At 70.2% G+C, this 110,234-nt stretch carries 111 protein-coding genes and 1 pseudogene (1 of these 112 running past the window's edge); 70 read left to right on the top strand and 42 right to left on the bottom strand.

All coding sequences use genetic code 11. The annotated features are described in order from the left end of the window. The 5 genes from GGQ63_RS04195 to GGQ63_RS04175 form a co-directional block, all read right to left on the bottom strand. A protein-coding gene (locus tag GGQ63_RS04195; RefSeq protein ID WP_183852895.1) for a putative DNA modification/repair radical SAM protein crosses the window boundary here: on the bottom strand, positions 1-98 show its start. Its footprint begins 1,132 nt before the window's first position; only the first 98 of its 1,230 coding nucleotides appear in the window; its start codon is at positions 96-98; the stop codon falls past the left edge of the window. Between the two features lie 75 nt (positions 99-173). After that, positions 174-545 carry a helix-turn-helix domain-containing protein gene (locus GGQ63_RS04190; protein ID WP_183852893.1) on the bottom strand — a complete coding sequence of 124 codons (372 nt, stop codon included), beginning with the start codon at positions 543-545 and terminating at the stop codon, positions 174-176. Between the two features lie 6 nt (positions 546-551). Next, entirely contained in the window at positions 552-806 is a 255-nt protein-coding gene (locus tag GGQ63_RS04185; protein ID WP_343061073.1) for a type II toxin-antitoxin system RelE family toxin, read from the bottom strand. Positions 807-982: 176 nt separating this feature from the next. Next, a complete protein-coding gene (locus GGQ63_RS04180; protein WP_183852891.1) occupies positions 983-1,489 on the bottom strand; it encodes a GNAT family N-acetyltransferase in 507 nt (168 codons plus the stop codon). 3 nt (positions 1,490-1,492) lie between these two features. Next, positions 1,493-1,798, bottom strand: a complete 306-nt coding sequence (locus GGQ63_RS04175; protein WP_183852889.1) for a type II toxin-antitoxin system TacA family antitoxin — start codon at positions 1,796-1,798, stop codon at positions 1,493-1,495. Positions 1,799-1,946: 148 nt separating this feature from the next. Here GGQ63_RS04175 and GGQ63_RS21945 point away from each other — a divergent pair, with 148 nt between their 5' ends. Further along, entirely contained in the window at positions 1,947-2,753 is an 807-nt protein-coding gene (locus tag GGQ63_RS21945) for a DNA repair protein (RefSeq protein ID WP_246429614.1), read from the top strand. Further along, positions 2,716-4,206, top strand: a complete 1,491-nt coding sequence (locus GGQ63_RS04170) for a Y-family DNA polymerase (protein WP_343061100.1) — start codon at positions 2,716-2,718, stop codon at positions 4,204-4,206. The genes GGQ63_RS21945 and GGQ63_RS04170 overlap by 38 nt, the downstream gene beginning before the upstream one ends. Positions 4,207-4,331: 125 nt before the next feature. On the opposite strand, the gene GGQ63_RS04165 is transcribed toward GGQ63_RS04170, so the two are convergent. After that, positions 4,332-4,751: a type II toxin-antitoxin system HicB family antitoxin gene (locus GGQ63_RS04165; RefSeq protein WP_183852885.1), complete on the bottom strand. Its 420-nt coding sequence runs from the start codon at positions 4,749-4,751 to the stop codon at positions 4,332-4,334. Positions 4,752-4,768: 17 nt separating this feature from the next. Continuing rightward, positions 4,769-4,960, bottom strand: a complete 192-nt coding sequence (locus tag GGQ63_RS04160; protein ID WP_343061072.1) for a type II toxin-antitoxin system HicA family toxin — start codon at positions 4,958-4,960, stop codon at positions 4,769-4,771. Between the two features lie 43 nt (positions 4,961-5,003). Between GGQ63_RS04160 and GGQ63_RS04155 the strand changes: the two genes are divergently transcribed. Then, the gene (locus GGQ63_RS04155; RefSeq protein WP_183852880.1) at positions 5,004-8,321 is read left to right on the top strand and encodes an error-prone DNA polymerase; all 3,318 of its coding nucleotides are present in this window, start codon (positions 5,004-5,006) and stop codon (positions 8,319-8,321) included. Positions 8,322-8,875: 554 nt separating this feature from the next. Beyond that, positions 8,876-9,157, top strand: a complete 282-nt coding sequence (locus tag GGQ63_RS04150) for a hypothetical protein (RefSeq protein WP_183852878.1) — start codon at positions 8,876-8,878, stop codon at positions 9,155-9,157. A gap of 94 nt (positions 9,158-9,251) precedes the next feature. Here the strand turns inward: GGQ63_RS04150 and GGQ63_RS04145 are convergent, their stop codons facing one another. Continuing rightward, positions 9,252-9,719, bottom strand: a complete 468-nt coding sequence (locus GGQ63_RS04145; RefSeq protein ID WP_183852876.1) for a low affinity iron permease family protein — start codon at positions 9,717-9,719, stop codon at positions 9,252-9,254. 81 nt (positions 9,720-9,800) lie between these two features. Between GGQ63_RS04145 and GGQ63_RS04140 the strand changes: the two genes are divergently transcribed. Next, a complete protein-coding gene (locus GGQ63_RS04140; protein ID WP_183852874.1) occupies positions 9,801-10,004 on the top strand; it encodes a hypothetical protein in 204 nt (67 codons plus the stop codon). Between the two features lie 44 nt (positions 10,005-10,048). Here GGQ63_RS04140 and GGQ63_RS04135 read toward each other — a convergent pair whose 3' ends face one another. Further along, entirely contained in the window at positions 10,049-11,170 is a 1,122-nt protein-coding gene (locus GGQ63_RS04135; protein ID WP_183852872.1) for a glycosyltransferase family protein, read from the bottom strand. A 152-nt stretch (positions 11,171-11,322) separates the two neighbouring features. On the opposite strand from GGQ63_RS04135, the gene GGQ63_RS04130 reads away from it, so the two are divergent. After that, entirely contained in the window at positions 11,323-11,709 is a 387-nt protein-coding gene (locus GGQ63_RS04130; protein ID WP_183852870.1) for a response regulator, read from the top strand. 69 nt (positions 11,710-11,778) lie between these two features. Further along, positions 11,779-12,294 (top strand): DUF4142 domain-containing protein, encoded by a 516-nt coding sequence (locus tag GGQ63_RS04125; protein WP_183852868.1) that lies wholly within the window; start codon positions 11,779-11,781, stop codon positions 12,292-12,294. Positions 12,295-12,349: 55 nt separating this feature from the next. Here the strand turns inward: GGQ63_RS04125 and GGQ63_RS04120 are convergent, their stop codons facing one another. From GGQ63_RS04120 to GGQ63_RS04105, 4 genes are all read right to left on the bottom strand, one after another. Next, positions 12,350-14,653, bottom strand: a complete 2,304-nt coding sequence (locus tag GGQ63_RS04120; protein ID WP_183852866.1) for a putative bifunctional diguanylate cyclase/phosphodiesterase — start codon at positions 14,651-14,653, stop codon at positions 12,350-12,352. Positions 14,654-14,717: 64 nt separating this feature from the next. Continuing rightward, positions 14,718-16,097: a glutamine synthetase family protein gene (locus GGQ63_RS04115; protein ID WP_183852863.1), complete on the bottom strand. Its 1,380-nt coding sequence runs from the start codon at positions 16,095-16,097 to the stop codon at positions 14,718-14,720. After that, positions 16,094-17,467 carry an aspartate aminotransferase family protein gene (locus tag GGQ63_RS04110; RefSeq protein ID WP_183852861.1) on the bottom strand — a complete coding sequence of 458 codons (1,374 nt, stop codon included), beginning with the start codon at positions 17,465-17,467 and terminating at the stop codon, positions 16,094-16,096. The genes GGQ63_RS04115 and GGQ63_RS04110 overlap by 4 nt, the downstream gene beginning before the upstream one ends. 162 nt (positions 17,468-17,629) lie before the next feature. Beyond that, positions 17,630-17,827: a hypothetical protein gene (locus GGQ63_RS04105; RefSeq protein ID WP_183852859.1), complete on the bottom strand. Its 198-nt coding sequence runs from the start codon at positions 17,825-17,827 to the stop codon at positions 17,630-17,632. 425 nt (positions 17,828-18,252) lie between these two features. Between GGQ63_RS04105 and GGQ63_RS04100 the strand changes: the two genes are divergently transcribed. The 8 genes from GGQ63_RS04100 (at position 18,253) to GGQ63_RS04065 (ending at position 27,605) form a co-directional block, all read left to right on the top strand. Continuing rightward, complete coding sequence (locus tag GGQ63_RS04100) at positions 18,253-18,921, top strand: O-methyltransferase (RefSeq protein WP_183852857.1); 669 nt, start codon at positions 18,253-18,255, stop codon at positions 18,919-18,921. Positions 18,922-18,965: 44 nt separating this feature from the next. Beyond that, a complete protein-coding gene (xylB, locus tag GGQ63_RS04095) occupies positions 18,966-20,441 on the top strand; it encodes a xylulokinase (protein WP_183852855.1) in 1,476 nt (491 codons plus the stop codon). 117 nt (positions 20,442-20,558) lie between these two features. Next, positions 20,559-21,809, top strand: a complete 1,251-nt coding sequence (locus GGQ63_RS04090) for an ROK family protein (protein ID WP_183852853.1) — start codon at positions 20,559-20,561, stop codon at positions 21,807-21,809. A 92-nt stretch (positions 21,810-21,901) separates the two neighbouring features. Continuing rightward, positions 21,902-22,915 carry a sugar ABC transporter substrate-binding protein gene (locus GGQ63_RS04085; protein ID WP_183852851.1) on the top strand — a complete coding sequence of 338 codons (1,014 nt, stop codon included), beginning with the start codon at positions 21,902-21,904 and terminating at the stop codon, positions 22,913-22,915. Positions 22,916-22,988: 73 nt separating this feature from the next. Next, a complete protein-coding gene (locus tag GGQ63_RS04080) occupies positions 22,989-24,074 on the top strand; it encodes an ABC transporter permease (RefSeq protein WP_183852849.1) in 1,086 nt (361 codons plus the stop codon). Next, positions 24,071-24,850, top strand: coding sequence for an ATP-binding cassette domain-containing protein (locus GGQ63_RS04075; protein WP_183852847.1), 780 nt, complete (start codon positions 24,071-24,073; stop codon positions 24,848-24,850). Before GGQ63_RS04080 ends, GGQ63_RS04075 begins: the two co-directional genes overlap by 4 nt. Before the next feature lie 83 nt (positions 24,851-24,933). Further along, the gene (locus GGQ63_RS04070; protein WP_183852845.1) at positions 24,934-27,129 is read left to right on the top strand and encodes a CHASE2 domain-containing protein; all 2,196 of its coding nucleotides are present in this window, start codon (positions 24,934-24,936) and stop codon (positions 27,127-27,129) included. An 86-nt stretch (positions 27,130-27,215) separates the two neighbouring features. Further along, positions 27,216-27,605: a DUF3307 domain-containing protein gene (locus tag GGQ63_RS04065; RefSeq protein WP_246429613.1), complete on the top strand. Its 390-nt coding sequence runs from the start codon at positions 27,216-27,218 to the stop codon at positions 27,603-27,605. Between the two features lie 21 nt (positions 27,606-27,626). Here the strand turns inward: GGQ63_RS04065 and GGQ63_RS04060 are convergent, their stop codons facing one another. After that, positions 27,627-28,685: a tetratricopeptide repeat protein gene (locus GGQ63_RS04060; RefSeq protein ID WP_183852843.1), complete on the bottom strand. Its 1,059-nt coding sequence runs from the start codon at positions 28,683-28,685 to the stop codon at positions 27,627-27,629. 354 nt (positions 28,686-29,039) lie between these two features. On the opposite strand from GGQ63_RS04060, the gene GGQ63_RS04055 reads away from it, so the two are divergent. Then, complete coding sequence (locus GGQ63_RS04055) at positions 29,040-29,840, top strand: FecR family protein (RefSeq protein ID WP_183852841.1); 801 nt, start codon at positions 29,040-29,042, stop codon at positions 29,838-29,840. A 6-nt stretch (positions 29,841-29,846) separates the two neighbouring features. Here the strand turns inward: GGQ63_RS04055 and GGQ63_RS04050 are convergent, their stop codons facing one another. Continuing rightward, on the bottom strand, positions 29,847-30,383 hold the full coding sequence (locus tag GGQ63_RS04050; RefSeq protein WP_183852839.1) for a Crp/Fnr family transcriptional regulator: 537 nt from the start codon (positions 30,381-30,383) through the stop codon (positions 29,847-29,849). Between the two features lie 162 nt (positions 30,384-30,545). On the opposite strand from GGQ63_RS04050, the gene GGQ63_RS04045 reads away from it, so the two are divergent. The 8 genes from GGQ63_RS04045 (at position 30,546) to GGQ63_RS04010 (ending at position 40,372) form a co-directional block, all read left to right on the top strand. Continuing rightward, on the top strand, positions 30,546-31,475 hold the full coding sequence (locus GGQ63_RS04045) for a helix-turn-helix domain-containing protein (RefSeq protein WP_183852837.1): 930 nt from the start codon (positions 30,546-30,548) through the stop codon (positions 31,473-31,475). 262 nt (positions 31,476-31,737) lie between these two features. Further along, a complete protein-coding gene (gene arfA / locus GGQ63_RS04040) occupies positions 31,738-33,243 on the top strand; it encodes an arabinosylfuranosidase ArfA (protein WP_183852835.1) in 1,506 nt (501 codons plus the stop codon). Positions 33,244-33,386: 143 nt separating this feature from the next. Beyond that, positions 33,387-34,670 (top strand): extracellular solute-binding protein, encoded by a 1,284-nt coding sequence (locus GGQ63_RS04035; RefSeq protein ID WP_183852833.1) that lies wholly within the window; start codon positions 33,387-33,389, stop codon positions 34,668-34,670. Between the two features lie 71 nt (positions 34,671-34,741). Continuing rightward, positions 34,742-35,614, top strand: a complete 873-nt coding sequence (locus tag GGQ63_RS04030) for a carbohydrate ABC transporter permease (RefSeq protein ID WP_183852830.1) — start codon at positions 34,742-34,744, stop codon at positions 35,612-35,614. Beyond that, positions 35,614-36,444, top strand: a complete 831-nt coding sequence (locus tag GGQ63_RS04025; protein ID WP_183852828.1) for a carbohydrate ABC transporter permease — start codon at positions 35,614-35,616, stop codon at positions 36,442-36,444. The genes GGQ63_RS04030 and GGQ63_RS04025 overlap by 1 nt, the downstream gene beginning before the upstream one ends. Positions 36,445-36,540: 96 nt before the next feature. Beyond that, positions 36,541-38,763, top strand: coding sequence for a TonB-dependent receptor (locus GGQ63_RS04020; protein WP_183852826.1), 2,223 nt, complete (start codon positions 36,541-36,543; stop codon positions 38,761-38,763). After that, entirely contained in the window at positions 38,763-39,146 is a 384-nt protein-coding gene (locus GGQ63_RS04015) for a hypothetical protein (RefSeq protein ID WP_246429612.1), read from the top strand. The genes GGQ63_RS04020 and GGQ63_RS04015 overlap by 1 nt, the downstream gene beginning before the upstream one ends. Beyond that, positions 39,143-40,372, top strand: coding sequence for an MFS transporter (locus GGQ63_RS04010; RefSeq protein ID WP_183852824.1), 1,230 nt, complete (start codon positions 39,143-39,145; stop codon positions 40,370-40,372). Before GGQ63_RS04015 ends, GGQ63_RS04010 begins: the two co-directional genes overlap by 4 nt. Here the strand turns inward: GGQ63_RS04010 and GGQ63_RS04005 are convergent. The 3 genes from GGQ63_RS04005 to rirA form a co-directional block, all read right to left on the bottom strand. Then, positions 40,369-41,778: a TonB family protein gene (locus GGQ63_RS04005; protein WP_183852822.1), complete on the bottom strand. Its 1,410-nt coding sequence runs from the start codon at positions 41,776-41,778 to the stop codon at positions 40,369-40,371. The genes GGQ63_RS04010 and GGQ63_RS04005 overlap by 4 nt on opposite strands. A 10-nt stretch (positions 41,779-41,788) precedes the next feature. Further along, positions 41,789-42,238 (bottom strand): hypothetical protein, encoded by a 450-nt coding sequence (locus GGQ63_RS04000; protein WP_183852820.1) that lies wholly within the window; start codon positions 42,236-42,238, stop codon positions 41,789-41,791. Positions 42,239-42,338: 100 nt separating this feature from the next. Next, positions 42,339-42,827, bottom strand: coding sequence for an iron-responsive transcriptional regulator RirA (gene rirA / locus GGQ63_RS03995; protein WP_183852818.1), 489 nt, complete (start codon positions 42,825-42,827; stop codon positions 42,339-42,341). A 191-nt stretch (positions 42,828-43,018) separates the two neighbouring features. Here rirA and GGQ63_RS03990 point away from each other — a divergent pair, with 191 nt between their 5' ends. Genes GGQ63_RS03990 through GGQ63_RS03970 form a run of 5 tightly spaced genes read left to right on the top strand, consistent with a single transcriptional unit; the run spans position 43,019 to position 49,092 of the window. Next, positions 43,019-44,161, top strand: coding sequence for an efflux RND transporter periplasmic adaptor subunit (locus GGQ63_RS03990; protein WP_183852816.1), 1,143 nt, complete (start codon positions 43,019-43,021; stop codon positions 44,159-44,161). Then, positions 44,161-47,424 carry an efflux RND transporter permease subunit gene (locus GGQ63_RS03985; RefSeq protein WP_183852814.1) on the top strand — a complete coding sequence of 1,088 codons (3,264 nt, stop codon included), beginning with the start codon at positions 44,161-44,163 and terminating at the stop codon, positions 47,422-47,424. The genes GGQ63_RS03990 and GGQ63_RS03985 overlap by 1 nt, the downstream gene beginning before the upstream one ends. Before the next feature lie 17 nt (positions 47,425-47,441). Next, positions 47,442-48,170 carry a sigma-70 family RNA polymerase sigma factor gene (locus GGQ63_RS03980; protein WP_246429646.1) on the top strand — a complete coding sequence of 243 codons (729 nt, stop codon included), beginning with the start codon at positions 47,442-47,444 and terminating at the stop codon, positions 48,168-48,170. After that, positions 48,167-48,622, top strand: a complete 456-nt coding sequence (locus tag GGQ63_RS03975) for a hypothetical protein (RefSeq protein ID WP_183852812.1) — start codon at positions 48,167-48,169, stop codon at positions 48,620-48,622. Before GGQ63_RS03980 ends, GGQ63_RS03975 begins: the two co-directional genes overlap by 4 nt. Next, positions 48,622-49,092, top strand: coding sequence for a periplasmic heavy metal sensor (locus GGQ63_RS03970; RefSeq protein WP_183852810.1), 471 nt, complete (start codon positions 48,622-48,624; stop codon positions 49,090-49,092). Before GGQ63_RS03975 ends, GGQ63_RS03970 begins: the two co-directional genes overlap by 1 nt. A gap of 21 nt (positions 49,093-49,113) precedes the next feature. On the opposite strand, the gene GGQ63_RS03965 is transcribed toward GGQ63_RS03970, so the two are convergent. The 6 genes from GGQ63_RS03965 to GGQ63_RS03940 all read right to left on the bottom strand — a co-directional run bounded on the left by GGQ63_RS03965 (position 49,114) and on the right by GGQ63_RS03940 (position 55,346). Further along, the gene (locus GGQ63_RS03965; protein WP_183852808.1) at positions 49,114-50,253 is read right to left on the bottom strand and encodes a Gfo/Idh/MocA family protein; all 1,140 of its coding nucleotides are present in this window, start codon (positions 50,251-50,253) and stop codon (positions 49,114-49,116) included. An 8-nt stretch (positions 50,254-50,261) separates the two neighbouring features. Continuing rightward, positions 50,262-51,017, bottom strand: a complete 756-nt coding sequence (locus GGQ63_RS03960) for a sugar phosphate isomerase/epimerase family protein (protein ID WP_183852806.1) — start codon at positions 51,015-51,017, stop codon at positions 50,262-50,264. Positions 51,018-51,175: 158 nt separating this feature from the next. Then, a complete protein-coding gene (locus GGQ63_RS03955; RefSeq protein ID WP_183852804.1) occupies positions 51,176-52,261 on the bottom strand; it encodes an ABC transporter ATP-binding protein in 1,086 nt (361 codons plus the stop codon). Positions 52,262-52,263: 2 nt separating this feature from the next. Beyond that, positions 52,264-53,172, bottom strand: coding sequence for a carbohydrate ABC transporter permease (locus tag GGQ63_RS03950; RefSeq protein WP_183852802.1), 909 nt, complete (start codon positions 53,170-53,172; stop codon positions 52,264-52,266). Between the two features lie 4 nt (positions 53,173-53,176). Then, positions 53,177-54,106, bottom strand: a complete 930-nt coding sequence (locus GGQ63_RS03945; protein WP_183852800.1) for a carbohydrate ABC transporter permease — start codon at positions 54,104-54,106, stop codon at positions 53,177-53,179. A gap of 112 nt (positions 54,107-54,218) precedes the next feature. Continuing rightward, positions 54,219-55,346, bottom strand: coding sequence for an ABC transporter substrate-binding protein (locus tag GGQ63_RS03940; protein ID WP_343061071.1), 1,128 nt, complete (start codon positions 55,344-55,346; stop codon positions 54,219-54,221). Positions 55,347-55,652: 306 nt separating this feature from the next. On the opposite strand from GGQ63_RS03940, the gene GGQ63_RS03935 reads away from it, so the two are divergent. Then, entirely contained in the window at positions 55,653-56,708 is a 1,056-nt protein-coding gene (locus GGQ63_RS03935) for a LacI family DNA-binding transcriptional regulator (protein WP_183852789.1), read from the top strand. 154 nt (positions 56,709-56,862) lie between these two features. Here the strand turns inward: GGQ63_RS03935 and GGQ63_RS03930 are convergent, their stop codons facing one another. Then, on the bottom strand, positions 56,863-58,668 hold the full coding sequence (locus tag GGQ63_RS03930) for an ABC-F family ATP-binding cassette domain-containing protein (RefSeq protein ID WP_183852787.1): 1,806 nt from the start codon (positions 58,666-58,668) through the stop codon (positions 56,863-56,865). A gap of 144 nt (positions 58,669-58,812) precedes the next feature. Then, positions 58,813-59,391 (bottom strand): fasciclin domain-containing protein, encoded by a 579-nt coding sequence (locus tag GGQ63_RS03925; protein ID WP_183852785.1) that lies wholly within the window; start codon positions 59,389-59,391, stop codon positions 58,813-58,815. Between the two features lie 260 nt (positions 59,392-59,651). On the opposite strand from GGQ63_RS03925, the gene GGQ63_RS03920 reads away from it, so the two are divergent. The 6 genes from GGQ63_RS03920 (at position 59,652) to GGQ63_RS03895 (ending at position 65,128) form a co-directional block, all read left to right on the top strand. After that, on the top strand, positions 59,652-60,689 hold the full coding sequence (locus GGQ63_RS03920) for an asparaginase (protein WP_183852783.1): 1,038 nt from the start codon (positions 59,652-59,654) through the stop codon (positions 60,687-60,689). A gap of 251 nt (positions 60,690-60,940) precedes the next feature. Further along, entirely contained in the window at positions 60,941-61,648 is a 708-nt protein-coding gene (locus GGQ63_RS03915) for a helix-turn-helix domain-containing protein (protein ID WP_183852781.1), read from the top strand. Between the two features lie 221 nt (positions 61,649-61,869). Beyond that, positions 61,870-62,580, top strand: a complete 711-nt coding sequence (locus tag GGQ63_RS03910) for a DUF1194 domain-containing protein (protein ID WP_183852779.1) — start codon at positions 61,870-61,872, stop codon at positions 62,578-62,580. 71 nt (positions 62,581-62,651) lie between these two features. After that, positions 62,652-63,032, top strand: coding sequence for a VOC family protein (locus tag GGQ63_RS03905; protein ID WP_183852777.1), 381 nt, complete (start codon positions 62,652-62,654; stop codon positions 63,030-63,032). A gap of 123 nt (positions 63,033-63,155) precedes the next feature. Beyond that, positions 63,156-64,550 (top strand): dipeptidase, encoded by a 1,395-nt coding sequence (locus GGQ63_RS03900; RefSeq protein ID WP_183852775.1) that lies wholly within the window; start codon positions 63,156-63,158, stop codon positions 64,548-64,550. Continuing rightward, the gene (locus tag GGQ63_RS03895) at positions 64,550-65,128 is read left to right on the top strand and encodes an LOG family protein (RefSeq protein ID WP_183852762.1); all 579 of its coding nucleotides are present in this window, start codon (positions 64,550-64,552) and stop codon (positions 65,126-65,128) included. The genes GGQ63_RS03900 and GGQ63_RS03895 overlap by 1 nt, the downstream gene beginning before the upstream one ends. Positions 65,129-65,186: 58 nt before the next feature. Here GGQ63_RS03895 and GGQ63_RS03890 read toward each other — a convergent pair whose 3' ends face one another. The 4 genes from GGQ63_RS03890 to GGQ63_RS03875 form a co-directional block, all read right to left on the bottom strand. Further along, the gene (locus GGQ63_RS03890) at positions 65,187-65,690 is read right to left on the bottom strand and encodes a type II RES/Xre toxin-antitoxin system toxin (protein WP_183852760.1); all 504 of its coding nucleotides are present in this window, start codon (positions 65,688-65,690) and stop codon (positions 65,187-65,189) included. Beyond that, positions 65,687-66,160, bottom strand: coding sequence for a type II RES/Xre toxin-antitoxin system antitoxin (gene parS / locus GGQ63_RS03885; protein WP_183852758.1), 474 nt, complete (start codon positions 66,158-66,160; stop codon positions 65,687-65,689). The genes GGQ63_RS03890 and parS overlap by 4 nt, the downstream gene beginning before the upstream one ends. Positions 66,161-66,253: 93 nt before the next feature. Further along, on the bottom strand, positions 66,254-67,165 hold the full coding sequence (locus tag GGQ63_RS03880) for a c-type cytochrome (RefSeq protein ID WP_183852756.1): 912 nt from the start codon (positions 67,163-67,165) through the stop codon (positions 66,254-66,256). Positions 67,166-67,178: 13 nt separating this feature from the next. Then, positions 67,179-67,628 carry a c-type cytochrome gene (locus tag GGQ63_RS03875; protein ID WP_183852754.1) on the bottom strand — a complete coding sequence of 150 codons (450 nt, stop codon included), beginning with the start codon at positions 67,626-67,628 and terminating at the stop codon, positions 67,179-67,181. A gap of 243 nt (positions 67,629-67,871) precedes the next feature. Between GGQ63_RS03875 and GGQ63_RS03870 the strand changes: the two genes are divergently transcribed. Next, complete coding sequence (locus tag GGQ63_RS03870) at positions 67,872-68,471, top strand: superoxide dismutase (protein ID WP_183852752.1); 600 nt, start codon at positions 67,872-67,874, stop codon at positions 68,469-68,471. Positions 68,472-68,606: 135 nt separating this feature from the next. Further along, a complete protein-coding gene (locus GGQ63_RS03865; RefSeq protein ID WP_183852750.1) occupies positions 68,607-68,837 on the top strand; it encodes a hypothetical protein in 231 nt (76 codons plus the stop codon). 6 nt (positions 68,838-68,843) lie between these two features. Here GGQ63_RS03865 and GGQ63_RS03860 read toward each other — a convergent pair whose 3' ends face one another. Together GGQ63_RS03860 and GGQ63_RS03855 are read right to left on the bottom strand one after the other, a co-directional pair. Then, positions 68,844-69,182 carry a hypothetical protein gene (locus GGQ63_RS03860; RefSeq protein ID WP_183852748.1) on the bottom strand — a complete coding sequence of 113 codons (339 nt, stop codon included), beginning with the start codon at positions 69,180-69,182 and terminating at the stop codon, positions 68,844-68,846. 62 nt (positions 69,183-69,244) lie between these two features. Beyond that, positions 69,245-71,362: a S9 family peptidase gene (locus GGQ63_RS03855; protein WP_183852746.1), complete on the bottom strand. Its 2,118-nt coding sequence runs from the start codon at positions 71,360-71,362 to the stop codon at positions 69,245-69,247. 800 nt (positions 71,363-72,162) lie between these two features. On the opposite strand from GGQ63_RS03855, the gene GGQ63_RS03850 reads away from it, so the two are divergent. The 12 genes from GGQ63_RS03850 (at position 72,163) to GGQ63_RS03795 (ending at position 81,126) form a co-directional block, all read left to right on the top strand. Beyond that, a complete protein-coding gene (locus tag GGQ63_RS03850; RefSeq protein WP_183852744.1) occupies positions 72,163-72,642 on the top strand; it encodes a Na+/H+ antiporter subunit E in 480 nt (159 codons plus the stop codon). Positions 72,643-72,700: 58 nt separating this feature from the next. Beyond that, positions 72,701-73,018, top strand: coding sequence for an MrpF/PhaF family protein (locus GGQ63_RS03845; protein ID WP_210308382.1), 318 nt, complete (start codon positions 72,701-72,703; stop codon positions 73,016-73,018). Continuing rightward, complete coding sequence (mnhG, locus tag GGQ63_RS03840) at positions 73,015-73,395, top strand: monovalent cation/H(+) antiporter subunit G (protein WP_343061070.1); 381 nt, start codon at positions 73,015-73,017, stop codon at positions 73,393-73,395. Before GGQ63_RS03845 ends, mnhG begins: the two co-directional genes overlap by 4 nt. Before the next feature lie 4 nt (positions 73,396-73,399). Further along, complete coding sequence (locus GGQ63_RS03835) at positions 73,400-73,921, top strand: DUF4040 domain-containing protein (protein WP_183852742.1); 522 nt, start codon at positions 73,400-73,402, stop codon at positions 73,919-73,921. Next, complete coding sequence (locus GGQ63_RS03830) at positions 73,921-74,343, top strand: Na(+)/H(+) antiporter subunit B (RefSeq protein WP_183852740.1); 423 nt, start codon at positions 73,921-73,923, stop codon at positions 74,341-74,343. Before GGQ63_RS03835 ends, GGQ63_RS03830 begins: the two co-directional genes overlap by 1 nt. Further along, complete coding sequence (locus tag GGQ63_RS03825) at positions 74,340-74,777, top strand: cation:proton antiporter subunit C (RefSeq protein WP_183852738.1); 438 nt, start codon at positions 74,340-74,342, stop codon at positions 74,775-74,777. The genes GGQ63_RS03830 and GGQ63_RS03825 overlap by 4 nt, the downstream gene beginning before the upstream one ends. Further along, positions 74,774-76,252, top strand: coding sequence for a monovalent cation/H+ antiporter subunit D family protein (locus GGQ63_RS03820; RefSeq protein ID WP_183852736.1), 1,479 nt, complete (start codon positions 74,774-74,776; stop codon positions 76,250-76,252). Before GGQ63_RS03825 ends, GGQ63_RS03820 begins: the two co-directional genes overlap by 4 nt. Further along, entirely contained in the window at positions 76,249-77,706 is a 1,458-nt protein-coding gene (locus tag GGQ63_RS03815) for a proton-conducting transporter transmembrane domain-containing protein (protein WP_183852734.1), read from the top strand. The genes GGQ63_RS03820 and GGQ63_RS03815 overlap by 4 nt, the downstream gene beginning before the upstream one ends. After that, the gene (locus GGQ63_RS03810; RefSeq protein ID WP_183852732.1) at positions 77,703-77,921 is read left to right on the top strand and encodes a hypothetical protein; all 219 of its coding nucleotides are present in this window, start codon (positions 77,703-77,705) and stop codon (positions 77,919-77,921) included. The genes GGQ63_RS03815 and GGQ63_RS03810 overlap by 4 nt, the downstream gene beginning before the upstream one ends. Further along, the gene (locus GGQ63_RS03805; RefSeq protein ID WP_183852730.1) at positions 77,914-79,584 is read left to right on the top strand and encodes a proton-conducting transporter transmembrane domain-containing protein; all 1,671 of its coding nucleotides are present in this window, start codon (positions 77,914-77,916) and stop codon (positions 79,582-79,584) included. Before GGQ63_RS03810 ends, GGQ63_RS03805 begins: the two co-directional genes overlap by 8 nt. Positions 79,585-79,845: 261 nt before the next feature. Next, positions 79,846-80,259, top strand: coding sequence for a Ros/MucR family transcriptional regulator (locus GGQ63_RS03800; RefSeq protein ID WP_183852722.1), 414 nt, complete (start codon positions 79,846-79,848; stop codon positions 80,257-80,259). Between the two features lie 180 nt (positions 80,260-80,439). Continuing rightward, positions 80,440-81,126, top strand: a complete 687-nt coding sequence (locus GGQ63_RS03795; RefSeq protein ID WP_183852720.1) for a hypothetical protein — start codon at positions 80,440-80,442, stop codon at positions 81,124-81,126. Here the strand turns inward: GGQ63_RS03795 and GGQ63_RS03790 are convergent. Beyond that, positions 81,068-81,466, bottom strand: a complete 399-nt coding sequence (locus tag GGQ63_RS03790; RefSeq protein WP_246429611.1) for a hypothetical protein — start codon at positions 81,464-81,466, stop codon at positions 81,068-81,070. The two genes, GGQ63_RS03795 and GGQ63_RS03790, sit on opposite strands and share 59 nt — an antisense overlap. A 274-nt stretch (positions 81,467-81,740) precedes the next feature. Between GGQ63_RS03790 and GGQ63_RS03785 the strand changes: the two genes are divergently transcribed. Continuing rightward, complete coding sequence (locus tag GGQ63_RS03785) at positions 81,741-82,424, top strand: DUF6456 domain-containing protein (RefSeq protein WP_246429610.1); 684 nt, start codon at positions 81,741-81,743, stop codon at positions 82,422-82,424. Between the two features lie 156 nt (positions 82,425-82,580). Here GGQ63_RS03785 and GGQ63_RS03780 read toward each other — a convergent pair whose 3' ends face one another. Both GGQ63_RS03780 and GGQ63_RS03775 read right to left on the bottom strand, forming a co-directional pair. Then, on the bottom strand, positions 82,581-83,033 hold the full coding sequence (locus GGQ63_RS03780; protein WP_246429609.1) for a SufE family protein: 453 nt from the start codon (positions 83,031-83,033) through the stop codon (positions 82,581-82,583). A 37-nt stretch (positions 83,034-83,070) separates the two neighbouring features. After that, a complete protein-coding gene (locus GGQ63_RS03775) occupies positions 83,071-83,439 on the bottom strand; it encodes a DUF5330 domain-containing protein (protein ID WP_183852717.1) in 369 nt (122 codons plus the stop codon). A 239-nt stretch (positions 83,440-83,678) separates the two neighbouring features. On the opposite strand from GGQ63_RS03775, the gene GGQ63_RS03770 reads away from it, so the two are divergent. The 3 genes from GGQ63_RS03770 to GGQ63_RS03760 are packed head-to-tail and all read left to right on the top strand — an operon-like array spanning position 83,679 to position 86,618. Further along, the gene (locus GGQ63_RS03770; protein ID WP_183852715.1) at positions 83,679-85,421 is read left to right on the top strand and encodes an ATP-binding protein; all 1,743 of its coding nucleotides are present in this window, start codon (positions 83,679-83,681) and stop codon (positions 85,419-85,421) included. After that, the gene (locus GGQ63_RS03765) at positions 85,414-86,235 is read left to right on the top strand and encodes a peptidoglycan-binding protein (RefSeq protein WP_183852713.1); all 822 of its coding nucleotides are present in this window, start codon (positions 85,414-85,416) and stop codon (positions 86,233-86,235) included. Before GGQ63_RS03770 ends, GGQ63_RS03765 begins: the two co-directional genes overlap by 8 nt. Before the next feature lie 35 nt (positions 86,236-86,270). After that, the gene (locus GGQ63_RS03760) at positions 86,271-86,618 is read left to right on the top strand and encodes a DUF1491 family protein (protein WP_183852711.1); all 348 of its coding nucleotides are present in this window, start codon (positions 86,271-86,273) and stop codon (positions 86,616-86,618) included. On the opposite strand, the gene GGQ63_RS03755 is transcribed toward GGQ63_RS03760, so the two are convergent. Then, the gene (locus GGQ63_RS03755) at positions 86,619-87,905 is read right to left on the bottom strand and encodes a DUF2336 domain-containing protein (RefSeq protein ID WP_183852709.1); all 1,287 of its coding nucleotides are present in this window, start codon (positions 87,903-87,905) and stop codon (positions 86,619-86,621) included. Positions 87,906-88,096: 191 nt separating this feature from the next. On the opposite strand from GGQ63_RS03755, the gene GGQ63_RS03750 reads away from it, so the two are divergent. Then, a complete protein-coding gene (locus GGQ63_RS03750; RefSeq protein ID WP_183852707.1) occupies positions 88,097-88,288 on the top strand; it encodes a hypothetical protein in 192 nt (63 codons plus the stop codon). A gap of 9 nt (positions 88,289-88,297) precedes the next feature. On the opposite strand, the gene GGQ63_RS03745 is transcribed toward GGQ63_RS03750, so the two are convergent. The 3 genes from GGQ63_RS03745 to GGQ63_RS03735 all read right to left on the bottom strand — a co-directional run bounded on the left by GGQ63_RS03745 (position 88,298) and on the right by GGQ63_RS03735 (position 91,712). Continuing rightward, positions 88,298-88,897, bottom strand: a complete 600-nt coding sequence (locus tag GGQ63_RS03745; protein WP_183852706.1) for a DUF1254 domain-containing protein — start codon at positions 88,895-88,897, stop codon at positions 88,298-88,300. Further along, positions 88,894-89,481 carry a DUF1214 domain-containing protein gene (locus GGQ63_RS03740; RefSeq protein ID WP_183852704.1) on the bottom strand — a complete coding sequence of 196 codons (588 nt, stop codon included), beginning with the start codon at positions 89,479-89,481 and terminating at the stop codon, positions 88,894-88,896. The genes GGQ63_RS03745 and GGQ63_RS03740 overlap by 4 nt, the downstream gene beginning before the upstream one ends. A 101-nt stretch (positions 89,482-89,582) precedes the next feature. Continuing rightward, entirely contained in the window at positions 89,583-91,712 is a 2,130-nt protein-coding gene (locus GGQ63_RS03735) for a transglycosylase domain-containing protein (RefSeq protein ID WP_246429641.1), read from the bottom strand. A 226-nt stretch (positions 91,713-91,938) separates the two neighbouring features. On the opposite strand from GGQ63_RS03735, the pseudogene GGQ63_RS21940 reads away from it, so the two are divergent. The 9 genes and pseudogenes from GGQ63_RS21940 to GGQ63_RS03695 form a co-directional block, all read left to right on the top strand. Then, positions 91,939-92,403: pseudogene (locus GGQ63_RS21940) on the top strand (YcgN family cysteine cluster protein); the annotation flags it as partial. A 312-nt stretch (positions 92,404-92,715) separates the two neighbouring features. After that, complete coding sequence (locus tag GGQ63_RS21935; RefSeq protein ID WP_246429640.1) at positions 92,716-92,991, top strand: YdeI/OmpD-associated family protein; 276 nt, start codon at positions 92,716-92,718, stop codon at positions 92,989-92,991. A gap of 99 nt (positions 92,992-93,090) precedes the next feature. Next, positions 93,091-93,729, top strand: a complete 639-nt coding sequence (locus tag GGQ63_RS03725; protein ID WP_183852697.1) for an NAD(P)H-dependent oxidoreductase — start codon at positions 93,091-93,093, stop codon at positions 93,727-93,729. 71 nt (positions 93,730-93,800) lie between these two features. Then, entirely contained in the window at positions 93,801-94,175 is a 375-nt protein-coding gene (locus GGQ63_RS03720; RefSeq protein WP_183852695.1) for a YciI family protein, read from the top strand. Continuing rightward, on the top strand, positions 94,172-95,431 hold the full coding sequence (locus GGQ63_RS03715; protein WP_183852693.1) for a sigma-70 family RNA polymerase sigma factor: 1,260 nt from the start codon (positions 94,172-94,174) through the stop codon (positions 95,429-95,431). Before GGQ63_RS03720 ends, GGQ63_RS03715 begins: the two co-directional genes overlap by 4 nt. Before the next feature lie 91 nt (positions 95,432-95,522). Further along, the gene (locus tag GGQ63_RS03710) at positions 95,523-95,966 is read left to right on the top strand and encodes a VOC family protein (protein ID WP_183852690.1); all 444 of its coding nucleotides are present in this window, start codon (positions 95,523-95,525) and stop codon (positions 95,964-95,966) included. A 58-nt stretch (positions 95,967-96,024) separates the two neighbouring features. Continuing rightward, positions 96,025-96,378 (top strand): DUF1428 domain-containing protein, encoded by a 354-nt coding sequence (locus GGQ63_RS03705; protein ID WP_183852688.1) that lies wholly within the window; start codon positions 96,025-96,027, stop codon positions 96,376-96,378. Between the two features lie 48 nt (positions 96,379-96,426). Then, entirely contained in the window at positions 96,427-96,840 is a 414-nt protein-coding gene (locus tag GGQ63_RS03700) for a DoxX family protein (protein ID WP_183852686.1), read from the top strand. Between the two features lie 217 nt (positions 96,841-97,057). Further along, entirely contained in the window at positions 97,058-98,326 is a 1,269-nt protein-coding gene (locus tag GGQ63_RS03695; protein WP_183852684.1) for a DUF2254 domain-containing protein, read from the top strand. 204 nt (positions 98,327-98,530) lie between these two features. On the opposite strand, the gene GGQ63_RS03690 is transcribed toward GGQ63_RS03695, so the two are convergent. From GGQ63_RS03690 to GGQ63_RS03680, 3 genes are all read right to left on the bottom strand, one after another. Beyond that, positions 98,531-99,022 carry a GFA family protein gene (locus tag GGQ63_RS03690; RefSeq protein ID WP_183852682.1) on the bottom strand — a complete coding sequence of 164 codons (492 nt, stop codon included), beginning with the start codon at positions 99,020-99,022 and terminating at the stop codon, positions 98,531-98,533. A 219-nt stretch (positions 99,023-99,241) separates the two neighbouring features. Continuing rightward, complete coding sequence (locus GGQ63_RS03685; RefSeq protein WP_183852680.1) at positions 99,242-99,742, bottom strand: hypothetical protein; 501 nt, start codon at positions 99,740-99,742, stop codon at positions 99,242-99,244. 1,565 nt (positions 99,743-101,307) lie between these two features. Beyond that, positions 101,308-101,646 (bottom strand): YbhB/YbcL family Raf kinase inhibitor-like protein, encoded by a 339-nt coding sequence (locus GGQ63_RS03680; RefSeq protein ID WP_246429607.1) that lies wholly within the window; start codon positions 101,644-101,646, stop codon positions 101,308-101,310. 151 nt (positions 101,647-101,797) lie between these two features. On the opposite strand from GGQ63_RS03680, the gene GGQ63_RS03675 reads away from it, so the two are divergent. From GGQ63_RS03675 to GGQ63_RS03650, 6 genes are all read left to right on the top strand, one after another. Further along, the gene (locus tag GGQ63_RS03675; RefSeq protein ID WP_183852678.1) at positions 101,798-102,352 is read left to right on the top strand and encodes a hypothetical protein; all 555 of its coding nucleotides are present in this window, start codon (positions 101,798-101,800) and stop codon (positions 102,350-102,352) included. After that, the gene (locus GGQ63_RS03670; protein WP_183852676.1) at positions 102,258-103,637 is read left to right on the top strand and encodes a DNA-packaging protein; all 1,380 of its coding nucleotides are present in this window, start codon (positions 102,258-102,260) and stop codon (positions 103,635-103,637) included. Before GGQ63_RS03675 ends, GGQ63_RS03670 begins: the two co-directional genes overlap by 95 nt. A 1,135-nt stretch (positions 103,638-104,772) precedes the next feature. Further along, the gene (locus tag GGQ63_RS03665; RefSeq protein ID WP_183852674.1) at positions 104,773-105,930 is read left to right on the top strand and encodes a phage portal protein; all 1,158 of its coding nucleotides are present in this window, start codon (positions 104,773-104,775) and stop codon (positions 105,928-105,930) included. Between the two features lie 46 nt (positions 105,931-105,976). Further along, positions 105,977-106,162: a hypothetical protein gene (locus tag GGQ63_RS03660; protein WP_183852672.1), complete on the top strand. Its 186-nt coding sequence runs from the start codon at positions 105,977-105,979 to the stop codon at positions 106,160-106,162. Between the two features lie 1,325 nt (positions 106,163-107,487). Continuing rightward, positions 107,488-108,033, top strand: coding sequence for an HK97 family phage prohead protease (locus GGQ63_RS03655; RefSeq protein ID WP_183852670.1), 546 nt, complete (start codon positions 107,488-107,490; stop codon positions 108,031-108,033). Positions 108,034-108,706: 673 nt separating this feature from the next. Continuing rightward, positions 108,707-109,930 (top strand): phage major capsid protein, encoded by a 1,224-nt coding sequence (locus GGQ63_RS03650; RefSeq protein WP_183852668.1) that lies wholly within the window; start codon positions 108,707-108,709, stop codon positions 109,928-109,930. The last annotated feature ends 304 nt before the right edge of the window (positions 109,931-110,234 follow it).

Here is a 110,234-nt window from a genome sequence, read left to right as displayed (position 1 = left end):
CCCTTGCGGGAATCCCGCTTCTCCGTCCCGCTCGAGGCGCAGGAGGCATCGTATTTGGCGGCGTCGGCGAGGATTTCGAGCTTGCGGCGGAGGTCCATGGGAAGCCATGCGGAGGTCGGCTTCCTATTATTGTTCCCCTTTCGTTTCCTTCAAGGGCGACGGGAGCAAAAGTTTCAGGCGATGTCGCCGAGGGAGAGGCGTAGAGCGAGGGCGATCCGCTTCAGGACGTCGACGCTGCCGTCCCGCTTGCCGGCCTCGAGCTGCGAGAGATAGGCTTGGGTGATGCCGGCCGCCTTGGCGAGCGCTCCGGCGGCAAGGCCGCGGCTCTCGCGCCAGACGCGGATCCTGTTCTCGCCTCGGAGGAGACGATCGACCGTTTCCGAGGAAACGAGTTCCTCGTCGCCGGCCGCGAGGCGCTTTTCGAATTCTCTTACCGCCCGAAGGTCCGCCAGATCCTCGGCGGCCTCGACGAGGCGCTCATATTCCCCTTCCGGGATGACGACGAGACGCTCGCCGGCGGGAGAGATGATGATCTGAACGGTCATGACGGGTCACTCATAGGCCGAGCCGCGCGGCGATATGCGGATGATGGCGACGACGCGGCCATCCTCTGTGAAGATGATGCGCCAGTCGCCGACGCGGAGCCGGAGATGGCCGGACTCCCCTTGCAAGGCCCGGACATTGTTCCGAGCGACTGCGGGTCCCGTGCATATTGCTCCACCTTGGCGCGAATGCGCTCCGCTATATTCCGAGGCATCCCTTTGCAGGACATGAAGGGCAGCCTTGGAATAGACGACCTGCTTCACAGCCCCGGCTCCATAGCGTTCAGCTATATTCTCTGGTCCGATGCGGGGAAAGGGGCCGCTCTCCGTTGGGCGTGCGCGGCTGGTCGCAATGCACGCGAGGCGATGAGATGCGAATGTCAGGCTCAGTTCTTGTTCGCTGTTTGTTCAAGTCGGGGGTAAAACAGGAGAAAAGCCGCTCAGCCGAGAGCGGCCTCCACGGTTTCGAGCGGCAGGAACAGGGTGTCCGGGCCGGCGGGGAAGGGAAGGAAGCCGAACCGCGCATAGAAGCGGCCCGCATCGGCATCGATCGGGTGGACGAGCACGGCGCGGCAGCCGACCGTGCGGCCGACTTCGAGGGTACGCAGAAGCGCGTCGCGCAGCAGGCCGGCGCCGATGCCGCGGCCGGCATGGGACCGGCTGACGGCGAGGCGGCCGATCAGCACGACCGGCACGGGATCGGGCGCGTTGCGGCGCAGCCGGCCGGGGGCGCCGAGATGGGCGACCGCCCCGGTGGCGAGGGCGTAATAGCCGACCACGATGTTGCCTTCGCAGACGACATAGGTGCGCGAAGTCCGTCCCTCGGAGCGCAGCGCGCTCGTCTTCAGCCAGTCGTCGAGGCTCGGATGGCCGCAGGAAAAAGCCGAACTGTCGTGGGTCGGCAGGAGGGGCGTCGGTCGTCCGGGCCCGGTTTCCTCCGTGGCCATGGCTCACCTGTCCCAAGGCGCCTTTTCTCGCATCAGCCGTTCGAGACGCGGGGCGGGGGCGGGGGGATCGTCGAGGGCGTTCTGGAAGGCGTCCCATTGCGCCCCGTCGAGCATCATCAAGCGCCGGTCGAGCAGAACGTCGATCGCCCGGCTCTGTGCGCTGTCGAGAACGAATTCGGTCCGGCTCTTTCCGCTCGCCTCCGCGGCGGCGTCGATCAGGGCCTTCACCGTCTCGGGCAGGCGCAGATTGATCGTCGCGGCCCTGCGCGCTGCGCTTCGGGGGGGCTTCTGAGGCGAGGGCTTCGTCATGGCGCGCTCCAGGGGAGAAGCCCGAAGATAGGCTCCGTATTTACAATGTCCATACAGTCTGTGCCGCCTGTTGACGGGCCTCGGCGCCGCCTTGACTCGGTCCCGGCGCCGATCATACTAGAACATAACAGGAACAAACACGAGAACGATGTGCGCCGGACCAACCACACTCGCCGCGCTGCGGCAGGCGATCGGCCGGATCGAGAGGGGGCCCCTCGTCGAGACGGCGGCGGCCGGCGCGCCGGTTCCGCTCGGCGACGGTCGGGTCGATGGCCTGCTCGGCGGCGGCCTCGTCCGGGGGGCGCTGCACGAGGTGTTTTCGCGCACCCCCGCCGATGCCGCGACGGCGACCGCCTTCGCCGCCGGCCTGACGCAGCGTCTCTCGGGAGAGCGGACGGTGCTGTGGATCGGCCAGGATTTCGTCGCGGTCGAGGGGGGCGACCTCTCCGGCAACGGCCTCGCCGCGATCGGCCTCGCGCCGGAACGGCTGCTCTTCGTCCGCACCCCGGACGCCGTGGCCGCGCTGAAGGCGGCGGGGGAGGGGCTCGCCTGTGCCGCGCTCGGCGCGGTGGTGATCGAGCCCTGGGGGGCGCCGAAGCTTCTCGACCTTTCCGCGACCCGCCGGCTGGCGCTCGCCGCGGCCAAGGCCGAGGTGCCGGCGCTCCTGCTGCGGGTCGCGGCGGCGCCCGAGCCGAGCGCGGCCGAAACGCGCTGGGTCGTCGCCGCGGCGCCTTCGCCGCCCGGCGAAGCCTTCGGCCGGCCGGTCTTCGCGGCGGAGCTGGTCCGCAACCGCCGCGGAGCGACCGGCGCCTGGATCATGGAGTGGAACGCCGATGACCGCCTCTTTCGCGAGCCTCGCCCCCTCGGCCGGCCGGCGCATCCTCGCGTTGCGCCTGCCGCTGCTCTCGATCGACCGGGTGCGGCGGAAGGGCTCGCCCGCCGGGCAGCCGGCTGACGCCCCGCTCGTCGCCGTCGCCAGGATCGACAATGCGCTGCGCATCGTCGCGCTCGACGAGCGCGCAACGGCGGCGGGCCTGGCGCGCCGCATGGCGCTCGCCTCGGCGCGCGCCATCCATCCCGTGCTCGCCGTGGTCGAGGCCGATCCGGCCGCCGATGCGGCGCTCCTCGAGCGGATCGCCGATTGGTGCGACCGCTTCACCCCGCTCGTCGCGCTCGATCCGCCGTCCGGCCTTCTCCTCGACGTCACCGGCGCGGCGCATCTCGCCGGCGGCGAGCGGCCGCTGCTCGACCGGGTCCGCGCAGGACTCACGGCGCAAGGCTTTCATGTCCAGGCGGCGCTCGCCGGCACCGCGGCCGCGGCCCGCGCGCTCGCCGCCTTCGCCGACGGCACGATCGCCGCCCCCGGACGCGAGGCCGAGGCCGTGGCCGGCCTGCCGGTCGGCGCGCTCGGCCTCGATGCGGAGACCGCCGGCGGCCTGTCGCGCGCCGGGCTGAAGACGATCGGCGCGGTGGCGGAGCGGACCCGGCACGAACTCGCCGCCCGTTTCGGCGCCGGGCTGCTCGCCCGGCTCGACGAGGCGCTCGGCCGTGGCGAGCGTCCGATCACGCCGCGCCTGCCGGTGCCCGATTATACCGCCGAGCGCCGTTTCGCCGAGCCGGTGGCGACCGAGGACATCATCCGCGATACGCTCGCCGGTCTCGCCGCGACGCTCGCCGGCATGATGGAGCGGCGCGCCGAGGGGGCGCGGCGCGTCGAGGCGAGCTTCTTCCGGGCCGACGGCGCCGTCCGCCGCCTCGCGGTCGAGACCGGCCGGCCGACGCGCGATCCCGCCCTTCTCGACCGGCTGTTCCGCGAACGGCTCGAAGCGCTCGCCGACCCGCTCGATCCGGGCTTCGGCTTCGACCTGATCCGGCTCGCCGCGCTGCGCGCCGACCCGCTCGATCCGGCCCCCGCGACCTTCGACGGCCGCGAACAGGAGGAGGGCGATGTCGCCGCGCTCGCCGATCGGCTCGCCGCCCGGCTCGGGCCGCGCCGCGTGCTGCGCTTCCTGCCGCAGGACAGCCATGTGCCGGAAGCCTCCGAACGCCTCGCCCCGGCGCAGCGGAGCGCCGCCGCACCCGGCTGGCCGACCGCAGCCGAGCCGGGCGAGCCGCCGCGCCGGCCGCTCAGGCTGTTTTCGCGGCCGGAGCCGGTCGAGGCGATCGCCGAGGTACCGGACGGCCCGCCGGTGCGCTTCGTCTGGCGCCGCGCCGTCCACCGGGTGATGCGGGCCGAGGGCCCGGAGCGCATCGCCATGGAATGGTGGCGCAGCACCGAGGGGCTGCCGACGCGCGACTATTTCCGCGTCGAGGATCAGGACGGCCGCCGCTTCTGGCTCTATCGCGACGGCATCTACGGCCGCGAGACGGCGGCGCCGCGCTGGTATGTCCAGGGCCTGTTCGGATGAGCGGCGGGCAACAGACCCGCCAAGAGTTCCGCCGGCAGATCGGCCAGGGGGGATGGAACGCCGGTTTCCGTCCCCGCGGATCGTCTCGTGTCCGGAGGCAGCCGGCGGCGACCCGGGCCGGACGGTCAGACCGGTCCGCCGGCGATCTTCTCGCGTGCCGCCTGGGCGAGGAAGGCGGAGCGCGTCAGCCCGCGCGCCGCCGCGGCGTCGTCGATCTGGGTGAGCAGGCCGCGATCGAGCGACACATTGATGCGCACCGTGCGCCCCTCGTCGGAGAGGAGGGGGACGGAGATCAGGAACGAGCCTTCGGCAAGGGCTTCGCGCACCTCTTCCGTCCGGACGACGGATTCGTAGGGGCGTGGAAGGGGAACCTCCCAACCGAGGCTTTCAAGCGTCTCGATATGCTGACGCAAGGCGAGGACGGCGTTGTGGGTCGCTTCCTCGAGCGTGTCGCCCGCCGAGAAGCATCCTTCCACATCCGGAAACCGGACACCGAAAGCACTCTCGGGATCCTTGTCGATGATGGCGAGGTATTGCCGCGTCATAGGGAGAGCCTGTTCTTCTACGTGTCCCAGCCGGCCGCCCGATAGGTGCTGCGGACAATTCCGATGGACAGATCCTTGCGCGGATGAGGGATCGTGATCAGCTTCTCACGCTCCGGATGCTTGAAGGTATGGTGGTCGCCACTGACCCGCTCGAGAACCCATCCGGCCTTCTCGAGCCTGCGGATCAGCCTCCTGCTGTCTCGCTCCACGGCGCTTCCCCCTTGGCCGTGTGTATATAAATAGCGAGGTTGCATGGTCCTCGCAAGCGCGCCCGCTTTTGCCGAACTCGTCGCGGCCTCCAACTATTCCTTTCTCCGGGGGGCCTCGCGGCCCGGCGAGATGGTGCTGCAGGCGGCCTTTCTGCAGCTCCATGCGATCGGCATCGCCGACCGCAACACGCTCGCCGGCGTCGTCCAGGCGATGATCGCCTATGGCCACCGGAATTTTCCCGCGTGGAAGCCGAAGCTCCTCGTCGGCAGCCGGCTGGTGTTCTCCGACGGCACGCCCGACATCGTCGCCTATCCGCAGGATCGCGACGCCTATGGAAGGCTGACCCGGCTGCTGACGCTCGGCAATATGAAGACCGGGCAGAAGGCGGCCTGCCATCTCGAGTTCGCCGACCTGCTCGCCTGGTGCGAGGGGCTGTCGCTGATCGTCGTGCCGCCGGCCCGGCCGGAGGCGGCGGAACGGGTGCTCGATCGTCTCGCCGCGGCCGCGCCGGGCCAGGTCTGGCTCGCCGCCGCGATGGGCTATGCGGGCGCCGACCGCCGGCGGCTCGCCCGGCTCGGCCGGCTGGCGGAGCGGGCCGGCGTGCCGCTCATCGCCACCAATGACGCGCTCTATCATGCGCCGGAGCGGCGGCCGCTGCAGGACGTCGTCTCCTGCATCCGCGAGAAGGTGACGCTCGATACCGCCGGCCGCAGGCTGGAGGCGAATGCCGAGCGGCATCTGAAGCCGGCGGCCGAGATGGCGCGGCTGTTCCGCGACCGGCCGGATGCGGTCGCCGAGACGGTGCGCTTCGCCGACCGCATCCGCTTCCGCATGGAGGACATACGCTACGACTATCCCGACGAGCCGGTGCCGCCCGGCCGCACGGCGCAGGGCCATCTCGAGGCGCTGACCTGGGAAGGGGCGCAGCAGCGCTATCCGGACGGGGTGCCGGCGGCCGTCGCGACGACGATCGAAACCGAACTGGCGACCATCGCCCGGCTCGATTACGCCGCCTATTTCCTCACCGTCTACGACATCGTCCGCTTCGCGCGGGAGCGGGGCATTCTGTGCCAGGGCCGCGGCTCGGCCGCGAATTCCTCGGTCTGCTTCGTGCTCGGCATCACTTCGGTCGACCCCAAGGAGGGCAATCTCCTCTTCTCCCGCTTCATCTCCGAGGAGCGCAACGAGCCGCCCGACATCGATGTCGATTTCGAGCACGAGCGGCGCGAGGAGGTGATCCAGTATGTCTTCGGGCGTTATGGCCGCGACCGGGCGGCGATCGCCGCCACCGTGATCTGCTATCGGCCGCGCAGTGCCATCCGCGAGGTCGGCAAGGTGCTCGGCCTCACCGAGGACGTCACCGCCGCGCTCGCCGGCACGATCTGGGGCAGCTGGGGCGACGAGATCCCGGACGAGCACATCCGCAAGGCCGGCCTCGATCCGGACAACCCCTCCATCCGCCGCGCCACCACGCTCGCCGAGCAGCTGCTCGGCTTTCCCCGCCATCTCTCCCAGCATGTCGGCGGCTTCGTGCTCACCCGCGGCCGGCTCGACGAATGCGTGCCGATCGGTCCGGCGGCGATGGAGAACCGCACCTTCATCGAATGGGACAAGGACGATCTCGACGAGCTGAAAATGATGAAGGTCGACGTGCTGGCGCTCGGCATGCTCACCTGCATCCGCAAGGCCTTCGATCTGATCGAAAGGCACGGCGGCCGGCGCTGGGAGCTCGCCACCATCCCCTGGGAGGAGAAGGCGGTCTACGACATGCTCTGCCGGGGGGATTCGCTCGGCGTGTTCCAGGTCGAGAGCCGGGCGCAGATGAACATGCTGCCGCGCCTGAAGCCGCGCCGCTTCTACGATCTCGTCATCGAGGTGGCGATCGTCCGGCCCGGTCCGATCCAGGGCGACATGGTCCACCCCTATCTGAAGCGGCGTTCGGGCCAGGAGAAGGTCGAGTATCCGCGCCCCGACCCGCCGCACGATCCCGACGAATTGAAGCGCGTGCTCGAGAAGACGCTCGGCGTGCCACTCTTTCAGGAGCAGGCGATGCGCATCGCGATCGAGGCGGCGGGCTTTTCCGAGGTCGAGGCGAACCGGCTGCGCCGCTCGATGGCGACGTTCCGCAATCTCGGCACGATCGGCGAATTCCGCGACAAGCTGATCGGGGGAATGACGGCGCGCGGCTATCCGCGCGATTTCGCCGAGCGCTGCTTCAAGCAGATCGAGGGCTTCGGCTCCTACGGCTTCCCCGAGAGCCATGCCGCGAGCTTCGCCCGGCTCGTCTATGTCTCGGCCTGGATCAAGTGCTTCCACCCGGCGGTGTTCGCCTGCGCGCTGCTGAACTCGCAGCCTATGGGCTTCTATGCCCCGGCCGAGATCGTTCGCGACGCGCGCGAGCACGGCGTCGCCGTGCAGCCCGCCGATATCGGCCGCAGCGGCTGGGACAACACGCTCGAAGGCGAGGCGGAGGCGCTCGCCCTGCGGCTCGGCTTCCGCCAGATCGACGGGTTCCGCGAGGACTGGGCCCGCGCGATCGAAACGGCGCGGGCGGCGCTCGCGACCGGGGAAGAGATGGCGGCCGAGGACGGGGCGAGAACGCCGGCGGCGTGCCCCTTCCGATCGATCGAGCATTTCGCCCGTGCGACGCGGCTGCCCAAGGCGGCGCTCGTCAAGCTCGCCGAGGCGGACGCCTTCGGCGCGCTCGGGCTCGAAAGGCGGGCGGCGATCTGGGCGGTGCGGCGGCTGCCGAACGACAGGCCGCTGCCGCTCTTCGCCTTCGCCGATGCGGCCGAACTCGGCGCGGAGGCGGGTGCGGCCCTGCCGTCGATGCCGGCGAGCGAGGAGGTGGTGGCGGATTACCGGACGACGCGGCTGTCGCTCAAGGGCCATCCGATGCAGTTCCTGCGCGCCCGTTTCGCAGCAGAGGGGGCGGTCTCCTGCGCGGCGGTGCGGGCGGCGCGGGACGGGATGCGGATGAAGGCGGCCGGCGTCGTCCTGGTGCGGCAGCGGCCGGGCAGCGCCAAGGGCGTCGTCTTCATGACCTTCGCCGACGAGACGGGCGTCGCCAATGCCGTGATCTGGCCGAAGGTGATGCAGCGCTTCCGGCGCGAGGTGATGGCGTCGCGGCTGATCCTGATCGAGGGGCGGATCCAGAGGAGCGCCGAGGGCGTCGTCCATCTCGTCGCCGAGCGTCTGGTCGACCGCACGGCCGATCTCGGCCTGTTGTCGGAGGATCTGGCGCTCGATCCGCCGCTCGCCCGTGCCGACGAGGTCGCCCGCCCCCAACCCGACCGCCGCCCCTCCGCCCGCCACCCGCGCGACGTGCGCATCCTGCCGAACTCGCGGGATTTCCATTGAGGGGCGCAGCCTCACGCCGCGAGCATGCCGGACGCCGCCATTGTCGTGCGCGATGGTCGAGGGAAGGTGCAGCAGAAAAAAGAAAGCCCGGGCTCCGGCGAGGGCCGCGCCGAGGGAGAAGGGCGCAGCCCGTCGGCTACGGGCCCGGGCGATCGATCACTCAGCGGACGGCGAAGACCGCACGTCACACGGCCGGGGAAGAGCGGGCCGGAGTACATCCGTCCTGACCCGCTCGCCAGCGGAGCGCGGCGGTGACGTCGCGCGCTTCCGAAGCCCGATTGTCCGGCTGAGTGAACCCTAGATGGAGGTGACCCTTGCTCCTTTCAAGAGGGCCGGCGCGCCGCGTACAATCGGTCGGCGCCGAGCGGCCGACCGCGCGGGGCCCGACGGTGCGAGGCGCCGCGGCCTCGGGAATGCGGGAGAACTGCCCTCGAAGGGGCCTTAATCCCGGATGCCGTGCCTCGGCCAGAAATGCGCCGCCCTTCGCGGCGCGGGAACACCGGTCGGCTCAACCGGTTTGTCCAGGGGGCCGGTCAACGGACGAGGATCGACCGATGGCAAAGGATGCGACGACGGTCAGCGCGGACGGCGCGAGTGGCCTGATCAAGCCCGTAGCGGACGACGCGCATGCGATGGAACGCGAGGAGCGGGCGATCGAGCAATCGATCGGCGACACGCTCCTGCCGCGCGAAGCCGGCGCCGAGCCGCCGGTCGAGCCAGGGGAGGCGTTCGAGAACCAGGGCGAGTTCCCGGGCCTCACCGATCAGGGTGAAGGCCGGCGCGGTCCCCGGGCCGGGGCGCCGGAGGAGCCGAGCGGGACCGGACAGGACGCCTGAGGCGGGTCCTTCCTCCACCGCTTGGGCAGCCGGTTCGCGGCGTCGGATGCGGATCCGGCGGCGCGCCTTGTCGGCTGGCACCACGGGCGCCGGATCAAATCGCCTCGGCGGCCTTCACCGTGACGTTCTCCCGCTTGGCGCGCTCGGCGGCGGCCGTCGCTTCGGCGAGTTCCTCGCGGTCCTCGCCGAAAAGGTCCATCGCCCGTCCGTGCGCCCGCGCCTCGCAGATCTGGCGCAGGCGGTCGACCTCGCGCTGCGACAGATGGTCGATGCCGATGAAGCGGTTCTGGGCGCCCGAGACGCGGATCAGTTCGTCGAGCTTCGCCTGGAGCGCCGCGCCGTCGCGATTCTGGCTGCACTGGATGAGAAAGACCATCAGGAAGGTGACGATCGTCGTCACCGTGTTCACGACGAGCTGCCAGCCTTCGGAGAAGCCGAAGGCCGGTCCGAGCATCGCCCACACCGCGATGCCGGCGACGGACAGGACGAAGGTATAGGGCCGCCCGGCGAAGGTCGCCACGCGCGTGGCGAAGTCGGAGAAGAAGTCCTCGATCTTTCCCATTCGGCGCTCCATTCTCGGCGAGAATGGCGGCGTGCGAGGTTTGTTCCTGCCCTGCCGCCGCGCGCCCGAGGAGAAGGTCCGATGACGACGCAGAAGACGCCAGACCCTGCCGCGCACGACGCCGAGACCGAAGCGTTGGCCGAGATCCACCGCAAGGACCGGACGCTCGACGAGAACCGCCAGGAACACCTCGACGAAAAGCTCGAGGAGGCGCTCGAGGAGAGCTTTCCGGCGAGCGATCCCGTAGCCGTCACGGTGACGACCGGCACGGAGGAGGAAGGCTGAGCCGGCGGCCTTCCGGTCCCGCGTCGCTTCCGGGGAGGCGACCGTCAGCTTCCGCCGTACCCGCCCGCAAGTCTCGTCCGGAGCCGCCGCCAGGTTCGGGAGACGAGGGAGCCCCTCGATTCGAGTTTTTCGCGGTACTCTTCTCGGACATAGTGCGCGAGAAGCACCTCCTGGCCGAACATCGGGTCGGCGGCGAGCCGCGCCCGACGCACGATGTTGTCGCCCGCCGGACCTCCGATCGCGGTCTCGACGACGCCTTTCAGATCGAAGCGCGCCAGCCAGGAGTCCGGGACGGAGCGGGCGAACGCCACGCCGGAGCGGTAGTCGCCCATGATCTCCTCGGCGAGCGTCCGCCCGTCGCGCCTCCGCTCGCAGCACCGGCCGCTGAAGCTGAAGCGCTCGGCCGCCTCGATATTGCCGGGCCGCAGATAGCCGGGACCACCGAAATGATCGTAGACGAACACCGGAATGCGCGCGGTGAGGGCGTATTGGACCGTCTTTCCGATGCCGATCACGAGATCCTGGGCGCGGATCATCTCGGGTTCGACGAGCATCGCCTTTCCCCGCTTGCGACCCACCCAGCGCACACGAGCCAGCCGGCGCAGCCAGCCGGCCGCTTCCACCAGCGTCGGCTCTGCGTGGTTCGACACCACGAGAATGTTCTGGGGTCGCTTCGGCTTCGCGGCGAAGGGGTGGAAGAAATCCGGCGGAGCTCCATTGCGGAAGTTCAGGATCGGCACCGGCATGCCCAGGGCGGTGAGGTGTTCTTCCGTCAGGGCCGAATTGGCGAGTACGAGATCGGCCAGAAGCCGGTCGGTCGCCCACCCGCCGCTTTCGAGATAGTGGCGTCGCGACAGCCGCCCGAGAATGATGCGGGTCGCCGTCCTGTCGTCTGCCGCCGGCGCATAATCGAAGAGCGGCAATGTCTGGTGCTGAGCATAGACGAGATCATGGCGGAAGGGACGCACCGCGCCTGGCTCGGTCGTCGGCTCGACACCGGTCTTCGTCCTGAAGAGGCTCCGCATCGGCTCGCCGAGCCAGTTCGCGAAGACCTCGACCTCGAAGCCGAACGCCTGCAGGAGCTTCGTCCATTCGAGCGCCACTACTTCGGAACCGCCGATCACCCCGAGCTGATTGGTTGCAACGAGTGCCGAGCGTCGCGTCATCGCGGGTCCCGCCCGAGCGTCACGCCTCGGCGCGGCCCGACGATGCCGTCGAAAAGGCTGCCGCGCGGCTGGAACCTCGGAATGAAGAAGGCGTTATACATAGCTGCGCTGCGTCTCGCGGCGTCTGCGGCCCGCGGCCGCGCGGAGGTGTCATGACGAATGTTCGCCCGATCCCGGCCGGCTTGCGGGTGATGGTGGTGGAGGACGAGATTCTCGTCGCCATGATGCTCGAAGATATGCTCGCGGACCTCGAATGCCGCGTCGTAGGCCCCTTCCACTCGATCGACAAGGCCCGCGAGTATCTCGCGACAGCGCCGGACTCCGTCGATCTCGCCATTCTCGACGTGAATGTCGCGGGGCAGCGCAGCTTCGGCTTTGCGGCAACGCTTTCCGAAGTCGGCGTACCGCTGATCTTCTCGACCGGTTACGATGCCGCCGGGGTCGATGAGCCGTGGCGGCAGTCGGCACGGCTGCGCAAGCCCTTCACGCCCGCGGAACTCGAAGCGGCGCTCTCGGCTGCCGCGGCGCGGTCGAGCTGAGCCGCGCCGCCGGAACGAAAGTCCCTCCATCCGATTCTCCTCGCAGACACATCGGCAGCGGGAATCGACATGGCATTCGGAAGACTCCTCCTCGGCCTCGGGCTGATCGGCCTCGGCGTTTCCACCATGCGGCCGTCGCGGCCGCCGGATACCCGCGAGGGTCGCTTCGTCCGCCGGGCGGGCCGCATCAACGCGACGATCGTCGAGGCGGCGCGGCTCGCGGCGGAACGGACGACGCGCGAAGATCTCCGCGGCTTCGCGAACGCCCTCGTCGAGGGACATACGGATGTCGGCAACCGGCTGGAGGCGGTTCTGGCCAGCACGGGTCTCACGCGCCCCGGCCGGCCGTTGCGCGATGTCGAGCGGGCTCGCCTCGCTGCGCTTCGCGAGGCCACCGATTTCGAGGCTGCCTTCATCCGCCTCGTCATTGCCGAGCACCTGAAGCTCCTCACGCTGCTCGCCGACCATGCCGGCGAGGGCCGCGAACCGGCCCTCCTTGCCTTCGCGGAGGAAGCGATGCCGAAGCTCGCCGACCATTACGAACACGCCCGCATCTTGCAGAGAGACCTCCGCAGCCGCGCGTAACGAAGACACCGCGCTCGGTGAGCGCCATGGCCGAACGGGGCGCGGCATCCGCGCCTCAGGGTGATTGCCGCCGCCGGCGCCTGAACCGTTCGGGCCGCTGCGCGTCGAAGGCGCGGACGAAGTCCGGCACTTCGGAGGCCGGCATGGGCGGGGCGATGAGATAGCCCTGCGCCACATCGCAGCCGAGCGCGGAGAGCATCTGCAACTGCTCCCGCGTTTCGACACCCTCTGCAATCGTCTTCAGGCCGAGCGTCTGCGCGAGACGCACCAGTGCCTCGACGATGGCGCCTGCCTTCGGGTCGCAGCCGAGATCGGCCACGAAACTCTTGTCGATCTTGATCGAGTCGACCGTCATGCTCATCAGGTGGCTGAGCGAGGCATAGCCGGTGCCGAAATCGTCGAGCGCGATCTTGACGCCGTTGCGGCGCAGCGTTTCGAGCGGCTCGACCAGCCGGTCGGCGGAGCGCGACAGCATGACACCCTCGGTCACCTCGATCACCAGTTCCGCGCCGCTCAGCGCATAGCTGGCCAGCCCGCCGAGGATCTGCTGCACGAAGCCGGCGCGGCGCAGATCACCGGCGGTGATGTTGATCCCGACCCGCCGGGGCACGGGCGTGTCGCGCCATCGCGCGAGGTCGGCGAGCACGCGCGCCACCATCGTCTCGGTGAGCGCCTGGCCGAGGGCCGGGTCCTCGAGCGCGGCGACGAATCGGGCCGGGGTCAGCATGCCGCTCACCGGGTCGTCCCAGCGGGCGAGCGCCTCGAAGCCGGTCAGCCGCGCCGTGTGGATCTCCAGCAGCGGCTGGTAATACGGGACGATCTCCCCCGCCTTGAGCGCGAGGCCGAAGCGCTTCTGCACGGCGATCCGCTGCTCGGTTTCGTCGCGCAGCTTTGGTGTGAACAGGGTGACGCATTGCCGGCCGCTGCGCTTGCTCATGTAGAGCGCCATGTCGGCCCGCGAGAACAGGTCGCCGTTCGATCGAGCGTGGTCGGGGAAGATCGCGATGCCTGCGCTGCCCCCCATCGGCACGCTCTGGCCGGCGATGACGTGCGGCTCCGCGAGCTGCACGAGCAGCCGTTCGACCAGCGCGACCGCATCGTCGACCTCGGCAGCGTGGGCGAAGAGGACGGCGAACTCGTCGCCGCCGATTCGGCCGACGAGGTCTTCCGGTCCGACCGCGGCACGGAGCCGCCGGGCCGTCTCGACGAGGACGGCGTCGCCGGCGGAATGGCCCACCGTATCGTTGACGTCCTTGAAGTGGTCGAGATCGATCATGGCGAGCGCGGCGCGGCGGCCATGGGCCGCGGCCTCGTCGAGCTTGGCCGCACAGCGCTGTTCGAACTCCTGCCGGTTGGCGAGGCCGGTCAGCCCATCCTCCTCGGCGCGGCGCTTCAGTTCACTTTCGAGCGCGGCGTTGCGGCGGATCTTGTCGCGCAGTTCCGCGGTGGTGCGTTCGAGCGAGAGATTGAGCGCGGTGAGGTCCGCGGCGCGCTGGGCGAGCAGGGCGCTCGCCTCGACGACCGCGTTGCGCTGCTCTTCGAGCGCACGGGCGCTCTTGCGCAGCGGCCCGATATCGGTCCCGACGATCACGATACCGTCGCGAAAGGGCATCGCCTTGATCGCCCGGTCGGACTGGATGCCGTTGTGCTCGAACTGCACCTCGAAGGCGATCGGCCGCCCGGTTTCCACCGCCTCGACATAGCGTTCGAAGATGTGCGGCTCGAGGATATAGGGTGCGCGTTCGGAAACGAGACGGCCGAGAAGGGTTTCGCGGGTTTCGCCGAGCCGGCGCGCACCTTCGAGATTGACCGCGAGGAAGCGGAAGTCGACGATCGCCCCGGATGAATCCCGTATCGCCGCCAGTGCGCTCGCGGAATCGAGGCTCGCATTCAGTGCGGCCCGAAACAGATCGGCGAACTCCTCGCGCGACCGCAGATAGGAGAGCACGCTCCGCGTCGGACCCTCGGCGAGCGGCAGCGTCAGCCATTCGACCCGGCCGAAGCCGAGGCCGGCATCGAGCTGCAGCACCGGAACACCCGCATCAATGGCCACGCGGAAGCGCCGGGCCGCCTCCGCTTCGACCTCGGCGGCACTCGCGCGCTCGGCGCGATGGAGGGGGTCGAAGCCGAGCAGGCTGGCGGCGAGCCGACCGCAATGCCGATAGCGGACGAGGTTCGCCTCCAGATCGACGATAACGAGCCGCTCGCCGATCGGCTGCGCGAGGAGATGCCCGAAACGCTCCGGCGAGGGCGGACCGTTCACGGCATGGGTGTGCCACATCTCGACGAGGTCGCGGATGTCGGTGAAATGGGTTTCGCGCTCGATTCCCGCAGTGAACTCCTCGACGAACTCTGTCATGGCGGGACGGTGGGCACGCGGCGAACCTTGCGCGGAAAGGGTTTGGACGAGCGAGCCTAGTGGATCAGGCGAGCCGAAGGTAGAGGCGATAGTCGAGGTCCGGCACAGCGGCGAAGAAGCGGTCGCATTCGGCGGCCTTGATCGCGAGGAACACGTCGACGAAGCCGGCACCGAGCCGCGCCGGCAGGATTTCGGAGCGGCGGGCGAGGTCGATCGCGGCATACCAGTTGGTCGGCAGGGTCGGCTCGATCTGCTGATAGCCGTTGCCGGCGATCGGCGGGCCGGGCTCGATGCGGCGGGCGATGCCCTCGTGCATCGCGGCGAGCACGGTCGCGAGCGCCACGTAAGGATTGGCGTCCGCCCCCGCGACGCGATGCTCGAGATGGCGGGCGGCCGGCGGGCCGGCGGTGACGCGGATCGGCACGGAGCGGTTGTCGACGCCCCAGGCCGGGCCGACCGGCGCATAGGTGTTCTTGCGGAAGCGGCGGTAGGAATTGGCGTTCGGGGCGAAGAAGGCCATGCTCTCCCGCATCAGCGCCATCATGCCGCCCGCGGCGTGGCGCATCAGCGCGTTCTCGGTCGCCGGCCCGTCGCCGGCGAAGAGGTTGCGCCCGGCGGCGTCGGCGAGGCTCGCATGAACGTGCATGCCGCTGCCGGAATGTTCCGCATAGGGCTTCGCCATGAAGGTCGCGACATAGCCGTGCCGCTCCGCCATGCCCTTGACGAGGCGCTTGTAGAGGACGGCGTCGTCGGCGGCGCGCAGCGCATCCTCGCGGTGGCCGAGCACGATCTCGAGCTGCCCGGGCGCATATTCCGAGATCAGCGTCTTCGCCGGCAGGCCCATCGCCTTGGCGCCGGCATAGACGTCGTCGAGAAAGGGCGCGAAATCCTCGAGATCCTGGACGAGATAGGCCTGGTGCTGGTGCTGGCGGAAGCCGGCGGCGCCGGCGGGCGGGATGGGCCGGCCGGCGAGCGCGGCGGCGCGGTCGACGAGATAGAATTCGAGTTCGATCGCCGCGACCGGGTAGAGCCCGTCGGCGGCGAGCGCCTCGACGACGCGGACGAGCGCCTGGCGCGGATCGGCCGCCGTCCGCGTGCCGTCCTTCTCGAACGAGGTGAGGATCGCCTGGGCGGTCGGCGTCGCGCGCCAGGGCGCGTGGGTGAGCGTGCCCGGAACCGGCAGGCAGGGCCGGTCGGAATCGCCCTCCTCCCAGACGAGGCCGGTCTCCTCGACATCGGCGCCTGTGATGTCGAGCGACAGGATCGAGCACGGAAGCGGCCGGCCGTCGCGATAGGCGCCGGCGAGTTCCTCGCGGCGCAGCACCTTGCCGCGCTGCACGCCTGACGGATCGGTGAGGAAGACCTCGATCTGCTCGATCTGCGGATGGGCGGCGAGGAAGGCCTCGGCCTCGGCGGGGTCGGGTCGGAGGTCGGGTCGGATCATGGCGGGGCCGTCCGGCCGGTCAGGCTTTCGAGCGCCTCGGCGAGAAGGCCGACCAGCCGGTCGACCTCCGCCGCCGTGGTGGTCGGCGCGACCAGCATCATGTTGTGGAAGGGCGTCACGAGAACGCCGCGGTTGAGGAGATGGAGATGGAGGGCGCGTTCGACCGTGTGGTCGAGCGCGGCGCGCGCCTCGGCGCCGTTCCGCACGGCGGCGGGCGCGAAGACGAGCTCGACGCGGGCACCGAGCCGGGCCACCGACCAGGGCAGACCCAGCGCCTCGAGGACCGCCTCGATGCCGTCGGCGAGCCGGCCGGCGAGGCGGATCATCGTCCGGTAGGCGTCCTCGGTCATCACCTCGGCGAGGCAGGCGCGCATCGCCGCGAGCGCCAGCATATTGCCCGACAGCGTGGTGCCGATGCCGCTATAGCCCTCGGGCTTCCCGGCGAGTGTCCGGCGCATCTCGGCCTCGACGGCCGCGCTGAAGCCGAACACGGCCGCCGGAACGCCACCGGCGACCGGCTTCCCGAGCACGAAGAAATCCGGCTCCAGCCCTTCGAGGCCGCAATAGCCGGCGGGTCCGGTCGAGATCGTGTGCGTCTCGTCGAAGGCGACGAGCGCGCCGTGCCGGCGGGCGAGCCGAACCAGACCTTCGAGAAAACCGGGGTCGGGCAGAACCATGCCGGTATTGGTGAGCGCCGGCTCGGTCAGCACGAGGGCGATCGAATCGGTGCTGAGCGCCCATTCGACCGCCTCGAGATCGTTGAAGGGCACGGCGGAGGAGGTCGAGGCGAGATCGTGCACCTGGCCGAGCAGGCCGGCGCGCATCACGGTCTCCTCGTCGCGGATCTCGACGAACGCATCGTCGACCTGGCCGTGATAGCAGCCGTCGAAGACGAGCACCTTGGCGCGGCCGGTGATCGCCCGCGCCCAGCGGATGACGGCCCGATTGGCGTCGCTCGCGGTCGCGGTGACCTGCCAGTAGGGAAGGCCGAAGCGGTCGGCGAGGAGGCCGGCGACCTCGGCGACGTCGGTGGAGGGCAGCATGGCCGTCAGCCCGTGCGCCGCCTGGGCGGTGATCGCCGCCACGACCGGCGCCGGAGAGTGGCCGAACAGCGCGCCACTGTCGCCGAGGCAGAAATCGGTATGGGCGATGCCGTCGGCGCAGGTGACGGTCGAGCCTTCGGCGCGCGCGACGACGAGGGGGAACGGCGTGCCCCAGTCGCGCATCCAGTGCAGCGGCACGCCGCCGGGAAAATGATTCGCCGCCGTCGCGGCGATCACGGACGAGCGCGGATGGAGCGCGGCGAAACGCGCCTCTTCTGTGGCGATCATATCTTGCGCCCGTTCGCGGAGCGCAGCGTCGATGGGCATGGTGTCTCCGGTCCCCCAGCGAGGAATAGCGGGCGGCGGAGACGGCGTGAAGGGAGGGACGGCGCGCCTTACGTCGCGGACGGCGCGTTCTGAACGGCGGGGGAGGCCGTTGGGGCGTCCGGATGCGCGCCAGGGGCGGGGCGCATCCGGATCGGACTGGGGTCAGCCGGCGAGACGCTCGGCGGCGGCGCGGCGGGTCAGGCGGCGTGCGGCGCGCTCGGCGGTCGCGGCGTCGGGGAAGGTGACGCCTTCGAGGGACTGGAAGGGGAGCTCGAGCGCATGGAAGGCAAAGGCCTGGCCGGCGCGCACGAGGATGCCGGCAGCGTGATCGTCGACTTCGATGAGAGTGTTGTCGAACACGGGAGTCTCCTTTCGCCGGGTAACCTCATGCAAGGTTCGGGCCGACGCATTCTCGCTTGGTCTTCTGTTGGGATCGAGATCCGTGCCGGTGTGTTTCCGGCGCGGTCCAATGCGGTCGTTCAGGAGAGGTTCCTTCGACATTTCATAGGCTTCATGGCGCGCTCCAGGGTTGCTCCATTCGCCACGTGCCATCGGCCGTGACGCTTTAGCGTTTGGTTTCGCGGCGCAAGCTGCTCGTCAAATCACCGCGGCATCGCGAACGATGCCGCCCGGTTATCGCCGAGCACACCGCCCTTCTGCCAGCCAATGATTGCCCTTTTGCGACGGTGGTGAGGAACCTCTTGCCCTCAAATCGCCGCTGGCTTGCGCGAGGCTTGCGGACGCTGCCGATCGCGGCATGGAGGCGCTCGGCTGAGCGAAACGAGATGATGGAAAAGACCTGGGACGCCGTCGACCGTTGGTTCGGCGAGACCATCGTGGCGAGCGATGCGGCGCTCGACTCCGCCCTCGCGGAGAGCGATCGCGCCGGACTGCCGGCGATCGCGGTTGCACCCAATCAGGGCAAGCTGATCGGCCTTCTCGCCCGGATGGTGGGCGCCCGCCGGATTCTGGAGATCGGCACGCTCGGCGGCTATTCGACGATCTGGCTCGCCCGCGCTCTGCCGGAGGGCGGCAAGGTGGTGACGCTCGAATACAACCCGCATCACGCCGCGGTGGCGAAGGCGAACATCGCCCGTGCCGGTCTCGCCGACAGGGTCGACATCCGTGTCGGTCCGGCGTTGGAGACGCTGCCGCACCTCGCCCAGGAGGGCGGCGGCCCGTTCGATTTCGCCTTCATCGACGCCGACAAGAAGTCGAACCCCGACTATTTCGCCTGGGCGCTGAAGCTCGGCCGGCCGGGCGGCGTGATCCTCGTCGACAATGTCGTGCGCGGCGGCGCGGTCGCCGATCCGCGCGTCGAGGACGAGAATGTCGAGGGCGTGCGGCGGCTGCACGCGCTGATCGCCGCCGAGCCGCGGGTCGATGCGACCGCGCTGCAGACGGTCGGCGCCAAGGGTTATGACGGCTTCACCATCGCCCTGATCCTCCGCTAGAACCGTTCGACGCACCGGACGGCGCAGGGCGGGAGGAACAGGCGATGGGCGGAACGACGCTCGGCATCGATATCGGCACCTCGGCGATCAAGGCACTGCTCGTCGGACCCGACGAGGCGGTGCTCGCCGAGGCGGACGTGCCGCTCGCCATTTCCCGGCCGCGGCCGCTGTGGTCGGAGCAGGATCCGGCCGAGTGGTGGCGGGGCACGGAGACGGCGGTGACGCGGCTGCGCGCCGCCGCGCCGGAGGCCTTCGCCGCGGTCCGCGCGATCGGCCTCTCCGGCCAGATGCACGGCGCTGTACTGCTCGACCGGTCGGGCGCGGTGCTGCGGCCCGCCATCCTGTGGAACGACGGCCGCAGCCATGCCGAATGCGCCGAACTCGAGCGGCGCGTGCCCGGGCTCGGCGCGATCGCCGGCGTGCCCGCCATGCCCGGCTTCACCGCGCCGAAGCTCCTCTGGGTCGCGGCGCACGAGCCGGCGGTCTTCGCCGCGATCGACCGCGTGCTGCTGCCGAAGGACTATGTCCGCCTGCAGATGACCGGCGAGGCGGTGACCGAGATGTCGGACGCGGCCGGCACGCTGTGGCTCGACGAGGCGGCGCGCGACTGGTCGGACGCCGTGCTCGCCGCGACCGGGCTCGACCGGACGAAGATGGGCCGGCTCGTCGAGGGGTCGGAGCCGTCCGGCACGCTCCGCGCCGACGTCGCCGCGGCCTGGGGTCTCGCGCCCGGCGTGGTGGTCGCCGGCGGTGGCGGCGATGCGGCGGCCGGCGGCATCGGCGTCGGTGCGATCTCGGAGGGCGACGCCTTCGTCTCGCTCGGCACGTCGGGCCAGTATTTCGTCGTCAATGAGAGCTACCGGCCGCATCCCGCGGCCTTCGTGCACGCCTTCGCGCATGCGCTGCCCGGCCGCTGGTTCCAGATGGCGGCGATGCTCAACGCCGCGAGCTGCCTCGCCTGGCTCGCCCCGGTGGTCGGCGAGAGCGACATCGGCGCACTCCTCGCCCGCGTCGAGGCGGAGAAGCCGGCGACGCCCGATCTCCTCTTCCTGCCCTATCTCGCCGGCGAGCGGACGCCGCACAACGACCCCTATGCGCGTGGCGTGTTCTTCGGCATGACGCCCGATACGACCAGGCTCGACCTCGCCCGCGCCGTGCTCGAGGGCGTCGCCTTCTCCTTCGCCGATGCGCGCGACGCACTCGCCGCCGCCGGAACGCGGCCCGAACGGGCGGGCGCCATCGGCGGGGGCGCGCGCAGCCGGTTCTGGATGCGGATCTTCGCCGACGTGCTCGGCATTCCGATCGTGCGCTATGCGGGCGCCGAGAAGGGGCCGGCCTTCGGCGCGTCGCGGCTGGCCCGGCTGGCGCTCGGCGGGACGAGCGTCGAGGCGCTCTGCCGGGCGCCGGCGATCACCGAGGTGCTCGAGCCGGATCCCGCGGCAAGCGCCGCCTATGCGCCGAAGATCGAGCGCTACCGCGCCCTTTATCGCGCGCTGAAGGACCAGTTCCCTCCCGCCTGAGTGCGGGTTGCTGCACTGCGCAACCGAATTTTCTTGACGGAGGTCGGATTACGGCGATTAATTGCATCAAGATAAATTAATGGCGTGCCGCTCGAACGGCCGCCGAGGGAGGCGAGGGTGGACCGTCCGGCGATCGGGCGCGGCAGCAATTCCGCGCAGCTCCGTCGCTATAACGAGCGCCTCGTGCTGCAGCATCTGCGGCGCGCCGGCGAGGCCTCGAAGGCCGATCTCGCGCGCGCCGCCGACCTCACCAACACGGCGATCGGCGGCATCATCCAGAAGCTCGAGGAAGTCGGGCTGATCGAGAGCCTGGGCAAGCGGCACGACGGCGGCCGCGGCCAGCCGGCGACCATGCTGCGGCTCAACCCCAAGGGCGCCTATGGCGTCGGCGTAAGGCTCGACCGTTCCTCGATGGAAACCGTGCTGATCGATTTCGACGGCCGGCCGATCGCCCGTCGTGCCTATGACATCGAACTGCCGGAGCCGGAGCGGGCGCTCGATCTGGTGCGGCGCGACGTCGGCGATCTCTATGCCATGCTCGGCCGCGAGGAGCGCGAGCGCTTCGCGGGCATTGGCCTTGCCCAGCCCTATAATCTCGGCGCCTGGCTCGGCCGGCTCGGCCTCGCCCGCTCGGTGTTCGGGAAGTGGGAGGATTTCGATTTCGCCGGCCGTTTGTCGGACGAACTCGGCCTCGCCGTGTTCGGCGAGAACGACGGCAATGCCGCGGCGATCGCCGAACTGTTCTATGGCGTCGGGCGGCGGCTCGACGATTTTCTCTATCTCTTCGTCGGGCCGGCGATCGGCGGCGGCATCGTGGTGGGGGGCGATTGCCTGCGCGGCGCGCGCGGCAATGCCGGCGACGTCGCGGTGCTGCTCGTCGGGCCGAGCCGGCTCGCCTCGGCGCCGCAGGCGGTCGATGGCCGCGAACTCCTGATCACCCGCGCCTCGCTCAATGCGCTCGTCCGCCATCTCGGGACCTATGGCCAGCCGGCTGCGACCCACGCCGACATCGAGCACGCGGTTAGCGCCGGGCACCGGGCGGTGACCGAGTGGCTCGACGATGCCGTCGAGGCGCTCGGCCCGGCGGTGTGGTCGGCGGTGGCGCTGCTCGACGTGCCGGCGGTGGTGATCGATTCCGATGTCGATGGCGGCCTCGTCGACGCGCTGATCGGCCGGCTCGCCGAGATGCTGCGCCGGATCGCGCCCGAGGCGCGGGTGCCGCCGCGGCTCTATCACGGCACGTTCGGCCGCGATGCCGGCGCGATCGGCGCGGCGAGCCTGCCGATGTTCTTCAGCTTCTCGCCGCGCGCCGCGATCCTGACGCGCGCCGGGGAGGGCCGGGAGGCGCCGACGCTCGTCGGCCGCTGACCGAAACGGATTTCCGGCTCGGGCCGGGATTGTCGCGGAGAGCGCTGGTCGCTCCGTGGCAGGGAGGGTAGGAGACCAGGGAGGATTTGGAAATGCTGAAGAAGATCCTGCTCGCCGGCGCGATGACCGCGCTGTTCGCGCTGCCGGCCGCGGCCCAGGACGTGGTCGGCCTGATCACCAAGACCGAGGGCAATCCGTTCTTCGTCAAGATGCGCGAGGGCGCCCAGGCGAAGGCCAAGGAGCTCGGCCTCGATCTGCGCACGTTCGCCGGCAAGTATGACGGCGACAATGAGAGCCAGGTGGCGGCGATCGAGAACCTGATCTCGTCCGGCGCCAAGGGCTTCGCGATCGTGCCGAGCGATTCCTCGGCGATCGTGCCGACCATCCAGCAGGCGCGCGACGCCGGCCTCCTGGTGATCGTGCTCGACACGCCGCTCGATCCGATCGACGCCGCCGACGCGACCTTCGCCACCGACAACTTCAAGGCCGGCGAGCTGATCGGCTCGTGGGCGAAGGGAACGCTCGGCGCGAAGGCGGCGGACGCGAAGATCGCCTTCCTCGATCTCGCCGCCAACCAGCCGACCGTCGACTATCTGCGCGACCAGGGCTTCATGAAGGGCTTCGGCATCGACATCAAGGATCCGAAGCGGATCGGCGATGAAGAGGACGCCCGCATCGTCGGCCACGACGTGACCGGCGGCGCGGAAGAGGGCGGCCGGACCGCGATGGAGAACCTCCTCCAGAAGGATCCGGGCGTGAACGTCGTCTACACGATCAACGAGCCGGCGGCGGCCGGTGCCTATGAGGCGCTGAAGGCGGCCGGCAAGGCGGATGGCTCCGTGCTCGTCGTCTCGATCGACGGCGGCTGCCCGGGTGTCGAGAACGTCAAGGCGGGCGTGATCGGCGCCACCTCGCAGCAGTACCCGCTCAAGATGGCGGCGATGGCGATGGAGTCGATCGCCGAATTCGCCAAGTCGGGCAAGAAGCCCGAGAAGACCCCGGGCCTCGAGTTCACCGACACGGGCGCCACGCTGATCACCGACAAGCCGGTGGAAGGCGTGCCCTCGATCACCTCGGAAGAAGGCCTGAAGCTCTGCTGGGGCTGATCGCCGGCGCGAGCGAATGAAACGGCCGGAGGGCTTCGCGCCCTCCGGTTCTTCCGGGAGGGGTGAGCCGATCATGACGACGACCAATGAGGCCCAGCCGCGCGGGCCAGCGGAATTCGAGCGCAGGCTCGCGGAGAGCGACGCCGCCGTCGCCGCGTTCGACGAGGAGCAGCCTTCGCTGCTGCAGCGGTTCCGGCATTTCCTACACGCCCATCCGACCGTCGTGCCGTTCCTGGTGCTGGTGCTCGGCATCGCGCTGTTCGCGTCGCTGGTCGGCGGGCGGTTCTTCCATCCCTTCAACATGTCGCTGATCCTGCAGCAGGTGACGATCATCGGCGTGCTCGGCATCGCCCAGACGCTGATCATCCTGACCGCCGGCATCGACCTCTCGGTCGGCGCGATCATGATCCTCTCCTCGGTGGTGATGGGCCGGCTCGCCGTCTATGTCGGCCTGCCGGTCGAGATCGCCTTCCTGATCGGCCTCGTCGTCGGTCTCGCCTGCGGCATGCTGAACGGCCTGCTCGTCACCCGGCTGAAGCTGCCGCCTTTCATCGTCACGCTCGGCACCTGGAGCATCTTCGGCGCACTCAATCTCTGGTATTCCGCGAGCGCCACCATCCGCCAGCAGGAGATCGCGGCGACCGCGCCCTTCCTGCAATGGACCGGCACGGCGCTGCAGTTCGGCGCGGCGCGGCTCACCTATGGCTCGATCCTGATGATCGTGCTCGCCGCGCTCGTCTGGTACCTGCTCAACCGCACCGCCTTCGGCCGCCACGTCTATGCGACGGGCGACGATCCGGAGGCGGCGCGCCTCGCCGGCATCGACACCGGCCGCACCCTGCTCGCCGTCTATGCGATCGCCGGCGCGCTCTGCGCGGTCGCCGGCTGGGTGCTGATCGGGCGCGTCGGTGCGGTCAGCCCGCTGTCGGGCCAGACGGCCAATCTCGATTCGATCACCGCGGTGGTGATCGGCGGGACGAGTCTCTTCGGCGGTCGCGGCTCGATCGTCGGCACGCTCGTCGGGGCGCTGATCGTCGGCGTGTTCAGAAACGGCCTCGCGCTTTCCGGCGTCGACGTGCTGTGGCAGGAATTCGCCGTCGGCGTCCTCATCATCGTCGCGGTCGCGATCGACCAATGGCTCCGCAAGGTGGCGCAATGAGCGAGACCCCCGTCCTCGAGGCGCGCAGCCTCGTCAAGCGTTACGGCCGCGTGGTCGCTCTCGACCATGCCGATTTCGAATTGCGGCGGAACGAGATCCTCGCCGTGATCGGCGACAACGGCGCCGGCAAGTCGACGCTCATCAAGGCGCTCGCCGGCGCGGTGAAGCCCGATGCCGGCGAGATCCTGCTCGACGGCCAACCGGTGCAGTTCCGCTCGCCGATGGACGCGCGCGACGCCGGCATCGAGACCGTGTTCCAGAATCTCGCGCTCTCGCCCGCGCTGTCGATCGCCGACAACATGTTCCTCGGCCGCGAGCGGAAGCGAAAGGACATCCTCGGCCGCTATCTCGGCCTGCTCGACCGCAAGACGATGCGCGACGAGGCCCGGCAGCGGCTCTCCGAACTCGGCCTGATGACGATCCAGAACATCGGCCAGCTCGTCGAGACGCTGTCCGGCGGCCAGCGTCAGGGCGTCGCGATCGCGCGGGCCGCCGCCTTCGGCTCGAAGCTCGTCATCATGGACGAGCCGACCGCGGCGCTCGGCGTCAAGGAGTCCCGGAAGGTGCTCGAACTGATGCTCGACGTGAAGCGGCGCGGCCTGCCCATCGTCCTGATCAGCCACAACATGCCGCACGTCTTCGAGGTTGCCGACCGCATCCACATCCATCGGCTCGGCCGGCGGATCGCCGTCATCAACCCGAAGGACTATTCGATGTCGGATGCCGTCGCCATCATGACCGGCGCCATGCGGCCGCCGGAGGCGATGGCGGCGTGAGGGGGCGGCGCGGGCGGCGGGAGGCTTCGCCCTTCCGTCGCCCGCCGCTTTCATTCTAGGCTCGCGGCGTCCAGGACCGCCCGATGCGCCTTCGCCCCGCCACCGTCCAGCTTCTCGTTGCCGCCCTGTTCCTCGCCGGGGCGGTCGCCGTGCGCGTCGGCGACGGCTTCGCCGTCCAGGCGCTGCGGCTGCTCGGCTTCGATCTCTACCAGCGCGTCCTCCCTGCCGAGCCGCTGCCCGACAGCCCGATCACCGTCGTCGATATCGACGAGGAGTCGCTGAAGGCGGTCGGCCAGTGGCCGTGGTCGCGCACCATCGTCGGCGATCTGACGCGGAAGCTCGCCGAGGCGGGCGCCGCGGCGATCGTCTTCGACGTCTTGTTCTCCGAGCCCGACCAGACCTCGCCGGAAGAGATCGTCAAGCGCCTGCCGCCGGTTGACGCATCCCGAATCGCCGCCGCGCTCGCCCCCGGCCCGACGCACGACGAGGCCTTCGCGGCGACGCTCGCCACGACCCCGGCCGTGGTGTCGCTGTCGCTCTCGACCGCGCCGAGCCCTCCGCCGGCGCTGCCGGCCGGCTTCGCGGTGGCCGGCGACGATCCGAAGCCTTTCATTCCCGATTATGGCGGCGTGGTCGCCAACGTGCCGGCGATCGATGCGGCGGCGCAAGGGATCGGCGCCCTCAACTGGATCCCCGACCGCGACCAGATCGTCCGCCGCGTGCCGCTCGTCTTCCGCATCGGCGACACCTTCGTGCCCTCGCTCGCCGCCGAGGCGCTGCGGGTCGCGCAAGGGGCGCGCTCCTATCTGCTCAAGGCCTCGAATGCCAGCGGGGAGGAGGCGTTCGGCCGCTCGACCGGGCTCAACCATATCCGGATCGGCGATTTCATCATCCCGACCGACGCCGACGGCGCGATCTGGCTGCGCTACCGGCCGAGCGATCCGCAGCGCTTCGTCTCGGCGAAGGACGTGCTCGCCGGCACCGCGCCGCCCGCCCGGCTCGCCGGGGCGATCGTGCTCGTCGGCACCTCGGCCGCCGGCCTGCTCGATCTCCGCGCGACGCCGATCGACGCCGCGGTACCGGGCGTCGAGATCCACGCGCAGGTGCTCGAGCACATCCTCGCCGGCCGTTCGCTCACCCGGCCCGACTGGGCGACCGGCTTCGAACTCGCCGTCATCGTCGTGCTGGGGCTCGGGCTCGCGGCCCTCCTGCCGCGGCTCTCCGCCGGCCCCGCGGCGGCGGTCGGCGGGCTCGCCATCGGCGGCCTGATCGCCGGCGGCTTCGCCGCCTTCGACCGGCTCGGCCTGCTCTTCGATCCGCTCTATCCGGCGCTCGCCCTGCTGCTGCTCGTCGCCGGCGTGACGCTCGACACCTATCGCCGGGCGGAGCGGGCCCGCGCCGAGCTGCGCCACGCCTTCACCCATTATGTCGCGCCGGCGGTGGTCGACGAGATCGTCCTCCATCCCGACCGGCTGGAACTGGGCGGCGAGGTGCGCGAGCTGACCCTGCTCTTCTGCGACGTGCGCAGCTTCACGACGCTGTCGGAGGGCATGTCGGCGCAGGAGCTGACCCGCTTCATCAACGGGCTGATGACGCCGCTCTCCGAGATCGTGCTCGAACACCGCGGCACGATCGACAAATATATGGGCGACGGCCTGATGGCGTTCTGGAACGCCCCGCTCGACGACGCCGACCATCCGGCCCATGCCGCGACCGCCGCCGCCGCCATGCTCGCGGCGATGGAGGGGCTGAACGCCCGCTGGCAGGACGAGGCGCACCAGGCCGGCCGGACGATGCAGCGCGTCGCGATCGGCATCGGCGTCAACACCGGGCCGTGCTGCGTCGGCAATCTCGGCTCGACGCGCCGCTTCAACTATTCCGCCATCGGCGACGAGGTGAACGTCGCCTCGCGTTTCGAGGGGCTGACCAAGGCCTATGGCGTCGGCGCGATTCTCGGCGAGCAGACCGCCGCCGCCGCCCGGCTGCCGACGATCGAGATCGACAGCGTGCGGGTGAGGGGCCGGTCGCGGCCGACGCGGATCTTCACCCTGCTTCCGGAGGACACGCCGTCCGCGCTTCCCGCCGCACAGGCCGAGTTCCTCGAAGCCTATCGCGCCGGCGATTTCCCGGCGGCGACGGAGCGGCTCGATCGCGCCGCCCGCCTCGCCCCGACGGGCCTCGTGCCCTATTACGAAAAGATGGCGCGCCGCCTCGCCCGGCTCGCCGAACTGTCGAAGCCGGAGGACTGGGACGGCACAATCGATGCCGCGACGCTGTGATCGCGGTCACTTTTCTCGCGCGGGCTTTCCGCCCACCTTTCGTATCGGAACCTCCGGCCTGAAGCCGCCACAGAACAGGGACGAACTTGGCCCATTCCGCTGTCGCCGTGCTCCTCGCCTTCCTGCTTCTGCAGACGAAGCACCTGATCTTCGATTTCCTGGTGCAGACCCGCTATCAGGTGACGAACAAGGGCCGTTACGGCCATCCCGGCGGCATCGTCCATTCCGGCCTGCACGCGCTCGGATCGCTCGCCGTCTTCGTTGCGCTGCCGGTCGGCCTGCCGCTCGCCGCCGCAGTGATCGTCGGCGAGTTCCTCGTCCACTATCACATCGACTGGCTGAAGGACGGTGTCGTGCGGCGTGCCGGCTGGACGGTCGCCGATGCGCGCTACTGGCAGGCACTCGGCCTCGACCAGTTCGCCCATCAGATCACCTATATCGCGATGGTCGCCGTACTCGTCGCGGGCTCCGTCTGAAGCCCGCGTGCCGATCGCCGCTCAGAACCGGGTGACGGCCTTCGCCGAGACCGTGTGGTTCTCGTAGTCCCGATTCGCGTCGGTCGAATCGTTGTGGTCGTAGCGGTAGTCGATCTTGAAATCGGTCTGCGCCGCGAGGAGGTCGTGCAGCGTGACCGAGACCGTCGGCGAGATCAGGAAATCGTCGCGCGCTTCCGTCGAGGGCGGCAGAGGGTCGTCGTACCAGGTCTGGCGGACGCCGATGCCCGCGCCGACCGTCAGCCAGTCGGTCAGATCGCGATAATAGTCGAGCCGGACGCCGGCCTGCCAGTAGCGGCCCGGCGCCGCCTCGAGGCAGGAGAGCGGGCATTCGCCCACCGTCGATCCGTCGATATCGCTCCAGCGGGCGGAGGGCGTCAGCGCGAGCAGGTCGCCGGTGCCGATCAGATCGGCCTTCGACAGGCGCGCCGAGACGTCGGCCCAGACGCCGTCCGTCGAACTCCAGGTCTCGCCATAGCTGCGATAGCCGGCGCGGATCCGGGCGAGCTGATTGGCGCCCTCGAGATAGCCCTCGAGCTGCAGGCCGATGAAGGCCTCGGAATAGTAATAGTCTTCCTCGAGGCCGGTCAGCGTGCCGCCGACGAAGGGATGCGCGGCGATCCGGCTGGCGCCGAGATCCACCACCGGACCCGCGGTCACCGAGCCATAGGCATAATTGAGCTCGTCGGTATCGAGATAGAGGTCGCCGCCGGCCGAGACGACCGTGCGCCAGCGGCTCGGGCCGAGCCGGCGCTCGTCCTGCAGGCGCAGATTGACGAAGCCGCGGACGTCTTCCCGTTCGCCGTCTTCGACGAGGGTCGGGTTGCTCTCGAAGGCGACGCCCGTCTCGGCGGTGACGATCGTGGTATTCGGCTGGATGAGACGGCGCAGCCGCGTCAGGCCGGCCCGCGCCTCGGTATTCTCCGGCTCATAGAGCAGGATCCGCTCATAAGTGGCGAGCGCCTTGCGGTCCTGGCCCGCCGCCTCGGCGAGCCGCGCATAGTCGAGATTGGCGGCGGTGTCGGTCGGATCGGCGAGAATCCGTTGATAGACGGCCTTCATCGCCTCGGGCTCGGCGCCTTGCGCGAAGGCCTGAGACCCGCCGATGGCACAGGCTGCCGCAAACGCGACCGCCGCAATTCCGCGATGAAGCTCCCCCGACAAGCCCGTCTCTCCGGCTGATCCGTAGAAATGCTAACGGCCCTCGTCCGTCTGCGCAATGATGCCGCGGCGTCGGGCCGGCGGTTTCTGCTGCAGGCGATGCAGTTCGGCAACGGCCCTGTAGTTTCTGCCATTGCCGCTTGCGGGTTTTTCGAGGTCGGCCTATCCATTTCAGAAGGTCGAGCGGGCGGCTTGCGGGACGATACGGCGTTTCCGTCGGGAAGGCGGCCCGATTCGAGGCGAGCGGAGGCGGCGATGAAAGAGGGGCTGAGCTGGCTGGCGGGCGCCGCTTTGGCGGCCACGATGCTGACGGCTCCGGCCGCGGCCGCCGATACCAAGATCGGCGTCGCCGCCGCGGTGCGCAATGCGGTCGAGGGCGTCGTCTCCGGCCGCGCGGCCCCACTCTCGGTCGGCAGCGCGCTCGTCACCGACCAGATGGTGCGCACGGGCGAACAGGCCACCGCGCAGCTTCTCTTCCTCGACGAGACGAGCCTCAATATCGGTCCGCGTTCCGAGATCGTGCTCGACCGGTTCGTCTATGATCCGGGCCGTTCGCAGAACGACATCGCCTTCAGCGCGACGAAGGGCATCTTCCGTTTCGTCTCGGGCTCCTCCGATCCGCGCAGCTACAAGATGCGCACGCCGGCCGCGACGATCGGCGTGCGCGGCACGATCTATGACGCGGTCGTCGTCGACGGCGTCACCTATGTCATCCTCGTCGAGGGGCGGGTGGTGATCGAGGGGCCGGACGGCAATGAGCACGTGCTCGACCGGCCCGGCGAATTCCTCGCCTTCCATTCGGGCGGCCGCATCGAGGGGCCGAAGACCTGGGACGGTACGCTGATCCGCGTCACCGGCGCGGTGCCCTATCCGCTCTATGGCAGCAGCTTCCTGCAGGATCCGCGCGATCCGACGGATCCGGACACGCGCGACGTCGTGACGGACGAGATCACGGCCCGCGAGGAACTGACCAATTTCGTGCCCGATCCGGGCGAGGACCCCGATCCAGACCCGGATCCGGATCCGGATCCTTGTTATGGTGGCGGGCCGGGCTGAGCGCGCCTATTCGCGCTCGGCTTGGTCGGGAAAGAAGAAGCGGCGGATCGCGGCGACGATCTCGCTCGCGCGCAGGCCCAGAATGCGCTGCGCGTGTTCGTCCTCGCTGATCCGCTCGAGTTCGATCTGGCGGCGGGCCAGCATGGCGCCGAGGCCGATCACGAGATCGGGTGAATGGGCGAGCACCGCTTCGAGCGCCGCCTTGCGGATCTGCAGCACCCGGGTCTGCACGACGCTCGTCACCGTCGCGGTGCGCCGGGCGCCGGTCATCAGCGACATCTCACCGACGATGTCGCCGGGGCCGAGCATCGCCACCTCGCGGCTGCCGCTGCGCGCGCCCTCGACCGTCACCTCGACCGCGCCGTCGATCACCGCGAACATCGAGTCGCCGTAATCGCCTTCCGACATCAGCACGGTGCGGGGCGGCACGGCATAGACCGTGGCCTTCGCGGCGAGCGTCGCGATCTGGCCTGGATCGAGCACTTCGGCGAACAGCGGAATACGTTCGATCAGCGCCCGTACGTCGGACAAATCCTCGCCCATCTTCGGCTCCCTTGCCGTCCTTCGCGCACTGTCCGACCGTGTACGGTGCCCGTCAAGCGGCGCCGGGTATTGCGCCGCGGTTCGAGGTGCTGAGCCGGCTCTCTTCGTGCTGGACTGAACCGCGAAAGCTGATAGGTAACGGGCCATGGCGCGAGGCGGCACGTGAAGCGGAACTTCCTGACGGTCAATCCCGAGACGGATGCCCATGTCCTGCATGCGCTCGCTTCGCCCGTGCGTGTCCGCATGCTGCGGCTGCTGCACGACCGCGGTCCGCTCAATGTCAATGAGATCGCGGCGGCGCTCGACCTGCCGCAATCGACCGTCGTCACCCATGTCCAGGTGCTCGAAGGCGCCGAACTGATCGAGACGCGGACCGTCAAGGCGAAGAAGGGTCATCAGAAGGTCTGCAGCGCCCGCTACGACGAGATCCTCGTTCGTTTCGACGGCGTTGCCGCCCGCGAGGCGGACCGGGTGATCACGGTCGAGATGCCGCTCGGCCTCTACACGAGCTGCGAGACCACGGCGCCTTGCGGCCTGTGCTCGCCCGAGGGCATCATCGGGCTGCTCGACGTGCCGGACAATTTTCTCGATCCGGACCGCATGAAGACCGCGCTGCTGTGGTTCGGCCGCGGCTTCGTCGAGTATAAGTTCCCGAACAACGCCCGCATTCTCAATGCCGATCTCGAGGCGCTCGAATTCTCGATGGAGTTATCTTCCGAGGTGCCGGGAACGAGCAATATCTGGCCGTCCGACATCACGCTCTGGGTCAACAACGTGGCGGTCGGAACCTGGACCTCGCCGGGCGATTTCGGTGATCAGCGCGGGGCCTATACGCCGCGCTGGTGGAAGCTCGAGGGCTCTCAATATGGTGCGCTGAAGACGTGGACGATCTCGGCGGACGGCACCATGATCGACGGACGGCGGGTCTCGAACGTCACGCTCGCCGATCTCGACCTCGCGGCCCATCATTCGATCCGGATGCGGATCGGCATAGCCGACGACGCCCGCCATCCCGGCGGCGTCAACATCTTCGGCCGCGGCTTCGGCAATTACGACCAGGACATCGTGATGCGGCTCTATCCGCGCGCTTGAGGCGCTCCGCCGCGTCGGCCCGACACCACCGACCCGCCCGCGATCGGGTGGCCACCCGATCGGGGGCCGTGGCGCCCTCCGGTAGACTCTTCCTCGGCTGCACCTTCGGCCGGGCGGATGCCCCTCCCGCCACGCGGCAAGGGCGAATCCTCCCGCCATCCACCCGTCGACGGCTTGACTTCGTCGCGCCCGATTGATCATACTATTCGGTATGTATCGAACATAACGATACAGTCGAGGAAGCGACAAGAGGACATCGCCCGTGAAAGCCGCCGTCACCGTCCACCGCGATTTCGTCATCGCCCCGATCGACCACCGTCTCTACAGCAGCTTCCTCGAGCATCTCGGGCGGGCGGTCTATTCGGGCATCTACGAACCCGGCCATCCCACCGCCGACGAGCAGGGCTTCCGCCGCGACGTGATGGAGCTCGTGAAGGGCATCGACACGCCCTATGTGCGTTATCCCGGCGGCAATTTCGTTTCGGCCTACAATTGGGAGGACGGCGTCGGCCCGCGCGAGGAGCGGCCGGTGCGGCTCGATCTCGCCTGGCGCACCCGCGAGAGCAATCAGCTCGGCACGAACGAGTTCATCGACTGGTGCCGCAAGGTCGGCACGGAGCCGATGCTCGCCGTCAATCTCGGTTCGCGCGGGCTCGACGCGGCCCGCAACTTCCTCGAATACTGCAACCATCCGGGCGGCTCCTACTGGAGCGATCTGCGTAAGAAGCACGGATGGGCCGAGCCGCACAACGTCAAGCTGTGGTGCCTCGGCAACGAGATGGACGGACCCTGGCAGGTCGGCCACATGACCGCGCGCCAGTACGGCAAGATCGCCAACGAGACCGCGAAGGCGATGCGGGCCTTCGATCCGTCGCTCGAGCTCGTCGTCTGCGGCTCGTCCAACCCCGACATGCCGACCTACCCGCAATGGGAGGCCGATGTGCTCGACGAGTGCTACGACGCCGCCGATCACATCTCGCTGCACATGTATTTTACCAATTACGAGCACAATACGGCCGAGTATCTGGCCATTCCGGAACGTGTCGACCGTTATATCGTGACGATCGGCGGCGTGATCGACTATATCAAGGCGAAGAAGCGCTCGAAGAAGCAGCTCACCATTTCGTTCGACGAATGGAACGTTTGGTATCACACGCGGCTGCAGGACAAGGAGACGATGGCGGCGCAGGACTGGCCGGAAGCGCCGCCGGTGCTCGAGGACATTTACGACTTCGAGGACGTGCTGCAGGTCGGCTGCATCCTCAACACCTTCATCCGGCGGTCCGACCGGGTGAAGATCGCCTGCATCGCGCAGCTCGTGAACGTCATCGCGCCGATCATGACGGAGCGCGGCGGCCGCGCCTGGCGGCAGACGATCTACTATCCGCTGCAGAACGCCTCGCTGCACGGCCGGGGCAAGGCGCTGCGCCTCGCCGTCGACGTCGGCACCTATGACGCCTCGATCGCCGACGACGTGCCCTATCTCGATGTCGCCGGCGTCGAGAATGCGGAGGGCGGCGTCACCCTCTTCGCCGTCAACCGGCACCAGACCGAGGCGCTCGACCTCTCGGTCGCGCTCGAGGGTTATGCCGGGCTGCGGCTCGCCGAGCACGTGCTCATCAAGCACGACGACCTGCGGGCGAAGAACACCGCCGACAATCCCGACAATGTCGTGCCGAAGGCGCATTCGGGCACCGGCGTCGAGGACGGCCGGCTCGCGGCGACGCTGCCGCCGCTCTCCTACAGCATGATCCGGCTCTCAGCCTGAGCCGGGCGGCGCCCCCGCCGAGGGGGCGCCGGCGATTTTCCGTGGCGCGGGCCGCGGGATGCGAGCCGGCGGACCGCCGGCGAGACGGCGCGGCGAGGGAAGGACGCCGCGCCTTCGATCCAAGAACCCAGGGAGGAAACGAGATGAATCGACTGCTCAAGAAGGCGCTCGCCGCCACCGCGCTCTTCGCGCTCGGCGCCGGCATGGCGCACGCCAAGGAAACCGTGGTCTGGTGGGACTTCCTGTCCGGCGGCGACGGCGTCCGGATGAAGGCTCTGATCCAGAAGTTCAACGAGGACCATCCGGACATCCAGATCGATGCCACGACGCTCGAATGGGGTGTGCCGTTCTATACCAAGGTGCAGACCTCCGCCGCGGTCGGCGAGGGTCCGGACGTGATGACCTATCACCTGTCGCGCCTGCCGCTCGGCGTTTCGACCAACACGCTGCGCGAGATCACGCCGGAGGAATTGGCGAGCGCCGGCCTGAAGCCGGAGGATTATGCCCCGGCGAACTTCCAGGCGGCGCAGGTCGACGGCAAGCTCTACGCCGTCCCCTTCGATATCCATTCGCTCGTTCTCTACTACAACAAGGACCGGCTCGCCGAGGCCGGGCTGATCGGCGCCGACGGCAAGCCGGCCGGCCTCGATACGCTCGAGGGTTTCGACGCGGCGCTGAAGAAGCTGACCGACGGCCCGTCCGATTACGGTCTGTCGTTCCAGACCGCCGGTGATGGCGGGGTCTGGCGCGTCTTCTATTCGCTGCTCGGCCAGCAGGACGGCGCCTTCCTCGGCGAGGGCGGCGTGCTGCCGGGCGACGAGAATCTCGACAAGGCGAAGAAGGCGCTGTCGGCGATCGCCAACTGGTCGGCGCAGGGCTGGCTCCCCAAGGCGACCGAATATCCGGCCTCGGTGGCGCTCTTCACCTCGGGCAAGGCGCCGCTGTTCCTGAACGGCGTCTGGGAAGTGCCGACCATGGTCGACCTCGCCGCCAAGAACCAGCTCGGCTTCGAGTGGGGTGCGATCCAGATGCCGGCCCTGCTCGGCCACAAGGCGACCTGGGCGGATTCGCACGCCTTCGCCATCCCGAACAATGTCGGCAAGGAGATCTCCCCCGAGAAGCTCAAGGCGGTGCTGACCGTCATCGCCTGGATGAACCAGAACAGCCTCGCCTGGGCCTCGGCCGGCCATATACCGGCCTATGTCCCGGTCACCCAGACGGGCGAGTTCAAGGCGATGGAACCGAATGCGACCTATGCGCCGCTCGCCGAGACGGCGGTGTTCGATCCGCAATCGGTGATCGCCGGCGTCGCCTCGCCGGTCTATGAGGCGACCGGCAATTACTTCGTGCCGGCCGTCAATGGCGAGATGGATCCCGCCGAGGCGGTCGAGTCGTTCCGCGACGACCTGAACGGCCAGCTCCCCTGAGCATCGGCGGCTGAAGGGCGGCCGCCTGCGGGCGGCCGCCGCACCCGTCTTACCGAGGGAGTGACCGTCGCATGAAGAGCCGGAAGAGCGAGGCGCGGGCCGCCGCCGTGCTGATCGCGCCCTTCGTCGTCGCCTATCTGGTGTTGTTCATCTATCCGACCGTCAAGATGGTCGAGCTGACCTTCACCGACGCGCCGCTGATCGGCGAGGGCGCCTGGGTCGGAGTCCGAAACTATGTCCGGATGTGGAGCGACCGGCAGTTCTGGAACGCGCTCTGGAACACGCTTTACTTCGTGCTCCTGACCGTCGTGCCGAACACGGTGATCGGGCTCCTGATCGCCATGATGGTGTCGCGCCTCAAGGGCTGGCTGCAGAGCGTCGTCCTCGCCGCCTTCTTCCTCCCCTATATCCTGCCGGTCTCGGTGGTGACGCTGATCTGGCAATGGGTGCTCGATCCGCAATTCGGCATCGCGCAATATCCGCTGTCCTTCTTCGTCGGCGAGCGCGTGCCGGTGTTCCGCACCCGCGCCTGGATCATGCCGACCGTCGGGTTCGTCACCATCTGGTGGACCTGCGGCTTCAACATCCTGCTCTTTCTCGCCGGGCTGCGGAACATCTCATCGGAGTATTACGATGCCGCGGCGCTCGACGGCGCCGGCCGCTGGAAGCAGTTCCGCCACATCACGCTTCCGCTGATCTGGCCGGTCGCGGCGCTCGTCCTGACCATCCAGCTGATCCTGCAACTGAAGATCTTCGACCAGCTCTATCTCTTGACGCTCGGCGGCGCGACCAACACGACCATGGTGCTCGTCCAGGCGATCTACCGGCAGGCCTTCGTCACCAACAAGGGCGGCTATGGCGCGACGATCGCGCTCGCGCTCTTCGTGCTGATCGTCGCGCTCTCCGTGCTGCAATACCAGTTCCTTCGGGCGAGGGACCGCTGATGACGCGCCGCTTCGATCCGGTCGGCATCGGCCTGACCACCTTCACCCTGCTCGCCGCGACGCTGTGGGCCTTCCCGCTCTATTGGGCGGTGATCACCACGCTGAAGCCGGAGCACGAGACGATCCGGCCGGGCGTCCACTTCCTGCCCGAGGACTGGACGCTCGGCGGCTATATCCACATTATCCAGAACACCAATCTCGGCACCTGGTACGTCAATTCGATCGTCACCGCGGTGGCGGTCACCGTGCTCGTCGTCGTCATGAGCGCGGCCTGCGGCTTCGCCATCTCGCAGCTCCGCTTCCCCGGCCGGCGGCTGCTTTATCTGATGATCCTCGCCAGCTTCATGGTGCCGATGCAGGCGCTGATCGTCACCCACTTCATCCTGATGAACGATCTGGGGCTCGTGAACACCTGGACGGGGATCATCCTGCCGCAGCTGATCGCGCCGATTTCGGTGATCGTCTACAAGCAGTTCTTCGATTCCGTGCCGAAGGAACTGCGCGAGGCGGCGATCGTCGACGGTGCCAACTGGTTCCAGCTGCTCTTCCGCGTCTTCCTGCCGATGAACTGGGGCATCACCACCGCGCTCGCGATCATCACCTTCATCGCCGCCTGGAACAATTTCCTCTGGCCCTTCCTCGTCACCACGTCCGAGCGGACGATGACGATCACGGTGGGCATCACGCAGGTGAAGGACGCGTTCGGCGTCTATTACGCCCGCCAGCTTTCCGGCGCGGTGCTCGCCGCCCTGCCGGTCGCTGCCGCCTATCTGATCTTCCAGCGCCGCGTGACGCAGGCGATCATGCTCACCGCCGGCATCAAGGGCTGATCAGTTTCGAACGGTTCTGATCGGGGATGACCGGGTTGACCGCCATCCGCCCCACAAATATGACTCGTAAGGTCATCAATCCGTGGGGCGGATTTCATGCGTATCCTGGTGCTCGGCGCCGCCGTCGTGGCGGCGAACGGTTGTGTTTTGCCTTCCTTCGCGCAGGAGCGCGCCGTTCTCGAGGAGATCGTCGTCACCGCGAGCCGGTCCTCGCGTGCGGTTTCCGATACGCCGGCCTCCGTGGTGGTGATCGAACGTGAGGAGATCGAGCGTGCGCTCGCCGCGCGGTCGACGCCGGCGGAACTGATCGCGCGGCTCGTTCCGGGCTATTCCTTCTCCAACCAGACGATCTCGGGCGCCTCGGAGAATTTTCGCGGCCGCGACGTGATGGTGATGGTGAACGGCGTGCCGCGCACGACACCGCTGCGCAACATCTCGCGCGTGCTCAACCTCGTCGATCTGTCGACGGTCGAGCGGATCGAGATCGTCTCCGGCGCATCGAGCCTCTATGGCTCGGGCGCAACGGGCGGAACCATCAACTTCATCACCCGGCGCGGCGAGGGCGACAAGCCGACGGTGACGGTCCGCGCCGGGGCGCGCGCCTTCACCGCAAACCTCGCGGAATCCGTCGGGCCGGACGGGTCGGTGTCGGTCTCCGGCACGTCCGGCGCGGTCGACTATTTCGTCTCGGGCTCCGGCTACTGGACGCGGCGCACCTATGGCGGCAGCGGAGCGGAAATGCCCTCGGACGCCATGCTCGGCCAGGGCGGCGGCGACCGTACGCAGTATGGCGATCTCTCGGCGATGCTCGGTTACGAGCTCGGCAGCCGGCGGTTCGAACTCTCGGCCGAATGGACCTATGCGGAGCAGAAGCCGGACTGGTTCACCAACTACGCCACCGATCCGGCTTCGCCGGCCTATGGCGATGCTTATACGGGCGATCCGCTCACCGAGGATTCGAAGTATTTCACCGGCCGCTTCACCGAGAGCGATTTCATCCTCGGCAGTCTCGAGATCAAGGCCTTCTACAACGACATCGAGAAGGGCTCGCCGTTCAGCACATTGTCGGCGGCGAACTCACAGGTCTATTACTCTGGCAATCCGTCGGATCCGACGGCCTGGTTCAACCAGTCGACGCTCTACAGCGAGCGGACGGGCGTCAATGCGACGGTCGATTCGCCGCTCGACTGGGTGAAGGAGGGAGCGAAGCTCACCTGGGGTGTCGACTATGCGCACGACACCACCAGCCAGGAACTCGCCAATGGCTGGGACGCCATCGCGCCGATGACGCAGGATTCCGTCGCCGCCTTCGCGCAGCTCGATGTGCCGGTGACCGAGCGGCTGCGGCTGCGTGGCGGGGTACGTTACGAGAAGTTCTTCCTCGACGTCGAGGATTTCACCCGGCCCGACGCCTGGGTGCTCGGCTTCAGCCCGACCTTCGTGCCGACGGCGATCGAGGTCTATGGCGGCTCCTTCGACTATGACGCGCTCACCTTCAACGCCGGTGCCGTGTTCGACGTGACCGACGAGGTGGAGGCCTTCGCGAGCTTCTCGCAAGGCTTCTCGATCACCGATATCGGCGCCTTCACCCGGCGCGCCGGCATCAACAGCGCGGCGGAGATCTGCGACGCCTACGGCAACAATCCGGTCATCCCGACCCTGCTCGGCCTCTATTACGGCTATAGCTGCGCGGCCAATCCGGGCGGCAGCATCGACTATGCCGACATCGCGCCCGAGCCGCAGATCGTCAACAGCTACGAGATCGGCACCCGCGGCAACTGGCAGATCGTGCGCGCCTCGCTCTCGGGCTTCCTTTCGACCTCGGACGACGGCGTCACCTATGACGTCGCCGCCAACCGGGTGACGCAACAGGCCGAGCGGATCTGGGGCGCGGAGTTCTCCGGCGAGATCGACGTCACCACCGCGACCACGATCGGCCTCGTCCTCGCCTACCAGGAAGGGCTCTACGACGCCGACAAGGACGGTGAGATCGAAAGCGACGAGTGGATGCCGAACAACCGCATCGCGACGCCCTTCAAGGCGGTGGCCTCGCTCGGCCATCATTTCGACAGCGGCCTTTATCTGCGCGGCGAGGCCGAAATCCTTTCCGGCCGCGACAAGATCGCCGGAGAGACGCTCGACGGCACGGCGCTCTTCAACCTGATCGGCAGCTACGGTATCGGCAGCGGCACGCTCGGCTTCGGCATCCGCAACATCTTCGACACCGACTACATCAATCCGACCGCGACGGCGACGCGCAGCGTCCCCGTCGAGGGGCTCGGCCGCACCCTCGCCATCAGCTACACGACATCGTTCTGATGCTGCGCCTTTCGGAAGAAGGGGAGGGGATCGTCCGGCTGGAGCTCGGCGATCCTCCCTCGGACCGCGACGAGGCGGACTATCTCGCCGCCCTCGAGGCGATCGCCCTGCGGCGGTCGCCTTTCGCGCTGGTCGTCGAGTTGTCGGGCGGACGCAAGTTCGGCCACGAGGGCGAGCGGGCGCAGGCGCTCTGGTTCAAGCGCACCCGCGCGACGATGGATGCGACCTGCCGCGCCTGCGCCATCGTCCGCCCGACGCCGACGGCGGCGATGCAGAACACCTTCTCGCGTCTGTGGAGCTTCCCCGTGCTCGTCACCGCCGACCGGGAGGAGGGCCTCGCCTTCGCCCGCCGCCATCTGGCCGCCCGAGGGCTCGGCGCATGACCGCCGTCTCCGCCCGCCGCCCGCTCGATGCGCGACGGCTGCGCATCTTCGTCTCGCTCGCCGGGCTCTATGTCGCCCAGGGCGTGCCGGGCTACCTGATCGTCGCCGCGGTGCCGCCGGTGCTGCGCGAATACGGCGTTTCGCGCACCACGATCGGCATGCTGTCCTTCCTGATGGTGCCGCTGGTGCTCAAATTCCTCTGGGCGCCGCTCGTCGACCGCTTCGAACTGCTGCCGATCGGACACTGGCGCGGCTGGATCCTGCCGACGCAGCTCCTCTCCGTCGCCGCGATCGCGCTGCTCGCCTTTCTCGATCCGCTCGCCATCTGGCCGATCTTCGTCGTCGGCGCTGCCGTCTCGCTGCTCACCTCGACGCAGGACATCGCCACCGATGCCTACGCCACCTCGGCGCTCGCCCCCGACGACCGGCCGGTCGGCAATGCGATTCAGGGCGGCGCCGTCGCTTTCTCGGTGATCATCGGCGGGACGCTCGGCCTGGTGCTCTTCGAGCGGATCGGCTGGCGCGACACCATCCTCGTCATCGCCGCCTTCTCGGCGCTGCCGCTCCTCGTCCTGCCGCTGATGGCGGGCGACGACCGGCCGCGCGACGCCGCCCGGCCGAAACCGCGCTTCCGCGCCTTCTTCGCCCGCAGGGAGGCCGTCGCGGTTCTGGTGATCGCGCTCGTCTACCGGGCGAGCGAGGGGCTCGTGAAGGCGATGGAGGGCAGCTATCTGGTCGATGCCGGGTTGCCGCTTTCCTGGATCGGCTATCTGTCCGGCCTCTCCGCCGCGACGGCCGGCCTGATCGGCTCGGTGGTCGCGGCGGTGCTGGTGCGGCGCACCGGGTTGTCGGGCACGCTGCTCTTCCTCGGCGGATTGCGCACCCTCTGCTTCCTGCTCTTCGGTCTGCACGCGCTCGGCTGGGTCACCGGCGTCGAGGCGGTGATCGGAGCGGCGGCACTGCAGACGATGATCCGCTACATGGAGATCGTCGCGCTCTACAGCCTGTTCATGGCGGTATCGTCGAGCGATCAGCCGGGCACCGACTTCACCATCCTCGCCTGTGCCCAGCTGATCGTCTATCTGCTCGGCTCGTCGATCTCGGGCGTGCTCGCCGACCGGCTCGGCTATGCCGCGCTCTTCCTGATCTCGGCCCTGCTGTCGGGTGTCGCGGTCGCGATAACGGTCGGGCTGCTGCGCCGGTGGCGGGCTCTGCAGCCCGCCTAGCGGGCCGTGAAACGGATCGGTGCCGCGATCTCGAGGGAACCGGCACCGCCCGGCAGAGAGGGGAAGGGGGCGGCGCGATGCACGCTGTCGAGCGCGGCGTCGTCGAGCACGCTGTTGCCGGAGCTGTGGGCGAGGCGGACGCTGCGCACCGAACCATCGGACGCGATCGTGAACACGACCTGGGCGGCGCCGACATTGCCGCGGCGCGCCTCCGAGCGCGGATAGCGCAGCGTCCGGCGGAGCTTCGCCCGCACCTTGCCGCGATAGTCCGACAGCGACGCATCGCCGGCGCCCGCGACCGCGGCGGGGCCGAGCCCTTCGCCGGTCGCCTGCCGGCTCTGTGAGCGGCTCGCGCCGGCGCGCGAGTCCGCTTCGGCATTGCCGGCGGCGGCCGGACGGCTCTTCGCCGGCGGCTCGCGCCGCTCGGTGCGTTCGGTCCGCGGCGGCCGGGGCCGCTCGGGCTCGGCCGCGGCGACGACCTCCGGCTTGGCGATCGGCACGGGTGGCGGCTCGTCCGGCTCGGCCTCGGTGACCTCCACCGCCTCGGGCGCGACCGGCTCCACCTCGGCGACCTCCGGCGCATCGAGGGGGCGGGGCGCGGGCGTTTCCGCCGTCTCGACCGGAAGCGCCTCGGCGGGCTCGGCTTCGACCGGGCGTGCTTCTGCGAGGGTCGGCCGGTCGGGCTCGGTTGCGGGGGGAGCCGTCTCGACCGGTTCGGCCTCGACGGCGCGGGTTGGCGCGGCGGCCGATCGCGTCTCGACCGGGCCCGCCTCGACGGCGGCGGTCGGGGGCGCCAGGGGCGTGGCGGCGGCCGGATCGACGGTTTCGGCCTGCGGCTCCGCTAGGCCGTCCGTCTCGGTCTCGACGGCGGGGAGGTCGAATTCCTCCGCCGGCGCCGGCGCCTCGGCGCTGCGCGGAGCCTCGGTCGCCGCCTCCGGCGTCAGCGCGGCGAGTTCCTGCGGGGCCGACGGCTGGGCGGCTTCGGCGGGGCGATCGAGGGGCGGCGTTTCGGCGACCTGTGCGGGCGGCGGGGGCGTGTCCTGCTCAATCGGATCGAGAGCCGGCGTCGTCGCCGGCTCCGCCTCAGCGACCTCGACGGGGCGGGCCGCCTCGGCGACAGGCGGCGACGTCGCCTCGAGCGGCTCCGTTTCCGTCGTCTCGACAGGCCGCGCCTCGGAGGGCACGGGTTGCGCGGTCGCCTCGACGGCATCGGCATCGACGGCCTCGACCGGGATCGCCGTGCCGAGCACCGCCTCGATCGAGCCCTCGACGGGGGCGCCGCTGCCCGAACCCGCCTCCGCGATGCGGTCCTCGGGCCACTCCCAGGTGAATACCGCCGCGTGCGCGGCGACGGAGAGGCCGAGCGCCGTGACGAAGGTCGTCCTTCTGAGGGAGCGCTCGCTCATCGCGCCCGTGTCAGCTCGAGAAGCCGATCGCGGCGCGGGAGGAGATGGCGAGCCGATCGAGGCAGACCGTGGCGTCGAGCCCGGGGCCGGTGCATTCCGACACGTCGTTGACGAGCACGCTGCCGATCGAATCGCACTTCACCTCGGGCACGTCGAACTGCTTCACCCGCCGCTTGGCGAGCGGCAGCCGGCCGGTGCGCACGACGACGAAGCGGTCGACGCGGCCATCCTTGTCGAAGAGCACGAGCTCGAGGGCCAGATCGTCGATCGCGACGTCGAGATCGTTCTCGACCAGGAAGCTCAGCCGGCAGGCCTTGTCGGTCGCCGCGACCGCGTTGAGCTCGACGCCGATCCGCTTCGGCGCATCCTCGGCGAGAGCCGGCGCCGCGCCGAAGCCGGCGAGCGCGGCGCCGAGAACCGCGGCGCGAAAGGCACGGGAAGAGAATTGCCGGACCGGCATGGCGCTACCCTTTGCTGCGAGGCGATCGTTCGCCGCCGTCAGCTAGGAAAAGATGAGCGCCGAAGTCAATATTTAACTTCGGGCGTCGCCGCCCGCGGCCTCACTGCCGGCTGGTCGGCGCGAAGCTCGCCTCGAGCAGCGGATGGATGGTCTGGCTCTCGATGTCGAGCAGCGAGCGCAGCGCGCCGCGATTGGCGGCGATGTCGGCGATCGAATAGCTGTCGAGCACCGCAAAGAAGGCCTTGAGCGCCTCGTCGAGCACGCGGTTGAAGCCGCAGGCGCTGACGAGCGGGCAGTCGCGGTGCGCATCGTCGAAGCAGTCGACGAGATGGAAATTGCTCTCGGTGGCGCGCACCACCTCGCCGATCGTGATGTCGGAGGCGGGCCGGGCGAGCCGGATGCCGCCATTGCGGCCGCGAACCGTCTCGATATAGCCCTGCTCCACCAGGACGTGCATGATCTTGAAGAGGTGCAGCTCGGAGATCGCATAGGTCGCGGCAATGTCGCGGATGCGGCTGTTGCGGCCGGGATTCGTCGCGCAATAGATCAGCACACGGATCGAATAGCTGGTCTGCTGGGTCAGGCGCATCGGCTTTTCCGGTTCCTTCCGGTTCCTGCTGGCCTTGTGTAAGCGCTCGGCTGCGCCAATTCAACCATCCGGCGGCGCGCCGGGCCGGCACGAGGACGCCGCGCGGGGGTGTTTGCACTGCGGTAAGAGGCCGCGACGGATCATGCGCCGCCCTGCGTTGAAGGAGTCCGGTCGCCACCACGGAAGGTCTCATGTCCGCCTGGAAGCAGATTGCTCTCTCCCTCGTCGTGCTCGCTCTGGTCGCGGGCGGTTGGTATGCCTGGACGAAGAGGGCGACCCTCCTCGGCGTCGAGGTCGCCGATTCGTCGCAGCCGGCGCGCGGCGGACGGGGCGGCGGGCGCGGTTTCGCGACCGGCCCGATCCTCGTCGTCGCCCAGCCGGTCGCCACCACGCCGTTCTCCGATTCGGTGCGGGCGATCGGCACGGTGGCCGTCGCCCGCTCGATCGGCATTTATCCGCAGGTCACGGCAACCGTCTCGGCCGTCCACTTCAAGGCGGGCGACCGGGTGACGGCGGGCGAGACGCTGGTCGAGCTCGACGATGCCGATCAGGTCGTCGAGGTCGACCGGGCCCGCATCGCCCTCAAGGACGCGCAGGATGCGCTCGCCCGGGCCGAGCGGCTGCAGCAGAGCAACAACATCACCGACGTCGCGCTGTCGGATGCGCGCTCGGGCGCCGACCGGGCGGCGATCGACCTGCGCTCGGCGCAGATCGCCCTGTCGCGGCGGACCATCGCGGCGCCCTATGACGGCGTCGTCGGCCTTTCCGATCTCGCGATCGGCGCCCTCGTCACGCCGACGACGCTGATCACCACGCTCGACGACGTCTCGACGATGAAGGTCTCCTTCGTCGTGCCGGAGCGCTTCGCCGGCCGGGTGACGCTCGGCCAGAGCCTTCAGGCGACCGGCGAGGGATCCGCCCAGCCGATCGACGGCCGGCTCTCGGCGATCGACAGCCGCATCGACCCGACCGCGCGCACGCTGAAGCTCGAGGCGACGCTCGACGTCGAGGACGCCGAGGCGGCGGGCATCAAGCCCGGCGCGGCGGTGACGGTTGCGCTCGACTTCCCGCAGGAGCAGAGGCTCGCCGTGCCCTCTGCCGCCATCCAATGGGACAAGGGCGGCTCCTATGTCTGGAAGGTCGACGGCGACACCGTGAAGCGCGCCGCCGTCACGATCACGCGGCGCGAGAGCGGCCAGGTGCTCGTCGAGGGCGAGATCGCGGCCGGTGATCCGATCGCGGTCGAAGGCGTGCAGCGCCTGCGGGAAGGCGCGAAGATCGCGCTCGCCGGTGCGGCGCCCGAGACGACCGCGGCGGCCGGGGAGCGCGGCTGATGGCGCACAAATCCCGTTCCGAGACCGGCAAGGACGCGCCGGAAGGCCAGACGACGCCCGACGAGAAGCTCGAGGCGGCGGGTGGCGGCGGCTTCGGCGGCATCTCGGCGCTGTCCGTCCGCCGGCCGGTACTCGCGATCGTCGCCAATCTGCTGATCGTCGTCGCCGGTCTCGCCGCGATCGGCTCGGTCGAGATCCGCGAACTGCCGAATGTCGACCAGCCGGTCGTCACCATCAACACGACCTATGACGGCGCGACGCCGGAGACGGTCGACAAGGAGATCACCGCGGTGATCGAGGCGGCGGCGGCCGGCGTCTCCGGCTGGAGCGACATCGCCTCGACCTCGCAGGCGGGCCGCAGCCGCGTCACCGTGCAGTTCCGCGATTCCGTCGACATCAACGTCGCGGCGAGCGACCTGCGCGACGCGGTCGGCAATGTGACGCGCAACCTGCCCGACGACGCCGATCCGCCGACCATCGTCAAGGCGGATTCCGACGGCGACGCGATCATGCGGCTCGCCGTCACCGCGCCCGGCATGCCGATCGAGGAACTCACCCGGCTCGTCGACGATCAGATCGTCGACCGGCTGACCTCGGTCGACGGCGTCGCCGAGGTGGACGTCAACGGCGACCGCCAGCCGCGCATCTCGATCTATATCGACCCGATGAAGCTCGCCGCGCACGGGCTGACCGTCGTCGACCTGCAGAACGCGCTCGGCACCGTCTCGCTCGACGTGCCGGCCGGATCGCTCGCCGACCGCGACCGGTCGCTGCTGGTGCGCGCCGATGCGAGCGCGAAGACGCCCGAAGAGATCGCGGCGATCCGCATCAAGGGCACGACGCGCGTCTCCGACGTCGCCGATGTGGTCTACGGACCGGCCGACACGATCTCGTCGCTGCGCATCAACGGCGCCACCGGCGTCGGCCTCGGCATCATCCGCCAGGCGCAGTCGAACACGCTCGACATCTCGAAGGGCATCCGCGCCGCCATCGCGGAACTCAACGCCTCGATGCCGAAGGGCGTACAGATCTCCGTCACCTCCGACGACGCCGACTTCATCAACGGCGCCTTCCACGAGGTCGAGCGCAGCCTCGTGCTCGCCATCGCGATCGTCATCGCCGTCATCTTCCTGTTCCTCGGCTCGCTGCGGGCGACGCTGATCCCGGCCGTCACCGTGCCGGTCTCGCTGCTCGGCACGGTCGCGGCGATGTATCTGATGGGCTTCTCGCTCAACATCCTGACCCTTCTCGCCATCGTGCTCGCCACCGGCCTCGTCGTCGACGACGCCATCGTGGTGCTCGAAAACATCGCGCGCCGGCGCCATGAGGGCGCCGGGCCGCGCGCCGCCGCCGTGCTCGGCGCGCGCCAGGTGTTCTTCGCCGTGCTGTCGACCACCGCGACGCTCGCCGCGGTGTTCATCCCGATCTCGTTCTTCCAGGGCACGGCGGGCCGGCTCTTCTCCGAGTTCGGCTTCGTCATGGCCTTCTCGGTGATCCTGTCCGCCTTCGTCGCCCTGACGCTCGCGCCGATGCTCGCCTCGCGCATGCTGAAAGAGCGGGCGGAAGGAGCAGGGAACCTCTTCACGCGCTTCCTCGGCCGGATCGGCCGGGCCGGCTACCGGCTCTATGAGCGGTTGCTCGACGCCGCGCTCGCCGCCCCGGCGGTGGTCGTCGTCGCGAGCATCGTGTTCGCCGGCGGCGCGTGGCTCGTCTTCACCAATCTCGCCAACGAGATCACCCCGCCCGAGGATCGCGGCTCGCTGTTCATCGTCGTGTCGACGCCGCAGGGCTCGACCGTCGATTATACGCAAGGCCAGCTCGCGCTCGTCGAACAGGCGGTGCAGCCGATCCTGAAGTCGGGCGAGGCGACCGCGCTGATGACGGTCGCCGGCCGCGGCAGCTCGAACAGCGGCTTCGTCATCGCGACGCTCGCCCCATGGGAGACGCGCAGCCGCTCGCAGCAGGAGATCGCCGCCGAGCTCAACCGGCGCCTCGCCGGCATTCCGGGCGTCCGCGCCTCGATCCGCCAGTCGAACAGCCTCGGCCTGCGCGGCGGCGGTCAGGGCCTCACCTTCGCCGTGACCGGCAATTCCTATGACCAGATCGCGACCGGGGCGGATGCGCTGCTCGCCGCGATGAGCCGCGACCCGGTGTTCTCCCAGGTCCAGCTCAATTACGAACCGAACCAGCCGCAGCTCTCGGTCAACATCGACCGCGAGCGGGCCGAGGATCTCGGCATCTCGCTCGCCGATGTCGGCACGATGGTTTCGACCCTGCTCGATGGCAAGGATGTCGGCGACTATTATGTCGGCGACGACAAGTTCGACATCATCGCGCAGGCGCCACGCGGCCTGATCGACGATCCGGCCGATCTCGAGAACGTGCAGATCCGCACGGCTTCGGGTGTGATGGTGCCGCTGTCCTCGATCGTCACGGTGTCCGAGGAGGCGGTCGCGCCGACGCTGGCGCGCCAGTCGCAGAAGCGCGCGGTGCCGCTCACCGCGACGCTCGCCGACGGCGTCGACCTCGGCACGGCGATGACGCACGCGACGCAACTCGCGGGCGAGACGCTTTCGCCCGGGCTCGGCATCGTCTTCACGGGCGAGGCGCGGACCCTCAACGAGACGTCGAGCGGCGTGGCGCAGACCTTCCTCTTCGCCGTCGTCGTCATCATCCTCGTGCTCGCGGCGCAGTTCGAGAGCTTCGTCGCGGCGGCGATCCTGTTTGCCACCGTGCCCTTCGGCGTCGCGGCGGGCCTCTATTCGATCGCGCTCGTCGGCGGCTCGCTCAACATCTACACCCAGATCGGCCTCGTTCTGCTCGTCGGGCTGATGGCGAAGAACGGCATCCTGATCGTCGAGTTCGCCAACCAGCTGCGCGACGAGGGCCATTCGGTGCGCGACGCGATCCGCGACGCCTGCCTGATCCGGCTGCGCCCGGTATTGATGACGATGATCGCAACGGTGCTCGGCGGCCTGCCCCTGATCATCTTCGGCGGCGCCGGCGCCGAGGCGCGCGCGGCGCTCGGCTGGATCATGATCGGCGGTCTCGGCTTCGCCTCGCTCGCGACGCTGTTCCTGACGCCGGTGGTCTTCCTCGGCCTCGCCCGCTTCTCGAAGCCGCGCGTTGCGGAAGAGGCGCGCCTCGAGCGCGAACTCGTCGCGGCGCGCGCCCTAGGCCGGCGCGAGACCGCCGAGACCGCCCGTCCCGCGAAGCCGGCGGAGGAGGGCGACGGCATGCCGCTGCCCATCGCCGCCGAATAGGGGAGGACATCGTGTCGATGATCCGCGGCGCGACCGCGCGTTCCGATGCCGACGGGCAGCGATTGCGCTATCGTCATCCGGCGGAGACCCGGCGGAGCGCGCCGGACGCGGTGCGGCCGGCACGGGGCGAGGCGTTGGCGCAGAGCGACGAATCGAGAAACAGGGCGGCCATCGAGGCCGATCACGCCCTGATGCAGGAGGTCGCCGCCGGCGACCGCGGCGCCTTCGCCCGGCTGATGGCGATCGAGGCGCCGCGGCTGACGCGCTTCGCGGCGGCGACGCTCACTGATCTCGCCGAGGCCGAGGAAGTGGTGCAGGAGGCGCTGGTGCGGCTCTGGCAGCAGGCCGAGGCCTGGCAGCCGAACGCCCGCCTCGCCACCTGGCTGCATCAGGTCGCCTACCGGCTCTGCATCGACCGGCTGCGCCGACGGCGGCCGCAGATCGATATAGACGGGCTCGACGATACGCTCGAAGACGATGCGCCGCGCGCCGATCAGGAGATGATCCGCGCCGACGATGTGCGGCGGGTGCGCGCCGCGCTCGCCCGGCTGCCGGACCGGCAGCGCATCGCGATCGTGCTCAGCCATTTCCAGGAACTGCCCCAGGCCGAGGCGGCGAGTGTCATGGCGATCGGCGAGCACGCCTATGAATCCCTGCTCGCCAGGGCCCGGCGACGGGTCCGGCAGATCATCGAACAAGAAGAGGCGGCCGAAGGGGAGGCGTTCGAAAAGGGCGCACGAGGATGAACAAGCAAGGACACGAGGATTCGGGCGCACGCCGGCGGGCGCTCTTCGAGGCCGTCGACCGGTACGGACCGCATCCGGGAACCTGGCCCGATCTGGCGCGGGCGGCGCGTGCGCGGGAGGCGATGCTCGCCGACCGCGACTTCCGCGCCTACCGCGACGGCGCCGTCAACCTCAACCGCGGCCTCACCCTCGCCGCACGCGCGCTCGACGGGGAGATCGCCGACGCGAAGGCGATGGAGCGGATCGCTGCCGCCGTCTCGGCGCGTGTTGCGCCCGCCATCGCGCCGCGCCGCCATCTGCGCCACCGTGCAGCGGCGGCGGCCGCGGTGATCGTGCTCGCCGCGGCGCTCGGCGGCATGGTCGATTCGATCGTGCCACCCTTCGCCGGCGATCCGGTTCAGGTGGTGCAGCTCGACACGCTGGTTTTCGGGCCGACGGAAGGCGATTTCTGATGGTGGATGCCCCGGCCCGGTCGCGGCGGAGAGGCTGGCTCTGGCTGGCACTCGTCGCCTCGCTGGCGCTCAACAGCTTCTTTCTCGGTCTGGCACTCACCGATTTCGGCCGCGATCTGTTCAGCAAGAGCCATGGCGACCGGCAGATGCGGGTGATCCAGACCGAGTTGCGGTGGTTGCGCGGCCGCCTCGCGCCGGACGCGATCGCGGTCGTCGAAGCCGCGCTGGCGCCGATCCAGCCGGAGATGCGGACGCGGCTCGAGCGGCTGAAGGCGCTGAGGGCCGATCTCGACCGTCAGGCGGCGGTGCCGAGCCCCGACCGGGCGGCGATCGACGCGCTCTTGCGCGAGATCCGGCTCGAGGTCGGCGCGATGCAGGACACCGTGCAGCGGACGACGTTCGACGCCCTCCTCGCGCTTCCGCCCGAGGCGCGCGCGCCGCTCGCCGAGCCGCGTCCCGAGCGGCGGTAGCGAGCGGCGCGGCCGTTTCGATCAGCGCGGTGCGGTGAGCCGCGCGGCGTCCTCGGCGGTCAGCAGCGCCGGGCGCTCGGTGGTGGTCGAGACCGTGACGACGCGCCGGTCGGCCGCCGCCTCGAGGATCGATACCATCACGTCGAGCGCGTGCAGCGCCACCCGGCCCGAGCATCGCGGCTCGCGGCCCGTATCGGCGGCGTCGAGCAGGTCGGCAACGCCCAGCATGCGGTAATTGGCGTGCCGGCCGTCGTGCCAGTTCGCCTTGCCGAACGGTGCGTCGGCGGTCGGGACCGTCGCGAAATCGCCGCCATGGGCGCTCACCTGCAGATCGCCGCCGAAGAAGTTCGGGTCCGGCACCAGCATCGTCCCCTCCGAGCCGTAGAGCTCGATCGGGTTGACGTGGCCGTGCTTCCAGACGTCCCAACTGGCCCCGAGCGTGATCTGCGCGCCCGAAAGGAATTCGAGCACGGCATTGATCGTCGTCGGGGTCGAGACCGGAACGGTCCTGCCCTTCATCGGCCCTTCGGCCGTGACGAGCCGCTCCGCATAGCCGATCGAGGCGAGCGCCGCGACCGACTTGACCGGCCCGACGAGATTGACGAGCTGGGCGATGTAATAGGGGCCGAGGTCGAGCACCGGCCCCGCGCCCGGCTCGAAGAAGAAGGCCGGGTTCGGATGCCAGTGCTCCATGCCCCGGCTCATCACATGGGTGGTGCCCGAGATGATCCGGCCGATCCGGCCCTCGTCGATCAGCCGCCGCGCCGTCTGGCCGCCGCCGCCGAGGAAGGTGTCGGGGGCCGAGCCGAGTTTCAGCCCGCGCGCATCCGCCTCGGCGACGAGCTTCTTGCCGTCCTCGACCGAGAGCGCGAAGGGCTTCTCGGAATAGGCGTGCTTGCCGGCGGAGAGGATCGCATGGCTGACCGCGTAATGCGCCGACGGGATCGTCAGGTTGATCACCGTGTCGATCTCGTCGTCCTTGAGCAGCTCGTCGACGGTCGCGGCCCGCACGCCGAAGGCGTCGGCGCGTGCCTTCGCCGCCTCCGGCGCGATGTCGGCCACCGCGACGATCTTGGTGCCGGGAAAGAGCGGCGCCAGCGTCAGATAAGCTGCGGAGATGTTGCCGGCCCCGATCAGGCCGATCTTGTGAACGGTACTCATCGCGATCCTCAGCCGGCCAGCGCCTTGATCGCCGCGAAGGAGCGCTCGGCGAAGGCGCGCCAGTCGGACGGGTTGTCGTGCTCGGCGACGAGCACGCCGGCATTCTTCGCGGCCGTGATCGAGGGCCACAGCGCCGCCCAGTCGATGACGCCCTCGCCGACATTCGCCCAGCCGTCGTCGACCGTCGTGCCGGCCGGCGCGAGGTCCTTGATATGGAAGGCGATCACCGCGTCGCCGAGCTTGGCGATCTCTTCCGCCGCGTCGCGGCCGGCGCGAACCGCCCAGCCGATATCGACCTCGGCGCCGACGAGGCCGCCGATCAGATGGTCGATCGGCCGCGAACCGTCGGCGAGCGCGACATATTCGAAATCGTGATTGTGCCAGCCGAAGCCGAGCCCGGCGGCCTGTGCCGCTTGTGCCGCGGTGGCGAGCTTGTCGTGGATCGCCTTCCAGCCGTCGACATCGGTCGGCCGCTCCTCGGCGACGAGATAGGGCACGACGATCGCGGTGGCGCCGATCGTCTTTGCGATGTCGATGAAGCGCTCGGTCTCCCCCGTCACACCGGCGAGCGGGGCGTGGAAGGTCGGCGCGGCGAGGCCGACGGCGTCGATCCGGGCGCGGAAGCCCTTCGGGTCGTCGGCATAGAGCGGCAGATAGGGCTCGACGGCGTCGTAGCCGATCGCCGCGAGCGTTTCGAGCTGCGCCTCGAGCGGGGGGAAGTTCCGCGCCGAATAGAGCTGGAACGAGATGAGAGGCTTCGCCATGTCGTAGTCCTCGGTGGTCGGCCCGAAGGCCCTTTCTCAATGGTGTCGGCCGGCCGCCTCGCGGCCGGATGGATGTCGTGCGCTTGTCCGGACGTCGCCCCCGGACGTCCCTCGAGCGATCCTCGTCCTGGGCGAGGACGATTGACTCTGCCGACCTGCTACAGCCTTTCGCCGGTCTTGGCGTCGAAAAGCGAAGCGTGCTCGGGATGAAAGAAGATCTCGACCGGTCGGCCGGTCGGCACCTCTTCCTCCGGCTCGACCCGCATCGAGGCGAGCGCCCCGGCGATCCGGCCCCAGGCGAGACTGTCGGCCCCCATCGATTCGACGAGGTTGAACACGACCGGCAGCCGCGACCCGCCTTCGACGGCCGCGAGCGTCAATTGTTCGGGCCGCACGCCGAGCGTCGCCGGCCGGCCGTCCTGCGGCGGCGTCGCGAAGACATAGCCGTCGAGCGGCACCCGCGCTCCTTCGCCGACCTCGAGGGCGACGCCTCCCCCGGTGGTCGAAAGCCGGCCCTCGACGAAGTTCATCGAGGGCGAGCCGACGAAGCCGGCGACGAAGCGGTTGACCGGGCGGCGATAGATCTCCTTCGGCGTCGCGAGCTGCTGGATCAGCCCGCCGCTCATCACGGCGACGCGGTCGGCGAGGGTGAGCGCCTCGATCTGATCGTGCGTCACATAGATCATCGTCGAGCCGAGCTCCTGGTGCAGCCGCTTGATCTCGACGCGCAGCTCGGTCCTGAGCTTGGCGTCGAGATTGGACAGCGGCTCGTCGAACAGGAACACGTCGACGTCGCGCACCAAGGCGCGGCCGATCGCGACGCGCTGGCGCTGGCCGCCGGAGAGCTGCGAGGGGCGGCGGTCGAGGAGGGGCTCGATCTGCAGGATCTTCGCGGCGCGGGCGACGCGGTGCTCGACCTCGGCCTTCGGCAGCCCGGCGACGCGCAGGCCGAAGGAGAGGTTCTTGCGGACCGACATGCTCGGATAGAGCGCATAGGACTGGAACACCATGCCGATGCCGCGGTCCTTCGGTTCCTCCCAGGTGACGTTCTTGCCGCCGATCCAGACCTGGCCTTCGGAGACGTCGAGCAGGCCGGCGACGGCGTTGAGGAGGGTGGACTTGCCGCAGCCCGAGGGCCCGAGCAGCACGATGAACTCGCCCTCGGCGATGTCGAGCCGCAGCTTCTGCAACACCGTGACCGCGCCGAAGCGGACCGCGAGATCGCGTATCGAGACGCTCGCCATGACTATCCTTTCACCGCGCCGGCCGCGATGCCGCGCACGAACAGACGTCCGGAGACGAAGTAGACGGCGAGGGGTACGAGCCCCGTGAGGATCGTTGCCGCCATGTTGACGTTGTACTCGCGCACGCCCTGCGTCGAATTGACGATGTTGTTGAGCTGCACGGTCATCGGATAATTCTGCGTTCCGGCGAAGATCACGCCGAACAGGAAGTCGTTCCAGATGCCGGTGACCTGCAGGATGATGGCGACGGCGAGGATCGGCAGCGACATCGGCAGCATGATCTGGAAGAAGATGCGCCAGAAACCGGCGCCGTCGACGCGCGCCGCCTTGAACAGTTCGGGCGGCAGCGAGGCGAAGTAGTTGCGGAAGAGCAGCGTCAGGATCGGCATGCCGAAGATCGTATGGATCAGGATGACCGCCTGCAGCGTGCCGAAGATGCCGAGGCTCGCGGTGACGAGCACCAGCGGATAGACCATCACCTGATAGGGGATGAAGGAGCCGAAGATCAGTGCGGTGAAGAAGAACTCGGAGCCGCGGAAGCGCCAGTTGACGAGCGCGTAGCCGTTCACCGCCGCGATCAGCACCGAGAGGACGGTCGAGGGAATGGTGATCTTGACCGAGTTCCAGAAGCCCGGGCTCAGCCCCTTGCAGGTGAGGCCGGTGCAGGCGCTCGTCCAGGCCTTGACCCAGGGCTCGAAGGTCACCTCGAGCGGCGGGGCGAAGATGTTGCCGAGCCGGATTTCCGGCAGGCCCTTCAGCGAGGTGGTCACCATCACATAGAGCGGCAGCAGGTAATAGAGCGCCGCGACGAGCAGGATGCCGTAGAGCACGATCCGCGAGGCGGCGACGCGCTTCGGGCGCGGGCCGCTCGGCACGACCGCCGAGGGGGCAGTGGCGGGGAGGGCGGTCATCGGCTCAGCGCTCCTTCTTCGGGCGGAACTCGATGATCGCCCAGGGAATGAGGAAGACGAGGACCGCGGCGAGCATGATCGTCGAGCCGGCCAGCGCCTGACCGAGATTGCCGCCACTGAACATGTAGTTGATGACGTATTTCGCCGGCACTTCGGAGGCGATGCCGGGACCGCCATCGGTGAGCGCCACGACGAGATCGTAGAGCCGGACGATCGCCGAGCCGACGATGACGAGCGTCGTTATGATGACGCCGCGCATCATCGGCAGCACGATCGAGAGATAGGTGCGCCAGGTCGGGATGCCGTCGACGCGCGCCGCCTTCCAGATCTCGTCGTCGATGCTGCGCAGTCCGGCGAGCATCAGCACCGTGACGAATCCCGTCTTGTGCCAGAGATCGGCGATGACGAGGGCGTAGATCACCATGTCGGTGTTGGTGATCCAGTCGAAGGTGAAGCTCTCCCAGCCGAGATTGCGCAGCGTCGTCTGCAGCCCGAGGGTCGGGTTCATGATCCACTGCCAGACGAGGCCGGTGACGATCGCCGAGAGCGCGAAGGGATAGAGGAAAATGGTGCGGAGCGTGTTCTCGAGCCGGATCTTCTGGTCCATCAGCACCGCGAGCAGGAAGCCGATCGTCATGCTCAGCACGAGCGACAGGACACCGAAGAGGAGGAGGTTGCGGACCGAGACGTTCCAGCGCCGCGCGGCGAACAGCCGCTCATACTGGGCGAAGCCGACGAAATCGCCGGTCGGCAGGGCGCGGGAATTGGTGAAGGAGTAGTAGACGGTCCAGAGCGTGCAGCCGACGAAGACGACGAGCACGGTGGCGACCATCGGCGTCGCCGCGACCTTGGCGCTCAGATTGCGCCGGAAGAGATTGTAGAGGAAACGGCTCGGGGGCGGCGCTGCCGCCGCGTCGATCGAGGTTTCGGCCATCGGGTGCTTCCGGCTGGGGCGTTCGTCCGGAGGCCCGCCGCCAAGGCGACGGGCCGGCGAAAGCGGGACGACGGTCGTGCCGTCGCCCCGCCCTAGCGGGCGGCGCCCCGCCTCAGTCCGCCGCCTCGATGATCTTGGCGTAGGCCTCGATATAGTCGTCGAGCGCATAGCTCTTGTCGGAGAAGAACTCCTGGTTCAGGTCGACGAGCTGCTGCTGGGTGTCGGAGGAGAGCAGCACTTCACCCGAAGGCAGCAGTCCGTCGGGCGAGGAGAGGATCTCGAGGCCCTTCTTCATGCAGGCATTGGCGCCCGAGAGGTCGATGTCGGTGCGGATCGGCATCGAGCCCTTCTTCAGGTTGAAGGCGAGCTGTGCCTCCTTGCTGACGAGCAGGCGGGCGAGCGTCTTCTGCGCCTCGATCACGGCCGGGTCGGTGCCTTCCGGCAGCTTCGGGAAGTAGAAGGCATCGCCGCCGCCCTCGATGCGGTCGTTGAGGCCGAGGCCGGGGATGCAGTCGTAATCCTTGCCGGCCACGGCGCCCGCGAGGCTGAACTCGCCCTGGATCCAGTCGCCATGGATGTTGCCGGCGGCGGTGCCCTGCATGATCTGGTTGGCGACATCGGCGAATTGCGGCACCACTTCGGCCGGGTTGACCGCGTCGCGGATCTGCGCGAACGCCTCGGCGACCTTGCGGAACTCCGGACCGCGCACGGTGGCCGCGTCCTTGTCGCCATAGACCTTCATCCACAGATCGGTGCCGCCGACGCCGGCGAGCAGAACCTGCGGGATGCCGTTGAGCGGCCAGCCGGCCGCGAGGCCGAACGGGACGACGCCCGCTTCCCGCAGCTTGCCGAAATCGGCCGCATACTCGTTCCAGTCCTTCGGCACCGGAAGCCCCGCCTTCTCGAAGGCCTTCGGGCTCAGCCACAGCCAGTGCCAGGAATGGATGTTGATCGGCACGCAGTAGATCTTGCCCTCATACTCGCAGGGCTTCAACAGCGTCTTGTCGGCGAAGAAATCGTACCAGCCGTCTTCCTTCGCGATGTCGGTGAGGTCGGTGAGAAGGCCGGCCTTGATCAGCTCCTCCGCGTCGCGGCCGGTGTTCATCTGGGTGGCGCCCATCGGATTGCCGCCGAGAATGCGGCTGATGATCACCGGATTGGCGCCGGTGCCGGAGCCGGCGAGCGCACTATCCACCCAGCGATTGCCCGTGGCATTGAACAGGCGCGCGAATTCCGCCACGGCAGCGGATTCGCCACCTGACGTCCACCAATGCGTTACTTCGAGATCGGCAGCATGAGACGAAGAAATACCCAGGCCCGCGACCATGGCCACGGTCGCGAGCAGCCTTTTTGCGATGTTCATCCAGTCCTCCCCAACTACCTGTATGCGGCGCACACAGAATAGAAAACCCTTTGCTGCGCCGCAGCGCGAAAGGGCGTATCTTGTAATCGATTACATCCAATTTATACTCCCGACCGCGGCTGTCAACCGGAGTTTGCCGGCGGGCGCGCGGGCCGAGCAGAAGGCGAGGGCGGAAGCGAACCCATGGCAGAAGCACCAGTGAAGCCGCCGGCCGTGCGCGGCCCGGTGACCATCCAGGACGTGGCGCGCCGCGCCGGGGTGTCGACCGCCACGGTGAGCCGGGCACTCGCCATGCCGGACCGCGTCACCGATGCGACCCGCGAGGCGGTCTTCGCCGCGATCCGCGAGACCGGCTACACGCCGAATGCGGCGGCGCGGAACCTGCGCGCCAAGACGACCAAGATGGTGCTCGTCCTCTTGCCCGGGATCGGCAATTCCTTCTTCACGCCGATCCTCAATGCGCTCGAGGAGGTGTTTTCCGAGGCGGGCTACGGCGTGCTGATCGGCTATACGCGCCAGGACCGCAGCCGTGAGACGCATTACGCGCGGGTGATCCGCGCCGGCCAGGTCGACGGCGTGCTGCTCGTCACCGGCCACCTGCCGCGCGACGAGGAATTCACCCATTTCCCCTACACCGTCCCGGTCAGCCTGCTGCTCTCCGAGATGCCGGGCTATTCCGGGTTCTCGGTGTTCGATGTCGAGAACCGGGCCGCCGCGCGCACCATGACCGACTATCTGATCGGCCTCGGCCATCGCCGCATCGCCCATATCGCCGGCCCGACGCTCAATCCGGAGGCGAACGAGCGCATGGCGGGCTATCGCGAGGCGCTCGCCGCCGCCGGCATCCCGTTCGATCCCGGCCTGCTGTGGACCGGTGCGACGAATTTCGATTTCGCGTCCGGCGAGGCGGCGGCGCGCCGCTTCCTCGATTCGACGGAGCGCCCGACGGCGGTGTTCGCGGCCGCGGACGAGATCGCCTTCGGCTTCCTCCGCGCAATCCGCAGCGCCGGCGTCGTCGCCCCGCGCGACGTGTCGGTCGCCGGCTTCGACGACACCGAATACGCCTTCCATTACGATCCGGCGCTCACCACCATGCACCAGCCGCGGGCGGAGATCGGTCGCCGCTCGGCCGAGGACATGCTGCGCCGCATGCGCGCCGGAGGCGATCCAGAGCCGACGGTGCGCGTCCGCCTGCCCTGCGCCCTCGTCATCCGCGAGAGCGCCCGCCGGCTCGATTGATGGCGCGCGGAAGAGCCCTCACCCCGACCCTCTCCCGCAAGCGGGAGAGGGGGTCCCAACCGGCCGTTCGGCTGTTAATGTCGAACCCCGTAGCCGGAGCGATCCTTCCCCCTCTCCCGCTTGCGGGAGAGGGCCGGGGTGAGGGTGAAAGAGACTACCCCTCCAGTTCCTCGCGCAGCATTTCGAGGGTCAGCCATTCCTCTTCCGCCGCGGCGCGCTCCGTTTCCGCCGCGGCGAGGCGGGCGGTGGCCGTCTCGAAGGCCTTGCGGTCGCGGGAAAAGAGGTCCGGCTCGGCGAGCTTCGAAGTGAGCTTGGCGATCTCCGCCGCGAGCGCATCGATCCGCTTCGGCAGGGTCTCGAGCGCGTGCTTCTCCTTGAAGGAGAGCTTGCGCTTCGGCGCCGCCGCGCGCTCGACGGGGCCGGGGCGGGCCGTCACGCCGGCCGCGGCGGCCTTCGCCGGCTGGAAGGCGGGTGCCTTCCTCTGCGCCACCATGTCGGAATAGCCGCCGGCATAGTCGGTCCAGCGGCCGGCTCCCTCGGCGAGCACGACGCTCGTCGCCACACGGTCGAGGAAATCACGGTCGTGGCTGACGAGCAGGATGGTGCCGGCATAATCGTCGAGGAGCTCCTCGAGCAGGTCGAGCGTCTCGATGTCGAGATCGTTGGTCGGCTCGTCGAGCACGAGCATGTTGGACGGCCGGGCGAGCGCGCGGGCGAGCATCAGCCGGCCGCGCTCGCCGCCCGACAGCGCGGAGACCGGGGTCCGCGCCTGTTCCGGCGTGAAGAGGAAATCGCGCATATAGCCGACGACGTGGCGCGCCTCGCCATTGACGATCACCGTATCGCCACGGCCCTCGGTCAGCGTGTCGGCGACCGTCGCGGTCGGTGAAAGGCTCTCGCGGCGCTGGTCGAGCGTGACGATCTCGAGATTGGTACCGAGCCGCACCGATCCCGTATCGGGCGCGAGCGCCCCGGTCAGCATCGACAGCAGCGTCGTCTTGCCGGCGCCGTTCGGGCCGACGAGCGCGACGCGGTCGCCGCGCCCAATCCGGATCGAGAAATCCTCGACCACCGCCCGGTCACCGAAGCGCTTGCCGATTCCCTCCGCCTCGACGACCAGCTTGCCGGAGACCGCGCCCTCGCTCGCCGCCATGCGGACGGTGCCGACGGCGCGGCGCTGGTCCCGCCGCTCGGCGCGCAGGCCCTCGAGTTTACGAAGCCGGCCCATATTGCGTTTCCGGCGCGCGGTGACGCCGTAGCGCACCCAGTCGAGCTCCTGCGAGATCCGCCGGTCGAGCCGCTCGCGCTCGCGCGCCTCTTCTTCCAGCACCTGGTCGCGCCAGTCCTCGAAGGCGGAGAAGCCGCGGTCGAGCCGCCTTGTGCGGCCGCGATCGAGCCAGACCGTCGCCTTCGACAGCCGTTCGAGAAAGCGGCGGTCATGGCTGATCAGCACGAGCGCCGAGCGCGAGCCGCGCAGTTCCTCTTCCAGCCATTCGATCGCCGGCAGGTCGAGATGATTGGTCGGCTCGTCGAGCAGCAGGAGGTCCGGTTCGGGCGCGATCGCCCGGGCGAGCGCGGCGCGGCGGGCCTCGCCGCCCGACAGGCGCTCGGGGGTCTCGGCGCCGGTCAGGCCGAGCGCCTCGATGAGCAGGGTGGCGCGATGCGGATCGTCGCCCGGGCCGAGGCCCGCCTCGACATAGGCGCGCACATCGGCGAAGCCGGAAAGATCCGGCTCCTGCGGCAGATAGCGCACCGTCGTGCCCGGCTGCACGAAGCGGGTGCCGCGGTCGGCCTCGACGAGGCCGGCGGCGATCTTGAGCAGGGTGGACTTGCCCGAGCCGTTGCGGCCGACGAGGCAGAGCCGCTCGCCCGCCCCGACCGCCAGTTCGGCGTCCTCGAGCAGCGGCCGCCCGCCGAAGGTGAGCCCGATGTCGCGCAGATGGAGAAGGGGAGGTGCCATCCGCCGGCAATAGCGCCCGTCCGGCCGCGCCGCAAGCCGCCGCACCGCGGTGCGGCTGCGGGGCCGCCCGCTCCGCCGAAGGCGCGCACAAAAAGGCCCGGCGGGGGGAGGAGCCGCCGGGCCTTCCGATCGCAGCGTTACCGCTCAGCCCTTCGGCAGCAGCACCGTGTCGATCACATGAATGACGCCGTTCGACTGCTTCACGTCGGCGATCGTCACCGTCGCGACATTGCCGTTCTCGTCGGTGAGCGTGATCGCGTCGCCGGCCCGCTTGGCGACCAGCGTGCCGCCCTGCACGGTCTTGACCACGTGCTCGCCGCCGTCATCGGCGATCATCTTGGCGAGCGCGTCAGACATCACGGCCGCCGGGACAACGTGATAGGTCAGCACCGCGACGAGCTTCTCCTTGTTCTCGGGCTTCAGCAGCGTCTCGACCGTGCCGGCGGGCAGCTTCTCGAAGGCCGCATTGGTCGGGGCGAAGACGGTGAACGGCCCGGCGCCCGACAGCGTGTCGACGAGGCCCGCGGCCTGCACCGCGGCAACGAGCGTGGTGTGATCCTTCGAGTTGACGGCGTTCTCGACGATCGTCTTGTCGGCGAACATCGCCGCACCGCCGACCATCGGATTGTCCTGCGCGAAGCTCGCGGTCGCCCCGACGGATGCCGTCGCCGCCACGAGCGCCACGGCGGAGGCCCGAACCAGCTTGCCGATGAAAGACGTCATGATGCTCTCCTCAAGGTTTCCGAGCCCTCTTGTTTGTGGACTCGGAAGTTATACGGAGGCAGTGAGCAGAGCGGATTGTAGCATCACGGAAATGTCAGGCGGGTGTTACCATTCTATTCGTGAGGGGAACGGACCGACTTCGGATGAACTGCCGCATTCCGGATACGCGCGAGATGGCGCTATGGTTCACCGGGCCAAGACGGGGGCGGCGCGATGGAGCCGGTTGGCCGTGACCCTCGGACCGGCCCTGGAGAGCGATCATGAGCGAGACGGCACCCATCCTCGTCGAGGTGACGCGCGGCGACCGCGTCGAGAGCCGGCATCGCGGCATCGTCGCGATCCGCGACGCGGAGGGGCGGGATGTGCTGTCGATCGGCGCGACGGCGGAGCGGGTCTTCCCCCGCTCGGCGGTCAAGCTCATCCAGGCGCTGCCGCTCGTCGAGACCGGTGCGGCGGATGCCTATCACTTCGGCCCGCGCGAACTGGCGCTCGCCTGCGCCTCGCATGGCGGCGAGACGCTGCATGTCGAGACGGCCGCGGCGATGCTCGCGCGCGCGGGGCGGGACGTTTCGGCCCTCGAATGCGGGGTTCACTGGCCGACGGCGGAAGACGCGCGGCGCGATCTGGTGCGCGCCGGGGGGCGGCCGAACGCCCTTCACAACAATTGCTCGGGCAAGCATGCGGGTTTCGTGTGCACCGCCTGCCATCTCGGCATCGATCCGGCCGGCTATGTCGGCTACGACCATCCCGTCCAGAGCCTGATCCGAGACGCAATGGAGGATGTGCTCGGCGTGCCGGTCGACGCGAGCGTCGCGGCGACGGACGGCTGCGCGATCCCGACCTATGCGCTGCCGCTCGCGGCGTTCGCCACCGGCTTCGCACGGCTCGCGACCGGCAGGGGCCTGTCGGCCGAACGGGCGGCCGCGGCCCGCACGCTGATGGACGCCTGTTTCGCCGAGCCCTTCATGGTCGCCGGCAGCGACCGCTTCTGCACGACCGTGATGCGGCTCTTGCCGGGACGCAGCTTCGTCAAGACGGGCGCGGAAGGCGTCTTCTGCGCCGCCTTTCCCGAACTGGGCCTCGGCGTCGCTTTGAAATGCGAGGATGGGGCGACCCGGGCGTCGGAGAGAATGATGGCCGCCGTGATCGCCGCCCTGCTGTCTCTCGAGGGCGAGGCGGCCGCGACGATCGCACGGCTCGCGCAGGAACCGGTGCTGACCCGAACCGGCGTGGCGGTCGGCGTGGCCCGGCCGAGCGGCTTCTTCCAGGAGCGTCTCGGCGCCACACGGTTTAATTGATCGCCCGACCGATGCACAGGAAAGATTGTGCCGGTGCGCCGGTCGCGACGGAAACGGCGGGATCGCGGCAAAATCGCCACGCTGATCGGAAATTTGTCGCTTGCCAGCAGGCCGTCCTTCCCTAAGGTGAGTGCAATGCCGGGGGGGCAGGATCGCTGTCTTGATGTCGCGTGGTCTCGAGGGCGAGGCTGCGCCCCCTGGCTTTTCGTGGCCTCCGGGCCGATCTGATCGGCCAGTCGAGCAAGGCAGTGATGTCGAAGATCATCTCGGGATATGCGGAACGGTTCGCCGAACTGGAGAAGGCGGAGGGTGTTTTCGCCTTTCTCGACGAGTTGCTGCTGCAGTTCGGCGCCGACCGCTATGTCATCAGCGGCCTGCCGCTGCCGGGCCGCTCGATCGATCCGCTCGTACTCGTGCTGCGGCTCGAGGAGGTGATGGGGACCGGACCGCGCACGGGCCTGCTCGACCCCACCGACCCGCTCCTCCAGCGGGCGCGGGACGGCAAGGTCGGCTTCGCGTGGACGGACAAGGACGATGCCGGCGGCAACCGCCCGTCCGGCACCGCCGCCCTGATCCGCGGCGAGACCGCGCACGCCGTGGGCGTCGTGCCGATCTGGCACTTCGCGCCATGGCAGGGCGCGCTCGTGGTCGCCGGGGAGCGGATGAAGATCGACGATCGCCATCTCGCCGGCATGGACTGGCTGTTGCGACAGGCCTTCCGCCGCCTGTTCGCGCTCGGTGCGGTCCGGCGGGAGCGACCGGGCGAACTCTCCGCGCAGGAGCGCCGCGTCGTCTCGCTCGCCGCGATCGGCAAGACGGCGGTGGAGATCGCCGAGGTGCTCGCCATCTCGCAGCGCACCGTGCACGCCCATCTGCAGAATGCGAGCGACAAGCTGCGCGCCACCAACAAGACGCACACCGTCGTCGAGGCGCTGCGCTACGGCCAGATCTCGCTCTGAGGCCGCGGGCCTGCCGGGTCGGGGCCTTCGTCCTCGCCCGCGGTGGGCTGGCGCCGACCGATCGGAAAGTGTCGATCGCCATGGCGCATCCGCTGTGACCGGGCGCGCAGGCGCGGAGCGGTTCAAAGCTCCGTGAGCGGCGACGGAAATCCGCCGGTCGCCGTCGCTTCATGTAGGCTCTTCCATGCCGGCGTCCCGGCCGGTCATCACGGGAGACCGCCATGCGCCGCCTCGCCTGGACCTTCGCCCTTCTGTCTGTCTTCGCCGTTTCCGCGGGGGCGGAAACCGTCGATCTCGAACTGGTGCTCGCCGCCGACGGCTCGGGTTCGATCGACGCCGACGAACTCCGCCTGCAGCGGAACGGCTATGCCGATGCGCTCGAAAGCCCGGAGGTGCTCGCGGCGATCGGATCCGGGCCTTATGGGGCGATCGCCATCGCCTATGTCGAATGGGGCGGTGCCACCTCGCAGCACACCATCGTCGACTGGCACGTCGTGCGCGATGCGCAGAGCGCCGCCGTCTTCGCCGGCAAGGTGCGCAGCGAACCGCGCCAGGCCTTCGGCTACAATTCGATCTCCGGCGCGATCGAATACGCCGCCCGCCTGATCCGCGAGAACGACCACGAGGCGTGGCGCAAGGTGATCGACGTGTCGGGCGACGGGCCGCAGATCGGCGGTCCGCCGCTCGCTCCGGCGCGTGCCGCCGCGCTCGCGCAAGGCATCACGATCAACGGCCTCGTCATCCGCCGGCCCGGCGGCGCCGTTTCGGGACCGCGCGGCACCGGCCTCGTCGACCATTACCGGGACGAGGTGATCGGCGGGCCGGGTGCCTTCGTCATCGTGGTCGACGAGGCGCGAAGCTTCGCCGAGGCGGTGCGCTCGAAGCTCGTGCAGGAGATCGCTGCCGGCCCGGAGGAGAGGCTGGTCGAATAGAAGGCGCGGTGTCGGCAGCCGGCCTCGCTCTGCGTCCTTGCGACGAGGATCCAGAAAATGAGGAGGACGACATGCTGTCGAATGCCACCCCTATCGCGACCGTGGCCGTGCGCGACCTCGATGCCGCCCGTGCCTTTTACGAGGGGACGCTCGGCCTCGCGCTCGCCGAGGGCCATCAGGAGCCGGGCACCGCGACCTATCGCGCCGGCGGCGCGCCTCTGCTTGTCTACCCTTCGGATTTCGCCGGCACGAACCGGGCGACCGCCGTCACCTGGGATGTCGGGGAGGGCATTGCCGCGCTCGTCGCGGAGTTGCGGGGGAGGGGGGTCGCCTTCCTGCACTACGATATGCCGGGCAGCCGGCTCGACGGCGATCTCCACGTCTCCGACCCTATGAAGATCGCCTGGTTCGCGGATCCGGACGGCAACATCCACGCCCTCGTCGGCGCCTGAGGCCGTCCGCCGGGGCGCGACACGACGGGACGGGCGCGGCGACGCCGCCCCGTGCACCGCGGCGCGGGAGGGGCTATGGTGGCGGCCCTCCCGTTCCGCCGATTCCGCCAGGAGCGCCCGCCGATGTCCGACGACCGTCTTGACGCCGTTCTCGCCTATATCGACGGCGAACTGCCCGAGAGCCTTTCCCGCCTCTTCGCGCTGCTCGGCATCGAGAGCATCTCCACCGATCCCGCCCATGCCGGCGACGTCGCCGCCGCGGCCGACTGGCTCGCCGCCGATCTTTCGTCGATCGGCTTCGAGGCGTCGGCACGCGAGACCGACGGCCATCCGATGGTGGTCGCGCACGACCGTTCGGCGGCGGGCTGCCCGCACGTGCTCTTCTACGGCCATTACGACGTTCAGCCGGTCGATCCGCTGTCCTTGTGGAGCCGCGCGCCCTTCGCGCCCGCCGTCATCGAGGAGGACGGCCGCAAGGTGATCTTCGGCCGCGGCGCCTCGGACGACAAAGGTCAGCTGATGACCTTCGTCGAGGCCTGCCGGGCGTGGAAGACGGTGACCGGCAGCCTGCCGATCCGGGTTTCGATGATGCTCGAGGGCGAAGAGGAATCGGGCAGCAAGAGCCTCGAGCCCTTCATGAAGGCGAATCGCGACGAGCTCGCCGCCGATCTCGCCTTCATCTGCGACACCGACATGTGGGACCGCGAGACGCCGGCGATCACCACCATGCTGCGCGGCCTGGTCGGCGAGGAGATCGTCGTCACCGCAGCCTCGCGCGATCTCCACTCCGGCATGTATGGCGGCGCGGCGCGCAATCCGATCCATGTGCTCGTCGACATCCTCGACGGGCTGCGCGACGAGACCGGCCGCGTCACCCTGCCGGGCTTCTATGACGGCGTCGGCGAACTGCCGGCCGAGATCGCCGAGCAGTGGAAGGCGCTCGGCTTCGACGAGAAGGCGTTTCTCGGCGCCGTCGGCCTCTCGGTTCCGGCCGGCGAGGTGGACCGCGCCGTGCTCGAGAAGATCTGGGCGCGGCCGACGGCGGAGGTGAACGGCATCACCGGCGGCTATACGGGCGACGGCTTCAAGACCGTCATCCCGGCGAAGGCCTCGGCCAAGATCTCCTTCCGGCTCGTCGACCGGCAGGACCCCGACGCGATCCGCGACGCCTTCCGCACTTATGTCCGCTCGAAGATCCCGGCCGATTGCTCGGTCGAGTTCATCCCGCATGGCGGCTCGCCGGGCCTGCGCCTCTCCACCGACATCCCCGCGCTCAAGGCGACGCGCGGCGCGCTCGAAGCGGAATGGGGCCGGCCTTGCGTCTTCCAGGGCTCGGGCGGCTCGATCCCGGTCGCCGGCTCGTTCCGCGAGATCCTCGGCACCGACGTGCTGATGGTCGGCTTCGCGCAGGACGACGACCGCATCCACTCGCCGAACGAGAAATACGACCTCGCGAGCTTCCATGGTGGCATCCGCTCCTGGGCGCGCATTCTCGGTGCACTGGCGGAGAAGGGCTGATGCGGCTCTGCGTCTTCTGCGGGTCGAGCGCCGGCGTCCGGCCCGATTATCTCGATGCGGCGCGCGCGCTTGGCGGCGCGATCGCCACGGCGGGCGGCACGCTCGTCTATGGCGGCGCCAAGGTCGGCCTGATGGGTGCGGTCGCCGATGCCGCGCTCGCCGCCGGTGCGCCGGTGATCGGCGTCATGCCGCGCTCGCTGGTCGAGAAGGAGATCGCCCATGAAGGCCTGACCGAGCTGCACGTCGTCGGCTCGATGCACGAGCGCAAGGCCCTGATGGCCGATCGGTCGGACGGCTTCGTCGCCCTGCCGGGCGGCATCGGCACGCTCGAAGAGCTGTTCGAGGTCTGGACCTGGGCGCAGCTCGGCTATCATGCGAAGCCCGTCGGGCTTCTCGATATCGCCGGCTTCTACGGCAAGCTCGCCGCCTTCCTCGACCATCAGGTCGACGAGGCCTTCGTGCGGGCCGCGCATCGCGAGATGCTGATCGTCGAGACCGACCCCACCCGCCTGATCGGCCGCTTCGCGGCCTATCAGCCACCGACGGTGGCGAAATGGATCAAATCCGCGGAGCGCTGAGGCTCGGGGGCGACGGGCGGCCTGAGGGAAGATCACAGGGACCCGGCAGCGCAGCGCTTCAGGAGGCGGGGTGGAGCCTCGGATCGAGCGCGAAGCGCTCCTGCAGATGGAGCGCATAGCGACCGGCCGCCGCCGCCGCGACGAAGATCATGTTCCAGCTGTGGGACGACACCGCGCTCGGCAGCACGACGAAGGCGTGCTCGGCGAGCAGCCGGTCGCCGAAGGCCTGCTGACCGGCGCTCGGAATTCCGGGGCGCAGCCAGTTCGGATTGGGCACCGCCTCCGGCAACACGACGTGGACGGCATCCGGCGCGTCGATGCGGAGCGCCGTCAGTACGTGCCGCACCGTATCCAGCGCCTTGAACCCCTTGTGCACCGCCACTTCGAGGATCGCCGTCGCCGGATCGAGGGCGCAATAGACGGCCCGCACGCCGCGGCTGTTCCACCGGCCGCCGACGCGATAGGCGCCTTCGCCGCTGTCCCAGCTCGCCGCAAAGGGCTCCGCGTCGAGGCGCCAGGCGACGAGCTCGCCGCCGCCGAGCGCCGCCGGAAGCGGCGTCACACGTAGACACCGTATTCGAGGCGGCGCAGGAAGTCCTCGACCAGCTCGACGCCGGCCGGCGTCGAGAGAAGGTCGATCGGCCGCCGGCCGTCGAGACCCAGCGCCGGCCGCTCGAGCCATTGCTCGGCCTCCTCCTGCGATCCGAGCACGGCGCTCGCGCGGGCGAGAATCTCGGCGAATTTCCAGGCGCGGCCACTCTGCTCCTGGCTGAGCGGTTTCTCCGGCGCCTCCCGGCGCCGCTGAAGGGTCCTCAAACTCATTCCGATCGCGCGTTCGAGAGCGGCGGTCGGCCGCAGCACTTCGAGGCTGCCGACGAGATGGGTGAGGGCCGTCCCCGGCAGCCCGGCGAGCAGCATCTCGTGCGCATCGAGCGGCCCGGCGGGCCGACGCCGGAACACCTTCGTGCCGCCGAGCAGATCGACGACCCGTTCGAAATCGGAAGAAGGCTGAGGATGCGCGATCTCGGCCATGAAAATCACCATGGGACGTCATGTGTCGCGCTGAAGATGACGCGTGACGCACCGCGTTTCAAGGGTGGGTCGACGCCGCCTCCGCCTGACGTCTCACGGTGCCGTGTCCTGCGGCGGCAGCTGTTTCAGGTAGAGGCCGATCGCCAGACGGTCGTCCGGTGTCAGATGCGCCATGTTGCGCTGCACTTCCGCCATCGAGCCGCCGAGCGAATCGAAATCGGGGGTGAAGCCGGTCTCGAGCGCGGCGGCGATGTCCTCGGCCGTCCAGTCGGCGATGCCGCCCTTGCCGGAGGTGATGTTGGGGATGGTGCCGGGTCCGTCGGGGTTCGGCGCACCGGCGAAGGCGTGCGCACGGTCGAGCCCGCCGAGGACGGTGCGCGGCGTATGGCACTCGCCGCAATGGCCCGGGCCTTCGACGAGATAGGCGCCGCGATTGACCGCGTCGCTCTTCGCGGGATCGGGTGTGAAGGTCTCGCCGTCGAGATAGAGCAGCTTCCAAAGGCCGAGGCCGCGGCGGAACGAATAGGGGAAGGCGAGGTCGTGCGGCCGGCTCGGCGTCGCATCGGCGGGCAGCGTCTTCAGGAAAGCGTCGAGATCGACGAGATCGGAAACCGTCATCCGCTGATAGGAGGTGTAGGGGAAGGCCGGATAGAGATGGCTGCCATCCGGCGCGAGCCCCTTTTTCATCGCGTTGACGAAATCGAGCGTCGACCACTTCCCGATCCCGTGCTCCGGGTCCGGCGAGATGTTCGGCGCGTGGAACGTGCCGAACTCCGTCCTGATCGCCACGCCGCCGGCGAGCAAGCGCTTCGCATCGCCTTCGGCGCCGGGTGCGGCATGGCAGCCCGCGCAGCCGCCCGCCCAGAAGAGCGCCTCGCCGCGCGTCGGATCGCCGGCCTCCGCCGGCAGGACGGCCGCCTCGAGCGGCCGCGGCGCGGTCAGCGCCCAGAACGCGCCGCCGGCGAGCGCCGCGAGGAGCACGAGGACGATGAGGGCGCGGCGCACGGGAAGAGGCCGATCAGGGCGAGGGCGCGCGGTAGAGCTCGTGGCAGCCGCCACAGGAGCGGCCGATCCGCGCGAAGGCGGTCTTCAGAGCCTCGACGCCGCCGCCGGTCGCGTTCGCCGCGGCGGTCGCGTCAGCCGACAGTTTCATGGCGCGCGCCTCGAAATCGGCCTTGTTTTCCCAGATTGCCGGCAGGGCGGCGCCGTCCGGGCCCGAATCGGCCGGGAAGAGATCGGGGAAGCGTTCCGCCGCCGCGGACATGGTTTCGAGCGCCGCCTTCGCCGCCGCCGCGTCATAGCTCGTGCGGCCCTGTACCATCTGTCCCACGGTGCGCGCCGCGCCGGCGATCTCCTTCATCGTCGCCTCGCGCGCGGCGGGCAGATCCTGCTGGGCGAGGGCCGCGCCGGCGGGCGCGAGAAGGGCACAGAGCGCTGCGGCGCGAAGGAGGACGGAGAGACGCGGCATGACGAACCTCGCTGTGGTGGACGCTCAGGCTCGCCGCGGCCGAGGGGAAAAACAACCCGGCCGCCGCCCGGTGACGCAAAAATGATGGCGCCGTGAACGGAGTTCCGCGTGCTGCGTTTCTGATCTCGGGCGCCCCGTTGTCGCGGCGCGGAAGCCCGCCTATGGTGCCGCTCGGAACGTCCCCGCCCCCGGCGCCGCGACGGTTTTCGCGTCCGCCGAACCGCACCAAAAGGAGAGAGCCAGATGGCCTTCGAACTCCCCGCGCTGCCTTACGATTACGAGGCGCTCGCGCCCTTCATGTCGAAGGAGACGCTCGAATACCACCACGACAAGCACCATCAGGCCTACGTCACCAACGGCAACAACCTGCTCAAGGATTCGGGGCTCGAGGGGAAGAGCCTGGAAGAGATCGTCAAGGAGAGCTACGGCAAGAATCCGGGCCTCTTCAACAATGCCGGGCAGCACTACAACCACATCCACTTCTGGAAGTGGATGAAGAAGGGTGGCGGCGGCAAGAGCCTGCCGGAGAAGCTCGCCAAGGCGGTCGACAGCGATCTCGGCGGCTATGACAAGTTCCGCGCCGACTTCATCCAGGCCGGCACGACGCAGTTCGGCTCGGGCTGGGCGTGGCTGTCGGTGAAGAACGGCAAGCTCGAAATCTCGAAGACCCCGAACGGCGAGAACCCGCTCGTCCATGGCGGCGCGCCGATCCTCGGCGTCGACGTCTGGGAGCACTCCTACTACATCGACTATCGCAACGCCCGTCCGAAATATCTCGAGGCGTTCGTCGACAGCCTGATCAACTGGGACTACGTGCTCGAACTCTACGAGAAGGCCGTCTGATCGACGGAGAACCGACCGGGCCGCTCTGCGGCCCGGTCGACCGCAGCGGTTGTAAGGCCTTGTGCCGTTACGTCATTTCGTCGTCGCGCCAAGGATGTTAGGAAGGCGCCGGGGGGTTGAACGAGGGGCTAGGGTATGAGTGTCCGCAATGCGCGCAAGTTCTTCGAGGAGAATCTGCGCCGTCACATCGATCCGGTGCGCGACCCGCAGGGGCACAATCTCAACGCCGGGCTGGTGCAACTCGTCGACGACCTCGCGAGCGAACTGGAGCGCATGCGCGAGGAGCTCTCCTATATCTCCGCGCAGGTTGCTGAACTGACCGACCGCCTGGAGTTTCAGCGCCCGCGGACCCGACCCCTCGATTAGGGCCGCTCAGCCGAGGCCGCGCCGGCACTGGCCGAAATTCATCATGCGCGGGAAGTCGGACTGCATCCAGTAGAGCCAGGCCTTGCAATCGGCCTGCGTCTCGAAACAGCCGCGCACACTCGTTCGCTCGATGCGGTCGCGGATCGTCTCCCGCTCGCCCTGGAACCACACCGTCCAGACCCGGTCGGCCCCCATCCGACCGCCGAGCCAGTCGCAGGAATAGGCGCGGACGCGCGGATAGCGCTGTTCCTGCGCGCCGCCGTCCCCGGTTTGGCCGAGGACGGCGATGCCCGCCACGAGCAGCGCCGAAGCGAGCCGAACGCCAAACCGCCTTGCGAACCGCATTCCGGCCTCCTCTGCTGCCGATCACGAAGGAAGATATGGCAGCCAGGGAGCGCCGGAAAGGCTCAGGCCGCCGCCCGGCCGACCACCTTGAGGGCGAAAGCGGTGGAGAACGCGGTCTCCTTCAGACGATCGAAGCGGCCGGAAGCGCCGCCATGGCCGGCGTCCATATTGGTTTTCAGGATCAGCAACCGGTCATCCGTCTTGGTGGCGCGCAGCTTCGCCACCCATTTCGCCGGCTCCCAATAGGTGACGCGGGGATCGGTCAGCCCGCCGAGCGCGAGGATCGCCGGATAGGCCTGCGCCGCGACGTTGTCATAGGGCGAATAGGCGGCGATCGTCCGGTAGTCGCTCTCGCTCTCGATCGGATTGCCCCATTCGGGCCATTCCGGCGGGGTGAGCGGCAGGGTGTCGTCGAGCATGGTGGCGAGCACGTCGACGAAGGGCACCTCGGCGATGATGCCGGCGAAGAGCTCCGGCGCCTTGTTGGCGACGGCGCCCATCAGCATGCCGCCGGCCGAGCCGCCCCAGGCGACGATGCGGCCGGGCGCGGTGAAACCCGCCGCGCCGAGATGGCGCGCCGCCGCGATGAAGTCGTCGAAACTGTTCGTCTTCTTCTCGCGCTTGCCGTCCTTGTACCAGCGGAAGCCCTTCTCCTTGCCGCCGCGGATATGGGCGATCGCATAGACGAAACCGCGGTCGACCAGCGACAGCCGGGTCGTCGAGAAGGAGGCGGGAATGCTGATGCCATAGGCGCCGTAGCCGTAGAGGAGCAGCGGTGCGGTGCCGTCGAGCGGCGTGTCCTTGCGGTAGAGGAGGGAGACCGGCACCGTCTCGCCGTCGGTCGCGGGGGCGAATACCCGGCGCGTCACGTAAGCGTCGGGGTCGTGGCCGGACGGGATCTCCTGCTCCTTGCGCAACACCCGTTCGCGGCTCGCCATGTCGTAGTCGTAGACCCGGTCGGGCGTCGTCATCGAGGAATAGGTGAAGCGCAGCGTCGTCGTGTCGAACTCGTAACCGCCGGAAAGACCGAGCGAATAGGCCTCTTCGTCGAAGGCGATGGCGTGCTCCGCGCCGGTCGCGAGTTCGCGCACCACGATGCGCGGCAGGCCGCCCTCGCGTTCGAGCCGCACCATGAAGCGCTCATAGAGCGTCAGCCCGAGAATCAGCACGCCCGCCCGATGCGGCACGAGGTCGGTCCAGTTGTCGCGGCCGGGCGCCGAGACCGGCGCGGTGACGATCTTGAAATCCTCGGCGCCGCCGGCATTGGTCAGGATGTAGAGCGTGTCGCCGCGGTGCTCGACGGAATATTCCTCGCCCTCCTGCCGCGCCGCGACGAGGACCGGCGCGCCCGGCGCCGTCATGTCGATCAGCCGGACTTCGGAGGTCTCGTGGTCGTGCGAATCGACGAGCACGAAGCGGTTCGACTGGGTGGCGTCGACGCCGAGAAAGAAGCCGGGGTCCTCCTCCTCATAGATCAGTTCGTCGCGCGCCGGGTCGTTGCCGAGCACGTGGCGGAAGACCTTGTCCGGCCGATGGTTGTCGTCGAGCGTGGTGTAGTAGAAGGCGGCCGCATCGGCGGCCCAGACGACACCGCCGGTCGTGCCCTCGATCGCCTCGGCGCGTTCCGCGCCGGTCGCGAGTTCGCGCAGTCTCACCGTGTAGGATTCGGAGCCCTTGTCGTCATAGGCATAGGCGAGCAACGCATGGTCGGGCGAATGGTCGGCGCCGCCGAGCTGGAAATAGGCCTTGCCTTCGGCGAGCGCATTGGCGTCGAGGAGCACCGTCTCGTCGCCGCCGTCGCGCGGCGTGCGCACGAGGAGCGGGTGTTGGGCGCCCTCGCGATAGCGCATCGCATAGGCGAACGGTCCGTCCGGCGCCGGCACGGAGGAGTCGTCCTCCTTGATGCGGGCCCGCATCTCCTTGAAGAGCGCCGCCTGCAGCGCCTCGGTGTCGGCCATCGCCGCGGCGGTATAGGCGTTCTCGGCCTCAAGATGGGCGCGGATGTCGGGCGCGAGCACGGCCGGGTCGCGCATCACCGCCTGCCAGTTGTCGGCGCGCAGCCAGCCATAGGCGTCGGTGCGGGCGATGCCGTGTTCCGTCGTGGTGACCGGCCGTGCCGCGGCAACGGGCGGAACGAGACCGGCCGGCGCGGCGGCGGGGGAGGGGGCGGACGAGGACAAGGCGGCGGCTCCGGCAAAAGGAGGGCGGGACGGCGAGGCGCCCGGCGGGATGAACCTTCCTTGCCTTGAGAGCGGGGCGGGTTCAAGGCGGCGCGGTCCCGGCTCCTCGCTCCCCACTCATTGCGCATCGGCCGGTCATCCCCTCTCCCGCTTGGCGGGAGAGGGGGAAGGGCGCTCCCTCGGTCCTGCATGGCGCGCGAGTCCTCGGCGCCGATTTGACGGGGCAAACCGGCCGGGCATCCCCTCTCCCGCGACGCGGGAGAGGGTTGGGTGAGGGCCTTCGCTTCCTTCCGAACGGCCGATGCGCGGCGTAGCGCACCCTCACCCCGGCCCTCTCCCGCGAGGCGGGAGAGGGGGAAGGGCGCTCCCTTGGTCCCGCGTGGCTCGCGAGTCCTCGGCGGCGATTTGACGGGGCACACCGGCCGGGCATCCCCTCTCCCGCGACGCGGGAGAGGGCAGGGTGAGGGCCTTCGCTTCCTTCCGACCGGACGATTCGCGGCGTAGCGCACCCTCACCCCGGCCCTCTCCCGCAGGGCGGGAGAGGGGGTAGGGCGCGCGCTGTGCCCGCCATCGTCCTCCCCCGACCGCCGCACGCCCGGTGGCAGACAGACGCCGCGATGACGCCATCGTGACCGGTTCGTGAGCGCGCAGAGCCTCCGGTTGCGGGATTGCGGGCTATGCGGCGTCCGGTTTCGGTTGATCGCACCCTGAAGCTTCGTTTCAATGGCGGGGCCGGATTCCGAAGGGGCGACCTCGAGGAGGACCGGCGTCCTTCGGCCCTCTCCAACCCGGGATCGCCCTTGCTCCGCACCCTCAGCCTGTTCGTCGCGCTGTTCGCCTTCTGGCTGCTCCTGTCGGGCCATTATACGGTCTGGCTGATCGGCGCCGGTGCGCTCGTCGCGGCCGTGGTGGCGGCCGGCGGCCGGCGGGTCGGCTATGGCGATCGCGAGGGCCATCCGGTCGAGCGGATCGGCACGGGCCTCCTCTACTGGCCGTGGCTGGTCGTCGAGATCCTCAAATCCTCGCTCGACGTGACGAAGGTCATCCTGTCCGGCCGCACCCCCGAGCCGCGCTTCTTCACCGTCGATTTCGGGCCGCGCACGCCGGTCGGCATCGCCACCTATGCCAATTCGATCACGCTCACGCCGGGCACGATCACCGTCGAGGTCGACCCGGTCGATCATCGCTTCCGCGTCCACGCGCTCACCGCGGCCGGCGAGGCGGGCGTTCGCGAGGGCGGCATGGATCGCCGGGTGCGGCGCTTCGAGGGTGGCCGATGAGGGTGGGACCGCGCCAGTCGCACCGTCGGGCGAATGCCGCGCGGCCGGGACGTCCGGCATGACCCTCTCCGGCTTTTCCGGCGGCGTGCTCGCGGCGGCGATGCTCGCCGTGCTCGTCGCGCTGTCGCTGATGGTCGTCCGGGTTCTGAAGGGGCCGACCACTTTCGACCGGCTGGTCGCCACCAATTCGATCGGCAACGGCGCCATCCTGCTGGTCGCGCTCGCCGGCTATCTGACCGGCCGGCCCGATTTCCTCGATCTCGGCCTCACTTACGCCCTCCTCAACCTGATCGGCACCTTCGCCGTGCTGAAATTCTTCGACCACGGTGCGCTCGGCGCCGAAGGCCGGGTCGAGGGCGGGGAGGGCGAGCGGTGATCGACCTGTTGCGCGAGGGCGCTGCGGCGCTCTTCATTCTGTCCGGCGCGTTCTTCTTCGTCGTCGGGGCGATCGGCATCAACCGCATGCCGGAGGTCTTCACCCGGCTGCACGCCGCCTCCGTCAGCGATACGGCGGGCGTCAGCCTCATCCTCGTCGGGCTGATGCTGCTCGAGGGCTTCTCGCTGGTGCTCGCCAAGCTCGTCTTCCTTTTCCTCCTTCTCCTCTTCGCCGGGCCGGTCGCGACCCACGCGATCGCCCGCGCCGCGCTGAAGGCGGGCGCCCGCTCGGTCGCGCTCGAAGACGGGCGGGACGAGCGTCCGGGCGATCCGCCGGCCGCCAAACGGGCGAAGAGCCCGCCGCGGCGGGGGCGCTGACGGCATGGAATCGATCGTCATCCTCGTCCTCCTGACGCTCCTCGCCGCCGTCCTCGTCGCTGTGGTGCGGACCCGCAGCCTGTTCGCCGCCGTCGTCCTCCTCTCCGCCTTCTCCTTCCTGATGGCGAGCGTCATGCTGGTGCTCGACGCGGTCGATGTGGCGATGACCGAGGCGGCGGTCGGCGCCGGCATCTCGGCCGTGCTGTTCCTCTCCGCCCTCCATCTGACGAAGACCACCGAGGCGCCGCCCCGCCGCAGCGCGCTGCTGCCGCTCGCCGTCGCCGGCATCACCGGCGCGGCGCTGCTCTTCGGCGTCTCCGACCTGCCGCCCTTCGGCATCGCCGAGACGCCGATGCACCGCGCTGGGCCGGACTACATAGCCCGCGTGCCGGCCGAGACCGGCATTCCCAACGTCGTCACCGCCGTGCTCGGCTCCTATCGCGGCTTCGATACGCTCGGCGAGACGGTGGTCGTCTTCGCCGGGGCGCTCGCCGTGCTCGCGCTCCTCAAGCGGAGGGGCGGCTGATGCGGCTCGACATCGTGCTGCGTGTCGCGGCGAAGCTCATCCTGCCGTTGATGCTCGTCTTCGCGCTCTATGTGCAGTTCCACGGCGATTACGGCCCCGGCGGCGGCTTCCAGGCCGGGGCGATCGCGGCCGGCGCGGTCATCCTCTACGGTCTGGTCTACGGCCTTTCGGCGGCGCAGCGCCTCGTGCCGGTCGCCGCCGTCGAGACCATGGTGCCGCTCGGCGTGCTCGTCTTCGCCGCCGTCGGCGTTGCCGGCCTGCTGCTCGGCGACAACTATCTCGACTACGACAAGCTCGCGCACGATGCGGTGCACGGCCAGGAATGGGGCGTTTTCCTCGTCGAGGCCGGTGTCTTCATCACCGTGTTCTCGACCATGCTCGCGATCTTCTATGCCTTTGCCGGCCGGGGGATCAAGGAATGACTGATCTCCTTGCCCGGCTCGGCAACATCGCCGGCCATTACAATCTGTACATCGCCATTCTTCTGATGGTCGCCGGGCTCTATGTGGTGATCGCCCGCGGCAACATGGTGAAGAAGCTGATCGGCCTGTCGCTCTTCCAGAGCTCGGTCTATCTGCTCTATCTGACGCCCGGAAAGATCCTCGGCGGCACGGCGCCGGTCGTCGATCCGCGCTTCGCGATCTATTCCAACCCGCTGCCGCACGTCCTGATCCTGACGGCGATCGTCGTCGGCATCGCGACGCTCGCGGTCGGTCTCGCCCTCGTGGTGCGCATCAACGAGGCCTATGGCTCGATCGAGGAGGACGAGATCTTCGCGCGCGACGAAGCGACCGTGAAGCGCGAGGACCGTGCGGCGTCCCGTCCGCCCCGCCGGGCGGGGAAGGGCGCCCGATGAGGGAGCACGCCCCCGTCCTGATGGTGGTGGTGCCGCTCTTCGGCGCCGTGCTCGCCGCGCTCGTGCGGCGCCCCGGCCCGGCCTTCGCGGTCGCGCTCGCCTGCGGGTTCGCCGTCGCGGCGCTCGCCATCGATCTCGCCGTCGCCGTCTCGGCGGGCGGGCCGATCTCCTACCGGCTCGGCGGCTGGGCGCCCGATGTCGGCATCGAATATCGCGTCGATGCGCTCAACGTGCCGATCCTGCTGCTCCTCGGCGTCACCGCGGCGGTCGCCACCGTCTATGCGCGCCGTTCGGTGGCGAGCGAGCTGCCCGTCGGCCGGGTCGCCTGGTTCTACGCGCTCTATCTGCTCTGCCTCACCGGCCTGATCGGCATCGCGCTCACCAACGACGCCTTCAATGCCTTCGTCTTCCTCGAGATTTCATCGCTCGCCACCTATGCGATGATCGCGCTCGGGCGCGACAGGCGGGCGCTCGTCGCCGCCTATCAATATCTGATCATCGGCACGATCGGCGCGACCTTCTATGTCATCGGCGTCGGCTTCCTGTTCCTCGCGACCGGCACGCTCAACCTGTCGCTGATCGCCGAGCGGCTCGGCGAGGCGGAAGCGGCGCGCGCCGTCGTCACCGGACTCGCCTTCGTCCTTGTCGGCATCGCGATGAAGGTCGCGCTCTTCCCGCTCCATCTCTGGCTGCCGAACGCCTATGCCTATGCGCCGTCCTTCGCGACCGTTTTCCTCGGCGCGACGGCGACCAAGGTCGCCGTCTACCTGCTCTTCCGCTACGTCTTCTCGGTGTTCGGGGCGGCTTTCGTCTTCGAAGCGCTGCCGACCGGGGCGCTGTTGATCGCGCTGTCGCTCGCCGCCGCCTTCGGCGCCTCGACGGTGGCGATCTTCCAGAGCGACGTGAAGCGCCTGCTCGCCTATTCTTCCGTCGGCCAGATCGGCTATGCGACGCTCGGCCTCGCGCTCGGCAATGCCGCCGGGCTGACCGGCGGCCTCGTCCATCTCTTGAACCACGCGATGATGAAGGGGGCGGCCTTCATGGCCGTCGGCGCCGTCGTGTTCCGGCTCGGCACCTGCCGGCTCGAGGCCTTCGCCGGGCTCGGCCGGGCGATGCCGGCGACCATGGCGGCCCTGACGGTCGCCGGGCTCGGCCTGATCGGCGTGCCGGGCACGGCGGGGTTCGTCAGCAAATGGTATCTGATCAAGGGCGCGCTCGAAGCGGGCATGCCCTGGCTCGCGCTCCTCATCGTCGCGAGTTCGATCCTCGCGCTTCTCTATGTCGGCCGGCTCGTCGAACTGATCTGGCTGCGGCCGCGCCCGGCCGATGCGGCGCCGGTCGCCGAGGCGCCGCTCGAACTCCTCCTGCCGACCCTCGCGCTCGCCGCGGCGACGATCTGGTTCGGCCTCGACACGCGCTTCACCGCCGGCCTCGCGCAGGCCGCGACGGTCGGCCTGTTCGGGGGCGCGCGATGAGCGGCCCCGTCCTTCTCCTCGCCGCGCTGCTCGTCCCGGCGACGACGGCGCTCGGCGTCGCGCTCTTCGCGGCGCGGCCGAACCTGCGCGAGGCGGTGACGCTCCTCGGCGCCGCGACGCTCTTCCTCGTCACGGTTCTCATCGCCCGCGACGTCTTTTCGGGTGGCCGGCCTGAACTCGTGCTCGCCGAACCGTTCCCGGGCGTCGCTCTGGCGCTCGCGGTCGAGCCGCTCGGCATGCTCTTCGCGCTCGTCGCCTCGACGCTCTGGATCGCCAATTCGGTCTATTCGATCGGCTACATGCGCGGCAATGACGAGAAGCGGCAGACGGGCTTCTATGTCTGCTTCGCGATCGCGCTCTTCGCGACGATGGGCCTCGCCTATTCGAAGAACCTCCTGACCCTCTTCCTTTTTTACGAGCTCCTGACCTTCTCGACCTATCCGCTCGTCACCCACAAGCGGGACCAGAAGGCGATCGCCGCCGGCCGGGTCTATCTGCTGATCCTCGTTTCGGCCTCGATGCTCTTCCTGCTGCCGGCGATCCTCCTGACCGGGCTCGCGGCGGGCACGTTCGACTTCCGTCCCGGCGGCATCCTCGCCGACCGGATCGCTCCCTGGATGGCGCCGGTCCTGCTCGGCTTCTTCGTCTTCGGCGCGGCGAAGGCGGCGGTGATGCCGCTGCACCGCTGGCTGCCGGCGGCGATGGTGGCGCCGACACCCGTCTCGGCGCTGCTGCACGCCGTCGCGGTCGTCAAGGCGGGTGTGTTCGTCGTCTTGAAGGTGGTGCTCGACGTTTTCGGCCTCGATTACCTCGAGGCGACGGGCGCGGCCGACTGGCTGGTCTTCGTCGCCGCCTTCACCGTCGTCGCGGCCTCCGTGGTGGCGCTCTTCCAGGACGATCTGAAGCGCCGGCTCGCCTATTCGACGATCGGCCAGCTCGGCTATGTCGTGCTCGCGGCCGCGCTCGCGACGCCGGCGAGCACGCTCGGCGGTGCGCTCCACATCGCCGCGCACGGGGTGTCGAAGATCACCCTCTTCTTCGCTGCCGGCGCGATCTATACCGCGGCGCATCGGACCAAGGTCAGCCAGCTCGACGGCATCGGCCGGCGCATGCCGGTGACGATGGCGGCCTTCACGCTCGGTGTGCTGTCGATGATCGGCCTGCCGCCGACGATCGGCTTCGCGAGCAAATGGTTCATGATCGGCGGCGCTGTGTCCGCCGGCTCGGCGGTCGCGGTGGCGGCGATCGTCGCCTCGACCGTGCTCAACGCGCTCTATCTGCTGCCGATCGTCTGGCGCGCCTATGCGAGGCCCGCGACCGGGCCCGAGCACGGCGAGGCGCCCTGGCCGGCCGTCGCCGCGCTCGCCGCGACCGGGATCGGCACGGTGCTCCTCTTCCTCTTCCCCGCCGTGCCCTACGAACTCGCCCGCATGGCCGTGGAGGCCCGCCCATGATCCCCGCCATTCTTCGCCGCGCGGTTCTCGTGCTCGCGGCCGTCGTCGCTCTTCTCCTCGGGGCCGATTTCCTCGTCGCGCACCATCCCTATTTCGGCATCGACGGCCTGCCGGGCTTTGCTCTGGCATTCGGCGGGCTCGCGGCGCTCGCCACCTTGGCGCTCGGTGCCGCGGCGGGGCGGCTCATCGCCCGCGGAGCGTTCGACGATGATTGAGGCCGTCAGCCCGGCTCTTCCGCTCCTTCTCGGCGCGGCGCTCGCGGTGCTGCTGCGCGGCCGCGCGCGCGACGCGGTCTCCGTCGCCGCGGCGGTCGCGGCGCTGGGGCTGGTGCTCCTGCTGCCGGACCGGGAGGGCGGGCGAATCGGCTGGCTCGGTTTCCGCCTCGTCACCGTCGCCGTCGATCCGGCGGCGCGGCTGTTCGGCGCCGCTTTCGCCATCGCCGCACTCGCCGGCATCGTCCATGCGCTCGCGCAGCGCAACCCGCTCGAGCGCGCCGCCGCGCTCCTCTATGCCGGCGCGGCGCTCGGCATCGTCTTTGCGGGCGATCTCGTCACCTTCACGATCTTCTTCGAACTGCTCGCGGTCGGCTCGACGCTCGTCGTCTGGTCGGGCGGCCGGCGCGCCGCGGCGCTTCGCTATGCGGCGGTGCACGCCTTCGCCGGCGCGCTGCTGATCGCCGGCGCCGCGGCGGCGAGCGCGGGCGGGGTGACGACGTTCGCCGCCGTCGCCGAGGCCGGCCCGCTCGCCCGCGGGCTGCTGCTCGCCGGGCTCCTCGTCAATGCCGGCGCCTTCCCGTTCTCGTTCTGGGTGGCGGACGCCTATCCGAAGGCGAGCTGGTCCGGCGCGGTCTTTCTCTCCGCCTTCACCACCAAGGCGGCGGTCTATGGGCTCATCCGCCTGTTCCCGGGCGAATCGGCGCTCGTCGTCTTCGGCGCGGCGACGGTCGTCTATGGCGCGATCTACGCGCTCAACACGCGCGATCTGCGCGCGCTGCTCTCCTATTCGATCGTCGGCCAGGTCGGCATCATGCTGATGGCCGTCGGCACCGGCTCGGCGCTCGCGCTCGCCGCCGCGGCGCTGCACGCCTTCGCCCATGTCGTCTACAAGGCGATGATGATGATGGCGGCCGGCGGCCTCGTCGACGCGCAGGGCCGCACGCCGCTCGGCGCGATCGGCCCCTTCCGGCGATCGATGCCGGTGACCGCGCTCGTCCTCGCGATCGGGGCGCTCGCGCTCTCCGGCCTGCCGCTCACCGCCGGCTTCGTCTCGAAATCGGCGCTCTCCGCCGCGCTCGGCAAGGAAGGGGCGGCCTTCGCCTGGTTCCTGCTGACGGCGAGTTCGGCGGCAACCTTCCTCTATGCCGTCTGCCGCCCGCTCCTTCTGATCGAGACGGGGGCCGCGGCGCGCCCCTTGGCCGATCCGTCCCCGTCCCGGCTCGCGCCGATGGTGCTCCTCGCGGCCCTGACGCTGGCGATCGGCTTCGTGCCCGCGGCGTTGCTCGGCCGTATCCCCGGCACCGGCGCCATCGCCGTTCTGACGCCCGATCACATCGTCTTCCAGCTCGCCGTGCTCGCCGCGGCCGCGCTCGTTCTTCTCCTCGCGCGGGCGGTGATCCTGCCCGGCGCGGCGACGCTGCACGACATCGATTCGCTGTGGCGCACACCGCTCTGGCGTGTCGTCGCGCGGTGGCTCGGCCGGCCGGTCGCGACCTATGGCCGCGCCCGCGCCGGTGTCGTCGCGGTCTTGCGCAACGCGCTCGCCGGGCTCGAACGGCAACACGGCCCGCAGGGCGCGCTCGGGCGCAACTGGCCGACCGGCAGCATGGCGCTCTCGGCCGCTATTCTTCTCGGCGCGACCTTGCTTCTCGCCTATATCTGAAGCGCCACGCGCGATCGGCTGTTCGAAGGTCAGACGAAAGCGGCGCGAACTGGAAGAAATCCATACAATCGGTCGTTCGCGAATACGGCTTGTCTTTCTCAGATCATGCTCCTATAGGAGACCCAAGTAACGAAGCACTGCCGGCCGGGCAGCAGATCGAGACCGGTCTCGACCCGCCGATATGGGGGAAGTTGATCTCTGCGCCGTTCCGGCGTTTCGACGTTCCCCATCGTGAACCTGAGGTAGAACCAAGGAAGCGCCATGACCGACAAGGTGGCAGGTACCGACCTGATCGATCTCGCGGCCGATATCGTTTCGGCCTATGTCAGCAACAATTCGATCTCTGCGGCCGAATTGCCCGGCCTCATCGCCGAGGTCTATCAGGCGCTGAACCGCACCAATTCCGGCGTGGTCCAGCCCGAGCCGGAGCCGCTGAAGCCGGCCGTCAACCCGAAGAAATCCGTCTTTCCGGACTACATCATCTGCCTCGAGGACGGGAAGAAGTTCAAGTCGCTGAAGCGCCATCTGCGCACCCATTACGACCTCTCGCCGGAAGATTACCGCGAGAAGTGGGGCCTGCCGGCCGATTATCCGATGGTCGCGCCGAACTATGCCCAGGCGCGCTCGGAGCTCGCCAAGAAGATGGGCCTCGGCCAGCAGCGCAAGCGCCGCTGAGGCCGCGTCGATCGCGACGTTTGAAGAGGCCGGGCTCGTCCCGGCCTTTTTCATGCCTGTTTGTCGGCGCATGGAGCGGCCTCGCTGGCCCTTTGCCGATCGGCTCTGCTAGTTTGTCGCCCGCGCCGGGCGGACGGCGCGCAGAGCGGACCATGGGGCTCGATATCGGGGGATGACCGGGTGCAGCGGCTGATTTTGGTTCTGATGGCTTGGCTCGCGGTGTCTGCAGGGCAGGCCGCTGCACAGGGCGCCGCTCCTCCGCCGCCCTCCCTGCCGGCTGCGCTGGCGCTCGTCCGCTCGACGTTGATCGCCGTCGACCAGGCCAATCTGACGGATGACTACAGCGTGCTGCGCATGCTCGGCACGCCGGCCTTCGTCCAGAGCAACTCCGCCGATTTTCTCTCCCAGGCCTTCCGTCCCTGGCGGCAGCCCGGCCGGGATTTCGGCTTCGTCGCCGTCGCAGAGCCGCGCCTGCAGTCGGCGCCCGCCATCGACGAGCGCGGCATATTGCGGCTCGTCGGACGGGTGCCGACGCCGAATTTCGATCTCGCCTTCGATCTCGCCTACCAGTTCGTGGAGGGCCGCTGGCGTGTCGCCGGCATCCTGATTCGGCCGGAACGGCCGCAGGTCGACGCCTTCAGCCTCGACAGCCTCGGCGAGGTTGCGCCGCCGGCCCCGCGGACGGCCGAGGCCGCCCCGGCCGACACGCCGCCGCTGCCGCGGCGGCATGGCGAGGCGTCGCTCCTTGCCCGCGCGCCCGGCGGTGCGATCCCCGAAGACGCCAGTGCGGCGGCCGACGGGGCGCCGATCAACGCGCCGTCCCGGCGGGCGGAGGCGATCCCGCCCTTGCCCCCGCCACGCCCCTGAGCCCGCCGAGCCGCGCCCGTTCGGCCAGATAGGCCTGGTGCAGCGCGATGTGGCGGTTGAGGTCGTAGGTCCAGTGCCCCGCCCGGCCGCGATTGCGCTCGGCCCGCAGGGCGCGGGCGAGCCGGGCGACGATGCGCCGGTCCGCCTCCGGACCCTGTTCGGCGAGTTCGCGCGGCCCGATCGGGAGCAGCCGCGGCAAGGTCTTCTCACGACAATAGGCCATTCTCCCCGCGGCCAGCGTCGTGCCGAGCGCAGCCTCGGCCCGCTGCCGCCAGCCGATTCGCGCCGCCGCATCCCCCGTCACATCCTCCCGCCGCGCCGTCGCCATTCCGTCCGTCATCGCTGAACCTCCCGTTCGGCCGCCGGACGACGCAATCGCCGATTGCTCCGCCGGCAAGACCCGTGTTAGGAAAATAATCCTAGATCGAAGGGAGCCCGGAATGGAAGAAAAGAATCGTCCCGCCGTATCTCCTCGTCGCGGGGCCGGGGCCGCGCGCTCGGCGGCCGTTGGACGTCCGGCCCTGCGGCTGCTCCGTCGTCTCGGTGCCGCCGGTGCCCGTCTCCTCGAAGGGCCGGATGGCGGCTGGCGGCTCGTCGCCGCGGGGGAGGAGGGGATGGCGGACCCGGCCGCCGTCGCCCGGCTGCGGAGCGCCGGCCTCGTCGCGCCGATGGAGGAGGGCGGCCTGGCGCTCTCCTCCGCGGGTGCGTCGGCCTTGCGGCGTGCGCTCGCGGGCGGCGATTTCGCCGCGCAGCACCGCGACACACGCGTGCTGCCGCTCGACGAGGGGGCCGGCGTGCGGCCGGTCCTCGTCAATGTCGCCGAGAGCCCGATCGCCTGGTTGCGCAGCCGCAGCGACAAGGCCGGCAAGCCGCTGATCGACGAGGCGGCCTTCGCCGCCGGCGAGCGACTGAGGGCCGATTTCACCCGCGGCCAGATGATGCCGCGGGTGACGGCGAACTGGGGCGCGACCGTTGCGCAAGGGCGACGTTCGGGTGATTCGGGCGGCATGGCCGACATCGCCGATGCCGCGCTGGCCGCCCGGTTGCGCGTCGATCGGGCGCTCGCCGCGGTCGGCCCGGAGCTCGCCGGCGTGCTCCTCGACGTCTGCTGCTTCCTGCGCGGGATCGAGGAGGTCGAACTGACGCAGGACTGGCCGCGCCGCTCGGGCAAGCTCGTCCTGCGTCTGGCGCTCGCCGCACTCGCCCGCCACTACGGTCTCGCAGCGACGGCCCGCGGCGGTGCGGGCGCGCCAATCCGTCACTGGGGCGCCGAGGATTACCGCCCCAGGGCCGATTGAGCCGAAGGCCCGCGCCCCCGGCTCCTGAGGGCGGGCGAGGGTGGCTCTCCCCGCGCGGCAAACGAAGAGAAGACCCTCACCCCTGCCCTCTCCCGCGGGGCGGGAGAGGGGGCTTCCGCATCCCCGGGGCTTGCAGTCGCCGGCGTGCCTCGCCCGTTAGCCGGCCGCGAGCGCCGCGCGCGCTGTGGTCTTGATGCGGTCGACCATGGAGCGCAGTCCGTTCGAGCGCTGGGCGGTCAGGTGTTCGCGCAGGTTCATCCGCGAAAACACCGCCTCGGCATCGGTGTCGAGGATCGAGCGCGCGCTGCGGCCGGAGAAGAGGGCGAGCACAATGGCGACGAGACCGCGCACGATCAGCGCGTCGCTGTCGCCGATGAAATCGAGATGCGGACCGTCGGGACCAGGCACGACCGTCGGCACCAGCCAGACCTGGCTGGCGCAGCCCTGGACCTTGTTCTCCGCATTCCGCGCCGCGGCGGGGAAGTCCGGCAGGCTGCGGCCGAGTTCGATCAGATATTCGATCCGGTCGTCATAGCTCTCGAGGAATTCGAAATCCTCGACCAGACGGTCGATCGGGGCGGGCTGGACGACGGCGCTCATGCCCGCCATATAGCGTCGCGCATCGGGGAAGGGAACCGCGCCCGGATCAGACGTCGCCGCCCGGGCGCCATTGCGGCGTGCGGTCGTCCGGCGTCAGCGTGCCGCGCAGCTCCGTCGGCAGCGGCGCCGCCGATTCGGCCAAGGAGGAGCCGAGCGAGCGAATGAGCAGCCCAGCGCCGTAGCGGGCCTTCTCGCCGAGGGCGGCGAGCGCCGCGCCACCGGTCTTGCAGGCCTCCGGCGCCCGGACGCAGAAGCCGGACAGGTCGGCGATCGTCGCCCGCGCCGCGATCAGCGCCTCGAGCGCGCCGACCCGCGGCGCCTCCGTTCCCCGTTCGGGATCGCCCGGGAGCAGCATCACCACGATCGAAAGCCAGAACACCGCACGCAACAGGAACATCGCACACCTCGCCGTCACCAACACATCCGGCGGACACACTTGTGCAACGCAGCGACTGAAGGAGCGGTTCAGCCGATCGTTCGAATTTGAGCGATCGGCTCGTTCGGGGCACAGGCCGCGGCCTCGGGGGCGCCACACGCCCGCCTTAGCGTTCCCTTAAGCGGGCGGATGCGATCATCGGCACGGTCGCGGGAAGGGGGAATCGCCCCGCCGCACGGGATGGCCAAGGCCGAGAAGCGGGACGGGCGAAACCGGTCGTGTTGCGTTTGACGGAAATCCTGGAGCGTCTGTCGCGCCGCCTCGATGGCCTCGTCCACGTCTGCGTGGCCGAGCCCGCGGCCGCCGCCCGTCATCGCGCTTTTCTCGCCGTCCATCTCGGCATCGGTCTCGCCGCTCTCGCCGCCCTGCCGCTCTGGCTCGCCGCCGGCGCTCCGGCGGCGGAGCGGGCGCCCGCGGCGCTCCTCCTTCTGGTCGCCGCGCCGCTCGCCGCCGCGGCGCTCCTCTCGACGACCGGCCGGCTCGACCGGGCGCAGCTCGCCTCCGCCGCAACGCTCGCGCTGTTCACCGTCTGGCTCGCGCGGAACACCGGGGGGCTCGCCTCACCGGCGCTCGTCTGGCTCGTTCTGCTGCCGATACGAGCGGCGCTCGTCGGCTCGCGCCGGGTCGCCGCGCTCGCCGCCGGGATCGGCGCCATCGGTCTTGCCGCGCTCGCGATCGAGGACGTGCTCGCAACCGCTCCTGCCGCGCCGCCCGCTCTGTCGCTGCAGATCGCGCTCGCTGCCGCGGCGTTCGGCCATGCCGGCCTGCTGGCGTTCGGCATCCTCGCCCGCGGGCGCGCCGCGCGCGCCGCCGCGGCCGAGGCCGAGGCGCGCTACCGGCTGATCGCGGAGGGGCTCGAGGACCGGCTCGTCACGCTGCATGCGCGGAACGGGGCGGTGCTCCATGCCTCCTCCGCGGCGCGCACGCTGCTCGGCGTCCCGCCCGCGCAGCTCGCGGAAGCGGGGCTCCTCGCCCATGTCCATGTCGCCGACCGGCCGGCCTTCCTCACCGCGCTCTCGGAGGCCGACCGTACGGGCGACACGGTTCGCGCGGGGGTGCGCCTGCGCACCGCTGCGGGCGACGTCTTCGAGGCGGAGCTCAGCGCCCGTCCGATGCGCGATACGGCGGGCGCGCCGGGCGTCGCCGCGGTGCTGCGGCCGGTGGCGGCGGAGCGGCTGGCGGAGACGGCGCGGGCCGAGACCGAGCGGCGGCTCGCCGCGGCCGAGACCGAGCGGAGCGCCTTCCTCGCGACGCTCGGCCACGAGCTGCGCACCCCGCTCAACGCCATTCTCGGCTTCGCCGAATTGCTCGAGGAGGGTCGGGATGCCTCATCCGCCCGCGCCCGGCAGAGCGATTATGCCGCGCTGATCCGCATTTCGGGAGCGCATCTCCTCGAGATCGTCGACGGCTTCCTCGACTTGGGCCGGCTCGAGGCCGGCGAAACCGAGATCGTTCCGGAACCGGTCGCGCTCACCGCCGTGGTGGAGGCGGCGCGTGCGATGATCGGCCATCAGGCACGGCAGCGCGGCGTGACGCTGCGGCTCGACCTCGCGCCCGGCCTGCCGGAGGTGCACGCCGACCGCGCGGCATGCCGGCGTATCGTCCTCAACCTCCTCTCGAACGCCGTGAAATTCAGCCGGCCCGGCGGCGTCATCCTCGTCTCCGCGGCAGCCGAAGGCGGGCATGTGGTGCTGACGGTCGCAGACCGCGGCATCGGCATCGCCGCCGCGGATCTTCCGCGGCTCGGTGCCCCTTTCGTCCGCCTCGCGCCGACGGGGCCGGACGCGGCGGAGGGCAGCGGCCTCGGCCTCTCGATCGTCAGGCGGCTCGCCGCGCTGATGGGCGGCGCGATGACGATCGACAGCGCGCTCGGCCGCGGCACGACCGTCCGGGTCACCCTGCCGCGCGCCCCCGATGACGGCCGCACCTCCTTCCCCGAGCGGGTCGAACGTCGTGCCTGAGCCCCGCCGCGCCGCAACCGGGCGGCCGGCCCGCCGGCCCGCCACGAAGAGGGAGGAGGAGAGCCCCGGCCTGTTCGGGCGGCTCGCCGGCCTCGTCGCGGCCCATCCGGCCGAGGCGGGCGGCACGCTGATCGCGGTCGTCACGCTCGGCGCGATCATCGGCAACGCCGCCTTCCTGCAGACCAAGCGCCACCCCGATCCCTTCTTCGCGACGCGCGGCGCGGCGGTCTCCGCCGCACCGGCATCAGCCGGGCCGGGGCCGGACGCCTCTGCCGCGACGGCTGGTCGTGCCGCGACGCCGCCGCTGCCCCAGGCGCCGCCGAGCGAGACCGAGAAGGCGCGCGTCGCGGCGATCCAGCGCAGCCTCGCCGCGCTGTCGCTCTATGGCGGTCCGGTCGACGGGCTGACCGGCGGCCGCACCAAGGCGGCGATCGTCGCCTATCAGCGGCGCGAGGGTCTCGCCCCGGATGGCGAACCCACCGAGGCGCTGCTCGAGCGGCTGCGGGCCGCCGTGCCCCCGCCGCCGCAGCCCCGGAGCGCTGCGGAGCCGCCACCGGCCGGTACCGACGCGGCGGCGACCGGCTCGGTGCCCGCGCCGCACCCGGCCCCGCGCGACCGCGGCCGCGTCGTCGCGCTGCAGGCGGCGCTGAACGGCCTCGGCTACGGGCCGCTCGATCTCGACGGCCGCATGGGCGAGGCGACCGCCGAAGCGATCCGCCGCTTCGAACTCGACAACGGCATGCCGATCTCCGGTCTCGTCGACGAGGACCTGATCGCCACCATGATCCGCATCGGCGCGATGAAGCCGCGCTAGCCCGCGCCGGCGCGCGCCTCGGGGAGAGAAGAGCCATGACGCCGCGCGTGACATCGGGCTTCTTCGTCGCTGCGCTGGTGCGCCGCGCCTTCGTCGAGGGCGCCTTTGCCGCGGTGACGCGGCGCGGGTCGGAGGAGGCCGGAGCGATCTTCGTCGTCGTCGACCGGCTCGACGGAACGGCCGATCTCTACGGCCCCGCGGCGCAGACCGCCTTCGGCGACGAGCGGCCGCGCGACCGGCTGTTCCGGGCGATGGAGACGTCCGCCGAGCGGCCGAGGGTCATCGAGCGGCTCGCCGCCGAGACACGCTTCGATCCCGATCTCTGGGTGGTCGAGATCGAGGACCGCGCGGGCCGCGCCTTCCTCGACATCGTTCCGGACTGATCAGGCGGCGCCGCTGCCGCGCTCGCGCCGGGCCGCGGCGCCGCGCTCGGCGGGGCGGGCGGGCGCCGCCGCGCCGCCGCGCACCGGCCGGCCCTCCTCATAGACCGGCTGATGCCGCGCCGGCCGCGGGCCCGAGGGTGCACCTCGCCAGCCGCGCACCAGCGTCTCCGCCGCGCCGGTCTCGAGCCCGGCCTGCCAGTCGGCCAGCCGGAAGAACGCCGACACCGCTTCGCCGATCCGGTCGTTGACGAGGAGAAGCGCCTTGAGCGCCTCGGCGTCGGGCAGGCCGATCGCCTTCAGGAGCACGACGAGCGGCTCGCCGGAAGGGTCGTCGACCATCGCCGTCACCCGTTCGGGCGACAGGCCGAGGCCGGCGGAGAGCGTCTCGATGAGGGCCGCGCGGCGGCGCTGCCGTGCGAGGGCGGGCACGGCCGCCGCCGCGCTCGCAGCGCGGAAGGCGGCTTCGGCACGCGTCCGCGCACCGCTCTCCGTGGGACGGGCGGCCGGGCGCGGCTCGATGGCCGCGCTGTCGCGCCGCAGCAGCGCGTCCGCATCGATCCGGTCGGGCTGCGGCGCCGCGGGGCCGGCCGGATCGGCGGCGGGAGCGACGGCCCCGGGGGCCACCGGTCGGGCGGCGAGCGCGGCGAGCTCGGCGGCGAGGTCCGCCGTCATCGCCCGCACCTGCTCGCGGGAGGAGACCGGTCCGGAAGGCGGCGCAGCGGCCGTCGGGGCGAGCGCCGGGCTCGCCGTGTCGGAGGGCGCCGCAACGCCGGCCGCCGGAGCGGCAGGCGCCGGCTCGGCGGCCTTCGGGAGGGTGGTCTCGGCCATCGGGACGTCCATCGGCGCCTCGGCCGGGGGCACGTCGCGGCCGTCGAGCAGGGCGATCGTCTCGGCGTCGCCGGTCAGCCGGAGCGCCGTCGCGACGTCCGCCGGCAGCCCGGGCCGGCGGGCGATCAGCCGGTAGTGCAGCGGCCCGGCGCCGGCCATCACGGCGAGCAGGTCGAAGGAGGAGAGCACCGCCGAATGGAGGAGCACCGGCGTCGCCACCTCGATCAGATCCCTGCCGAGCAGGCGCAGCACGGCCGGCGGCGCGTCGATGCAGTCCGCCAGCCGGTCGGCGACATAGGCCCGGTCGCGCGCGCTCACCTTGGGCAGGAAGTGCAGCGCCATCTCGGCGAAGCGCCGCTGTTCGTCGAGATCGTGCGCCGCCTGCTGGACGTAGAGATCGGTCGCCGCCCGCAGGAGCGCCGCATCGCGGTGTTCACCGGTGGAGAGGGCGAGGGCCACTATTCCGTCCGAAAGGTGGGGAGGCGACATGGAAACGCGGCACCCGTACTCGAAACACGCGGGGCGCCATCATGCGGTCACGATCGTTAGCGGACTGTTAACCTTGTGCCGCGGTAATGGGTTTCGTGGAAGCTGAGAGCGTCCGCCCGGCATGGGCGTCGATCCGGCCGGCGGGCCTCGCTGGAGGTCCCATGAGCGATGTGCTGACCGAGAATGTCGTGGCCTTCGTCCCCGGCCGGCGGCCCGTGCGGAGCGGCCGTGCCGGTCGCGGCCCTTGCGAGATCGTGATTTTTCCGGGCGTGCGGGTCGAGCGCGCGGGGGGCGTCCTGCCGCCGCGCGGCGCGGCGCCGGGCGCCAAGCCCGCGGGCGGCCGGCTCGTCTGAGCGGCGTCTTCAGTTGCCTCCGCCACCGGCCGCCGTGGGAGCGGCGGCGGAGGTGCGCGTCGCCGGCACCGGATCGGAGCATCGCGCCGCAGCGAGGGCGGCTTCCGTCTCTGGCAGCAGCGTCGGGTCGGCGACGAAGCTGCGCAAGAGCACGAAGCCGCGATCGACCGGCAGTTCGATGACGATCGTCGTCTCGAGGGCGTCGACCGGGTTCTCCCGCATCCGCGCCATCTGCACCGAGGTGGCGAGCACCATGTCGAAGCCGCCTTCGCCGGCCGAGCGGTCGTTGAGGCTGTAGACGCTGCGGCCACGGCGGTCATAGATCGCCGCCGACCAGAACTCCGCCGGCAGCGCGGCGTGAATGCGGATCGGCCGCTCGGCGAGGGAGAAGCGGCAGACCGCGAAGGCCATGTCGGGATCGAGATAGGGGAGCGGTTCGGTGCCCGGCTCCGACATCGGCAGGAGGTGGAAATCGCCGTCCGTGCCGAACCGGCCCATCGAGGTCCAGGCGTCGCGATTGGCGAAATCGGGCACCAGCAACACCACGACGACGTGGATGATGCCGCCGAGCAGCAGGCCGCCGAGCGCGTAGACGAGGGTCCGCATCATCGGCATTCCCCCCGTTCGATCCGCGGCATGACGAGATCGCGCACGTCCGATCCCGAGCCGACGGGGGTATCGTAGAGCCGCAGGAGCAGTCGGAAGCTGCCGCCGGTCGCGACCGGCAGCCAGTTGCCCGGCTCCGCCTCGGGGCCGATCGCGATCACGAAGCGGCCGTCCGCCTCCCTCAGGATCTCGCGCGAGTGGAAGCTCGTGCGCCGCACCGCGTTGTCCATCAGATGGCCCTCGGCGTCATAGGCGGTGAGGGTCCACAGCCGCGCCGCCGGCGTCTGGCCGACGATCCGGTAGCTGCAGCGGCCGGACAGCGGGGTGCCCGCATCGTCCGCCTCCGCGATGAAGATGAGCCCCTCGCCGGCGCCGAGCGGCACCTCGCCGGAACGGGCCTGCATCGCCTTGGTGTAGGGGTCGGCGTCCGGGCTGCCGGAGGCCGGCCAGGCCGACCAGGCGCCCGCCGTCACCGCGCCGAAGGGGCGGTCCCGGTCGAGCACGAGCGCGGCCGAACCGAAGCCGACGAGACAGGCGATCGCGAGCCCGACCGTCAGATCGACGAGGAATCGAAAGGGGTGGCGCACGGTCGCTTCCGCTCGAAAAGGGCCGCGACGTGCTTAGAGCATTTCGCGGCGGGACGGAAAGGGCGGCGCGGGTTTTCGGCGGGCCGCGGACGCGCGGTGCATCACGGCGAGGCCGGGGTGTCCGGGCCGCCGGCGACGAGGGCGGGCGGCTGCGCGGACGCCTCGCGCGGCGGGGCCCCGGCGGCCGGGGTGAGCGGCGGGGCGGCCTCGAGCAGGCGCTCGATCTCGCCGAGCCGGCGCGCCGTGGCGGCCGAGAGCGTCAGCGGCCGCGCTCCCCCGGCGATCGCCACCGGCACTTCGGGCCGCTCCCCATCGGTCGGGCCGCCCTCGATATAGGGAATCGGCTTCAGCTCGATGCCGCTATGGGCGTAGGTCATGAACTTCTTCCAGGTCGCGGCCGGCAGCGCGCCGCCGGTCAGCTTGTCCGACGAGGTGAAGTCGTCATTGCCGAACCAGACGCCGGCGACGTAATTGCCGGTGAAACCGACGAACCAGGCGTCGCGATAGGCATTCGTCGTGCCGGTCTTGCCGGCGGTGCGGATGCCGTCGAGCTTCGCCTGACGGCCGGTGCCCCATTCCGGCACCTGAACGAGGATCGAGTTCATCGCGGCCGCGGCCTCCTCGGTCAGCACGCGGGCGGGCGGCGGCTCGTCGCGGGCATGGTCGTAGAGGACCTTGCCGTCGCTCGTCACGATCTGGGTGAAGGGATAGGGCTTCGCCCGCAGCCCGCCATTCGCAAAGGCCGCATAGGCCCCCGTCATGTCGAGCACCGAGACCTCGGCGACGCCGAGCGGCAGGGCGCGCGTGATCTTGAGCTCCGAGGTGATGCCCATGCGGTGCGCCGTCTCGATGATCTTGTCGCGGCCGAGCGCCTGCGCGAGGCGGACGGGCACGGTGTTGATCGATTTGACGAGCGCGGTCGTCAGCGTGATGTTGCCCGAATAGGACCGCCCGTAATTCTGCGGCGACCAGTTGCCGATCGAGATCGGCGCGTCGAGCACGACGGATTTCGGCGTGTAGCCGTTCATCATCGCGGTCGCATAGACGAAGGGCTTGAAGGACGAGCCGGGCTGGCGGAGCGCGGCCACCGCGCGGTTGAACTGGCTCTCGCCGTAATCGCGGCCGCCGACCATCGCGCGCACCGCGCCGTCGGGATCGGCGGCGACCATCGCGCCCTGCTTGACGCGGAAGCGCTCGCCGGATTCGCGCAGCGACGACAGCACCGCCTCTTCGGCCGCGCCTTGCAGGTTCATGTCGATCGTCGTCTTGACGATCAGCGGCCGGTCGCCGCTCTTCACCACCTTCTTCACCTCGTCAAAGGCCCAGTCGAGGAAGAAGTCGGGCGAGGCGCCCTCGGTGGCGCGGATCGCCGTCGCCGGGTGCCGGCGGGCGCTCATCACCTGGCCCTCGGTCATGAAGCCGGCCTGGACGAGATTGGTCAGCACCTCGTTGGCGCGGGCGCGCGCCGCCGGCAGGTTGACGTGCGGCGCATAGCGCGCCGGCGCCTTGTAGAGACCGGCGAGCATCGCCGATTCGGCGAGGGTGAGGTCGCGGACCGACTTGCCGAAATAGAACTCGGCCGCCGCCGCGGCGCCGAAATTGCCGCCGCCCATATAGGCGCGGTCGAGATAGAGCTTGAGGATCTCGGGCTTCGTCAGGTTCCATTCGAGCCAGACGGCGAGGAAGGCCTCCTTGATCTTGCGCTCGAAGGTCCGCTCGTTCGACAGGAAGAGATTCTTGGCGAGCTGCTGGGTGATCGAGGAGCCGCCCTGGACGACGCCGTCGGCCTGCAGGTTCTGAACGAGCGCGCGGATCGTCCCCAGCGGGTCGATGCCGAAATGGGTGAAGAAGCGGCGGTCCTCGGTGGCGAGCGTCGCCTTGATCAGCTGGTCCGGCATCTGCTCGAGCGGCACATTGTCGGAAAGGCGGATGCCGCGCTTGCCGATCTCGTTGCCGTAGCGGTCGAGGAAGGTGACGGAATAGTCGGACTGGGCGAGCCAGTCGGTCCGGGTCGCCTCGAAGGCCGGCATGGCGAGGGCGAGCACGCCGACCGAGCCGATCGCGCCGAGGCTGAGCGCATCGCCGAGAAGTTCGACCGGCGCGCGCAAGGGACCGGAGACGCGGAAGCGCCGGGCGAAGCGCGAGGCCGCCTCAATGCCTTGAACGAGGCCGGTGCGAACCCGATAAAGAGAGGAATCGAGCCAGGCGTCGATCTCGATCGGACGGATCAACGGTCCCCGGAACCACGGCTTGCCGGGCCGCGGTGCCGCCGGCTCCGCGCTCTGCGGGCTCGCGGCGTCGGAGGGCCGGGCGTTGCCGCCGGTCAGCCGCCGCCCCGCCTCGAGGATCCGTTTCAGGAAAGCACGCAACAGAGGCCTAACCCGTTTCAAAAAGCGGCGGAAAGCTGTTAGGACCGCGCTGGCCCGCGCGGCCGAGGATAAGCGAAGTCCGATGCCCATGCCTAGGAAGAACGGCGAAAGCGAGACCGAGCCGTTCTGGCGACGCCTGACGCTCGACGAGATGAGCCCGCAGGAGTGGGAATCGCTGTGCGACGGCTGCGCCCGCTGCTGTCTCAACAAGCTCGAGGACTGGGACACCGGCGCGATCTACTGGACGAATGTCCGCTGCAGCCTGCTCGACGAGACGAGCTGCCGCTGCTCGGACTATCCGAACCGCACCACGAGGGTGCCCGACTGCATCCCGCTCGACGCCGAGGCGGCCCGCACTCTCACCTGGCTGCCGCCGACCTGCGGCTACCGGCTCGTCGCCGAGGGGCGCGATCTCTATTGGTGGCACCCGCTCGTCTCGGGCGACCCCGACACGGTCCACCTCGCCGGCATTTCGGTGCGCGGCCGGACGGTGAGCGAGGCCGGCATGGCGGTCGAGGATTACGAGAACCACCTCGTCGAATGGCCGGGCGAGCGGCCCGACGAGCGCGAGGGCCTGCCGGTCCTCGGCTTCACCGATGCCGAGGGCTTCACGGCGTGGCTCGAGCGGCAGCACGACCGGATCGGCGGCCTCTGGCTGCGTTTCGAAAAAGGTGATCCCGCCGGAGGGGGTGGCCTCGGCCGCGAGGCGGCGCTCGACATCGCGGCGACCTTCGGCTGGGCGGAAGGCCGCAAGGCGCCGGAGGACGACCGTCACTGGCTGCAGCGTCTGGCGCGGCGCACCCCGCGGAGCCGCTGGTCGGCGGAGGACCGGAACCGCGCCGAAGCGCTGATCGCCGCCGGCCGGATGCGTCCCGCCGGCCTCGCGGCGGTCGCGGCGGCGCAGGCCGACGGGCGCTGGGAGGCCGCCGTCGCGGCGGCGCCCCGCCGCCCGGCGCTGCCGGCCGATCTCCTCGCCGCCTTCGCCGTGCGGCCGGAGGCCGAGGCGGCGTTCCTGGCGCTCGACCCGGCCGAGCGCCACGCGCTCGTCCGCCGCCTCGATGCCGCGCGGTCGGCGCCCGTGCGGGCGGGACGGATCGCCGAACTCGTCGAGCGGCTTTCCGGTCCGCGCCCGCCGCGCTGAGGTCCGGCCGGCTGGTCGAGCGGCGCCCGGCTGATCGAGATCAAGGACGGCACGGGCGCGGCGGGCGATGAATCGCGCTTTCCGTTCAGGAATGCGCCGATGCCGAAGACCGCGTCGACCCTCCCGGCCCGCCCCGCTGCCGCCTCTGCGTCCGCGGCGAAGTCGGTGCTCGTCGTTCAGGGCCACCCCGACCCGGCGGGTGGCCATCTCTGTCACGCGCTCGCCGACGCTTACGCCGCAGCCGCGGAGGAGGCGGGCCACAGGGTCGACCGGATCGAGGTCGCCGCGCTCGACTTCCCGCTGTTGCGCACGAAGGAGGCGTTCGAGCACAGCCCGCTCCTCGAGGCGCTCGTCCCGGCGCACGAGAAGATCCTTGCGGCGGATCACATCGTCATCGTCTTCCCGCTCTGGCTCGGCACCATGCCGGCACTCTTCAAGGCTTTTCTCGAGCAGATCATGCGGCCGGGCGTCGCCTTCGCCTATCGCGACAAGGCGCTGCCGAAGAAACTCTTCAGCGGCCGCACGGCGCGGATCGTGGTGACGATGGGGATGCCGGCGGCGCTCTACCGGTTCTTTTACATGGCGCACGGCGTCCGCGGGCTCGAGCGCAACATCCTGCGCTTCGTCGGCATCGCGCCGGTGCGCACGACGCTCCTCGGCATGGTGGAGGGGGCGAGCCGCGGCCGCGTCGAGGGGTGGCTCGCGGCGATGCGCCGGCTCGGCGCGGCGGCCCGCTGAAGTTTTTGCCGCCGCCTGTCGGAGCGCGGCATACTCCCCCGTCCTAGATGCGACGGAGGAGTCCGCGAAAAATGCTCTACGCCATCCTGTGCTACCACTCGGAGGACGCGGTCGGCTGCTGGACCAAGGAGGAGGACGACGCCGTGATGGCGCGGATCGCCGCCGTGATCGAGAAGCCGGCGCGCGAAGGCCGGCTCGGTCCGGTCGCCCGGCTGCTGCCGACCACCGCGGCGACGACGCTGCGGAGCGACGGCCGCGACGCGCCGCTGGTGCTCGACGGCCCGTTCGCCGAGACGAAGGAACAGCTGCTCGGCTTCTATCTCGTCGATTGCGAGACGCTCGACGAGGCGATCGCGCTCGCGAAGGAGATCTCGGCCGCCAATCCGGGCGGCGCGCACGAGGTGCGGCCGGTCGGCTATTTCATGGAAAGCGAGGGACGGCGGTGAGCGAGCTCGCCTGGATCGACGCGGCGCTGTCGGGCGCGCGGCCGCAGGTCATGGGGGCGCTCACGCGCTATTTCCGCGACCTCGACCTCGCCGAAGAGGCGTTTCAGGAAGCGTGCATCCGGGCGCTCGCCACCTGGCCGCGCAACGGCCCGCCGCGCGATCCCGCGGCGTGGCTGATCTTCGTCGGCCGCAATGTCGCGATCGACCAGGTGCGGCGGCGGGCGAAGCAGACGGCGCTGCCCGAGGAGGACCAGATCTCCGATCTCGGCGACGCCGAGGCGGAGATCGCCGACCGGCTCGACGGCGCGCATTATCGCGACGACCTGCTGCGGCTCCTCTTCATCTGCTGCCATCCGGACCTGCCGGCGACCCAGCAGATCGCGCTCGCGCTCAGGATCGTCTCCGGCCTCTCGGTGAGGCAGATCGCGCGCGCCTTCCTCGTCGGCGAGAGCGCGATGGAGCAGCGCATCACCCGCGCCAAGGCGAAGGTCGCCGCCGCCGCCGTGCCCTTCGAGGCGCCCGGCGCGGTCGAGCGGGCCGAGCGGCTCGCGGCCGTCGCGGCGATGCTGTATCTCGTCTTCAACGAGGGCTATTCCGCCCCCGCCGTCGGGGCGGAGGCGCGCGGCGCGCTCGCCGAGGAAGGCATCCGGCTCGCCCGGCTGCTGCTGCGGCTCTTCCCGGCCGAGCCGGAGATCATGGGCCTGCTCGCGCTGATGCTGCTGCAGCACGCCCGCCGGCCGGCGCGATTCGACGCCGCGGGCGAGGTGGTGCTGCTCGAGGAGCAGGACCGCGGCCTGTGGAACCGGGCGATGATCGCCGAGGGGCTCGCCCTCGTCGACAAGGCGATGCGGCATCGCCGGCCCGGCCCCTACCAGATCCAGGCGGCGATCGCCGCGCTGCACGCCCGCGCGCCGACCGCCGCGGCCACCGACTGGACCGAGATCGACCTCCTCTACGGCACGCTCGAGCGGATCCAGCCCTCGCCGGTCGTCACCCTCAACCGGGCGGTGGCGGTCGCCAAGCGGAAGGGGGCCGAGGCCGCGCTCGCGATGATCGAGCCGCTCGGCGAACGGCTCGCCGGCTATTTCTATTTCTTCGGCCTCAAGGGGGCGCTGCTCTCCGAGCTCGGCCGCGCAGGCGAAGCGCGCGAGGCCTTCGGCCGGGCGATCGCGCTCGCCAACAGCCCCGCCGAGGCGGCCCATATCCGCATGCAGCTCGACCGGCTGATGGCCGACCGCGTCGCCGGGCCGGGGTGAGCGACGAAAAAGATCGACGCCACCTGTCGGCACGGGCGGCCGCCGACCGTCCTTCGAACGAACCCGATCGGGGAAGGACGAGGAGAGACCGATGACCGCCGAAGCCGCAGCGCGCGAAGCCGAGCACGCCGCCCCGCCGAGACCGGCGCCCGCCCTCAACGGGCTCGTCCCCTATCTTCAGCTCGACGGCGCCGAAAAGGCCGCGGTCTTCTACGAGACCGCCTTCGCCGCCTTCCGCGCCTTCGCCATGCCGGCCGACGAGAAGGGCCGGACGATGCACATCCACCTGCACGTCAACGGTTCCTCGCTGATGCTGTCGGACCCCTATCCGGACTACGGCCACCCCTTCAGGCCGGCGCAGGGCTACACGCTCACCCTGATGGTCGAGGATGTCGACGCCTGGTACGAGCGCGCCATCGCCGCCGGCTGCGCCTCGGTCGGCCCGCCCGCCGACATGTTCTGGGGCGACCGCTTTGCCACGGTGAAGGACCCGTTCGGCGTCGAATGGGCGATGAACGGGCCGGCGAGGGGCTGAGCCCCGCCGGTCCATCGATCCGGCCGATCGGACGACGTTTCAGGAGAGGAGAAAGACCATGACGTATGTCGACGGGTTCGTGCTCGCCGTGCCGAAGGCGAATCTCGAGGCCTATAAGGAGATCGCCCGCCTCGCCGGGTCGCTGTGGAAGGAGCACGGCGCGCTCGCCTATGTCGAGGCGGTCGCCGACGATGTCCCCTATGGCGAGCGGACCTCGTTTCCGCGCGCCGTCGAGGCGAAGGAGGACGAGACGGTGATCTTTTCCTGGATCGTCTACGAATCCCGCGCCGTGCGGGACGCGGTGAACGCCAAGGTGATGGCCGATCCGCGCTTCCAGTTCGAACCCGAAACGACGCCGTTCGACATGACGCGGATGATCTATGGCGGGTTCGAGGCGTTTCTGGAGCTCTGAGCGGCGGCGACGGGCCGGCGTCCGGCCTTTCGAGCACAAGGGGGCGCGATGAGCGCGGGGGGAGGCACCGCGATGCCGCGGCGGACGATCGTGGCGGGCTGGACGATCTCCGGCATCGTCATCGCCTTTCTGGTGATGGACGGGGGAGCGAAGCTCGTCCCGTTCGGGCCGGTGATCGAGACCATGGCGGCGCTCGGTTGGCCGGGCGACGTGGCGACGGCGCGGGGGCTCGGCATCGTCCTCCTCGCGATCACCGCTCTCTATGGGTGGCCGGGGACCTCGGTGCTCGGTGCGGTGCTGCTGACGGCCTATCTCGGCGGCGCCGTCGCCACCCATGCGCGGATCGGCAGTCCGCTCGTGACCCACACGCTGTTCGGCGTCTATATCGGCGGGCTCGCCTGGCTCGGGCTCTGGCTGCGGATGCCGGCGCTGCGGCGGATCGTGCTGCCGCGCGAGGGTTAGCCGGGCCGCCCGTCCTTCGGGCGGCGCGCCGTCATGGCGGCCACACGGCCGGCCGGCCTGCGCGGCGGGCCTGTTCACGATCGACAAGGCTCGCGATGATCGATGGCGCAGTTGAGGCGTTGCCGTCGGGCGCGCCGCATCGACCGCGGCGGCAAGCGCGGCAGCCTGCCGCGCCCCCGCCCGTGCGGGTCGGGGGGTGGCCGGAGGAGGCGTGGACATGACGGCGAGGGTGTGGGCGGCGCTGGAGGCGGTCCGCGAGCGGATCTGGTTCACTGCGGCGATCTATGCCGTGATCGGCATCGCGGTCGCGCTCGTCGCCCGCTTCGCCGCCCCCTATCTGCCGCAGGGCGCGGCGATCGAGCTCGGCTCGGGCGCCGTCGATTCGGTGCTCACCATCCTCGCTTCGTCGATGCTGACGGTCACGACCTTCTCGCTCGGCACGGTGATCTCCGCCTTTTTCGGTGCCGCGAGCAACGTCACGCCGCGGGCGACCGGCCTGCTCGCCGCCGACGGCACCAGCCAGCGGGTGCTGTCGACCTTTCTCGGCGCGTTCATCTTCAGCCTTGTCGGCATCATCGGCCTGCAATCGGGCCTCTATGACGAGCGCAGCCGCTTCGTGCTGTTCGTCGCCACCGTCGCCCTCGTCGTGCTGATCGTCATCGCGATGCTGCGCTGGATCGGTCACCTCAACCGCTTCGGCCTGCGCGACGACACGCACGGCCGGATCGAGGCGGCGGCGGCGCAGGCGCTCGCGGAACGGATCGAGGCGCCCTTTCTCGGCGGCCGCCCGGCCGACGGGCCGCCGCCGGCCGGCGCGCGGCCGGTGCTCGCCGAGGCCGTCGGCTATGTGCGGCGGGTCGACATCGCCGGGCTCGACGCGCTCGCCGCGCGGGCCGGCGCCGCGGTGCAGCTCGCCGCCTCGCCGGGCGGCTTCGTGCACCTCAGGGCGCCGCTCGCCTTCGTCTGGCAGGCGGGCGAGCCGGAGGAGGAGAAGCTCGCGCCGGCCGCATTCGACGCCCGGCTGCGCGAATGCTTCATCGTCGAGCCGACGCGCGCCTTCGCGCACGATCCGCGCTTCGGCCTCGTGGTGATGAGCGAGACGATGGAGAAGGCGCTGTCGCCGGCGATCAACGACACCGGCACAGTGGTCGACATGCTGGGGCGGGCGGTGCGCGTGCTGTCGCGGCTCGCCGAACGCGGCCGGGCGGAGATCGAGCATCCGCGCGTCGCCGTGCCGCCGCTCTCCACGGCCGATCTGATCGACGACGTGTTCGGCGGCGTCGCCCGCACGGGCGCGGCCGGCTTCGCCGTCCACGTCCGGCTGCAGAAGGCGCTCGCCGCGCTCGCCGGGCTGGAGGGAGCCGGCTTCGGCCCGCCGGCCCGCGCGGTCTCCGCCGCCGCCCTCGCCGCGGCGACGCCGCATCTCGCCCCCGCCGACCGCGCCGCGGTCGCCGCCCTCGCCGAGCGGGTCGCGGCGACCGGCTGACCGCCGGCGGAGCGGCGGCGGCGCGCGACGTGCCGGCGGACGGCCGGGCGAGAGGACGCGGGCGCCGCTGTGCCGGCCGACCTGCTGCCCGTCCCCGATGGGGCGGGTGAAGAGGAGCCTGTCGACGGCGATCGGCGGGATGAGCATGGGGCCGTCGGCCGGCGCGCGCCGCGTCGGCGGGACGGGCGCCGCCGGACCGGACCGTCAACCGGTGGGCCGGGACTCCGGCGGCCATTCGGTGGTGTCGTGGTCGGGGTGCTGGCGGTTGCTCGCCCGGATGCGCGGGAGATAGCCCTTGGGGTCGACCGAATAGGTCGGCCGATCGCCCGGCAGATCGGCGAGATGCTGGTACCAGGCGAGGCGGCTCTCGATGCCGTATTGCACGACCGACGGCACGGCCTCCGGGTCGTCGAAACAGCCGGCCAGAACGCCGATGTCGGGCGCCTCCGGATAGTTGAAGATCATCGGCGTGCCGCAGTCGCGGCAATAGCCGCGCTGCGCCAGCGCCGAACTCGCAAACCAGGCGAAGGCGCCGCGCGTCACGCGGAAGTGCACCTTCTCGACCGGGCTGATCACCGCGAACGGCCCGCCGACCGCCTTCTGGCACATCCGGCAATGGCAGACATGGACGTTTTCCGGCGGCGCGTCGCAGGCGAACCGGATCGCGCCGCATTGGCATCCGCCGGTGAGGGGCATGGGGTTCCTCTTGGGCGAGGGGGTGAAAGCCGGCCGACATTAGGGCAAGCCTTCTTCAGGACAAGCCTTCTTCGCCGTCATGCCGGCCTTTGTGATTGCGGTCGGGGGAGGGACTGCGACGCCACCTCATCGTCATCCCCGCGAAGGCGGGGATCCATTCAGCCGATGACCGATGGTGTCCTGCTTGATGGATCCCCGCCTTCGCGGGGATGACGGAGGTTATCGCACGGTTCGTTGTCCCGATATTGCCTCCAGAAGGTCCTGGAAGGCCCTTATCCGGCAAATGGTGCCCTTGAAGTGTCGGACACGGGCAATCGAGTCCCGCTGCCCGGCAAGCGTCAGCGGCGTTCCAACGAGACTGCGGTCGTGCCAGCCATCCACCGTTCCACGGGTCTTGGTCCGGTCGCCCAGGACCGAAACCGGGCCAGCCGGCCGGCACCAACAGAGCGAGTCCCGCCAGAATGTGACGAAGAGTGTCGTTTCATTCGCTTCGTAGAACGTCCGGATCTGGTTCATGTCGCGCGTCCCGACGCCGCGGTCACCGCGCAACCTTGTCAGCTCATCGCGGACTTCCTCCCAGCGGCCCTGTTCGCAGAGCTCCGGCGGCGTCGCGCCATAGCCGAGCCGGAGATAGCCGCCTTCGATACACTCCTGTTCCCAGATGCCTCGTTCGCCCAACTTGATGAAGTAGGCGTCGTGAGCCTGCCAATCGCCTTTCATAGTCCCCCGGATGCGTGGGTCCCGCAACTATGGATGCAGATCGGGTGTCAGTTTGCAACGATAAAGGATAGGAAAAAAAACCTTGACTGCGTGACGGTGTTTCGGTAGGGTTGTGGCATCGTCGGATAGTTGCGCTTCGGGCGGCGGCGGCGGCGGCGGTGATGCGGGCTTCGGCTTCGGCTTCGGCTTCGGCTTCGGCTTCGGCTTCGGCTTCGGCTTCGGCTTCGGTGTATTCACCCCCCACCCCGACCCTCCCCCACAAGGGGGGAGGGAGTGGGCCGATCCTCGGTCGTCGGGCGTGAGGTCTTCGAACAGCCCCGTCCAGCCGTCATGCCGGCCTCTGTGCCGGCATCCATAATCGTGCGGGTTGGTGTTCCGGGGACGGTCCTTCCCACCCGTCTGCGGGCTCCTGACCGTGTGGCGCTGCGGCGGCGCGTCGTCGCCCGGCGGCACGGGTATGGACCCCGGCACGGAGGCCGGGGTGACGGGTGCTCTGGGGAGGTGATGCCGGCTTCGGCTTCGGCGTAATCACCCCCCACCCCGACCCTCCCCCACAAGGGGGGAGGGAGAAGGGCCGATCCTGGAATTGTCGGGGGGCGCGTGCCTCGAACAGTCCCCACCACCCGTCATGCCGGCCTCTGTGCCGGCATCCATAATCGTGCGGGTTGGTGTTCCGGGGACGGTCCTTCCCACCCGTCTGCGGACCTCCTGACCGTATGGGGCGGTGGCAGGCGTCTTCGCCCGGCGGCACGGGTATGGACCCCGGCACGGAGGCCGGGGTGACGGGCGTGCGGGCTGGTGGCGAGCCTCCGGCTTCGGCCCATTCACCCCCCACCCCCACCCTCCCCCACACGGGGGGAGGGAGAAGGGCCGATCCTGGAATTGTCGGGGGGCGTGTGCCTCGAACAGTCCCCACCACCCGTCATGCCGGCCTCTGTGCCGGCATCCATAATCGTGCGGGTTGGGCGGTCCGGGACGGTCTTTCCCGCCCGTCTGCGGGCCTCCTGACCGTGTGGCGCTGCGGCGGCGCGTCGTCGCCCGGCGGCACGGGTATGGACCCCGGCACGGAGGCCGGGGTGACGGGTGTTCTGGATTGGTGGCGGGCTTCGGCTTCGGTGTATTCACCCCCCACCCCGACCCTCCCCCACACGGGGGGAGGGAGAAGGGCCGATCCTGGAATTGTCGGGGGGCGCGTGCCTCGAACGGCCCCGTCCAGCCGTCATGCCGGCCTCTGTGCCGGCATCCATAATCGTGCGGGTTGGTGTTCCGGGGACGGTCCTTCCCACCCGTCTGCGGGCTCCTGACCGTGTGGGGCTGCGGCGGCGTGTCGTCGCCCGGCGGCAGGGGTATGGACCCCGGCACGGAGGCCGGGGTGACGGGTGTGCGGGCTGGCGGCGAGCCTTCGGCTCGATGTATTCATCCCCCACCCCGACCCTCCCCCACACGGGGGGAGGGAGAAGGGCCGATCGGGGTTTCAGTCGGCTGTTTGGGCGTTCCGGCTTCGCCTCGCCGGGGTGACAGCCATGTGGATTGAACCGGCCTTCCGTACATGAAGGCCGTTGGCCCTACGGAAAGCGTTTGCGGGCAGTGGCCGTGGCCAAGGCTTTTCCGCCGCCGTCCAGCGCCTTCACCGTGAACTCGTACATATGCGGCGAAGGAGGGCAGGGGCCACGATAGCGGAATGCGCCGTAGGGCAGAGAATCACCGGAATAGGCGATCTTTCCACCGCCGTGGTTGAACGTCCTCATATTCAGATCGGTCATGCGGATGTCGAGCTTCTTGGTGCCCGCCGGCACGCCCCGAAGCTTCATGGGCGGCGATTTGCCGTCGAAGCACTTGGTGGTCGGTCCCCATTCGAAGGAAACCGACATCTCTGCATGCGCGGCGCTCAGGGACGCCAGCAAGGCGGCTGCTGCTATAATCAATCTCACGTTTTCCCCCGGGGTTCAGTCGATCACCACGGCTCCACCGTGTGAGGCTACAACCGGGCAGTGCAGGCCTCAACCCTGGTAGAGATACGGATGCGTGTCGGGGCGGCAGGAGGCGGAGGGGCGGATGGGGGAGGGGGTGGCGCGGCGGAAGCTTTCGGGCGACGACCTCGCCGCGATGGAGACGCTCTATCGCGACGGCGTGTCGATCTATGTCATCGCCGACCGCTTCCGCATCCAGCATTCGACCGTCGGCTATCACGCCCGCACCAAGGGCTGGCGGCGGACGGCGCGGGTGCATGTGACGCGGGCGACCGAACGGAGCGTGCCGGTGCGGCCGAGGAGCCAGCGGCGCGAGACGCGGCGGGTGCGCATCGTCAGGCGGATGATCACCGCGTTCGAGCGGCAGATCGCGGCCCTCGAGGCGCGCTTCGGCGAGGGCGCCGGCGCCGCGCTCGACGAGCCGGGCGTCAAGATGCTCGGCGCGCTCGCAAAGACCTTCGAGACGCTGATCGCGCTCGACCGGGCGGCGCGCGAGGCGCCGCGCCGCGGCGGGCGGACGGGCGAGGCCGCGGCGGGGGATCCGGATGATCGAACTGCCGAAGGCGCGGGCGGTGACGCCGGCGATCGCGACCGGCTCCGCGCGGAGATTGCGGACCGCCTTTCGAAACTCATCGGCTGAGGGCCGCGACCCGGCGGCGGCGATCGCCGCGCTGTCGGAGGCGGAGCTCGCGCGGTTCGCCGCCGACTGGGATTTCTGGGCGCGCGACGACCAGCTGCCGCCGGAGGGCGACTGGCTGACCTGGCTGATGCTCGGCGGCCGCGGCGCGGGCAAGACGCGGGCCGGCGCCGAATGGGTGCGCGCCCTCGTCGAGGGCCGGCCGGGCTGGACCGAGCGCCCGTGCGGCCGGATCGCGCTCGTCGGGGAGACGATGGCCGATGTCCGCGAGGTGATGGTCGAGGGTCCGTCGGGCCTGCTCGCGATCGCCCCGGCGGCGACGCGGCCGCGCTTCCAGCCGTCGCGCCGGCGGCTCGAATGGGACAACGGCGCGGTGGCGCTGATGTTCTCGTCGGAGGACCCGGAGAGTTTGCGCGGGCCGCAATTCGACGCCGCCTGGGCCGACGAGCTCGGCAAATGGCGGCATCAGGAGGAGAGCTTCGACATGCTGCAATTCGGCCTGCGGCTCGGATCGCTGCCGCGCCAGGTGATCACCACGACGCCGCGGGCGACGCCGCTCGTCAGGAAGCTCGTCGCGATGGAGCGCACCGCGGTGACCCGCGCCGCGACGCGGGCGAACCTCGCCCATCTGGCGCCGGGCTTCCTCGAGCGCGTCGTCGGCCGTTATGCCGGGACGCGGCTCGGCCGGCAGGAGCTCGACGGCGAGCTGATCGAGGACCGGGCGGACGCGCTGTTCTCGCGCGCGGCGATCGAGGCGCTGCGCGTCGGCGGGGCGCCGCCGCTCGCCCGCATCGTCGTCGCCGTCGACCCGCCGGCCTCGGGCCGGCGCGGGGCGGATTCCTGCGGCATCGTCGCCTGCGGCGTCACCGCCGGCGGGGCGGGCTATGTGCTCGCCGATGCGAGCGTCTCCGAAGCGCGGCCGGACCGCTGGGCGGCGGCGGCGATCGGGCTCTACCGCGCGCTCTCGGCCGATGCGCTCGTCGCCGAGGTGAACCAGGGCGGCGACATGGTGGCGAGCGTGATCGGCAATGTCGATCCGGACGTGCCGGTGACGCCGGTCCGCGCGACGCGGGGCAAGTATCTGCGCGCCGAACCGGTCGCCGCGCTCTATGCGCAGGGCCGGGTGCGGCACGCCGGCCGGTTCGCCGCGCTCGAGGACGAGATGGCCGATTTCGGCCCGGACGGGCTGTCGAACGGCCGCTCGCCGGACCGGCTCGACGCGCTCGTCTGGGCGCTCACCGTGCTGATGCTGCGCACGGGAAGCGGGCCGCGGGTGCGGGTCTTGTGAGGGGGCGGTTTTTGCGGGCCGGGCAGGGGAAGGCCCTCACCCTACCCTCTTCCCCACCCGGCTCGGCTGTTGCCGAGCCGGGTGGGGAAGAGGCGAAGTCGGCAACAGCCGACTTCGCCGGCGGGAGAGGGGGTGGCGGCGTCGCGCGCTCGCCCGGCGTCACGAGTATGGACCCCGGCACGGAGGCCGGGGTGACGGGTGTTCCGGAGCCCGATGGTGCTCTCGGGCTCTGACGGTCTCGTCCTTGAGCGGCTTCGATGGCGTTCGGGGGCACGCGATCGACCGGGTTCTGAACGATCCCCTCCACCCGTCATGCCGGCCTCCGTGCCGGGGTCCATAATCGTGACGTGCGTGCTGTGAGAACGGTTCTCCCCATCCGTCATCCCGGCGGAAGCCGGGACCCATCACGCCGCGCTACGGCCGCCCCGATCGGACCGAGCCCGGGCGCTGCGCGATGAGTCCCGGGTCTCGGCTACGCCTCGCCCGGGACGACGGGTGCGGGGGGCGGCGGCGGTGCTCGGGCGGCCCGGTGGCACGATTATGGACCCCGGCACGGAGGCCGGGGTGACGGGTGTTCCGGAGCCCGATGGTGCTCTCGGTCTCTGACGGTCTCGTCCTTGGGCGGCTTCGATGGCGTTCGGGGGCACGCGATCGACCGGGTTCTGGACGATCCTCTCCACCCGTCATGCCGGCCTCCGTGCCGGCATCCATAATCGTGACGTGCGTGCTGTGAGAACGGTCCTCCCCATCCGTCATCCCGGCGGAAGCCGGGACCCGTCACGCCGCGCGACGGCCGCCCCGATCGGACCGAGCCCGGGCGCTGCGCGATGGGTCCCGGGTCTCGGCTACGCCTCGCCCGGGATGACGGTGCGGGGCGGCGGCGTCGCGCGCTCGCCCGGCGTCCCGATTATGGACCCCGGCACGGAGGCCGGGGTGACGGGTGCTTTGGGGGAGGCGAGGGCGCTCTGCGTCCGCGAGCCGCCCCGCTGGCTTCGGCCCATTCACCCCCCACCCCCGGCCCTCCCCCACGAGGGGGGAGGGAGAAGGGGCCGCTCCGGGTCGGAGGGGCGCCGACCGGGGCGGGATGGTTGCTCTGCGGGATCGGTAGCGGCCTCGCGAAAAATCGGAGGATGGCATGGCGCAGCCTTTCTGGCGGCGGGTGTTCGCGGCGCGCGAGCGGAAAGCCTCGGCGACCGCGCCGCTGGTCGCGTTCGGCTTCGAGGGCCGGGCGGTGTGGACGGCGCGCGACGTCGCGGCGCTGGCGCGCGAGGGGTTCCTCAAGAACGCCGTCGTCTATCGCGCCGTGCGGCTCGTCGCCGAGAGCGCGGCCGCGGTGCCGCTGCTCCTCTATGACGGCGAGGACGAGGTGGCGGCGCATCCGCTGCTCGACCTCCTCGCCCGGCCGAACCGGCGACAGAGCGGGGCGGTGTTCCTCGAGGCGCTCTATGGCCATCTGCTCGTCGCCGGCAACGCCTATGCCGAGGCGGTGGCGCTCGACGGCCGGCCGGCGGAACTGCACGCGCTGCGGCCCGACCGGATGAAGGTCGTCGCCGGGCCGGAGGGCTGGCCGGAGGCGTTCGACTATACGGTCGGGGCGCGCACCGTGCGCTTCGCCATGGAGGGCGTGCCGGAGCCGATCCTGCATCTCGCACTCTTCCATCCGCTCGACGATCATTACGGCTTCGCGCCGATCGAGGCGGCGGCGACCGCGCTCGACATCCACAACGCCGCCGGTGCCTGGAACAAGGCGCTGCTCGACAATTCGGCCCGGCCGTCGGGCGCGCTCGTCTATCGCGCCGAGGGCGGCGCGGCGCTCTCGCGCGACCAGTTCGAGCGGCTGAAGGCCGAGCTCGAGGCGGGCTTCCAGGGCCAGGCGAATGCCGGCCGGCCGCTGCTCCTCGAGGGCGGGCTCGACTGGACCGCGATGGCGATGAGCCCGCGCGACATGGACTTTCAGGAGGCGAAGAACGGCGCGGCGCGCGAGATCGCGCTCGCCTTCGGCGTGCCGCCGATGCTGCTCGGCATTCCGGGCGACGCGACCTATGCGAACTATGCCGAGGCGAACCGCGCCTTCTGGCGCCAGACCGTGCTGCCGCTCGTCGGCCGCACCGCGGCGGCGCTCGGCCAGTGGCTGGCGCCCGCCTATGGCGGGGCGCTGCGGCTCGCCTTCGACGCCGACGGCATCGAGGCGCTGTCGGCCGAGCGCGAGGCGCTGTGGCGGCGGGTCGAGCGCGCCGGCTTCCTGTCGGACGACGAGAAGCGCGCCGCCGTCGGCTACGGGCCGCGCGGCTGAGGCTCTTGCGACATTCGGATCGGGGCGGGGGCGAGGAGGCAGGACCATGACGCTCACCGAGATCTTCGCGCGACGCGGCGACCTCGCCCATCTCGCGCTCTTCCTCTGGGCCTCGAGCGCGAGCGGCCTCGCCCTCGTCGCGGTGCGCGAGCTCATCCGCTCGAACCGGCGCTTCAACGACTTCGTCGCCGAGATCGCGCGCTTGAATCAGCTTTTCAGGGATCGTCGCTAACCGACTCCGGAGGCAGGGGAATGTGGCAGGGGGTGAACCGGATTCTGAAGCGCGACCGGGCCGATCACCGGCCGGTCTTCCGCGACTTCGCGGGCCTGATCGCCCGGCTGATCGGGGCGGGGTGAGGGGCGGCGCGGCCCTGGATCGGCGGTTCTGGACGGGCGGTCTTGGACGGCGGTCTTGGACGGGCGGCGATACGAGAGAGCGGTTTCCCTCCCCCCTTGTGGGGGAGGGAGAACGGGCCGCTCCGGGGTGCGCCGACTGCTCTGCGCGATGGGTCCCGGGTCTCGGCTACGCCTCGCCCGGGATGACGGGTGCGGGGGGTGGCGGCGGTGCTCGGGCGGCCCGGTGGCACGATGATGGACCCCGGCACGGAGGCCGGGGTGACGGGTGTTCCGGAGCCCGATGGTGCTCTCGGGCTCTGACGGTCTCGTCCTCGAGCGGCTTCGATGGCGTTCGGGGGCACGCGATCGACCGGGTTCTGGACGATCCCCTCCACCCGTCATGCCGGCCTCCGTGCCGGCATCCATAATCGTGACGTGCGTGCTGTGAGAACGGTTCTCCCCATCGTCATCCCGGCGGAAGCCGGGACCCATCATGTCGCGCGACGGCCGCCCCAATGGGACCCAGCCCGGGCGCCGCTCGATGGATTCCGGGTCCCGGCTACGCCTCGCCCGGGATGACGGTGTGGGATGGCGGTGGCGCTCGGGCGGCCCGGCGTCCCGATTATGGACCCCGGCACGGAGGCCGGGGTGACGGGTGTTCCGGAGCCCGATGGTGCTCTCGGGCTCTGACGGTCTCGTCCTTGAGCGGCTTCGATGGCGTTCGGGGGCACGCGATCGACCGGGTTCTGAACGATCCCCTCCACCCGTCATGCCGGCCTCCGTGCCGGGGTCCATAATCGTGACGTGCGTGCTGTGAGAACGGTCCTCCCCATCCGTCATCCCGGCGGAAGCCGGGACCCATCACGCCGCGCTACGGCCGCCCCAATGGGACCGAGCCCGGGCGCCGCGCGATGGGTCCCGGGTCTCGGCTACGCCTCGCCCGGGATGACGGGTGCGCGGGGTGGCGGCGATGCTCGGGCGGCCGGACGGCACGATTATGGACCCCGGCACGGAGGCCGGGGTGACGGGTGCTCGGGTAGGTGAGGGCGCTCTGTGTCCGCGAGCCGCCCCGCCGGCCTCGGCGTATTCACCCCCCACCCCGACCCTCCCCCACAAGGGGGAGGGAGTGGGCCGATCGGGGGTGGGCCGGCCGCTCGGGGGGTGGCCTTCATCGGCCGATCGATCTTTTTCGGGCGAAGGCCCGCACAGTTCGGAGCAGTCATGGACAAGGGTTCGGCGCTCGCCGCGGGCGAGCGGAAGGATGCGCGCGCCGATCTGTCGGCGATCGACGTCGAGGGGACGTTTTCGGGCTATGCGACGCTGTTCGGCCGGCGCGACCTGTCGGGCGACGTCGTCATGCCCGGCGCCTTCCGCGCCGCGCTTGCGGCGAAGGGGGCGGGCGGCATCCGCATGCTGTTCCAGCACGATCCGGCGCTGCCGATCGGCACCTGGCTCGACATCCACGAGGATGCCCGCGGCCTGTTCGTCAAGGGCCGGCTCGCCGCCGAGGTGGCGAAGGCGCGCGAGGTGCGCGCGCTGATGCGGGCCGGCGCGCTCGACGGGCTGTCGATCGGCTTCCGCACCGTGAAGGCCGAGCGCGACCGGGGAACCGGCACGCGCCGGCTCGTCACCATCGATCTGTGGGAGATCTCGGTCGTCACCTTCCCCATGCTGCCGGAGGCCCGCGTCGCCGCTGTGAAGGCCGATGCCGGCCTCGCCGCGGACCTGCGCCGCGCCGCCCGCCGGCTCGCGCCCCGGACGGCGTGAGGGGCGGGCTTCTGCCGCGGCCCGTTCATCCCCCACCCCGACCCTCCCCCACGAGGGCGGAGGGAGAAGGGCCGCTCCGGGGTGCGCCGGCTGCTTTGCGCGATGGGTCCCGGATCTCGGCTTCGCCTCGCCCGGGATGACGGGTGCGCGGGGTGGCGGCGGTGCTCGGGCGGCCCGGCGGCACGAGTATGGACCCCGGCACGGAGGCCGGGGTGACGGGTGTTCCGGGGAGGCGAGGGGGATCTCCGGCGCCGACGGTCTCGGCCTTGGGCGGCCGCGATGGCGCCTTCTCGCACCCGTGTAAGGTTTTCGAACGGCCCCCTCCACCCGTCATGCCGGCCTCCGTGCCGGCATCCATAATCGTGACGGTTGGCGTGGCCGCGCCGCCCTGATGCATGCTCGGCTTGATGGATCCCGGGTCTCGGCTTCGCCTCGCCCGGGATGACGGGTGCGCGGGGTGGCGGCGGTGCTCGGGCGGCCGGACGGCACGATGATGGACCCCGGCACGGAGGCCGGGGTGACGGGTGTTCCGGGGAGGCGATGGTGCTCTCCGGCGCCGACGGTCTCGGCCTTGGGCGGCCTCGATGGCGCCTTCTCGCACCCCGGTGCGCGGCTCGTCGAACCGCCTCCTGCCTCTCTCGATTCAACGGACTTCCACCGAAAGGACATCAGCATGACCGAACGGACGGGTGCGCCCGAGCAGAAGGGTGCGGACGAGATCGCCGGCGCCTTCGACGACTTCATGCGCGCCTTCGAGAGCTTCAAGGAGACCAATGATGCCCGGCTCGCCGAGATCGAGGAGAAGCTCGCCGCCGACGTCGTCACCGAGGAGAAGCTCGCCCGGATCGACCGGACGCTCGACGAGCTGAGCCTCAAGGCGCGGCGGCCGCCGCTCGCCCCCGGTGAGCGCGGCGCCGCGGCGGCCTCCGAGCGCAAGACCGCGTTCGAGGGCTATGTCCGCTCCGGCGCCGAGGACGGGCTGCGGCGGATCGAGGCGAAGGCGCTGTCGGTCGGCTCGGCGCCGGACGGCGGCTATCTGGTGCCCGTGGAGATCGAGCGCGAGATCGGCAAGCGGCTCGCCGCGCTGTCGCCGATCCGCGCGATCGCCGATGTGCGCCAGGTGTCGGGCTCGACCTACCGCAAGCCCTTCATGACGGCCGGGCCGGCGGTCGGCTGGGTCGGCGAGACGGCGGCGCGGGCGCAGACCGGGTCGCCGACCCTCGCCGCGCTCGATTTCCCGACCATGGAACTCTACGCCATGCCGGCGGCGACGCCGGGCCTGCTCGACGACGCCGCCGTCGACATCGAGGCGTGGATCGCCGGCGAGGTCGAGGCGGCCTTCGCCCTCCAGGAGGGGGCCGCCTTCGTCGCCGGCGACGGCGAGAACAAGCCGCGCGGCTTCCTCGACTACGACACGGTCGCCGATGCGGCCTGGAGCTGGGACAAGCTCGGCTATCTCGCCACCGGCGTCACGGGCGGCTTCGCGGCGGCGAACCCGTCCGACCGGCTGATCGACCTCGTCTATGCGCTCAAGGCCGGCTACCGGCAGAACGCGCATTTCGTCATGAACCGCAAGACGCAGGGCGCGATCCGCAAGTTCAAGGACGAGGACGGCGCCTATCTCTGGGCGCCGCCGTCGACGCCCGGCGCCGCCGCGACGCTCGTCAACTTTCCCGTCGCCGAGGCGGAGGACATGCCCGACATCGCCGCCGGCTCGTTCTCGGTCGCCTTCGGCGACTTCCGCCGCGGCTATCTGGTGGTCGACCGGACCGGCGTGCGGGTGCTGCGCGACCCCTATTCGGCGAAGCCCTACGTGCTCTTCTACACCACCAAGCGGGTCGGCGGCGGGGTGCAGGACTTCGAGGCGATCAAGCTCATGAAGTTCGCCGCGGCGTGAGGGGGAACGGCGCTGCTTCCCCCCTTGGGGGGAGGGAGAGGTCGATCGGGGGGAGGCGGCTGCTCCGCGCGATGGGTCCCGGGTCTCCGCTCCGCTCCGCCCGGGATGACGGGTGTTCAGGGTGGCGGCGGTGGTCGGGCGGCCCGGCGGCACGATTATGGACCCCGGCACGGAGGCCGGGGTGACGGGTGCTTTGGGGGGCGGTCACCCTCCCGGGTTCCGGCCGGCCGGCTTTCTTCCTGCGCGCTTCCGTCGGTTTCCCGAGCCGACCCCTCCACCCGTCATGCCGGCCTGCGTGCCGGCA

Origin of the sequence: Prosthecomicrobium pneumaticum (assembly GCF_014199915.1) — a bacterium.
Taxonomy (GTDB): domain Bacteria; phylum Pseudomonadota; class Alphaproteobacteria; order Rhizobiales; family Kaistiaceae; genus Prosthecomicrobium; species Prosthecomicrobium pneumaticum.
This window is presented reverse-complemented; position numbering and strand designations above follow the sequence as displayed.

Bases quoted from the DNA above. Each gene is read 5' to 3' on its own strand.
- GGQ63_RS03705 (WP_183852688.1), top strand. From the start codon at position 96,025: ATGACGTATGTCGACGGGTTCGTGCTCGCCGTGCCGAAGGCGAATCTC.
- GGQ63_RS04135 (WP_183852872.1), bottom strand. From the start codon at position 11,170: ATGACGCGACGCTCGGCACTCGTTGCAACCAATCAGCTCGGGGTGATC.
- GGQ63_RS03985 (WP_183852814.1), top strand. From the start codon at position 44,161: ATGGCGCACAAATCCCGTTCCGAGACCGGCAAGGACGCGCCGGAAGGC.
- GGQ63_RS03790 (WP_246429611.1), bottom strand. From the start codon at position 81,466: ATGACGGACGGAATGGCGACGGCGCGGCGGGAGGATGTGACGGGGGAT.
- GGQ63_RS03805 (WP_183852730.1), top strand. From the start codon at position 77,914: ATGATTGAGGCCGTCAGCCCGGCTCTTCCGCTCCTTCTCGGCGCGGCG.
- GGQ63_RS04055 (WP_183852841.1), top strand. From the start codon at position 29,040: ATGAAAGAGGGGCTGAGCTGGCTGGCGGGCGCCGCTTTGGCGGCCACG.
- GGQ63_RS04155 (WP_183852880.1), top strand. From the start codon at position 5,004: ATGGTCCTCGCAAGCGCGCCCGCTTTTGCCGAACTCGTCGCGGCCTCC.
- GGQ63_RS03655 (WP_183852670.1), top strand. From the start codon at position 107,488: ATGGACAAGGGTTCGGCGCTCGCCGCGGGCGAGCGGAAGGATGCGCGC.
- GGQ63_RS04050 (WP_183852839.1), bottom strand. From the start codon at position 30,383: ATGGGCGAGGATTTGTCCGACGTACGGGCGCTGATCGAACGTATTCCG.
- GGQ63_RS03845 (WP_210308382.1), top strand. From the start codon at position 72,701: ATGACCCTCTCCGGCTTTTCCGGCGGCGTGCTCGCGGCGGCGATGCTC.
- GGQ63_RS04175 (WP_183852889.1), bottom strand. From the start codon at position 1,798: ATGACGAAGCCCTCGCCTCAGAAGCCCCCCCGAAGCGCAGCGCGCAGG.
- GGQ63_RS04130 (WP_183852870.1), top strand. From the start codon at position 11,323: ATGACGAATGTTCGCCCGATCCCGGCCGGCTTGCGGGTGATGGTGGTG.
- GGQ63_RS04030 (WP_183852830.1), top strand. From the start codon at position 34,742: ATGAAGAGCCGGAAGAGCGAGGCGCGGGCCGCCGCCGTGCTGATCGCG.
- GGQ63_RS03820 (WP_183852736.1), top strand. From the start codon at position 74,774: ATGAGGGAGCACGCCCCCGTCCTGATGGTGGTGGTGCCGCTCTTCGGC.
- GGQ63_RS03835 (WP_183852742.1), top strand. From the start codon at position 73,400: ATGGAATCGATCGTCATCCTCGTCCTCCTGACGCTCCTCGCCGCCGTC.
- GGQ63_RS04180 (WP_183852891.1), bottom strand. From the start codon at position 1,489: ATGGCCACGGAGGAAACCGGGCCCGGACGACCGACGCCCCTCCTGCCG.
- GGQ63_RS03685 (WP_183852680.1), bottom strand. From the start codon at position 99,742: ATGAAAGGCGATTGGCAGGCTCACGACGCCTACTTCATCAAGTTGGGC.
- GGQ63_RS04150 (WP_183852878.1), top strand. From the start codon at position 8,876: ATGGCAAAGGATGCGACGACGGTCAGCGCGGACGGCGCGAGTGGCCTG.
- GGQ63_RS03895 (WP_183852762.1), top strand. From the start codon at position 64,550: ATGCGGCTCTGCGTCTTCTGCGGGTCGAGCGCCGGCGTCCGGCCCGAT.
- GGQ63_RS03950 (WP_183852802.1), bottom strand. From the start codon at position 53,172: ATGACCGCCCTCCCCGCCACTGCCCCCTCGGCGGTCGTGCCGAGCGGC.
- GGQ63_RS04140 (WP_183852874.1), top strand. From the start codon at position 9,801: ATGACGACGCAGAAGACGCCAGACCCTGCCGCGCACGACGCCGAGACC.
- GGQ63_RS03780 (WP_246429609.1), bottom strand. From the start codon at position 83,033: ATGGCGGGCATGAGCGCCGTCGTCCAGCCCGCCCCGATCGACCGTCTG.
- GGQ63_RS04100 (WP_183852857.1), top strand. From the start codon at position 18,253: ATGATGGAAAAGACCTGGGACGCCGTCGACCGTTGGTTCGGCGAGACC.
- GGQ63_RS03830 (WP_183852740.1), top strand. From the start codon at position 73,921: ATGCGGCTCGACATCGTGCTGCGTGTCGCGGCGAAGCTCATCCTGCCG.
- GGQ63_RS03675 (WP_183852678.1), top strand. From the start codon at position 101,798: ATGGGGGAGGGGGTGGCGCGGCGGAAGCTTTCGGGCGACGACCTCGCC.
- GGQ63_RS03725 (WP_183852697.1), top strand. From the start codon at position 93,091: ATGCCGAAGACCGCGTCGACCCTCCCGGCCCGCCCCGCTGCCGCCTCT.
- GGQ63_RS04010 (WP_183852824.1), top strand. From the start codon at position 39,143: ATGACCGCCGTCTCCGCCCGCCGCCCGCTCGATGCGCGACGGCTGCGC.
- GGQ63_RS03970 (WP_183852810.1), top strand. From the start codon at position 48,622: ATGGTGGATGCCCCGGCCCGGTCGCGGCGGAGAGGCTGGCTCTGGCTG.
- GGQ63_RS03670 (WP_183852676.1), top strand. From the start codon at position 102,258: ATGATCGAACTGCCGAAGGCGCGGGCGGTGACGCCGGCGATCGCGACC.
- GGQ63_RS03935 (WP_183852789.1), top strand. From the start codon at position 55,653: ATGGCAGAAGCACCAGTGAAGCCGCCGGCCGTGCGCGGCCCGGTGACC.
- GGQ63_RS04020 (WP_183852826.1), top strand. From the start codon at position 36,541: ATGCGTATCCTGGTGCTCGGCGCCGCCGTCGTGGCGGCGAACGGTTGT.
- GGQ63_RS03800 (WP_183852722.1), top strand. From the start codon at position 79,846: ATGACCGACAAGGTGGCAGGTACCGACCTGATCGATCTCGCGGCCGAT.
- GGQ63_RS03660 (WP_183852672.1), top strand. From the start codon at position 105,977: ATGACGCTCACCGAGATCTTCGCGCGACGCGGCGACCTCGCCCATCTC.
- GGQ63_RS04110 (WP_183852861.1), bottom strand. From the start codon at position 17,467: ATGCCCATCGACGCTGCGCTCCGCGAACGGGCGCAAGATATGATCGCC.
- GGQ63_RS04080 (WP_183852849.1), top strand. From the start codon at position 22,989: ATGACGACGACCAATGAGGCCCAGCCGCGCGGGCCAGCGGAATTCGAG.
- GGQ63_RS04075 (WP_183852847.1), top strand. From the start codon at position 24,071: ATGAGCGAGACCCCCGTCCTCGAGGCGCGCAGCCTCGTCAAGCGTTAC.
- GGQ63_RS03875 (WP_183852754.1), bottom strand. From the start codon at position 67,628: ATGCCGCGTCTCTCCGTCCTCCTTCGCGCCGCAGCGCTCTGTGCCCTT.
- GGQ63_RS03980 (WP_246429646.1), top strand. From the start codon at position 47,442: ATGATCCGCGGCGCGACCGCGCGTTCCGATGCCGACGGGCAGCGATTG.
- GGQ63_RS04060 (WP_183852843.1), bottom strand. From the start codon at position 28,685: ATGAAGGCCGTCTATCAACGGATTCTCGCCGATCCGACCGACACCGCC.
- GGQ63_RS04125 (WP_183852868.1), top strand. From the start codon at position 11,779: ATGGCATTCGGAAGACTCCTCCTCGGCCTCGGGCTGATCGGCCTCGGC.
- GGQ63_RS03905 (WP_183852777.1), top strand. From the start codon at position 62,652: ATGCTGTCGAATGCCACCCCTATCGCGACCGTGGCCGTGCGCGACCTC.
- GGQ63_RS03810 (WP_183852732.1), top strand. From the start codon at position 77,703: ATGATCCCCGCCATTCTTCGCCGCGCGGTTCTCGTGCTCGCGGCCGTC.
- GGQ63_RS03815 (WP_183852734.1), top strand. From the start codon at position 76,249: ATGAGCGGCCCCGTCCTTCTCCTCGCCGCGCTGCTCGTCCCGGCGACG.
- GGQ63_RS04085 (WP_183852851.1), top strand. From the start codon at position 21,902: ATGCTGAAGAAGATCCTGCTCGCCGGCGCGATGACCGCGCTGTTCGCG.
- GGQ63_RS03915 (WP_183852781.1), top strand. From the start codon at position 60,941: ATGTCGAAGATCATCTCGGGATATGCGGAACGGTTCGCCGAACTGGAG.
- GGQ63_RS03965 (WP_183852808.1), bottom strand. From the start codon at position 50,253: ATGAGTACCGTTCACAAGATCGGCCTGATCGGGGCCGGCAACATCTCC.
- GGQ63_RS03955 (WP_183852804.1), bottom strand. From the start codon at position 52,261: ATGGCGAGCGTCTCGATACGCGATCTCGCGGTCCGCTTCGGCGCGGTC.
- xylB (WP_183852855.1), top strand. From the start codon at position 18,966: ATGGGCGGAACGACGCTCGGCATCGATATCGGCACCTCGGCGATCAAG.
- GGQ63_RS04190 (WP_183852893.1), bottom strand. From the start codon at position 545: ATGACCGTTCAGATCATCATCTCTCCCGCCGGCGAGCGTCTCGTCGTC.
- GGQ63_RS03930 (WP_183852787.1), bottom strand. From the start codon at position 58,668: ATGGCACCTCCCCTTCTCCATCTGCGCGACATCGGGCTCACCTTCGGC.
- GGQ63_RS04115 (WP_183852863.1), bottom strand. From the start codon at position 16,097: ATGATCCGACCCGACCTCCGACCCGACCCCGCCGAGGCCGAGGCCTTC.
- GGQ63_RS03975 (WP_183852812.1), top strand. From the start codon at position 48,167: ATGAACAAGCAAGGACACGAGGATTCGGGCGCACGCCGGCGGGCGCTC.
- GGQ63_RS21945 (WP_246429614.1), top strand. From the start codon at position 1,947: ATGTGCGCCGGACCAACCACACTCGCCGCGCTGCGGCAGGCGATCGGC.
- GGQ63_RS03720 (WP_183852695.1), top strand. From the start codon at position 93,801: ATGCTCTACGCCATCCTGTGCTACCACTCGGAGGACGCGGTCGGCTGC.
- GGQ63_RS03785 (WP_246429610.1), top strand. From the start codon at position 81,741: ATGGCGGACCCGGCCGCCGTCGCCCGGCTGCGGAGCGCCGGCCTCGTC.
- GGQ63_RS03910 (WP_183852779.1), top strand. From the start codon at position 61,870: ATGCGCCGCCTCGCCTGGACCTTCGCCCTTCTGTCTGTCTTCGCCGTT.
- GGQ63_RS03760 (WP_183852711.1), top strand. From the start codon at position 86,271: ATGACGCCGCGCGTGACATCGGGCTTCTTCGTCGCTGCGCTGGTGCGC.
- GGQ63_RS03945 (WP_183852800.1), bottom strand. From the start codon at position 54,106: ATGGCCGAAACCTCGATCGACGCGGCGGCAGCGCCGCCCCCGAGCCGT.
- GGQ63_RS03920 (WP_183852783.1), top strand. From the start codon at position 59,652: ATGAGCGAGACGGCACCCATCCTCGTCGAGGTGACGCGCGGCGACCGC.
- GGQ63_RS03860 (WP_183852748.1), bottom strand. From the start codon at position 69,182: ATGCGGTTCGCAAGGCGGTTTGGCGTTCGGCTCGCTTCGGCGCTGCTC.
- GGQ63_RS21935 (WP_246429640.1), top strand. From the start codon at position 92,716: ATGCGTCCCGCCGGCCTCGCGGCGGTCGCGGCGGCGCAGGCCGACGGG.
- GGQ63_RS03745 (WP_183852706.1), bottom strand. From the start codon at position 88,897: ATGATGCGGACCCTCGTCTACGCGCTCGGCGGCCTGCTGCTCGGCGGC.
- GGQ63_RS03665 (WP_183852674.1), top strand. From the start codon at position 104,773: ATGGCGCAGCCTTTCTGGCGGCGGGTGTTCGCGGCGCGCGAGCGGAAA.
- GGQ63_RS04015 (WP_246429612.1), top strand. From the start codon at position 38,763: ATGCTGCGCCTTTCGGAAGAAGGGGAGGGGATCGTCCGGCTGGAGCTC.
- GGQ63_RS03870 (WP_183852752.1), top strand. From the start codon at position 67,872: ATGGCCTTCGAACTCCCCGCGCTGCCTTACGATTACGAGGCGCTCGCG.
- GGQ63_RS03690 (WP_183852682.1), bottom strand. From the start codon at position 99,022: ATGCCCCTCACCGGCGGATGCCAATGCGGCGCGATCCGGTTCGCCTGC.
- GGQ63_RS04120 (WP_183852866.1), bottom strand. From the start codon at position 14,653: ATGACAGAGTTCGTCGAGGAGTTCACTGCGGGAATCGAGCGCGAAACC.
- GGQ63_RS03900 (WP_183852775.1), top strand. From the start codon at position 63,156: ATGTCCGACGACCGTCTTGACGCCGTTCTCGCCTATATCGACGGCGAA.
- GGQ63_RS03960 (WP_183852806.1), bottom strand. From the start codon at position 51,017: ATGGCGAAGCCTCTCATCTCGTTCCAGCTCTATTCGGCGCGGAACTTC.
- GGQ63_RS04165 (WP_183852885.1), bottom strand. From the start codon at position 4,751: ATGACGCGGCAATACCTCGCCATCATCGACAAGGATCCCGAGAGTGCT.
- GGQ63_RS04035 (WP_183852833.1), top strand. From the start codon at position 33,387: ATGAATCGACTGCTCAAGAAGGCGCTCGCCGCCACCGCGCTCTTCGCG.
- GGQ63_RS03825 (WP_183852738.1), top strand. From the start codon at position 74,340: ATGACTGATCTCCTTGCCCGGCTCGGCAACATCGCCGGCCATTACAAT.
- GGQ63_RS03710 (WP_183852690.1), top strand. From the start codon at position 95,523: ATGACCGCCGAAGCCGCAGCGCGCGAAGCCGAGCACGCCGCCCCGCCG.
- parS (WP_183852758.1), bottom strand. From the start codon at position 66,160: ATGGCCGAGATCGCGCATCCTCAGCCTTCTTCCGATTTCGAACGGGTC.
- GGQ63_RS04005 (WP_183852822.1), bottom strand. From the start codon at position 41,778: ATGAGCGAGCGCTCCCTCAGAAGGACGACCTTCGTCACGGCGCTCGGC.
- GGQ63_RS03650 (WP_183852668.1), top strand. From the start codon at position 108,707: ATGACCGAACGGACGGGTGCGCCCGAGCAGAAGGGTGCGGACGAGATC.
- GGQ63_RS03695 (WP_183852684.1), top strand. From the start codon at position 97,058: ATGACGGCGAGGGTGTGGGCGGCGCTGGAGGCGGTCCGCGAGCGGATC.
- rirA (WP_183852818.1), bottom strand. From the start codon at position 42,827: ATGCGCCTGACCCAGCAGACCAGCTATTCGATCCGTGTGCTGATCTAT.
- GGQ63_RS04000 (WP_183852820.1), bottom strand. From the start codon at position 42,238: ATGCCGGTCCGGCAATTCTCTTCCCGTGCCTTTCGCGCCGCGGTTCTC.
- GGQ63_RS04070 (WP_183852845.1), top strand. From the start codon at position 24,934: ATGCGCCTTCGCCCCGCCACCGTCCAGCTTCTCGTTGCCGCCCTGTTC.
- GGQ63_RS03925 (WP_183852785.1), bottom strand. From the start codon at position 59,391: ATGACGTCTTTCATCGGCAAGCTGGTTCGGGCCTCCGCCGTGGCGCTC.
- GGQ63_RS04025 (WP_183852828.1), top strand. From the start codon at position 35,614: ATGACGCGCCGCTTCGATCCGGTCGGCATCGGCCTGACCACCTTCACC.
- GGQ63_RS04145 (WP_183852876.1), bottom strand. From the start codon at position 9,719: ATGGGAAAGATCGAGGACTTCTTCTCCGACTTCGCCACGCGCGTGGCG.
- GGQ63_RS03865 (WP_183852750.1), top strand. From the start codon at position 68,607: ATGAGTGTCCGCAATGCGCGCAAGTTCTTCGAGGAGAATCTGCGCCGT.
- GGQ63_RS03750 (WP_183852707.1), top strand. From the start codon at position 88,097: ATGAGCGATGTGCTGACCGAGAATGTCGTGGCCTTCGTCCCCGGCCGG.
- GGQ63_RS03990 (WP_183852816.1), top strand. From the start codon at position 43,019: ATGTCCGCCTGGAAGCAGATTGCTCTCTCCCTCGTCGTGCTCGCTCTG.
- GGQ63_RS03700 (WP_183852686.1), top strand. From the start codon at position 96,427: ATGAGCGCGGGGGGAGGCACCGCGATGCCGCGGCGGACGATCGTGGCG.